Source organism: Streptomyces sp. NPDC016459 (genome assembly GCF_040632845.1).
Lineage (GTDB): Bacteria > Actinomycetota > Actinomycetes > Streptomycetales > Streptomycetaceae > Streptomyces.
The window spans coordinates 790,436-905,456 of sequence record NZ_JBEYCR010000002.1 but is presented as its reverse complement, the minus strand read 5'-3'; the positions used below and the strand labels follow the sequence as shown (position 1 = coordinate 905,456).

At 71.8% G+C, this 115,021-nt stretch carries 98 protein-coding genes, 3 pseudogenes and 1 riboswitch (2 of these 102 cut by a window edge); of the genes and pseudogenes, 44 read left to right on the top strand and 57 right to left on the bottom strand.

Annotation, left to right across the window (positions count from 1 at the left end):
* From ABZ567_RS09815 to ABZ567_RS09800, 4 genes are all read right to left on the bottom strand, one after another.
* Positions 1 to 446 carry the start of an ABC transporter substrate-binding protein gene (locus ABZ567_RS09815; RefSeq protein WP_360786380.1) on the bottom strand. The gene continues 1,222 nt to the left of window position 1, outside the view, so only the first 446 of its 1,668 coding nucleotides appear in the window; its start codon is at positions 444 to 446; the stop codon falls past the left edge of the window.
* A 259-nt stretch (positions 447 to 705) separates the two neighbouring features.
* Positions 706 to 1,488: an enhanced serine sensitivity protein SseB C-terminal domain-containing protein gene (locus tag ABZ567_RS09810; protein ID WP_360786379.1), complete on the bottom strand. Its 783-nt coding sequence runs from the start codon at positions 1,486 to 1,488 to the stop codon at positions 706 to 708.
* Between the two features lie 74 nt (positions 1,489 to 1,562).
* The gene (locus tag ABZ567_RS09805) at positions 1,563 to 2,303 is read right to left on the bottom strand and encodes an enhanced serine sensitivity protein SseB (RefSeq protein ID WP_360786377.1); all 741 of its coding nucleotides are present in this window, start codon (positions 2,301 to 2,303) and stop codon (positions 1,563 to 1,565) included.
* Positions 2,304 to 2,428: 125 nt separating this feature from the next.
* Positions 2,429 to 3,091, bottom strand: a complete 663-nt coding sequence (locus ABZ567_RS09800) for an AAA family ATPase (protein WP_360786375.1) — start codon at positions 3,089 to 3,091, stop codon at positions 2,429 to 2,431.
* 151 nt (positions 3,092 to 3,242) lie between these two features.
* Positions 3,243 to 3,342, top strand: a riboswitch (glycine riboswitch).
* Between the two features lie 171 nt (positions 3,343 to 3,513).
* Between ABZ567_RS09800 and gcvT the strand changes: the two genes are divergently transcribed.
* The 6 genes and pseudogenes from gcvT to ABZ567_RS09770 all read left to right on the top strand — a co-directional run bounded on the left by gcvT (position 3,514) and on the right by ABZ567_RS09770 (position 9,022).
* Positions 3,514 to 4,638: a glycine cleavage system aminomethyltransferase GcvT gene (gene gcvT, locus ABZ567_RS09795; RefSeq protein WP_360786374.1), complete on the top strand. Its 1,125-nt coding sequence runs from the start codon at positions 3,514 to 3,516 to the stop codon at positions 4,636 to 4,638.
* Between the two features lie 100 nt (positions 4,639 to 4,738).
* The gene (gcvH, locus tag ABZ567_RS09790; RefSeq protein WP_360786372.1) at positions 4,739 to 5,119 is read left to right on the top strand and encodes a glycine cleavage system protein GcvH; all 381 of its coding nucleotides are present in this window, start codon (positions 4,739 to 4,741) and stop codon (positions 5,117 to 5,119) included.
* Between the two features lie 32 nt (positions 5,120 to 5,151).
* A complete protein-coding gene (gene glyA, locus ABZ567_RS09785) occupies positions 5,152 to 6,411 on the top strand; it encodes a serine hydroxymethyltransferase (RefSeq protein ID WP_360786370.1) in 1,260 nt (419 codons plus the stop codon).
* Between the two features lie 160 nt (positions 6,412 to 6,571).
* Positions 6,572 to 7,957 (top strand): L-serine ammonia-lyase, encoded by a 1,386-nt coding sequence (locus ABZ567_RS09780; protein ID WP_360786368.1) that lies wholly within the window; start codon positions 6,572 to 6,574, stop codon positions 7,955 to 7,957.
* Positions 7,958 to 8,356: 399 nt separating this feature from the next.
* Positions 8,357 to 8,494 (top strand): annotated as a pseudogene (locus ABZ567_RS09775) (IS5/IS1182 family transposase); the annotation flags it as partial.
* 138 nt (positions 8,495 to 8,632) lie between these two features.
* Positions 8,633 to 9,022 carry a hypothetical protein gene (locus ABZ567_RS09770; protein ID WP_360786366.1) on the top strand — a complete coding sequence of 130 codons (390 nt, stop codon included), beginning with the start codon at positions 8,633 to 8,635 and terminating at the stop codon, positions 9,020 to 9,022.
* A 49-nt stretch (positions 9,023 to 9,071) separates the two neighbouring features.
* Here ABZ567_RS09770 and hypE read toward each other — a convergent pair whose 3' ends face one another.
* From hypE to ABZ567_RS09700, 14 genes are all read right to left on the bottom strand, one after another.
* Positions 9,072 to 10,145: a hydrogenase expression/formation protein HypE gene (hypE, locus tag ABZ567_RS09765; RefSeq protein WP_360786364.1), complete on the bottom strand. Its 1,074-nt coding sequence runs from the start codon at positions 10,143 to 10,145 to the stop codon at positions 9,072 to 9,074.
* The gene (gene hypD / locus ABZ567_RS09760; protein ID WP_360786363.1) at positions 10,138 to 11,262 is read right to left on the bottom strand and encodes a hydrogenase formation protein HypD; all 1,125 of its coding nucleotides are present in this window, start codon (positions 11,260 to 11,262) and stop codon (positions 10,138 to 10,140) included. The genes hypE and hypD overlap by 8 nt, the downstream gene beginning before the upstream one ends.
* A complete protein-coding gene (locus ABZ567_RS09755) occupies positions 11,259 to 11,579 on the bottom strand; it encodes a HypC/HybG/HupF family hydrogenase formation chaperone (RefSeq protein WP_360786361.1) in 321 nt (106 codons plus the stop codon). The genes hypD and ABZ567_RS09755 overlap by 4 nt, the downstream gene beginning before the upstream one ends.
* A 48-nt stretch (positions 11,580 to 11,627) precedes the next feature.
* Entirely contained in the window at positions 11,628 to 13,964 is a 2,337-nt protein-coding gene (hypF, locus tag ABZ567_RS09750) for a carbamoyltransferase HypF (RefSeq protein WP_360786540.1), read from the bottom strand.
* 53 nt (positions 13,965 to 14,017) lie between these two features.
* Positions 14,018 to 14,848 carry a hydrogenase nickel incorporation protein HypB gene (gene hypB, locus ABZ567_RS09745; RefSeq protein WP_360786359.1) on the bottom strand — a complete coding sequence of 277 codons (831 nt, stop codon included), beginning with the start codon at positions 14,846 to 14,848 and terminating at the stop codon, positions 14,018 to 14,020.
* A 3-nt stretch (positions 14,849 to 14,851) separates the two neighbouring features.
* Positions 14,852 to 15,247, bottom strand: a complete 396-nt coding sequence (hypA, locus tag ABZ567_RS09740) for a hydrogenase maturation nickel metallochaperone HypA (protein ID WP_360786357.1) — start codon at positions 15,245 to 15,247, stop codon at positions 14,852 to 14,854.
* Positions 15,248 to 15,500: 253 nt separating this feature from the next.
* On the bottom strand, positions 15,501 to 16,049 hold the full coding sequence (locus tag ABZ567_RS09735) for a hydrogenase maturation protease (protein WP_360786355.1): 549 nt from the start codon (positions 16,047 to 16,049) through the stop codon (positions 15,501 to 15,503).
* Complete coding sequence (locus ABZ567_RS09730) at positions 16,046 to 17,494, bottom strand: hypothetical protein (protein ID WP_360786354.1); 1,449 nt, start codon at positions 17,492 to 17,494, stop codon at positions 16,046 to 16,048. Before ABZ567_RS09730 ends, ABZ567_RS09735 begins: the two co-directional genes overlap by 4 nt.
* On the bottom strand, positions 17,491 to 18,198 hold the full coding sequence (locus ABZ567_RS09725) for a DUF6084 family protein (protein WP_360786352.1): 708 nt from the start codon (positions 18,196 to 18,198) through the stop codon (positions 17,491 to 17,493). Before ABZ567_RS09725 ends, ABZ567_RS09730 begins: the two co-directional genes overlap by 4 nt.
* A complete protein-coding gene (locus tag ABZ567_RS09720; protein WP_360786538.1) occupies positions 18,195 to 18,815 on the bottom strand; it encodes a DUF5947 family protein in 621 nt (206 codons plus the stop codon). The genes ABZ567_RS09725 and ABZ567_RS09720 overlap by 4 nt, the downstream gene beginning before the upstream one ends.
* A 44-nt stretch (positions 18,816 to 18,859) precedes the next feature.
* Positions 18,860 to 19,459: a hypothetical protein gene (locus ABZ567_RS09715; RefSeq protein ID WP_360786350.1), complete on the bottom strand. Its 600-nt coding sequence runs from the start codon at positions 19,457 to 19,459 to the stop codon at positions 18,860 to 18,862.
* Positions 19,456 to 21,240: a nickel-dependent hydrogenase large subunit gene (locus ABZ567_RS09710; protein WP_360786348.1), complete on the bottom strand. Its 1,785-nt coding sequence runs from the start codon at positions 21,238 to 21,240 to the stop codon at positions 19,456 to 19,458. The genes ABZ567_RS09715 and ABZ567_RS09710 overlap by 4 nt, the downstream gene beginning before the upstream one ends.
* Before the next feature lie 141 nt (positions 21,241 to 21,381).
* On the bottom strand, positions 21,382 to 22,470 hold the full coding sequence (locus ABZ567_RS09705; protein WP_360786346.1) for a hydrogenase expression protein HypE: 1,089 nt from the start codon (positions 22,468 to 22,470) through the stop codon (positions 21,382 to 21,384).
* Positions 22,471 to 22,547: 77 nt separating this feature from the next.
* Complete coding sequence (locus ABZ567_RS09700; RefSeq protein WP_360786536.1) at positions 22,548 to 24,332, bottom strand: hydrogenase maturation protein; 1,785 nt, start codon at positions 24,330 to 24,332, stop codon at positions 22,548 to 22,550.
* On the opposite strand from ABZ567_RS09700, the gene ABZ567_RS09695 reads away from it, so the two are divergent.
* From ABZ567_RS09695 to ABZ567_RS09670, 6 genes and pseudogenes are all read left to right on the top strand, one after another.
* A complete protein-coding gene (locus tag ABZ567_RS09695; protein ID WP_360786547.1) occupies positions 24,301 to 24,678 on the top strand; it encodes a hypothetical protein in 378 nt (125 codons plus the stop codon). The two genes, ABZ567_RS09700 and ABZ567_RS09695, sit on opposite strands and share 32 nt — an antisense overlap.
* A 32-nt stretch (positions 24,679 to 24,710) precedes the next feature.
* Positions 24,711 to 24,833: pseudogene (locus ABZ567_RS09690) on the top strand (DNA-binding protein); the annotation flags it as partial.
* A gap of 255 nt (positions 24,834 to 25,088) precedes the next feature.
* Positions 25,089 to 25,292: a cold-shock protein gene (locus tag ABZ567_RS09685; protein WP_360786344.1), complete on the top strand. Its 204-nt coding sequence runs from the start codon at positions 25,089 to 25,091 to the stop codon at positions 25,290 to 25,292.
* 191 nt (positions 25,293 to 25,483) lie between these two features.
* Positions 25,484 to 26,995: a DEAD/DEAH box helicase gene (locus tag ABZ567_RS09680; protein WP_360786343.1), complete on the top strand. Its 1,512-nt coding sequence runs from the start codon at positions 25,484 to 25,486 to the stop codon at positions 26,993 to 26,995.
* A gap of 81 nt (positions 26,996 to 27,076) precedes the next feature.
* Positions 27,077 to 27,484, top strand: a complete 408-nt coding sequence (locus tag ABZ567_RS09675) for a CBS domain-containing protein (RefSeq protein ID WP_360786341.1) — start codon at positions 27,077 to 27,079, stop codon at positions 27,482 to 27,484.
* A gap of 48 nt (positions 27,485 to 27,532) precedes the next feature.
* The gene (locus tag ABZ567_RS09670; protein ID WP_360786339.1) at positions 27,533 to 27,847 is read left to right on the top strand and encodes an SCO5918 family protein; all 315 of its coding nucleotides are present in this window, start codon (positions 27,533 to 27,535) and stop codon (positions 27,845 to 27,847) included.
* Between the two features lie 159 nt (positions 27,848 to 28,006).
* Here the strand turns inward: ABZ567_RS09670 and ABZ567_RS09665 are convergent, their stop codons facing one another.
* The 8 genes from ABZ567_RS09665 to ABZ567_RS09630 all read right to left on the bottom strand — a co-directional run bounded on the left by ABZ567_RS09665 (position 28,007) and on the right by ABZ567_RS09630 (position 35,660).
* Positions 28,007 to 28,915, bottom strand: a complete 909-nt coding sequence (locus ABZ567_RS09665) for a CopD family protein (RefSeq protein WP_360786337.1) — start codon at positions 28,913 to 28,915, stop codon at positions 28,007 to 28,009.
* Positions 28,916 to 28,983: 68 nt separating this feature from the next.
* Positions 28,984 to 29,199 carry an EF-hand domain-containing protein gene (locus ABZ567_RS09660; RefSeq protein ID WP_073808354.1) on the bottom strand — a complete coding sequence of 72 codons (216 nt, stop codon included), beginning with the start codon at positions 29,197 to 29,199 and terminating at the stop codon, positions 28,984 to 28,986.
* 85 nt (positions 29,200 to 29,284) lie between these two features.
* A complete protein-coding gene (locus ABZ567_RS09655; protein ID WP_360786335.1) occupies positions 29,285 to 30,460 on the bottom strand; it encodes a hypothetical protein in 1,176 nt (391 codons plus the stop codon).
* Positions 30,460 to 31,224 carry a polysaccharide deacetylase family protein gene (locus tag ABZ567_RS09650; RefSeq protein ID WP_360786333.1) on the bottom strand — a complete coding sequence of 255 codons (765 nt, stop codon included), beginning with the start codon at positions 31,222 to 31,224 and terminating at the stop codon, positions 30,460 to 30,462. The genes ABZ567_RS09655 and ABZ567_RS09650 overlap by 1 nt, the downstream gene beginning before the upstream one ends.
* Positions 31,225 to 31,624: 400 nt before the next feature.
* Complete coding sequence (locus tag ABZ567_RS09645; RefSeq protein ID WP_360786331.1) at positions 31,625 to 32,128, bottom strand: ATP-binding protein; 504 nt, start codon at positions 32,126 to 32,128, stop codon at positions 31,625 to 31,627.
* Between the two features lie 71 nt (positions 32,129 to 32,199).
* On the bottom strand, positions 32,200 to 32,967 hold the full coding sequence (locus ABZ567_RS09640) for an enoyl-CoA hydratase-related protein (RefSeq protein ID WP_360786329.1): 768 nt from the start codon (positions 32,965 to 32,967) through the stop codon (positions 32,200 to 32,202).
* 81 nt (positions 32,968 to 33,048) lie between these two features.
* Positions 33,049 to 34,308, bottom strand: a complete 1,260-nt coding sequence (locus ABZ567_RS09635) for an Ig-like domain-containing protein (protein ID WP_360786327.1) — start codon at positions 34,306 to 34,308, stop codon at positions 33,049 to 33,051.
* A 185-nt stretch (positions 34,309 to 34,493) separates the two neighbouring features.
* Positions 34,494 to 35,660 (bottom strand): Ig-like domain-containing protein, encoded by a 1,167-nt coding sequence (locus tag ABZ567_RS09630; RefSeq protein ID WP_360786534.1) that lies wholly within the window; start codon positions 35,658 to 35,660, stop codon positions 34,494 to 34,496.
* Between the two features lie 214 nt (positions 35,661 to 35,874).
* On the opposite strand from ABZ567_RS09630, the gene glgX reads away from it, so the two are divergent.
* Positions 35,875 to 38,076, top strand: a complete 2,202-nt coding sequence (gene glgX / locus ABZ567_RS09625) for a glycogen debranching protein GlgX (protein ID WP_360786325.1) — start codon at positions 35,875 to 35,877, stop codon at positions 38,074 to 38,076.
* On the opposite strand, the pseudogene ABZ567_RS09620 reads toward glgX, so the two are convergent.
* Positions 38,030 to 38,374 (bottom strand): annotated as a pseudogene (locus ABZ567_RS09620) (LuxR C-terminal-related transcriptional regulator); the annotation flags it as partial. The gene glgX and the pseudogene ABZ567_RS09620 overlap by 47 nt on opposite strands.
* 48 nt (positions 38,375 to 38,422) lie before the next feature.
* On the opposite strand from ABZ567_RS09620, the gene ABZ567_RS09615 reads away from it, so the two are divergent.
* The 3 genes from ABZ567_RS09615 (at position 38,423) to ABZ567_RS09605 (ending at position 44,430) form a co-directional block, all read left to right on the top strand.
* The gene (locus ABZ567_RS09615) at positions 38,423 to 40,231 is read left to right on the top strand and encodes an ABC transporter ATP-binding protein (protein WP_360786323.1); all 1,809 of its coding nucleotides are present in this window, start codon (positions 38,423 to 38,425) and stop codon (positions 40,229 to 40,231) included.
* Positions 40,228 to 42,066 (top strand): ABC transporter ATP-binding protein, encoded by a 1,839-nt coding sequence (locus tag ABZ567_RS09610; RefSeq protein WP_360786321.1) that lies wholly within the window; start codon positions 40,228 to 40,230, stop codon positions 42,064 to 42,066. The genes ABZ567_RS09615 and ABZ567_RS09610 overlap by 4 nt, the downstream gene beginning before the upstream one ends.
* A gap of 333 nt (positions 42,067 to 42,399) precedes the next feature.
* Positions 42,400 to 44,430 (top strand): M4 family metallopeptidase, encoded by a 2,031-nt coding sequence (locus ABZ567_RS09605; protein ID WP_360786319.1) that lies wholly within the window; start codon positions 42,400 to 42,402, stop codon positions 44,428 to 44,430.
* A 77-nt stretch (positions 44,431 to 44,507) separates the two neighbouring features.
* Here the strand turns inward: ABZ567_RS09605 and glgP are convergent, their stop codons facing one another.
* The 4 genes from glgP to ABZ567_RS09585 form a co-directional block, all read right to left on the bottom strand.
* Entirely contained in the window at positions 44,508 to 47,063 is a 2,556-nt protein-coding gene (gene glgP, locus ABZ567_RS09600) for an alpha-glucan family phosphorylase (RefSeq protein ID WP_360786317.1), read from the bottom strand.
* Between the two features lie 132 nt (positions 47,064 to 47,195).
* Complete coding sequence (locus ABZ567_RS09595; RefSeq protein ID WP_360786315.1) at positions 47,196 to 48,554, bottom strand: FAD-dependent monooxygenase; 1,359 nt, start codon at positions 48,552 to 48,554, stop codon at positions 47,196 to 47,198.
* A 22-nt stretch (positions 48,555 to 48,576) separates the two neighbouring features.
* On the bottom strand, positions 48,577 to 49,683 hold the full coding sequence (locus ABZ567_RS09590) for a monodechloroaminopyrrolnitrin synthase PrnB family protein (protein ID WP_360786313.1): 1,107 nt from the start codon (positions 49,681 to 49,683) through the stop codon (positions 48,577 to 48,579).
* Between the two features lie 176 nt (positions 49,684 to 49,859).
* Positions 49,860 to 50,846, bottom strand: a complete 987-nt coding sequence (locus tag ABZ567_RS09585; protein WP_360786311.1) for an AraC family transcriptional regulator — start codon at positions 50,844 to 50,846, stop codon at positions 49,860 to 49,862.
* Positions 50,847 to 51,455: 609 nt separating this feature from the next.
* On the opposite strand from ABZ567_RS09585, the gene ABZ567_RS09580 reads away from it, so the two are divergent.
* From ABZ567_RS09580 to glgB, 4 genes are all read left to right on the top strand, one after another.
* Positions 51,456 to 53,450 (top strand): alpha-1,4-glucan--maltose-1-phosphate maltosyltransferase, encoded by a 1,995-nt coding sequence (locus ABZ567_RS09580; protein ID WP_360786309.1) that lies wholly within the window; start codon positions 51,456 to 51,458, stop codon positions 53,448 to 53,450.
* Positions 53,447 to 55,141, top strand: coding sequence for a maltose alpha-D-glucosyltransferase (gene treS, locus ABZ567_RS09575; protein WP_360786307.1), 1,695 nt, complete (start codon positions 53,447 to 53,449; stop codon positions 55,139 to 55,141). The genes ABZ567_RS09580 and treS overlap by 4 nt, the downstream gene beginning before the upstream one ends.
* 234 nt (positions 55,142 to 55,375) lie before the next feature.
* Entirely contained in the window at positions 55,376 to 56,725 is a 1,350-nt protein-coding gene (locus ABZ567_RS09570) for a maltokinase (RefSeq protein ID WP_360786305.1), read from the top strand.
* Positions 56,726 to 57,016: 291 nt separating this feature from the next.
* Entirely contained in the window at positions 57,017 to 59,170 is a 2,154-nt protein-coding gene (gene glgB / locus ABZ567_RS09565) for a 1,4-alpha-glucan branching enzyme (RefSeq protein ID WP_360786533.1), read from the top strand.
* Between the two features lie 63 nt (positions 59,171 to 59,233).
* Here the strand turns inward: glgB and ABZ567_RS09560 are convergent, their stop codons facing one another.
* From ABZ567_RS09560 to ABZ567_RS09545, 4 genes are all read right to left on the bottom strand, one after another.
* Positions 59,234 to 61,471 (bottom strand): UvrD-helicase domain-containing protein, encoded by a 2,238-nt coding sequence (locus ABZ567_RS09560; protein WP_360786303.1) that lies wholly within the window; start codon positions 61,469 to 61,471, stop codon positions 59,234 to 59,236.
* A gap of 172 nt (positions 61,472 to 61,643) precedes the next feature.
* Positions 61,644 to 61,982 (bottom strand): thioredoxin domain-containing protein, encoded by a 339-nt coding sequence (locus tag ABZ567_RS09555; protein ID WP_360786301.1) that lies wholly within the window; start codon positions 61,980 to 61,982, stop codon positions 61,644 to 61,646.
* 5 nt (positions 61,983 to 61,987) lie between these two features.
* A complete protein-coding gene (locus ABZ567_RS09550) occupies positions 61,988 to 62,398 on the bottom strand; it encodes a MerR family transcriptional regulator (RefSeq protein WP_360786299.1) in 411 nt (136 codons plus the stop codon).
* Positions 62,399 to 62,457: 59 nt separating this feature from the next.
* On the bottom strand, positions 62,458 to 62,976 hold the full coding sequence (locus ABZ567_RS09545) for an Lrp/AsnC family transcriptional regulator (RefSeq protein WP_360786297.1): 519 nt from the start codon (positions 62,974 to 62,976) through the stop codon (positions 62,458 to 62,460).
* Positions 62,977 to 63,043: 67 nt separating this feature from the next.
* Here ABZ567_RS09545 and ABZ567_RS09540 point away from each other — a divergent pair, with 67 nt between their 5' ends.
* Both ABZ567_RS09540 and ABZ567_RS09535 read left to right on the top strand, forming a co-directional pair.
* Entirely contained in the window at positions 63,044 to 63,940 is an 897-nt protein-coding gene (locus tag ABZ567_RS09540) for an NAD-dependent epimerase/dehydratase family protein (RefSeq protein WP_360786295.1), read from the top strand.
* Positions 63,941 to 63,951: 11 nt separating this feature from the next.
* A complete protein-coding gene (locus ABZ567_RS09535) occupies positions 63,952 to 64,821 on the top strand; it encodes an aldo/keto reductase (RefSeq protein ID WP_360786531.1) in 870 nt (289 codons plus the stop codon).
* 499 nt (positions 64,822 to 65,320) lie between these two features.
* On the opposite strand, the gene ABZ567_RS09530 is transcribed toward ABZ567_RS09535, so the two are convergent.
* Positions 65,321 to 66,673 carry a cation:dicarboxylase symporter family transporter gene (locus ABZ567_RS09530; protein WP_360786293.1) on the bottom strand — a complete coding sequence of 451 codons (1,353 nt, stop codon included), beginning with the start codon at positions 66,671 to 66,673 and terminating at the stop codon, positions 65,321 to 65,323.
* 211 nt (positions 66,674 to 66,884) lie between these two features.
* On the opposite strand from ABZ567_RS09530, the gene ABZ567_RS09525 reads away from it, so the two are divergent.
* The 4 genes from ABZ567_RS09525 (at position 66,885) to ABZ567_RS09510 (ending at position 71,050) form a co-directional block, all read left to right on the top strand.
* Positions 66,885 to 68,804 carry an ATP-binding protein gene (locus tag ABZ567_RS09525; protein WP_360786291.1) on the top strand — a complete coding sequence of 640 codons (1,920 nt, stop codon included), beginning with the start codon at positions 66,885 to 66,887 and terminating at the stop codon, positions 68,802 to 68,804.
* Entirely contained in the window at positions 68,801 to 69,499 is a 699-nt protein-coding gene (locus ABZ567_RS09520; protein WP_360786289.1) for a response regulator, read from the top strand. The genes ABZ567_RS09525 and ABZ567_RS09520 overlap by 4 nt, the downstream gene beginning before the upstream one ends.
* 177 nt (positions 69,500 to 69,676) lie before the next feature.
* Positions 69,677 to 70,285: a helix-turn-helix domain-containing protein gene (locus ABZ567_RS09515; protein ID WP_360786529.1), complete on the top strand. Its 609-nt coding sequence runs from the start codon at positions 69,677 to 69,679 to the stop codon at positions 70,283 to 70,285.
* 24 nt (positions 70,286 to 70,309) lie between these two features.
* Positions 70,310 to 71,050 carry a tyrosine-protein phosphatase gene (locus ABZ567_RS09510; protein WP_360786287.1) on the top strand — a complete coding sequence of 247 codons (741 nt, stop codon included), beginning with the start codon at positions 70,310 to 70,312 and terminating at the stop codon, positions 71,048 to 71,050.
* Here ABZ567_RS09510 and ABZ567_RS09505 read toward each other — a convergent pair.
* The gene (locus tag ABZ567_RS09505) at positions 71,047 to 72,153 is read right to left on the bottom strand and encodes a helix-turn-helix transcriptional regulator (RefSeq protein WP_360786285.1); all 1,107 of its coding nucleotides are present in this window, start codon (positions 72,151 to 72,153) and stop codon (positions 71,047 to 71,049) included. The genes ABZ567_RS09510 and ABZ567_RS09505 overlap by 4 nt on opposite strands.
* Positions 72,154 to 72,341: 188 nt before the next feature.
* Complete coding sequence (locus tag ABZ567_RS09500; protein ID WP_360786283.1) at positions 72,342 to 73,367, bottom strand: ATP-dependent 6-phosphofructokinase; 1,026 nt, start codon at positions 73,365 to 73,367, stop codon at positions 72,342 to 72,344.
* 290 nt (positions 73,368 to 73,657) lie between these two features.
* On the opposite strand from ABZ567_RS09500, the gene pta reads away from it, so the two are divergent.
* The 3 genes from pta (at position 73,658) to pyk (ending at position 78,526) form a co-directional block, all read left to right on the top strand.
* A complete protein-coding gene (gene pta, locus ABZ567_RS09495; RefSeq protein WP_360786281.1) occupies positions 73,658 to 75,751 on the top strand; it encodes a phosphate acetyltransferase in 2,094 nt (697 codons plus the stop codon).
* Entirely contained in the window at positions 75,748 to 77,013 is a 1,266-nt protein-coding gene (locus ABZ567_RS09490; RefSeq protein WP_360786279.1) for an acetate kinase, read from the top strand. Before pta ends, ABZ567_RS09490 begins: the two co-directional genes overlap by 4 nt.
* A gap of 82 nt (positions 77,014 to 77,095) precedes the next feature.
* Positions 77,096 to 78,526, top strand: coding sequence for a pyruvate kinase (gene pyk, locus ABZ567_RS09485; protein ID WP_360786277.1), 1,431 nt, complete (start codon positions 77,096 to 77,098; stop codon positions 78,524 to 78,526).
* A 102-nt stretch (positions 78,527 to 78,628) separates the two neighbouring features.
* On the opposite strand, the gene ABZ567_RS09480 is transcribed toward pyk, so the two are convergent.
* From ABZ567_RS09480 to ABZ567_RS09465, 4 genes are all read right to left on the bottom strand, one after another.
* Positions 78,629 to 79,930 carry a hypothetical protein gene (locus ABZ567_RS09480; protein ID WP_360786275.1) on the bottom strand — a complete coding sequence of 434 codons (1,302 nt, stop codon included), beginning with the start codon at positions 79,928 to 79,930 and terminating at the stop codon, positions 78,629 to 78,631.
* A complete protein-coding gene (locus ABZ567_RS09475) occupies positions 79,920 to 80,468 on the bottom strand; it encodes a DUF6114 domain-containing protein (protein ID WP_360786274.1) in 549 nt (182 codons plus the stop codon). The genes ABZ567_RS09480 and ABZ567_RS09475 overlap by 11 nt, the downstream gene beginning before the upstream one ends.
* A gap of 106 nt (positions 80,469 to 80,574) precedes the next feature.
* A complete protein-coding gene (locus tag ABZ567_RS09470; RefSeq protein WP_360786272.1) occupies positions 80,575 to 81,243 on the bottom strand; it encodes a DUF6230 family protein in 669 nt (222 codons plus the stop codon).
* A gap of 602 nt (positions 81,244 to 81,845) precedes the next feature.
* Positions 81,846 to 82,814, bottom strand: coding sequence for a tetratricopeptide repeat protein (locus ABZ567_RS09465; RefSeq protein WP_360786270.1), 969 nt, complete (start codon positions 82,812 to 82,814; stop codon positions 81,846 to 81,848).
* A 298-nt stretch (positions 82,815 to 83,112) separates the two neighbouring features.
* Between ABZ567_RS09465 and ABZ567_RS09460 the strand changes: the two genes are divergently transcribed.
* The gene (locus ABZ567_RS09460) at positions 83,113 to 83,739 is read left to right on the top strand and encodes a TetR/AcrR family transcriptional regulator (RefSeq protein WP_360786268.1); all 627 of its coding nucleotides are present in this window, start codon (positions 83,113 to 83,115) and stop codon (positions 83,737 to 83,739) included.
* A gap of 72 nt (positions 83,740 to 83,811) precedes the next feature.
* Here the strand turns inward: ABZ567_RS09460 and ABZ567_RS09455 are convergent, their stop codons facing one another.
* From ABZ567_RS09455 to ABZ567_RS09445, 3 genes are all read right to left on the bottom strand, one after another.
* Positions 83,812 to 85,512 (bottom strand): methylmalonyl-CoA mutase family protein, encoded by a 1,701-nt coding sequence (locus ABZ567_RS09455; RefSeq protein WP_360786266.1) that lies wholly within the window; start codon positions 85,510 to 85,512, stop codon positions 83,812 to 83,814.
* 72 nt (positions 85,513 to 85,584) lie between these two features.
* A complete protein-coding gene (locus ABZ567_RS09450) occupies positions 85,585 to 85,917 on the bottom strand; it encodes a DUF3817 domain-containing protein (protein WP_360786264.1) in 333 nt (110 codons plus the stop codon).
* Positions 85,918 to 85,960: 43 nt separating this feature from the next.
* Positions 85,961 to 86,470, bottom strand: coding sequence for a MarR family transcriptional regulator (locus ABZ567_RS09445; RefSeq protein WP_360786262.1), 510 nt, complete (start codon positions 86,468 to 86,470; stop codon positions 85,961 to 85,963).
* Positions 86,471 to 86,635: 165 nt separating this feature from the next.
* Here ABZ567_RS09445 and ABZ567_RS09440 point away from each other — a divergent pair, with 165 nt between their 5' ends.
* Positions 86,636 to 87,652 (top strand): glycoside hydrolase family 6 protein, encoded by a 1,017-nt coding sequence (locus ABZ567_RS09440; protein WP_360786261.1) that lies wholly within the window; start codon positions 86,636 to 86,638, stop codon positions 87,650 to 87,652.
* A gap of 19 nt (positions 87,653 to 87,671) precedes the next feature.
* Here the strand turns inward: ABZ567_RS09440 and ABZ567_RS09435 are convergent, their stop codons facing one another.
* From ABZ567_RS09435 to ABZ567_RS09405, 7 genes are all read right to left on the bottom strand, one after another.
* Positions 87,672 to 89,633 (bottom strand): kelch motif-containing protein, encoded by a 1,962-nt coding sequence (locus ABZ567_RS09435; RefSeq protein WP_360786259.1) that lies wholly within the window; start codon positions 89,631 to 89,633, stop codon positions 87,672 to 87,674.
* Between the two features lie 3 nt (positions 89,634 to 89,636).
* The gene (locus ABZ567_RS09430; protein ID WP_360786257.1) at positions 89,637 to 91,457 is read right to left on the bottom strand and encodes a cellulose synthase catalytic subunit; all 1,821 of its coding nucleotides are present in this window, start codon (positions 91,455 to 91,457) and stop codon (positions 89,637 to 89,639) included.
* An 87-nt stretch (positions 91,458 to 91,544) separates the two neighbouring features.
* Positions 91,545 to 92,159 carry a TetR/AcrR family transcriptional regulator gene (locus ABZ567_RS09425; RefSeq protein WP_360786527.1) on the bottom strand — a complete coding sequence of 205 codons (615 nt, stop codon included), beginning with the start codon at positions 92,157 to 92,159 and terminating at the stop codon, positions 91,545 to 91,547.
* A 122-nt stretch (positions 92,160 to 92,281) separates the two neighbouring features.
* A complete protein-coding gene (locus ABZ567_RS09420; protein ID WP_360786255.1) occupies positions 92,282 to 92,965 on the bottom strand; it encodes a DUF4166 domain-containing protein in 684 nt (227 codons plus the stop codon).
* Complete coding sequence (locus tag ABZ567_RS09415; RefSeq protein ID WP_360786253.1) at positions 92,962 to 93,684, bottom strand: hypothetical protein; 723 nt, start codon at positions 93,682 to 93,684, stop codon at positions 92,962 to 92,964. Before ABZ567_RS09415 ends, ABZ567_RS09420 begins: the two co-directional genes overlap by 4 nt.
* Before the next feature lie 156 nt (positions 93,685 to 93,840).
* Positions 93,841 to 94,134 (bottom strand): MTH1187 family thiamine-binding protein, encoded by a 294-nt coding sequence (locus ABZ567_RS09410; protein ID WP_123455443.1) that lies wholly within the window; start codon positions 94,132 to 94,134, stop codon positions 93,841 to 93,843.
* The gene (locus tag ABZ567_RS09405; RefSeq protein ID WP_360786251.1) at positions 94,131 to 94,484 is read right to left on the bottom strand and encodes a DUF3817 domain-containing protein; all 354 of its coding nucleotides are present in this window, start codon (positions 94,482 to 94,484) and stop codon (positions 94,131 to 94,133) included. The genes ABZ567_RS09410 and ABZ567_RS09405 overlap by 4 nt, the downstream gene beginning before the upstream one ends.
* Positions 94,485 to 94,591: 107 nt before the next feature.
* On the opposite strand from ABZ567_RS09405, the gene ABZ567_RS09400 reads away from it, so the two are divergent.
* The 4 genes from ABZ567_RS09400 (at position 94,592) to ABZ567_RS09385 (ending at position 97,341) form a co-directional block, all read left to right on the top strand.
* On the top strand, positions 94,592 to 95,230 hold the full coding sequence (locus ABZ567_RS09400) for an AIM24 family protein (RefSeq protein WP_360786249.1): 639 nt from the start codon (positions 94,592 to 94,594) through the stop codon (positions 95,228 to 95,230).
* Positions 95,231 to 95,348: 118 nt separating this feature from the next.
* Positions 95,349 to 95,999 (top strand): AIM24 family protein, encoded by a 651-nt coding sequence (locus tag ABZ567_RS09395; RefSeq protein WP_360786247.1) that lies wholly within the window; start codon positions 95,349 to 95,351, stop codon positions 95,997 to 95,999.
* Positions 95,996 to 96,781, top strand: coding sequence for an AIM24 family protein (locus tag ABZ567_RS09390; protein WP_360786245.1), 786 nt, complete (start codon positions 95,996 to 95,998; stop codon positions 96,779 to 96,781). Before ABZ567_RS09395 ends, ABZ567_RS09390 begins: the two co-directional genes overlap by 4 nt.
* Positions 96,782 to 96,864: 83 nt before the next feature.
* Entirely contained in the window at positions 96,865 to 97,341 is a 477-nt protein-coding gene (locus tag ABZ567_RS09385) for a MarR family transcriptional regulator (RefSeq protein ID WP_360786243.1), read from the top strand.
* A 62-nt stretch (positions 97,342 to 97,403) separates the two neighbouring features.
* Here the strand turns inward: ABZ567_RS09385 and meaB are convergent, their stop codons facing one another.
* Positions 97,404 to 98,360 carry a methylmalonyl Co-A mutase-associated GTPase MeaB gene (gene meaB / locus ABZ567_RS09380; RefSeq protein ID WP_360786241.1) on the bottom strand — a complete coding sequence of 319 codons (957 nt, stop codon included), beginning with the start codon at positions 98,358 to 98,360 and terminating at the stop codon, positions 97,404 to 97,406.
* Positions 98,361 to 98,388: 28 nt separating this feature from the next.
* A complete protein-coding gene (locus ABZ567_RS09375) occupies positions 98,389 to 99,597 on the bottom strand; it encodes an acetyl-CoA C-acetyltransferase (protein WP_360786239.1) in 1,209 nt (402 codons plus the stop codon).
* Positions 99,598 to 99,734: 137 nt separating this feature from the next.
* Here ABZ567_RS09375 and mce point away from each other — a divergent pair, with 137 nt between their 5' ends.
* From mce to ABZ567_RS09340, 7 genes are all read left to right on the top strand, one after another.
* A complete protein-coding gene (mce, locus tag ABZ567_RS09370; protein ID WP_360786237.1) occupies positions 99,735 to 100,187 on the top strand; it encodes a methylmalonyl-CoA epimerase in 453 nt (150 codons plus the stop codon).
* 172 nt (positions 100,188 to 100,359) lie between these two features.
* Positions 100,360 to 104,850 carry a polarized growth protein Scy gene (gene scy, locus ABZ567_RS09365; protein WP_360786236.1) on the top strand — a complete coding sequence of 1,497 codons (4,491 nt, stop codon included), beginning with the start codon at positions 100,360 to 100,362 and terminating at the stop codon, positions 104,848 to 104,850.
* A gap of 114 nt (positions 104,851 to 104,964) precedes the next feature.
* A complete protein-coding gene (locus ABZ567_RS09360) occupies positions 104,965 to 105,900 on the top strand; it encodes a cellulose-binding protein (protein ID WP_360786234.1) in 936 nt (311 codons plus the stop codon).
* Positions 105,901 to 105,988: 88 nt separating this feature from the next.
* On the top strand, positions 105,989 to 106,957 hold the full coding sequence (locus ABZ567_RS09355) for an ABC transporter ATP-binding protein (protein WP_360786233.1): 969 nt from the start codon (positions 105,989 to 105,991) through the stop codon (positions 106,955 to 106,957).
* A 3-nt stretch (positions 106,958 to 106,960) separates the two neighbouring features.
* Complete coding sequence (locus ABZ567_RS09350; RefSeq protein ID WP_360786232.1) at positions 106,961 to 107,740, top strand: ABC transporter permease; 780 nt, start codon at positions 106,961 to 106,963, stop codon at positions 107,738 to 107,740.
* A 191-nt stretch (positions 107,741 to 107,931) separates the two neighbouring features.
* A complete protein-coding gene (locus ABZ567_RS09345; protein ID WP_360786230.1) occupies positions 107,932 to 109,086 on the top strand; it encodes an ATP-binding cassette domain-containing protein in 1,155 nt (384 codons plus the stop codon).
* A complete protein-coding gene (locus tag ABZ567_RS09340) occupies positions 109,083 to 109,916 on the top strand; it encodes an ABC transporter permease subunit (RefSeq protein ID WP_360786229.1) in 834 nt (277 codons plus the stop codon). Before ABZ567_RS09345 ends, ABZ567_RS09340 begins: the two co-directional genes overlap by 4 nt.
* Positions 109,917 to 109,926: 10 nt before the next feature.
* Here the strand turns inward: ABZ567_RS09340 and ABZ567_RS09335 are convergent, their stop codons facing one another.
* Positions 109,927 to 110,253 (bottom strand): ATP/GTP-binding protein, encoded by a 327-nt coding sequence (locus ABZ567_RS09335; protein ID WP_360786228.1) that lies wholly within the window; start codon positions 110,251 to 110,253, stop codon positions 109,927 to 109,929.
* A 196-nt stretch (positions 110,254 to 110,449) separates the two neighbouring features.
* Between ABZ567_RS09335 and ABZ567_RS09330 the strand changes: the two genes are divergently transcribed.
* A complete protein-coding gene (locus ABZ567_RS09330) occupies positions 110,450 to 111,484 on the top strand; it encodes an LLM class flavin-dependent oxidoreductase (protein ID WP_360786226.1) in 1,035 nt (344 codons plus the stop codon).
* Positions 111,485 to 111,591: 107 nt separating this feature from the next.
* On the opposite strand, the gene ABZ567_RS09325 is transcribed toward ABZ567_RS09330, so the two are convergent.
* Positions 111,592 to 111,984 (bottom strand): SCO5389 family protein, encoded by a 393-nt coding sequence (locus ABZ567_RS09325; protein WP_360786224.1) that lies wholly within the window; start codon positions 111,982 to 111,984, stop codon positions 111,592 to 111,594.
* Between the two features lie 270 nt (positions 111,985 to 112,254).
* Between ABZ567_RS09325 and nucS the strand changes: the two genes are divergently transcribed.
* Positions 112,255 to 112,926, top strand: coding sequence for an endonuclease NucS (gene nucS / locus ABZ567_RS09320; RefSeq protein ID WP_360786222.1), 672 nt, complete (start codon positions 112,255 to 112,257; stop codon positions 112,924 to 112,926).
* A gap of 82 nt (positions 112,927 to 113,008) precedes the next feature.
* Here the strand turns inward: nucS and ABZ567_RS09315 are convergent, their stop codons facing one another.
* Positions 113,009 to 115,021: the 3' portion of an ATP-binding protein gene (locus ABZ567_RS09315; RefSeq protein WP_360786220.1), read on the bottom strand. It continues 720 nt past the right edge of the window; only the last 2,013 of its 2,733 coding nucleotides appear in the window; the start codon falls outside the window, past its right edge; the stop codon is at positions 113,009 to 113,011.

Sequence of the window (115,021 nt, the reverse complement as noted above, 5' to 3'; positions counted from 1 at the left end):
CCCATGATGGACTGCCAGTAGTACGAGACGGCGCTGGACTGGTAGGTGCCCTTCCAGTTGAACCAGTGGTTGTAGTTCGCGCAGACGGCGGCGGCGTTGAACGCCTCGCCGTCGTGGAACTTGACGCCCTGGCGCAGGTTGAAGGTCCACACCGTGCCGGCCGGGTTGCTCGACCAGGTCTCGGCGAGGCCGCCGACGAGCTTGCTGCCGCCGGACTCGTGCTCCAGGAGCGCTTCGAAGGCCTGCCGGGTCACCCGGAAGGTCTCACCGTCGCTGGCGAGAGCGGGGTCCAGGGCACCCGGGTCACCGGCACCCGCGAACACGAACGTGTCCTTCGCGCCGGCCTTGTCACCGTCCCCTCGCTCGCTGGAGCAACCCGTGACGACCAGGGTGACGGCTGCCGCCACCGTGATCGCCCGGACCGTACGGGACTTGGTTATGCGCATGGGTCCACCCCGGGTTCACCGTCTGAGAGGTTTTGACCGGCCGAACACTACAGACGGGCATCCAGCTGGAGAACAGTCCGGATAACGGTGATACCTAGTCGAGACCCGGACACTCGCCAAACCGGTCAGATCCCGGACAAGTGCGCCGACGGTTTTAACAGCGTTGTCATCTCGGCGAGTTCGCGCGGACCTTCCCGCCGTCTGATCGATCAGACGGCGCTGGGAAGCGATCGACGGTTCGAGCCCCGGGGTGCCCCGGTCAGCGGTGCTGCGGCGGGTAGCCGTACCCGGGGGCGGGCGCCGGGGCGCGCCCCGCGTGCGCCTCGCGGTCGTAGAAGGGGCGCCCGTTCGCCCGCAGCCACAGGGCCACCGGGTCGTACGCGTCGGACAGGGCGACCGTCGAGACGGGCAGCCCGTCGGGTACGGCGCCGATCGACTGGCGCATCATCGCGCGGACCGTGTCGACGGCCGCGGGGGACGTGTCGTACAGGTCGAGACCGATGGCGAGGTACGGGGAGCCGAGCGCGGGCTGCACCCAGCCGCGGCGCAGCGCCCGGACGGCCGGGGTGCGGTGCGCGTTCTGCGTGAGCAGGGCGTAGAACTGCGGGATCTCCAGGGCGGGCTCGGTGACCCGCAGCGGCCCGGCGGGCATCCGGTCGAGGCCGGTGGCGATCCGGCGCAGGTCGGCCCAGGGGATGCCGACGCCGCCGCCGGGGGCGTGCGGATTGAGCCAGACGCCCCAGCGGTCGGGGTAGAGGGCGCGGGCGATCTCCCGGCCGGTGACGAGCTCGTGGGCGCGGGTCCAGCCGGAGGCGGAGAGTTCCTGGGCGGAGGTGACGCAGGGCGCGTAACCGAAGCCGTCGACCTCCATGTTCCCGTACTGGGCGTCGGACGCGCCGGGAGAGCCGTGCCAGAGCAGCATCCAGAGCTCGCCGTCTGCGAGGGCGTGCAGGAGCTGCTCGTACGCGTCGTAGCGTCCGGGTGCCACCTGGCGCAGCATGTGCTCGACCTGTCCGGTCGCCGCGGTGCCTGACGCGCTCACCCTGGGTCCCACCCCTCTTCCGTTCACCACGTTGGTCCAGCCGCCGATTCAGTTCAGCTTAAACAGGTCGTCCGTCACCCGGCGGTGCGCTGGTAGAAGGGGCGCACCCGCTCCAGCATCCAGTCGCCGACCGGGTCCTGCGCCATGTCGAGCAGGATGAGGTTGACCGGCCAGGCGACCTCGACCCGGCCCAGGGCGCGGCCGAGGGCGTCCAGGGGCGCGTGGCGGTCGACGCCGTCCCAGGCGGCGAGCTGGACGCCGACGAAGAGGGCGGGTTCGGTGCCCTCGACGCTGGCGAGGGCGCGGCGGGCGCTGGTCACGACGCCGGTGGCCTCGAACTCGGCGGAGGCGGCGGCGAGGAAGTCGACGGGGTCGTCCTGCCAGTCGGGTTCGAAGAGCCGGACGCGGCCGCCGGTGGCGGGGCCGTCGAGCGGAGTGCGGCCGACACGGCAGAGCTCGGCGACGGCGGGCGGGGGCAGCGGGACGCCGACCGTGCCGCCGGGGTTCACCGCGATGCCGAGCTGCGGGGGCAGACCGCGGGCGAAGTCGCGGGCGGGCGCGACGGCGAACGACATGTGGGTGCCGACGCAGGCGAGGAACTGCTGCTCGGAGCTGAAGACGGGGACGTAGGCCGCGCCGTCGATCTCCATGGTGGCGAGGTCGAGGTCGGGGCTCTCGGGTCCGCCGCCGTTGGGCAGGGGGACCCAGATCGGGCTGCGCCCGAGCACCTCGACCAGGCGGCCGCCGGCCGCCGGGTTGCCGAGTGAGGCGGCAAGGACCTCTTCGAGCTCGTTGCCCGGCCACGTCACGTCCACGGTCCCGTTTCCCCTTCTCGCACGGCCTGCCGCAACCGGCCTCCCCGGCAGCACCCTAACGCCGCCTCGGCATGGTCGTGGCGGAAAGGGTACGCAAACGAGAATGCCGGGAGTCCGCGCGTCCCTCAGGCGGCCTCCCGGAAGCCGATCCTCCGCAGGGTGTCCGCCGCGTCCCGGTCGAGCAGGGTGGCGGAGGCACAGCCGTGCGGCAGGCGGCCGGACTCGGCGGCCTCGACGAGCCGGCCGACGGCCCGCCGGTGCCGGGCGAAGGCGTAGGCGGAGACGCCTCGGCCGCGGGCGCGCTGGCCCTCGCGGGCGGTGCCCGGGGGGACGTCAAGGAGGAGCAGGTGCAGGGCCCTGCCACGGCGGCGGGCCTCGCGGGCGAGCCAGCCGCGCACCCAGGACTGGGTGCCGCAGTCGTGGACGACCACCCCCGCGCCGGAGCGCAGGGCGCGGTGGAGCGCCGCGTAGTGCGCGAGCCGGACCAGGGGGCGGTAGACGGCGTACGGCAGGAGGCCGGGCATCCGGGCCTCCCAGTGCTCGCGGACGTCCTGGGAGTCGATGCCGGTGCCCTCCGCGGCGCGCTTCATGAGGGTCGACTTGCCGCTGCCGGGCAGTCCGGAGACGACGACGAGGTCACCGGCCGCGAAGGTGAGGGCGCGCGGACCCCGGCCGCCGAGCCGGCGGAGGTCCCGCAGGATCCGGCCGCGGCCCCGGGTCCTGGCGCGGGCCCGCTGGGACGGTATGCCCGTACTCGGCGCGCACGCGCCGCTGTGCTGGATCCTCATCGCTTCTCCCCCTGCCGGGCCTCGGGAGACCCTTGCCCACAAAGTGTAAAGAAGTGGTAATGGGACACAAGCGATATGCCCCGCGAAGCTCGCGTGCAATGATGTGCCCGCCAGGCGCGCACAGTCGCCACACAATCGCATACCGGCCGCTCGAATCCGCGCGGGAGAGTTCCGGACCGCCCAGCGTGTCCGGACGCCGAAGGAGCAAGACCCTCCCTTGAATCTCTCAGGCCCCGTACCGCGCGGATGAGGCAGATCTGAAAAGCGGGACACCCTGCTGTGTCCCCACCCAAGGTGCAAGCCGAACTCTCGGAGACGAGATGCTCTCGGTGAACCTCTCAGGTTCCATGACAGATGGGGAGGACGTCCTCGCCGTCATGTGTTCGTCACCGATCACGCCCTTGGGACCCGGGAGCCACCCCATGAGCACTGCCCCCCGCCTCACCGCCCTCGATGCCCTGCATCGTTCCCTGGGCGCGACCATGACCGACTTCGCCGGCTGGGACATGCCGCTCCGGTACGGCAGCGAGCGCGACGAGCACCTCGCCGTCCGCACGAGGGCGGGTCTCTTCGACCTCTCCCACATGGGCGAGATCACCGTCACCGGCCCGCAGGCCGTCGAGCTCCTCGACCACGCCCTGGTCGGCAACATCTCCACGGTGGGCAACGGCCGCGCCCGCTACACGATGATCTGCCAGGAGGACGGCGGCATCCTCGACGACCTGATCGTGTACCGGCTCGGCGAGACCACGTACATGGTCGTCGCCAACGCCTCCAACGCCCAGGTCGTCCTGGACGCGCTGACCGAGCGCGCGGAGGGCTTCGACGCCGAGGTGCGCGACGACCGTGACGCGTACGCCCTGATCGCCGTCCAGGGCCCGGAGTCCCCCGGCATCCTGAAGTCGGTCACCGACGCCGACCTGGACGGTCTGAAGTACTACGCGGGCCTGCCCGGCACGGTCGCGGGCGTGCCCGCGCTGATCGCCCGTACCGGATACACCGGCGAGGACGGCTTCGAGCTGTTCCTGAAGCCCGAGCACGCCGAGACCGTCTGGAAGGCGCTGACCGAGGCGGGCGAGGGCGTCGGCCTGATCCCCTGCGGCCTGTCCTGCCGCGACACGCTCCGCCTGGAGGCGGGCATGCCGCTGTACGGCCACGAGCTGACCCGGGCCCTCACCCCCTTCGACGCGGGCCTCGGGCGGGTCGTGAAGTTCGAGAAGACGACCAACGACGGTCGTTTCGTCGGCCGCGAGGCCCTGGAGAAGGCCGCCGAGCGGGCCGAGACCGCGCCGCCGCGCAGGCTCGTCGGCCTGGTCGCCGAGGGCCGCCGCGTCCCGCGCGCGGGCTTCTCCGTCGTCAAGGACGGAGAGGTGATCGGCGAGGTCACCTCCGGCGCCCCGTCCCCGACCCTCGGGAAGCCGATCGCGATGGCGTACGTGGACGCGGCGCACGCCGAGCCCGGCACCCAGGGTGTAGGTGTGGACATCCGCGGCACCCACGAGCCGTACGAGGTCGTGGCGCTGCCCTTCTACAAGCGCCGGAAGTGACGCTCCGTACGAGCCGGACGTGACGCATCCGTCTCACGTCGCGTCTCATCCCGCAAGACCCACGTTCATCAGTACTCCCCCGATCCAGGAGAATCAGGCCATGAGCAACCCCCAGCAGCTGCGGTACACCAAGGAGCACGAGTGGCTGTCGGACGCCGAGGACGGCGTCGCGACCGTCGGCATCACCGAGTTCGCGGCCAACGCGCTCGGTGACGTCGTCTACGCCCAGCTCCCCGCCGTCGGCGACACCGTCACCGCGGGTGAGACCTGCGGCGAGCTGGAGTCGACGAAGTCCGTGAGCGACCTGTACTCCCCCGTGACGGGTGAGATCGTCGCCGCCAACCAGGACGTGGTGGACGACCCGTCCCTGGTGAACACGGCTCCGTTCGAGGGTGGCTGGCTGTTCAAGGTGCGCGTCACGGAGACGCCGGACGACCTGCTCTCCGCCGACGCGTACGCCGAGTTCTCCGCCGGGAACTGAGACCGAGCCCGAGACCCCTTAGGGATCGCTTCATGTCGCTTCTGAACACTCCCCTCCACGAGCTGGACCCGGACGTCGCCGCCGCCGTCGACGCCGAGCTCCGCCGTCAGCAGTCCACCCTCGAGATGATCGCCTCGGAGAACTTCGCTCCGGTCGCCGTCATGGAGGCGCAGGGCTCCGTCCTCACCAACAAGTACGCCGAGGGCTACCCGGGCCGCCGTTACTACGGTGGCTGCGAGCACGTCGACGTCGCCGAGCAGATCGCGATCGACCGGGTCAAGGACCTGTTCGGCGCCGAGTACGCCAACGTCCAGCCGCACTCCGGCGCCTCCGCGAACCAGGCCGCCCTCTTCGCGATCGCCCAGCCCGGCGACACGATCCTGGGTCTGGACCTGGCGCACGGCGGCCACCTCACCCACGGCATGCGCCTGAACTTCTCCGGCAAGCAGTTCAACGTGGTCGCGTACCACGTGGACGAGGCCGGTCGGGTCGACATGGCCGAGGTCGAGCGCCTCGCCAAGGAGAACCGCCCGAAGGTGATCATCGCGGGCTGGTCCGCCTACCCGCGCCAGCTGGACTTCGCCGAGTTCCGCCGGATCGCCGACGAGGTCGAGGCCAAGCTGTGGGTCGACATGGCCCACTTCGCGGGTCTGGTCGCCGCCGGTCTGCACCCGAACCCGGTCGAATACGCGGATGTGGTGACCTCCACCACGCACAAGACGCTCGGCGGCCCCCGCGGCGGCATCATCCTGGCGAAGAAGGAGTTCGCGAAGAAGCTGAACTCCTCGGTCTTCCCCGGCTTCCAGGGCGGCCCGCTGGAGCACGTGATCGCGGCCAAGGCCGTCTCCTTCAAGGTCGCCGCCTCGGAGGAGTTCAAGGAGCGCCAGCAGCGCACCCTGGACGGCGCCCGCATCATCGCCGAGCGCCTGGTCCAGGACGACGTCACCGCACACGGCGTCTCCGTCCTGTCCGGCGGCACGGACGTCCACCTGCTCCTCGTCGACCTGCGCGACAGCGAGCTGGACGGCCAGCAGGCCGAGGACCGTCTCCACGAGGTCGGCATCACGGTCAACCGGAACGCCGTCCCGAACGACCCGCGCCCGCCGATGGTCACCTCCGGCCTGCGGATCGGCACGCCGGCGCTCGCCACCCGCGGCTTCGGGGCCGAGGACTTCACCGAGGTCGCCGACATCATCGCGGAGACCCTGAAGCCCGGCTTCGACGCCGAGTCGCTGAAGGCCCGGGTGACGGCGCTCGCCGACAAGCACCCGCTGTACCCCGGTCTGAAGTAGTTTCGTACGCTTTAGTTCCACCTTTCGTCGATACGACGTTCCGGGGCACCGCGCACACTGGACAGTGAGCGTGGTGCCCCACCCCCTTTACCCCGCTCCCCCGCACGGTTCTGCACCACCCCGGCAGACAACGGCGTCAGCCCCCCACAAGGAGTCCCCCGTGGCCATCTCGGTCTTCGACCTGTTCTCGATCGGCATCGGCCCGTCCAGCTCCCACACGGTGGGCCCCATGCGCGCCGCCCGGATGTTCGCCCGGCGGCTGAAGAACGAGGGCCTGCTCACCCACACCGCCTCGATACGGGCCGAGCTGTACGGCTCGCTCGGCGCCACCGGTCACGGCCACGGCACCCCGAAGGCCGTCCTGCTCGGCCTGGAGGGCAGCTCGCCCCGCACGGTGGACGTGGAGACCGCCGACGCCGAGGTCGAGCGGATCAGGACGAGCGGCCGGATCAACCTCCTCGGCGCGCACGAGATCCCCTTCGACTTCGACGCCGACCTGATCCTGCACCGGCGCAAGGCGCTCCCCTACCACGCCAACGGTATGACGATCTTCGCGTACGACGCGGACGGCGGCACCGTCCTGGAGAAGACGTACTACTCGGTGGGCGGCGGCTTCGTCGTCGACGAGGACGCCGTCGCGGGCGAGAACCCGATCGTCCCCGACGACACCGTCCTGAAGTACCCCTTCCGCACCGGCGACGAGCTGCTCCGTCTCGCGAAGGAGACCGGCCTCTCGATCTCCGCGATGATGATGGAGAACGAGAAGGCCTGGCGCACCGAGGACGAGATCCGCGCGGGCCTCCTGGAGATCTGGCGGGTCATGCAGGCCTGCGTCTCGCGCGGCATGTCGCGCGAGGGCATCCTTCCCGGCGGTCTCAAGGTGCGCCGCCGTGCCGCGAACTCCGCCCGCAAGCTGCGCTCCGAGGGCAACCCGGCGGCGCACTCCATGGAGTGGATCACCCTCTACGCGATGGCCGTGAACGAGGAGAACGCGGCGGGCGGCCGGGTGGTCACCGCCCCGACGAACGGCGCGGCCGGCATCATCCCGGCGGTCCTGCACTACTACATGAACTTCGCGGCCGGCAGCGCCTCCCCGGAGGAGAAGGAGGACGGCGTGGTCCGCTTCCTGCTCGCGGCGGGCGCGATCGGCATGCTGTTCAAGGAGAACGCCTCGATCTCCGGCGCCGAGGTCGGCTGCCAGGGCGAGGTCGGCTCGGCCTGCTCCATGGCGGCGGGCGCGCTCGCCGAGGTCCTGGGCGGCTCCCCGGAGCAGGTGGAGAACGCGGCCGAGATCGGCATGGAGCACAACCTGGGCCTGACCTGCGACCCGGTCGGCGGCCTGGTCCAGATCCCGTGCATCGAACGGAACGGCATGGCGGCGGTCAAGGCCGTCACGGCGGCGAAGATGTCGATGCGCGGTGACGGCAGCCACATGGTCTCCCTGGACAAGGTCATCAAGACCATGAAGGAGACCGGCGCGGACATGAGCGTCAAGTACAAGGAGACCGCGCGCGGCGGTCTCGCGGTGAACATCATCGAGTGCTGAGGCCGTAGGCCCTGACCAGCGCGTTTCATTCTTGCGGCGCTGTCAGGGCCTTCCCTGCTCACCCGGCGGAAAGTCCCTGGATTCTCCCTGGGACAGACGTGAAAGTCCCTGAAAAGTCCCTGGGAAATCCCACGGGATGGCCGTCTGGCCTGGGGGTTCGTGGCACCTACTCCACGGCGGATGCCCCTCGGGCACAGCCGCCCGACGGCTCATCATGGCAAACCCCTCGACACTGCGGTGGCCCGCGCCTCCGAGACGCGGGGGGAATCAGCGATCTCCAGCACATCGCGCGAGCCGGGCGCACTCTCCGCCACCGCCCCGCCGTAGAAGCGGTGCTCGCCTGACGGCCAACCCCACACGCGACACCACCGCCGACCGCGTCTACTGGGCGCGACCGTCGGACGGCCACGCGAGCGGCCCGACACGCTGCTGGGTGACCATGGCTACGACCACGACAAGTACCGCCGCATGGTCTGGGCGATGAGCGTGGAGCCGGTGATCGCCCGCCGCGGGGTTCCTCACAGATCCGGACTCGGAGTCCACCACTGGTGGTCGAGCTGACCGTCGACTCCTTCACCTCTGGCTCATTTCGGTATAACTGGGATAATCGACCTATTCGTGGGATGGCACGCGTACCCACCGGCCATCACCGTCACAGGACAGGCAGGCCAGGTCATGGCGAAGAAGCCGGAGTCGTCCCAGCCGTCACACGGCGAGGGGCCGAGCAGGCACCAGGGCAAGCACCAGCACGGCTGGGCACCGGATGTGGACGAAACGCGCCAGCAGGACAACCCGAGCGCGCACCGTTCGTTCCATCCGGACGAGTACGCCGCTGAGAAGGGCCCGGGCCGGAAAGCCTCCCGGGAGGAGAAGAAGCCGGTCCCGGGTGACACCGTCGAGAGCCTCAGCGACCGGGGGGAGGACCACGCCAAGGCGAACGACGAGCAAGGCATGCACGACCGGGGACGCAAGGGCCGCTCCCGGCGCCCCAGCGGCAGCAAGGACGCCTCCGCCTTCACGGGCGTGGACCCGCAGGACCCGCCCGACAAACACAAGCGGGGTTAGCAGCCTGGCTCGCGCCGTCGCGCCCCGCGGCGGCGCGGTCGGACGGCGATCAGCAGATCCGGGGCAGCTGCTCCCCCATCGGCAGGTCGACCACGCGTGTGCCCCCGAGGCACGTGCGGGCCACCACCATGCCCGGGTGTGCCTCCACGGCCTCACCGATCACCGTCGCCGCCGCGCCCAGGGGGTGCGCGCGCATCGCGTCCAGAACCGCGTCCGCGTGCTCGCGAGGGACGAACGCGACCAGCTTGCCCTCGTTGGCCACGTACAGCGGATCCAGGCCCAGGATGGCGCAGGCGTTGGCCACGGTCGGCGGGACAGGAATACTGCGTTCCTGGATGACCACACCGGTGCCGGAAGCGGCAGCGATCTCGTTGAGCGCGGCGGCCAGGCCGCCGCGGGTGGGATCCCGCAGGACGTGCAGGTCCGGGGTGACCGCCAGCATGGCCTCGACGAGTCCGCCGAGAGCCGCGCAGTCACTCTCGATCTCGACGCCGAACTCCAGGCCCTCGCGCACACTCATGATCGTCACGCCGTGGACGCCGATGTCACCGCTGACGATCACCACGTCGCCGGGAACGACGCGCTGCGGCCTCAGGTCGACCCCTGCCGGGATGAGACCGATTCCGGAGGTGTTGATGTAGATGCCGTCCCCGTGACCGGCTTCCACGACCTTGGTGTCGCCGGTGGCGACTTCCACCCCCGCTGCCCGCGCGGCCGCCCCCATGGCCTCGGCCACGCGTGCCACCACGGCGACCTCGACGCCCTCCTCCAGGATGAATCCGCAGGACAGGTATGCGGCCCGGGCGCCGCTCATGACCAGGTCGTTGACGGTGCCGTTGACGGCGAGGTCACCGATGCTTCCGCCGGGAAAGAACAGCGGCCGCACCACGAAGGAGTCGGTGGAGAAGGCCAGTCGCGCCCCGCCGAGCGATACGGCGGCGGAGTCGCCCAGTTGGGCCAGGACCTCTCCGCCGAAGGCCGGCGCGAAGATGTGCTGGACCAGTTCGGCGGAGAGTGCGCCGCCGCCCCCGTGGCCCATCACCACCCGGGGATGGTCGCGCAGCGGGGCCGGACAGGTCCAGGCGGTGAGGTCCGGTGCACGGAGCTGGGTGACGTCAGGCAACGGGGCTCGCCTCCAGGGGGGCAGGGGTGGTGTCGAGGCGCCGGTAGAGGTAGTACGCGGCACACGCCCCCTCGCTGGAGACCATGGTGGCCCCGAGCGGGCTGCGGGGAGTGCAGGTGGTTCCGAACGCCTCGCACTGGTTCGGCTTCAGCAGGCCTTGCAGCACCTCGCCGCTCCGGCACTCGGCCGGCTCCCGGGTGTGGATGCCGGTCACCGAGAAGCGGTACTCGGCGTCGTAGTCCCGGTAGCGGGGGGACAGTCGCCAGCCGCTGTCGGGGATCACTCCAATGCCGCGCCAGGCCCGGTCGGTGACCTCGAACACGTCCTCCAGCATGGCCAGGGCGGAGGGGTTTCCTTCGGGCCGGACCGCACGCGAGTAGGCGTTCTCGACCGTGTGCTCGCCGCGCTCCAGCTGCCGTACGGTCCGGCGTACGCCTTCCAGGATGTCCAGCGGCTCGAATCCGGTGACCACGATCGGGACGCGGTACCGGTCGGCCAGAGCGGGATACTCACCGACGCCCATGACGCTGCAGACGTGTCCGGCCGCGAGGAAGGCCTGGACCCGGCAGTCCGGGGACTGCATGATCGCCTCGATCGCCGGGGGGACCCGCACGTGGGACACCAGCAGGCTGAAGTTCCGGATGCCCAGCCGACATGCCTGGTGGACCGTCATGGCGTTGGGCGGCGCGGTGGTTTCGAAGCCGATACCGAAGAACACCACCTCGCGATCCGGGTTCTCCCGGGCGATCCGCAATGCGTCGAGCGGGGAGTACACCACCCGTACATCGCCGCCCTCGCCGCGGACCTGGAAAAGGTCGCGGCCGGTGCCGGGGACGCGGAGCATGTCCCCGAACGAACAGAAGATCACCTCGGGGCGGGAGGCGATCTCCAGCGCCTTGTCGATGACCTCCAGCGGAGTGACACACACAGGGCAGCCCGGCCCGTGGATCAACTCCACCAGATCAGGGAGGAGCTGGTCGATGCCGTGCCGGATGATCGTGTGCGTCTGTCCCCCGCACACCTCCATGAGGGCCCATGGTCTGGTCACCGTGGAATGGATGTCGTCGAGCAGGCGGCGGGCCAGGTCGGGGTTCTGGAATTCGTCGATGTACTTCACTTCTGGGCCTCCTGCGGTGCTTCACTTCCGTCGGGCCACGGGGCTCCGCCCGCCTCCGCGGCCAGTTCCCACGGGTCTGCGAACTCCTCCTGGAGCATCCCGAGAGTCGCGAAGAGGTCGAGCGTCTGCCTCGCCGACTGCTCGTCCAGGCGCTGGAGGGCGAATCCGACGTGCACGATGGCGTACTCGCCGACCTGGAGGTCCGGCAGGTATTCCAGGCACACCTCCTTCACGACGCCGCCGAAGTCGACGGTGGCCATACGAGTGCCGTCACGAACCTCGATGTCCATCACTTTCCCGGGTACCGCCAGGCACATGGGACTTCTCCTCGCTGTGGTGGTCCGTGCCCCGCCTTGCGGGGGGCGTCAGTCGGCGGTTCCGTGTCCGGCGATCACCAGTTGGCCGAGCGCCAGTCCCCCATCGTTCGGGGGCACCTGGTGGTGGCGCAGCACCGTGAAACCGTCCTTCCGCAATGCCTCGGCGCAGGCCGAGGAGAGCAGAACGTTGGCGAACACACCGCCGGTCAGGGCGACGGTGTCCAGCCCGTGCCGCTCGCGTGCCACGACGCAGGTGCGGTGGACGAGGGCGGCGACCGCGCGGTGGAAGCGTGCCGCGACGAGTGCCGGTGGGACACCGGCGCGTACGTCGTCCGCGATCGCCTCCAGGACGGGCGCGGGGTCGGCGGTCCACGAGGCCCCGACGGCTCGCTGAGGGGGTCGGAGGTCGAACGCGTAGCCGGTACGACCGTCCGCGGTGCCGGCGCTCTCGGCGGTGAGCGCCGCGGCCTCCAGTTCGACGGCGGCCTGCGCCTCGTATCCGGCCCGGTGGCACACCCCCGCGAGCGAGGACACGGCGTCGAAGAGCCGGCCCATGCTGGAGGTTGGTGCGCAGTTCAGGTTCCGCTTCATCTGGGTTTCCAGCACCCGCCGTTCGTCGGGCGGGCAGACCGCTACGCAGGGCAGGTCGTCCGTCCAGGCGATGCCGGCCGCGCGCAGGTGGGCCAGTGCCATGCGGTAGGGCAGGTGCACGGCGGCGTCGCCGCCGGGCAGCGGGACATAGGCGAGGTGGGCGAACCGGGTGAAGCCGTCGTAGTCGGCGAGCAGGAACTCCCCGCCCCACACTGCCCCGTCGTCGCCGTATCCGGTGCCGTCGAAGGCGACGCCGATCACCTGGTGGGTGCCGTCCAGTCCGTGCTCGGCCATCGCCGCCGCGACGTGGGCGTGATGGTGCTGCACGCGCACGAGCGGCCGGCCGGCCGCGTGCCGCTCGGCCCACTGGCCGGAGCGGTAGCCGGGGTGTCGGTCGGCGGCCAGCGCCAGGGGCTCCACCCCCGTGATCGACTCCAGCTGCCGCTCGGCGCGCTCGAAGGCGTACTGCGTGGCGAGGTCGTCCATGTCGCCGATGTGGGCGGACAGCCAGGCCCGGCGCCCGTCGGCCAGGCCGAACGCGTTCTTCAGGTCTCCCCCGACCGCGAGGGTCGGCCTGACGGCCACCGGCAGGGTGATCGGCAGGGGGGCGTAGCCGCGTGACCGGCGCAGGATCATCCGTTCACCGTCCAACACCCGCACCAGGGAGTCGTCGCACGGCACCTGGATCGGGCGGTCGTGCGTGAGCCAGGCGTCGGCCAGGTGGGCCAGCCGCTCCACTGCCTCCGCGTCGTCGGTGACGATGGGTTCGCCGGCCGTGTTCCCGCTGGTCATGACGAGCAGGCGCGGCCCGGTGGGGTCTGCGGGCAGGCCGAGCAGCAGGTGGTGCAGGGGTGTGTACGGGAGCATGACACCCAGGTCCGGACTGCCGGGCGCTACCGCGTCCGACACACCTGGGCCCCCGAGCCTCGGTAGCGGCGTCGCCCGGCGGCGCAGGAGGACGATGGGCCGCACCCCTCCGCTCAGCAGGGCGTGCTCCTCGGGGCCGATGTGAACGAGGTGCTCGACGTCGGCGCTGTCGCGGGCCATGAGGGCGAAGGGCTTGTCGCCGCGGGCCTTGCGGCGGCGCAGCAGGGTTACGGATTCGTTCTGGGAGGCGTCGCATGCTAGGTGGTAGCCGCCGAGGCCCTTGACCGCGAGGATGGCGCCGTCGGCCAGGAGTCTGCGGGCCTCCGCGACGGGGGCCGCGGCGGGCCCCTCAATGGGCGGGCCGCCCTCGGCGGTGCGCAGCAGACGCAGGCGGGGCCCGCATCCGGGGCAGGCGACCGGCTGTGCGTGGAACCGGCGGTCGGCCGGATCGGCGTACTCACGGGCGCAGTCGGGACACATCGGGAAGCCGGCCATGGTGGTGTGGGCCCGGTCGTACGGCAGGCCGGTGACGATGGTGAAGCGCGGGCCGCAGTGGGTGCACGTGATGAACGGGTGGCGGTGGCGCCGGTCGGACGGATCGGCCAGCTCGGCGAGGCATGCGGCACAGGTGGCCACGTCCGGCGAGACCAGCGTGCGCGCGGGTCCCTCGGACCGGGAGGCGATGATGGTGAACCCCGCACCGCCGGAGGCGGGAACGTCCTGGTGGTCGACGGACTCCACCACGGCCAGCGGGGGTGCTTCCGCGGCGATCCGGTCGCAGAACAGTGCCACGGCGGACGGCGTCCCCTCGACCTCCGCCACCACGCCTTCCTCCGTGTTGCTCACGTGGCCGGACAGCTCCATGGCCGTGGCCAGGCCGTACAGGAACGGCCGGAAGCCCACGCCTTGGACGACCCCCCGGACCATGACCCGGCGGCGCTGCGATGCGGGGACGCCGACAGTTCCCGGGTGCGGAGCGCTCACGCGCGGGGCTGGGCAGCGGGGCCGGCGGATGCCGCGTACGCGGACTGCCCGCGACCATCCGCACAGTCGTGGGGGTGGGGATGGGTGTGGGAGCCGTTCATCTGCGGGGCGCCGTCCGCGTGGTGGTGGTGACCGCCATGCCGGCGGCCCATGACCGGATCGTGTGCCGGCGCTCCGTCCGCCACCGCCATCGCCCGTTCGAGCACCACGCCGACCCCTTCGCCCCGGCGGGCGGAGGTCAGGACCACCTCCACTCCGGGGTTGACCTGCTCGACGTGGGCGCGGAACGCCGGCTCGTCAAACCCGACGGCATCGGCGATGTCGGTCTTGGTGACCACCACGAGATGGGCGAGGCCGAAGGCGGTGGGGTACTTCAGCGGCTTGTCCTCGCCTTCGGTGACCGAGGCGAGTACGACCCGCAAGGCCTCACCGAGGTCGTAGGAGGCGGGGCAGACCAGGTTTCCGACGTTCTCCACGAACACCAGCCGGGTGGTTTCCGGCAGCCATCCCTCGAGATGCCGGCCCAGCATGTCCGCCTCGAGGTGGCACAGTCCGTCGGTGAGGACCTGCTTGACCGGCACGCCGGAGCGGGCCAGGCGCCTGGCGTCGTTCTCCGTGGCGAGATCGGCGGTCAGCGCGGCGACCGGCACTCCCCGCTCACGTGCGAGGAGGAGTTCGCGCTCCAGCAGGGCCGTCTTCCCGCTCCCGGGGCTGGACAGCAGGTTGATCACGGTGGTGCCCCGGGCTGCCAGCTCGGTGCGCAGCGCGTGGGCGGTACCCTCGTTCTTGGCGAGGACCGCCTGTTGCAGGTCGACGACTCGGCACATGGTTCAGCGCTCCTCGGAGACGGGTTCTCGGGTGCGGTCACGGGCCGGACCGTCTTCCCACCGCACACTGGTGATCTGCAGCTCGCGGCCGGAGAGAAGTTCGGCGGTCGCCTGACCGCACGCCGGGCAGCACAGTTGCGGAGGCGTGCCGACCGCCCATTCGTCCACGCAGGTCGCGCAGCGGGCGCGGCCGGGCACCGGTTCGGCGATCAGTTCGGCGCCCTCCAGGACGGTCCCCGCGCAGGCGAGCTCGAAGCAGAAGGCCAGTGCGTCGGGGACGACCCCGGCCAGCTCACCTACCTGGAGCCGCACGGAGGTGACGGCGGTGACGCCGCCGGATTTTGCGGCCGCCTCCTGCACTTGGGCGACGACGGCCATCGCGATGGACATCTCGTGCATCGGTCTCCGTCCTGGCGGAGGCCGGTAAGGGTGTGACCGGTCCGCTGGGCACCATTACACGGCGGCCTGCGGGGGCGGGCTCCGTGGCTCGCCGATGCCGCGCCCCGCGTGCCCCCGTTCGGTGCAGCGGCCGCGTCACATCCTGCGGATGTGCAGGTAGCGCCTGATGTCGGGCAGGACCTGCCTGACCAGGGCCAGGAGGACGGTGGCGGCGACGGCGCTGCCGATCATGGACTTCTTCATGGTGTGCTCCTCATTTCCCGGCCGGTGGGGCAGCGACGTTGTGTGCGGGCGCTTCGTGAGTGTTCTGGCGTACGAGGTCCAGGACGCATCGAACGGCCTCGGGTACGGCGGCGGCCACCTCGGGGCTGAGGCCGATGCCCTCCTCGACGGACACGGGTTCGCATCCCACCACCAGCGTGCGCCGCGGAGGCGTCGCACCGGTTCCGGCACACAGGGTGTCCAGCAGGGCCAGGACCGCGTCGGGCGACATGTGGTGCCCGTCGAGCACGGCCCCCTCGGGCTCAATGCCGCACGACGTTCCGGCTTCGATGAGGTACACGGTCCCCGGGTCGCCGTCGCGTGCCGTTGCGTCCACGAGGATGAGCGTGTCGTATCCGTCGAGCAGTTGGTACGCGAGGTGTACGCCCCGTACTCCGATGTCCACGACCTCGACGTGTTCGGGGAGCCGGTGCCCGGCCAGCGCGCGCACCGTCTCCACGCCGAAGCCGTCATCACCGAGGAAGATGTTGCCGACTCCGGCGACCAGGGTCCGGCCGCTGCCGGGCGGGGCGGGGTTCACGCGTCCTCCGGGAGGGCTACCTCGTCGGGCTGGAAGTACAGGAACCGTCCCTGTTCGCGGCGGATGTCCGCGCCGGGATCGCCTTCGACGGTCACGGCGAGGTGCACTCCCCCGTCCACGTCGTGGAGTACGGCCTCGACCAGGGCGCTGCGCCCGTGCAGGAACAGGTCCTGTGCGTCGGTGCGGCGCAGGCCGGGGCGCAGCAGCACGCGGCTGCCCGCGGCGACCGGGCGGCCGTCGACCAGGACCTGGTCGGTGGCCGGGTCGAGACCGGCGTCGCCCGCGGGATCCCACCAGGGCGTGTCGGGACGGGAGACACCGGGTGCGTCGAACGGGTCGGGCGGGATGGGCGAGCCCGCACCGGAGAGGCCGGACGGGCCTGGTTCGGTGACCTCGCGCAGGGCCCGTACCGCTCCGTGGAGTCGCTCCAGGACCTCGGGCGGCATGGAGTCGGCCAGGTCGATCACGGCGGCGGCCTTCGCGTCGGTCCCGCGGGCCTCGCGCTTCTCCTGATCGGTCAGGGCCGCGGTGCGCAGGGCGAGGATCTCGTCGATCTCGGTAGCGTCGTAGAGGGCCCCCGGGCTCTCCGGGGCGATGGCGGGGTGGTCCTCCAGGATGATCGGGGAGGACAGCACCAGGTCGGCGCGACCGGGTTCGCCGGCCAGCACCGGCCAGGTGTTCCGGTTCCGGCAGGACGCCACCGCGCCTTTGGCCCACTCCGGCGGGTCCGTCATCGAGACGAACGAGCCGGTGTCGAGGCAGAGCATGAGGTGCGTGGAGACGAGCGAGTGGGGCAGCGCGGCGTCTCGGTCGCCGCCCCCGTCGGCCGGGGCCCACGTCGTGGTGTTCTCCACCACGGCCGTCAGCCGCATCACCCGGTACGGGCCGTCGAGTTCGCTCGCGGACAGCCGTACGACGCCGACGGCCTCGTCGTACCGGCGGACCAGCCGGCCCACCAGCGTGCCTTCCGCGTCGTGAACCGGTTCGGTCTCTTCACCAGCGGGCCGGGTGAAGGGGACGACGATCCCCTCCCCGGTCAGCTCGGCCACGGTCGCGACGATCTCGACGCGTTCTTCGATGCCTTCGTCCCAGGGGACCAGGACGCGGTCGTGGAGGTGCAGTTCCGGCACCGTTTCGAACGTGCCGTCCGGCCGGGCCTCTTGGACGGTGCGCCGCTGGGCGCGCAGGAACCGCACCTCGGCCGCCAGCGTGGCGCCCGCTCTGGGTTCCATCAGGCACTCGGTGCGCTGGAAGGCGTGTTCCTCACGGTCGGCGCCGAAGGCGGGCGGTACGAGCACCCCGAACTGCCAGCGCAGCCGGTTCTTGGCCGCCGAGGCCCGGTAGGGATAGAGCACGTAGCCCTCGAAGAGGACCGCGTCGGCCACCTGCCGCGCGGTCGCGAAACGGGACTCCAACTCCGGGCTGAAAACGGCCGTCGTGGTCATGTCGCCGTCCTGTCGGTGACGCGCGGCGGTACGGCACCGGAACGGGGCAGTCTACGGTCCGGTGTCCGGGGAACCGTGGGGGCGGCCTCCTCCAGGAGTGCCCCAAGGGCGGCCTCCCACGAGGGCAGCGCCCGGCGCGAACGGAACGCGAGAAGGGCGTCCATGGTGTCGCGGGGCAGACGGATCCAGCCGCAGCCGGGAAAGTGCTGTTCGAGCATCTCCCGCCATACCTCCACGGGCATCCGGTAGGTCGCTTCCCGGTCCCAGGGCACCGGCTCGACGCGGAATCCGCCGGCGCCGGTGAAGGCCGTTCCCGAGAAGAGCATGAGCAGCGGCACCTCGCCGCCCGAGAGGGCCTCGGCGTAGCGGGTCGCGGCGACGTCCATGTCGTAGGTGCAGGGCACGACGAGGTCGATTTCCATCTCCCCGGTGAAGCTGGGAACCATGAGGGAGACCTGCGCGAACTGCACCGGCTGGAGTGTCGTGCCCCAGCGCGAGCGCTCGCCGAAGAGGTCGGCCAGCTTGCCCGCCTCCTGCTCGTCGTAACCGCGGCGGGCCGGTTCGATGCGGATCTGGCAGCGGAGCGCGAGGGCGTGCACCCGGGTCTCGTCCGACGCGGTGACGCGCAGCCGGAAGACCAGGGTGGGGCCGGCGGCGTACGGGTCGGCGCGCACGCCCGTGCAAGCGAAGGAGAGCTCGGTCATGGCCTGCTTCCCTCGGTGACCGGCCGGGCCCGCTGCCCGACATGCGCGAAGAACGCCCGCAGAGCGGCCCGTGCCTCCGCTCCGCCGTCGAACCCCTGCCACAGCAGGCGCATTCGGCCCACCAGTTCGTAGCAGATGTCGATCGGCACCAGGTAGCACTCGGTGCGGCCCTCGTCGCGGCGCAGCAGCAGCGCCTCCACATCGGGTTCGAGCATGGCGGCCAGCCGGCTTGTGCCGAGTACGGTCTGCCAGGTCGCCGGGTCGAGTTCGCTCTCCGTGGCACCGGCCGGGCTGGGGTAGAGCGCGACCAGCCGGTCCAGTGCGGCGTTGCGGAAGAAGAAGGCGACACCGACCGGGATCTGCAGGAGGTCCCAGGCGGCGGCGTCGAAGGCGTGCCCTGGGTCGGCCAGGTAGCGGTCCGGGACCGTGCGGAAGCGGCCGCCGCCGGCGCCGTGCTGTGCGAAGAGCAGGGAGCACGAGGTGCAGGCGCAGGCCAGGGAGCGCTTCTCGGTGTCCACCAGGTGGCGGTGGTTGTCGTCGGCGACCGTCACCCCGCACAGATCGCACCGTTCCTGCTGCGGCGCACGCGGTCCCGCGAACCGGCGCAGACCCCGCATCCGCGCGCCGGGTGCCGAGTGCTGTGGCCGGACCTGTGGCGCGCTCACGGCGCCGTCGCCGGAGCCGGCCGGCCCGCTGCGCCGGTGGGCGGACGCGTGCCGATCTGGAGCAGGGCCGGCTCGCGGGAGGACGGGGTCTCTTCCAGTTGCACGTGGCTCACCTCCGGGGCGAAGCAGGCCAGGGCATCCTCCACGGCCTGCCGGGCCGACGGACCCGTGCTGGAGCAGCCACAGCCTGAGCCGCCACCGGACGGGGCGGTCGAGCGCAGCCGCAGGGTGCCGGTGGCTTCGTCGAATCCGGCGAGCTCCACTCCGTGCTCCCGGACGCTCTCCAGGGCGCGGGAGATCCGTGCCGAGGTGTTCTCGGGGTGGACGTCGTGCAGGACCAGCAGACTGGAGACCAGTTCGTCGCCGAGCAGCCCGCTCAGCGGGCCGCTCGGCGCCGTGCGCGCCGCGGGGGCTTGCAGCAGCGTCACGATCCGGGCGAGGCCCGCGCCGTAGAAGTCCATCAGGACCCGGACCAGTTCCTCGGCCGCCGCAGCCGCCGCGGTGTCCCCGGCGGCGGTCAACCGGTCGAGGATCTCTTCGACGCGCCGCCCGGCCTCCTCCGCGCTCTGAGACCGCGGAGCCTCTGTCGCGCTCATCCGGCCAGGCCGCTCAGGCCGGTCGGCATGTGCATCTTCTGCACGGTCTTGCCGCCGCCCACGTACATGTGGACGCCGCAGGGCAGGCAGGGGTCGAAGCTGCGGACGGCGCGCATGATGTCGATGCCCTTGAAGTTCTCCGGCGGGTTCTCCTCGAAGATGGGCGTGTTCTGCACGGCGTCCTCGTAGGGCCCGGGGGTTCCGTAGGTGTCGCGGGTGCTGGCGTTCCACGGGGTCGGCGGGTAGGGGTGGTAGTTGGCGATCTTGCCGTCGCGGATCACCATGTGGTGGGAGAGGACACCGCGTACCGCCTCGGTGAAGCCGACACCCAGGCCCTCGTCCGGTACCTCGAACTTCTCCCAGGTCTGGGTTCGTCCGGCGCGCACCTCCGCCAGACCCTGCTCCGCGCAGTGCAGCGCGATGGCCGCGGCGTAGGCCTGGAAGTAGGTACGGGCGCGGTTGCGTTCCAGCGCGTTGCTCCACTTCGGGATCTTCCACTCGAAGCGGGTCTCGGGCTTGGTCATGGTGCGGGGAAGGGTGATGACGACGCTGTGGCCGGTGGCCTTGACGTAGCCGACGTCGACGAGGCCGGACAGGGCGGTCGACCACAGGCGGGCGATGGGGCCGCCTCCGGTGTCGAGCGCGAGGTAGTCCTTGCCGTCGAACCAGCGTGGCGACATCACCCAGCTGTAGTTGCCGTTGAAGTCCCGCTTCTGGGGGGCCGGGATCGTGTGCTGGTTCCACGGGTGGCGCGGGTCGACGGGGTTCCCGAGCGGGTCGTGCGTGACGAACTGCTCCTTGCCGGCCCAGTCCTCGTAGTAGGAGCTGCCCAGGAGGATGCGGATGCCGAGGTTGATCTCGGTGAGGTCGTTGGTGACCAGCTTGCCGTCCACGACGATGCCCGGGGTGACGAACATCTTCCGTCCCCAGTCGGTCATGTTGGCGTACGTGAAGTCGCAGTACTCGGGGTCGTTGAGGGCGCCCCAGCAGCCGAGCATCACGCGCCGGCGGCCGACCTCCTCGTACCCGGGAAGGGCTTCGTAGAAGAAGTCGAAGAGGTCGTCGTGGAGCGGCACGACGCGCTTCATGAACTCGACGTAACGCATGAGGCGGCTGAGGTAGTCAGTGAAGAGCTGGACGGACGCGATGGTGCCCACGCCGCCCGGGTAGAGGGTGGAGGGGTGCACGTGGCGGCCCTCCATCAGGCAGAACATCTCCCGCGTGTACCGGCTGACTTGCAGCGCTTCGCGGTAGAACTCGCCCTCGATGGGGTTGAGGGAGCGCATGATGTCGGCGATGGTCTTGTAGCCGTGGTCGCCGGCGTGCGGGGCCTCGGTGCGCTCGGCCAGCTCCAGGACCCCGGGGTTGGTCTCGCGGACCATCTTCTCGCAGTAGTCGACCCCGACCAGATTCTCCTGGAAGATGTTGTGGTCGAACATGTACTCGGCGGACTCGCCGAGGTTGATGATCCACTCGGCGAGGTGCGGCGGCTTGACGCCGTAGGCCATGTTCTGCGCGTACACCGAGCAGGTGGCGTGGTTGTCGCCGCAGATGCCGCAGATGCGACTGGTGATGAAGTGCGCGTCACGAGGGTCCTTGCCCCTCATGAAGACGCTGTAGCCGCGGAAGACCGACGAGGTGCTGTAGCACTCCGCCACCCGCTTCTGCTTGAAGTCGATCTTCGTGTGGATGCCGAGACTGCCCACGATCCGGGTGATCGGATCCCAGGCCATCTCCACCAGGCCACTGCCGTCGTCGCCGGCCTTCGTCGTCGGTGCCATCTTCTGCGCAGCGCCCTTCTTCAAGACTTCGTTACGGATGGGGGTCGGATCAGGACGGGATGATCAGCCGGGGGCCGACCGGGACCGCGACCGAGGTGGCGGCCGGGGTGGTGCTGTGCGCTTCGCGCATCCGGAGGTCGGTCACCAGGGCGGCCGGTAGCCGGTCGTCAGCTCGTCTCCCGTGTGACGCCACTTCGGCTCCTTGTCCACGGTCTTGGCCGTGATGGAGCGGAGTTTGCGGACGACGGCTCCGTACGCACCGCTGGCCGCGCTGGAAACCTTGCCGCCGGGCGGCTCGTCCATGAACGGCATGAACTTGTCGGGGAAACCCGGCATGGTGCAGGCGATGCAGATACCGCCGACGTTCGGGCAGCCGCCGATGCCGTTCATCCACCCGCGCTTGGGCACGTTGCACTTGACGACGGGCCCCCAACAGCCGAGCTTGACGAGGCACTTGGGCGAGTCATACGTGGTGGCGAACTGGCCCTGCTCGTAGTAGCCGGCCCGGTCGCACCCTTCGTGCACCGTGGCCCCGAACAGCCACGTCGGACGCAGCTTGTCGTCCAGCGGAATCATCGGGGCGGATCCCGCGGCCTGGTAGAGCAGGTAAGTGAGGGTCTCGGAGAAGTTGTCAGGCTGGATCGGGCAGCCCGGTACGCACACGATCGGGATGCCGGCCTTCGACTTCCAGTCCCAGCCCAGGTAGTCGGGTACTCCCATGGCACCGGTCGGGTTGCCGGCCATCGCGTGGATGCCGCCGTACGTGGCACACGTTCCGATGGCGACGACCGCCAACGCCTTGGGCGCCAGGCGGTCGATCCACTCGCTGGTCGTGATCGGCTGGCCGGTCTCCGGGTTGTCCCCGAACCCGCACCAGTACCCCTCCCGTTTGATCGACTCATTGGGAATGGATCCCTCGATGACCAGCACGAACGGGTCGATCTCACCACGCTCGCCTTTGAAGAACCACTCGATGAACGTGTCCGCCCCACCCACCGGTCCGCACTCGAAGTCGATCAGAGGCCAGTGGACCGCGATCTTCGGCAGACCGGGCAGCACGCCGAGCACGATCTCCTCGATGCTCGGCTGCATCGCGGCCGTCAGGGCCACCGAGTCGCCATCGCAACTCAGCCCCGCGTTGATCCAGAGGATGTGGATCGGGGACTCGTCCCCCTCGGGTGTGCCGGGGACGGTCTCGGGCGGGGCCGGGGTCGGCGTTGCTGCATCCATGGGGCCAAGCCTCCTAGGGGAGGAATACGACGAAGCGGTTCATATTCCCTTCGCATTTCTTGATAGCAGGCAGCCGGTCACCCCGCGACAGCGCCGGGGGCGAACTCGGCGCCGCCTCGGCGTGAGGACGCCCGGGGCGCCGCCTTCCTCCCGGGGAGGGCCACGCCGATGTGTGGCGGTGTCCGGGCCGCGGGGTGTTTGCGCACGAAGGCCTTGCGCAGCGCGTGGTACGGGGCCTCCGGGTCCGAGAAGGTACGGAGCATGTGGGCCAGTTCCTCCTCCCGGTAGGAGGCCAGCGGCTTGGCCGCCTCGTGCCGCTCCCGTTCGGCCTTCTTGGCCGCGATCCGCGCCTGCGTCGCGGATGAGGACGCGAGCCGCGCGGCCAGGCGACCGGTCTCGGCGGCGAAGTCCTGTGGCCCGCATTCGACCGTACGGTCCACCAGGCCGAGCCCCAGTCCGGCTGCGGCGCTCACCGGGAGGGCCTCCCGCATGAGCCTGTCGGCCACCGCGGGGCCCACCCGTCGGGGAAGCGTGTAAGTCCAGTACTCGGAGCCGTACAGGCCCATCAGGCGGTAGTGCGGGTTCAGCACCGCGCCCGTCCTGCACCACACCTCGTCCGCGGCCAGGGCCAGCATCACCCCGCCCGCGGCCGCATTGCCGCCCACGGCGGACACCACCAGTCGGTCGGTGGTCGTCAGAACGGCCTCCACCAGGTCATCCATGGCGTTGATATTGGCCCAGGACTCCGCGCCGGGGTCCTCGGCCGCCTCGATCACGTTCAGGTGGATCCCGTTGGAGAAGAAGTCCCGGCCACCCCCGAGCACCAACACGGACGTGGGGCGAGAGGTGGCCGTCCTGTAGGCGCGCAGCAGACGGCGGCAGTGCGGGGTGCTCATGGCGCCGCTCGGGAAGGAGAAGGAGAGGAAGCCGACGGGGCCGTCCTCCCTGTAGCGGATGTCGGCCCAGGTTCGGAGGGAGGACCGGGCATCCGGCGGTGCGGGGTGTTCGCGCAGCCTGGGCAGGCTGTCGCCGAGGGCCAGAACCGCGGGGAGCTTGAACGTGGCCGGTCCGCCGGGTACGCGCCGCGGCCGCAGCTCCGGGATCCACACGGCGCCATCGGCGGTCGCCCGGCAGACTGCCCCTGACCTGGTGGCCAGCAGCTCCCCCGGGCGGCCGCGAAGGTCGTCCTCCGGGTGACCGCCGTGCAGATACCACTCCCGGCCCAGCAGTTCGTCCAGCACGCCGGGGAACGAGTCGGCCGCGCGCAGTTTGCGGACCACGGTCTCGGTCGAGTCCGACTCCCAGCGGATGCGGCGCAGCCCCTGATCGAAGTAGGCCCGACTGCACGCGACGCCCTCTTCACCTCCGCCGGCCTGGGGCTGAGGCTGAGGCCGAGGAGAGAACGTACCCGAGGCGAAGCGCTCGACGGCCAAGAGGATCGCGGCCAGCGCGGCATCGGAGACCTCGTTGCGGTACAGGTCACTCTTGCCCACGGGCGGCACCGGGCAGGCGACCGACGCCCAGACGTCGCCTGCGTCCATTTCGGCGTTGGCCTGCAGGACGGTCACTCCCCACCGGCTCGCTTTCTCGTGGATCGCCCAATCGAGGGAGGACGGTCCACGGTCACCGACGGGGCCCGGGTGAACGATGAGGCACGTGTACGCCTCCCATACCTTTGGCGGGAGGGCACTCTTCAACATGGGTGCCACGACGAGATCGGGCCGGTGACGGGAGACGGCGTCCCACAGGGGTACGCCCTCGAGGGCCAGCTCCACGGTCACGCTGTGCCCGTGGTCACGCAGTTCCGCGTGAGCCCGTTGCGTCAGGCTGTTGAACGCGCTCGCGACGAGCAAGATGTGCATCGGCAGGCTCCCGGTGACCGTCGACTTCACGGCCAGGACGAGACCGGACCTGCGGGTGATGCTCAAGCACGCACGACGCGGTGCCGGCGAAGCCGGACCGGGGGGTCACCCGGAAGTGGGCACCGTGGCCGCCAATCGCAGTCCTCGCGTGATTCTCCGCGGCGGCTACAGGTTCGAAGGGGGATCCGTCACTCCGCCGGGCGTCAGCCGCCTGACCCATCAGTGGCGATCTCCCACAACCTGTCCGGAACAATCCCACTCCACGCCCACCGCGACCCCGGATATGAAGGTCAAGTACACGGAGACCGCGCGCGGCGGTCTCGCGGTGAACATCATCGAGTGCTGACGTCGTAGGCCCTGACCGGCGCGTCGGCGCTGTCACTCGACGCCGTCGTGGCCGCCACCGCGCTCACCTCGCCGACCCGAGTGACCGTCCTGACACCGGACCCCGAAGACCTCCTGATGCTCTGCGGCCCCAGCGTCCGCATCATCAAGGTCTGACCGTGAGGCCGCGCCCTCCCCGAGGGTCCGGGCGGGATCGGGACGGCGCCCACCGGTCTACCGCCCCGACGACGGTATCTAGGGCCGCGAGGTGAGAATTTGCCGTACGGCGCGGGAAGGGTTTTTACCGTAAAGAACTGCGCCGGGTTATCTCTCGTACACGGACTGCTGCGGCGTGCTACTGTCGAAGCGTTCCTGTATCTCCGGCGATTCTTCCTGTCGGGCCATCATCGAGTTCTCCCGAGGAGATATGACATGGCATCCGGCACGGTGAAGTGGTTCAACGCAGCCAGGGGTTTCGGTTTCATCGAGGAGGACGGCGGCGGCACCGACGTGTTCGCCCACTTCTCGAACTTCGCCGATCAGGGCGTGATGGAACTACTCGAAGGCCAGAAGGTCGTCTTCGAGATCGCGCAGGGCCAGAAGGGTCCGACGGCCGAGAACATCGTCCCCGCCTGATACTGACGCATTGTGTAGCTGGGGCCCGCATCCCTCGGGGTGCGGGCCCCAGCTGCAGGCATTTCCCGCCTCTCAAAGAATTGACGAGGCGAGTTTCTTTTCGCATTCATTCGGTTCGTTCCTGTGATTCCCCGCGCTGTACTTCTGCTGCGGGAATACCTCGATACGTGCCGTGTCGAGGAAGGTTCTGAGTGAACCCCGTACGTACCAGCAGTCGTTCTTCCCGCACCCCCCGCCGCACCGGCGGTCGCACATACGGCTCCGCCGCCGGTTCCGCCGCCGGTTCCGCCCGGGGCGGTCGCTCCGGCTCGTCCGCGCCGAGCCGCTCCGGCGGCTACGGCCGGCGCCCCGCCGCGGTCCAGGGCGAGTTCGCCCTGCCGAAGACCATCACCCCGGCGCTGCCCGCCGTCGAGTCGTTCGCCGACCTCGACATGCCGAAGACCCTGCTGGCCGCGCTCACCGCGCAGGGTGTCGCCGTGCCGTTCCCGATCCAGGGCGCGACGCTGCCGAACTCCCTGGCGGGCCGTGACGTGCTGGGCCGCGGCCGGACCGGCTCCGGCAAGACCCTCGCCTTCGGCCTGGCCCTGCTCGCCCGCACCGCCGGGAAGCTCGCCGAGCCGCGTCAGCCGCTGGCCCTCGTGCTGGTCCCCACCCGGGAACTCGCCCAGCAGGTCACCGACGCCCTCACCCCGTACGCCCGCGCCGTCAAGCTCCGCCTGGCCACCGTCGTCGGCGGGATGCCGATCGGCAGGCAGGCGGGGGCGCTGCGCGGCGGCGCCGAAGTCGTCGTCGCCACGCCCGGCCGTCTCAAGGACCTCATCGACCGCGGCGACTGCCGGCTCGACCAGGTCGAGATCACCGTCCTGGACGAAGCCGACCAGATGGCCGACATGGGCTTCATGCCGCAGGTCACCGCGCTGCTCGACCAGGTCCGCCCCGAGGGCCAGCGCATGCTGTTCTCGGCGACGCTGGACCGCAACGTCGACCTCCTGGTGCGCCGCTACCTCAGCGACCCCGTCGTGCACTCCGTGGACCCCTCCCAGGGCGCGGTCACCACGATGGAGCACCACGTCCTGCACGTGCACGGCGCCGACAAGCACCGGCTGACGACGGAGATCGCGGCGCGCGACGGCCGGGTGATCATGTTCCTGGACACCAAGCACGCCGTGGACCGCCTCACCGAGGACCTCCTCGGCTGCGGTGTCCGGGCCGCGGCCCTGCACGGCGGGAAGTCGCAGCCGCAGCGCACCCGCACCCTGGCCCGGTTCAAGACCGGTCACGTCACCGTGCTGGTGGCGACGAACGTCGCGGCGCGTGGCATCCACGTCGACAACCTCGACCTCGTCGTCAACGTCGACCCGCCGACCGACCACAAGGACTACCTCCACCGCGGCGGCCGTACCGCGCGGGCCGGCGAGTCCGGCAGCGTCGTGACCCTGGTGACCCCCCAGCAGCGCCGTGACATGACCCGCCTCATGACGGCCGCGGGCATCGTGCCCCAGACCACGCAGGTCCGTTCCGGCGAGGAGGAGCTCAACCGGATCACCGGTGCCCGCACCCCCTCCGGCATTCCCGTGACGATCACCGCGCCGCCCGCGGAGCGGCGTGGCCCGCGCGGCGCGTCCTCCCGCGGCCGGCGCGGTCCCGCCTCGACCGCGCGGCGCGCGAACGCGCGGCACTCCGCCGTCGACAGGGCGGCCTGAACCACCCCGTGAGCAGGGTCACGGCGGCCCCAACCGCGCCGTGACCAGAGGAAGCCGACCCATCTCCGCAGGAGGCATCATTTGACGCCGGTCACGACGCAGCCCCCCTCGGCACTCATCGCCGCCCCCACGCAGAGGACCGTGGCCGACGCCATGGACACGGCCGGGCCGCGGGTCGGCGACAGCATGACCGTCGAGGTGGCCCTGTCCGTCATGGCCGGTGCCCGCACCGGGCACCTCCTCGTCTGCGACGACGACGGCCTGTTCACGGGCCTCGTCACGTCGGCCCGGCTGACCGCCGTCCGTGACGGCTCCGCCTACACCGACCGGGTCCGGCTGCGCGACATCCTCGGCGACCGCGGGCCGTTCGCCTCACCCGCGACCGCGATGGCCGAGGCCCAGCACCTCATGCGCTACCGCCGGCTCCCCGCCCTGCCCGTCCTCGACGAGCAGGGCAGCGCACTGGGCGTCCTCGTCCTCGCGCGCTGAACCGCCTCACGGCGGCAGAACCCTCTCCCTTCTCTCCTGTGAGGCATCATGCGCTGTGTCATCGCCCGCTTCCCGTTCGACCTCACCAAGAGCGGTGTCCTGCAGTCCATGCAGGGCGTCAAGCCCGAGACGGTCGTCGGCGAGTCCGTGATCATCGGCCGCCGTACGTACCCCCTCATGCAGGTGGGCCAGGTCCTCACCCGTCAGGACCGCCGCGACTTCAGCTCCGGTGAGGTCCTGCGGGCCATGACCAAGCTCGGCTTCACCTGCCGCAACCTCCCGCAGGCCGCCGCGCCCGCCCGCGCCGCCCTGAACCCGCTCCAGCACGCCTCCGCGATGCTCGGCGTGGCGCCGACGGTCTGATCTTGCAGGGCGGGCCCGTACGACGGGTCCGCAGGACGGTTCCGGGGGGCTCGCCCGAGCGGCGGCCCCCCGGAGGCGTGCCCAGGGGCGGGCGGGCCCGGTTCGGGTCACACGCGCGGCGGTCCGCCGCGGGACCGGCCGGCCTTGTCCGGTCGACGCTCAGGGGACGATGCCGTGAGGATCCGGCACGACGGTGAGCAGCGCCGAGACGACGACGATCGCCGCGAGGACGGACACCTCCACGCGCGCGGGTGCCTGGGCGTTCCCGCCGGACAGCATCCGCCCGCGGGCGGCGAGCGCGAGCAGACTGGCGCCGCCGAACAGCACCAGCTTCACCAGGAGGATCCGGCCGTAGGCCGTGCTCAGGACGGCGTCGAGCGGCAGTCCGCGCAGGGTCGAGACGGTGCCGGTGACCACGAGGGCGGCGTACACCCAGGCGGCCATCCGGGCGTACCTGACGAGGACATCGCGCCCTCCGCCCCGCAGCCGCATGGTGCGCAGCACGTACAGGAGCGTGCCGGCCCACAGGGAGGCGGCAGTGAGGTGGACGACGGTGAGGGAGGCCCCCACGAGGGGCTGGTACGTCTCCGGGTGGGCGCGCATCGCCTCGGCTCCGACGGCGAGGGCGAGCGGCAGTGCGGCGAGCGCGGGGCGCCGGGAGGCGGCGCAGAGGGCGGCCAGGACGAAGGCGTCGGCCGTGACGAGCAGGAGGCGGCCTTCGCGGAGCCCGTACGCGACGGTCGGGCCGAGTCCGCTGACGGCGGCGAAGAGGAGCAGGAGCCCGGCCGAGGCGGCCGCGGCGAGGAGGGCGGCGGGTGCGGACCAGGCGCGGGGCCGAGGCCCGGCGCGGGCGAGCCGGTTTCCGGCGAGTTCACCGGCGTGTACGGCCAGACCGGTGAGGACGAGGAGCCGTAGCAGCGTGGTGATGCCGTCGGCGGGTATGCGGAGCTCGCCCGTGCCCGTCTGCGCGAGACCGGCGCCCAGCAGGGCGACGACCAGGACGGCCACGACGGCGAGGACCGCCGCTGTCAGACGGCTCGGGGTACCGAAGGGTCCGGGAAGCGTCACCGGACGATCGTCACCGAGCCCCGGACGGGCGGCAACTCAGGGTCGCTCCGCCCGTCCGACCCGGCGGATCAGGCCTTGCTGAGGTGGGCCCAGAACTCGTCCCAGGACAGCCGGCCGTCGCCGTTGGCGTCGCGCTGCTTGATGAGCACCTCGGCGACCGTCTCGGTGACGTTGAAGTCGCCCAGCTGCGCCATGACGCTCTTGTACTCCGCGGCGGTGATGAAGCCGTCCCCGTCCACGTCGTACCGGTTGAATGCCGTACGTGCCGACTCGATGTCCGCCACTGCTTCCGCCCCTTCTCGGTGCTTATCTGACGGGGGTCAGATTAGCTGGCCCGGCCGGTCCGGCCGCGCGGGGTCTCGGGACGGGCTACCGGAAGATGCCCGTGTGGCCGAGGGAGTAGCGGCCCGGCTGGGGGTAGACGGCGAGGCCGTGGGGGCCGCTGCCGACCGGGATGCGGGCGAGCTGTCTGCCGGTGGTGGTGTCGATCGCGTAGACCTCGGAGTCGTAGCGGCCGGAGAGCCACAACACCTTGCCGTCGGCGGAGACGCCTCCCATGTCGGGGGAGCCGCCGTCCGGCAGCCACCACTTCTTGGTGAGCTTGTTCTTGGCGAAGTCGAAGACGGAGACGGAGCCCTCGCCGCGGTTGGGGACGTACATCTCGCGCGAGTCCCGGCTGATGTAGAGGCCGTGGCAGCCCTTGCCGGTGGGCAGCAGGGTGGGGGTGGTGAACTTCTCGCCGTCGAGGACCCACATGCCGTGCGCCATCATGTCGGCGACGTAGAACGTCTTCCCGTCCGGGGAGATCTTCACGTCCTGCGGCATGGCGCCGTCGAGGGGCAGCTTCTGCTGGCCGATCACCTCCATCTTCTCGGTGTCGACCTTGAGCAGCTCGCCGGAGAACTCGCAGGAGACGACGAAGTACCTGCCGTCGGCGGAGAAGTCGGCGTGGTTGACGCCGTAGCAGCTGACCGGGACGGTCTTCTTCCGCTCCATGGTGTGGGGGTCGCGGAAGACGAGTTCGCGGTCGAGGGAGGCCATCACGACGGCGTACCTGCCGTTGGGCGTGAAGTACAGGTTGTACGGGTCGTGGACCTCGACGGGTTTGCCGGCGGCGCCGGTGGCGGGGTCGATGGGGGTGAGCGTGTGGCCCCGGTTGTTGTTGACCCAGAGGGTCTTCATGTCCCAGGAGGGAACGACGTGCTGGGGCTGGACGCCGACGGGGATGGTCTCGACGACCTGGTAGGTGGCGGGGTCGATGACGGAGACGGTGTTGGAGTTGGTGTTGGGGACGTAGATGCGGGAGGGGAAGTCCTTGACGACCGGGGAGAGCCGGTTCGGCCGGTCGGCGGCGTAGACGTCGTTCGGGTCGAGCAGCGGCGGCATGCCGGGGAGTCCGGCGGGCACCACGGGGGCCTTCTTGACGGGAGCGGCCTTCTTCACCGGGGCGGCTCCGTCCCCCGGGTCGCCGCCGCCGCAGCCGGCGAGGGCGGTGAGGAGGGCGGCGGCGACGAGGGTCCTGGTGCGCTTCGTGCGGTGTGCCATCAGGTCAGCAGCTCCGTGGTGGTGACCGCGCGCAGCCCGCGGCGGTCGAGGTCGGCGAGGAGGAGGGGCAGGGCGGCGGCGGTGACCGGGTAGCCGAAGTGCAGGCTGACGACGGAGCCCGCGCGGGCCGTGCCCGTGACGTTGCGGACGACGGCGGCGGCGTCGGGCGTGGTGAAGTCGAGGGAGTCGACGTCGTACGAGAGGACGTGCGGGTAGCCGGCGCGGTGGGCGGCGCGCAGGACGGCGGGGGCGGCGTGCCGGGTGCGGGAGGGCCGGAACCAGGTGCCGATGGAGCCGGTGAGGCGGCGCAGCCGGGTGGCGCAGGCCTGGATCTCGGCGTGGGCGTCGGCTTCGGTCAGGGCGTTGACGTCGGTGTGGTGCTGGGTGTGGTTGCCGAGTTCGTGTCCGCCGTCGAGGACGCGCCGGGCCATGTCGGGGTGGGCGTCGAGCCAGCTGCCGACGGCGAGGACGGTGACGCGGGCGCCGGCCTTCTCGGCCTGGGTGAGGAGGGTCCGGGCGAGGGCGGGGTCGCCCTGTCCGTGGAAGGTGAGGGCGACGCGGGGCCGGTCGCGGGGGCCGTGGGCGATCTCGGCGGGCTGTCCGGGGAGGCGCCGTGGGGCGGGGGCCGCCTGGGGTGCGGGGGCGGGGCGCCGTGGGGTGGGGGCGGCGGGGCGTGGCTCCGTGCCGCAGGCGGTGGCGAGGGCTCCCGCGAGGGCGGCGGCCGCACCCGCTCGGAGGGCGTCGCGGCGGTCGGTCGACTTCACGCGACCATTTAAGGGCGGTAAAGGCCGATTGGTGCCGATTGGGCCAATTCAGGACGTTTGCGAGCCCCTCGGGGGAGTCCAGCATGCGGACGATCACGGGAAACAATCGATGAACCGCATAGCCATTCACTGTTTACAAGGCGGGTGCTGCATGTCACCAACGATTCATCATGCAACTGTCACGGTTTGCCCTGCATTGCCCCAGTAGGAACTTTTGGCGGCAAGGCCACCCGTCTGCCATAGTCGGAGCCACGACCCCCATTGACCCGGGCCAGGTCGTCCGAGCGGCCGTGGATACACCCCCCCCCGTCCACGGCGCATCACACGGAAGCCCCCACGCACCCCACCACGGCGCACGGGGGCTTCCGTGCGTCCGGGAGCGCCGGAGAGGACCGGGCGTTCAGCGGTCGGAGACCCGCATCTCGAACCAGGTCGTCTTGCCGCGCGGCGCCAGGTCCACGCCCCAGCGGTCCGACAGCTTGTCCACGAGGAAGAGCCCCCGGCCGCTCGTGTCGAGCTCGTGCACCGGCATCAGACAGGGCAGCCCGCGCGAGGGATCCCTCACCTCGACGCGGATCCAGCCGCGCCGCCGCTGTAACCGCAGCGCGAAGACCCGGGCGCCGGTGTGCCGGACCGCGTTCCCGACGAGTTCCGAGACGAGCAGCACGGCGTGCTCGGCGATCAGCGGCCCGAGCCCCCACTGCCGCAGTACGACGTGCTCGGTGAGCCTGCGGGCCACCCACGCGGACTCGGGACGGGACGGCAGCCGGACGTCGTCGTCCGCCGGATTACCGTACAACTCCATGACGTCGACGGCCTGTTCCTCGTCCGCGACCGGTGACCACCGCGCTGCCGCGGCGCTCGCGCGCTGCCACGGCTGCTCCCTACCCTCCAGGCCCGCCATGCCCCCCATCATGGCCGCACGGAGGCGTCCGCGGGGGCCGTTCCGACGGAATCGACCCCCGGAACAACCCGTCAGGCGAACTTCGCCTTCCCCGGGCCCTCCTCCACGAAGCTGCGCATGCCCGTCTCGCGGTCCTCGGTCGCGAACAGACCGGCGAACCAGGTGCGCTCGATGGCGAGACCGGTGTCGATGTCGGCCTCGAGACCCTGGTCGATCGCCTCCTTCGCGGCCCGCAGCGCGACCGCCGGGCCCTGCGCCAGCTTCGCCGCCCAGGCGTGCGCCTGCTCGTACACCTCGGCGGCCGGGACGACCCGGTCGACCAGACCCAGTGTCAGGGCCTCGTCGGCCTTCACCATCCGGCCGGTGAAGATGAGGTCCTTCGCCTTCGAGGGGCCGACCAGGCGGGACAGGCGCTGGGTGCCGCCCGCGCCGGGGATCAGGCCGAGGAGGATCTCCGGCTGGCCCAGCTTCGCGTTGTCGGCGGCGATCCGGTAGTCGGCGCAGAGCGCCAGTTCGCAGCCGCCGCCGAGGGCGTACCCGGTGATCGCGGCGACGACGGGCTTGGGGATGCGGGCCACGGCGGTGAAGGAGTCCTGGAGCGCGCGGGAGCGCTTGACCATGGCCACGTGGTCCATGACCTGCATCTCCTTGATGTCCGCGCCGGCCGCGAACACCTTCTCGCCGCCGTAGAGGACCACGGCCCGCACGTCGTCGCGGTCGGTGGCCTCCTGGGCCAGCTCGCGCAGCCGGTCCTGGGTGGCGACGTCCAGGGCGTTCATCGGGGGGCGGTCGAGACGGATCGTGCCGACGCCTTCGGCGACTTCGAGGTTCACAGTCATGGAAGGAAGGTTAGTGTCCGTTAACGCCGGGGGGCCCGGTGCTGTTGCTCACAGCACCGGGCCCCCGTCGGTCGCGTATGGCTACGCGATCCACTCCGACCAGTCCATGTTCCAGCCGTTGAGGCCGTTGTCCGGCTTGATCTGCTTGTCCTTCGAGTTCTTCACGACGACCACGTCACCGATGATCGAGCGGTCGTAGAACCAGGCCGCCGGCATGGAGCTGTCGCCCGCGCCCCGGGCGTCCTGGAGACCGACGCAGCCGTGGCTGACGTTGGCGGAGCCGAAGGTGTCCGCCGAGGCCCAGTAGTTGCCGTGCACGAAGGTGCCCGAGGTGGACAGGCGCATCGCGTGCGGCACGTCCTTGATGTCGTACTCGCCGCCGAAGCCGACCGTGGCCCCGTTCATGCGGGTCACCTTGTACTTCTCGCTGATGACCATCTGGCCGTTGTACGTGGTCGTCGACGGGGCGCCCGCGGTGATCGGGATCGTCTTGATGATCTTGCCGTCGCGCTCGATCTTCATCGTCTTGGCGCCGGCGTCGACGGTGGAGACCTGACGGCGGCCGATGGTGAAGGACACCGTCTTCTTCTGCTTGCCGTAGACACCCGGGCGGCCCTCGACGCCGTCCAGGTTGAGCTCGACGGTGACTTTGGTGCCCGCGGCCCAGTAGTTCTCCGGGCGGAAGTCGAGGCGGTCGTTGCCGAACCAGTGGCCCTCGATCCGCACGGCCGGCACGGCCGTCACCTTGATGGCCTTCTCGACGGCCTCGGGGTCGGTGATGCCCCGGGTGAAGTTGATGGACACCGGCATGCCGACGCCGACGGTCGAACCGTGCTCCGGCGTGTAGTGGCCGATGAAGGTGTTCTTCGGGACCAGGGTGGTGAAGGTGGTGTCCTTCGCCGACTCACGGCCCTCGGCGTCCTTCGCGATCGCGTGGACCTTGTACTGGGTCCCTCCCGCCAGGTGGGCGGTGGGCGTCCAGCTGCTGCCGTCCGCCGAGACCTTGCCCTCGACCGCGGTGCCCTTGGAGTCGGCGACCGTGACCGTGGTCAGCTTGCCCTGCGCCGCGGTGACCTTGAGGGCCCCGCTGGTGGCGACCGACTCGGCGCCGTCCTTCGGCAGGATCGTCACGACCGCCTGGGAGGCCGCGTTCCCCTGTGTGCCGCCCCCCTGGGCCGCCGGCCCCTGTCCCCCCGTACCGCCGGCCGTCTCACCGCCGCCGCAGGCGGTGAGCACCAGGAGCATCGCCCCCGCCGCCAGGGCCTGCAGCCGGACGCCCCCGCGTCCTCGGCCCCGCCGCTTCGTCCCTACCGATGTCCCCGATATCGGCTGCGCGTTCACTGTGGTCGTCTCCCCTCGCACGGCCTGGCACCGCCACGGCCCCACCCCCGTGCGCATTCACTCGCGCACACGGCGCTAGATAATCACACCGCAGGACACGAAAGATCCTCGTGAATGTCACCGTTCAGTCCCGATCGACCTGGTAAGACGACGGAAGTGCCGGACGGTGCGAGGGCGACGAGGGGTCAGTGCAGAGCGGAGCCGGCCTTCCACCGGTTCCACTCCATGTTCCAGCCGCCGAGGCCGTTGTCGGGAGCGACCTTCCGGTCACGGGAGTTGACCACTTCCACCACGTCGCCGATGAGCGTCCGGTCGAAGAACCAGCCCGCGGGCGACTGGGCGCTGCCGCCCTTCTCGTCCCGCAGCCCCACGCAGCCGTGGCTGACGTTGGCCGTGCCGAACGTACCGGGCGAGGCCCAGTAGTTCCCGTGCAGGAAGGTCCCGGACTCGGTGAGCCGCATCGCGTGCGGTACGTCCTTGATGTCGTACTCGCCGCCGAAACCGACCGTGCGCCCGTCCATCCGCGTCACGTCGTACAGCTCGGTGACGACCATCTTCCCGTTGTACGTGGTGGTCTTCGGCGCCCCCGCGGTGATCGGCAGGGTCGCCAGGACCGCGCCGTCCCTCCTGACCTCCATGGTGTGCGCGGCGGCGTCCACCACGGAGACCTGGGAGCGGCCGACGGTGAAGCCGACCGTCTTGCGCTGGATGCCGTACACCCCCGGCGCCCCCTCGACGTCCCGCAGGCCGAGGCGGACGGTGACGCGGGTGCCCGGCTGCCAGTACGCGGCGGGGCGGAAGTCGAGCCGCTCCTTGCCGAACCAGTGGCCGACGATCTCCACCGGCGGCTCCGAGGTGATCCGGATCGCCCGCTCGACCGCGGCGCGGTTCTCGATCGGCCGGTTGAAACCGAAGGAGACGATCATGCCGGTGCCGACCGTGGAACGATTCTCCGGCTTGAAGTAACCGATGAAACGGCTCTCCGGCACCACGGTGGTGAAGGTGGTGTGCCGCGCGGAGCGGCGCCCGTGCGCGTCGAGCGCGACCGCGTCCACGCTGTACTTGGCGGCGAGCGCCAGCCGGGCGCCCGCCCGGGGCCGCCAGCGCAGCCCGTCCGGGGAGATCTCCCCCGCCACCTCGGTCCGCTGGGCGTCCTCCACCTGGACGACGGTCACCCGTTCGAGGCGCCCGCTGTCCACCTTCACCTCGACCGGTCCCTCGGCGCTCACCCCCCGGCTGCCGTCATCCGGGCTGACCCGGATGACGTCACCCGGGGCCCGCGCCTTGCCCGGCAGCGAGATGTCGATGCCCCGTCCGCCACCGCTTCCCGTGCAGCCCACGAGGCCCGCCATCAAGCCCGCCACCGCGAGGGCGTAACCCGCCCGCTTCCATACATGTGTCACGCCCCGCCCAACGACGGCCACCCTCCAGGGGAAACGTCCGTACGGGTCATGTTGGGAGCGCGGTGGCGCGGGCAGAACAGGAGGAGACCCCACGCGGGAGCGGCGGCCGGGACGCCGCCGCTCCCCCGCGTGCGGGCCCGACGAGCCGCAGGAGGCCGGGACGGTGGCGAGCGCAGCCGAGCAGGAGGCGGTACCGGAGCATGCCCCGGAGCGGGCCGGACCCCCGGTGTGGCCGGGTGCGCCGACGCCCCTCGGCGCGCGCTGCCGGGTGGGCCCCGACGGGGTGGCGGGAACGAACTTCGCGCTGTGGGCGGGCGGGGCGGAGGCCGTGGAGCTGTGCCTCTTCGGCCCGGACGGTACGGAGCGGCGGCTGCCGCTCACGGAGCTGACCCACGAGATCTGGCACGGCTTCGTGCCCGGGATCGGGGCCGGACAGCGGTACGGCTACCGGGTCCACGGCCGCTGGGACCCGTGGACGGGCGCCCGGTGGAACCCGGCGAAGCTGCTCCTCGACCCGTACGCGCGCGCCGTCGACGGTGACTTCGCGCTGCCGCCCGAGGTGTACGGGCACGTGCGGGACTGGCCGCAGCAGCACGTCGCCGACACCGTCCGCGACGAGCGGGACTCCGCCCCGTACGTCCCGAAGGGCGTCGTCGTCCAGGACGACGACGACTGGGCCGACGACCGCAGACCCAAGACGCCCTGGCAGGACTCCGTCATCTACGAGCTGCACGTCAAGGGCTTCACCCGACAGCACCCCGGCATCCCTGAGCGGCTGCGCGGCACGTACGCGGGTCTGGCCCACCCCGCGGCGATCGAGCACCTCGTGGGGCTCGGCGTGACCGCGGTGGAGCTGCTCCCCGTGCACCAGTTCGCGCACGAGGACCACCTCCTGCGGCGCGGGCTGCGCAACCACTGGGGCTACAACTCCATCGGCTACTTCGCCCCGCACGCCGGCTACTCCTCGTCGGGGACCACCGGGCAGCAGGTCGGCGAGTTCAAGCGGATGGTGCGGGCGCTGCACGCGGCCGGTATCGAGGTCATTCTCGACGTCGTCTACAACCACACGGCGGAGGCGGGCGAGCTCGGCCCCACCCTGTCCCTCAAGGGCATCGACAACCGCGGCTACTACCGCCTCCAGTCCGACGCACGCAGGTACGCCGACTACACGGGCTGCGGCAACACCCTGCACGTCGTGCAGCCGCAGGTCCTCCGGCTCATCACCGACTCCCTGCGGTACTGGGTGACCGAGATGGGCGTCGACGGCTTCCGCTTCGACCTGGCGGCGGCCCTCGCCCGCTCCTTCCACGACGTCGACATGCTCTCCCCGTTCCTCGCGGTGATCGCCCAGGACCCGGTGCTCCGCCGGGTCAAACTGATCGCCGAACCCTGGGACGTGGGAAACGGCGGCTACCAGGTCGGCGCCTTCCCCCCGCTGTGGACCGAGTGGAACGACCGCTACCGGGACGCCGTACGGGACTTCTGGCGCGGCGCCCTGCCCGACGTGCGGGACCTCGGCTACCGGCTCTCCGGCTCCAGCGACCTGTACGCCTGGGGCGGGCGCCGGCCGTACGCCTCCGTCAACTTCGTCACCGCCCACGACGGCTTCACCCTGCGGGACCTCGTCACGTACGAGCGCAAGCACAACGAGGCCAACGGCGAGGGCAACCGGGACGGCACCCATGACAACCGGTCCTGGAACTGCGGCGCGGAGGGCGAGACCGACGACCCCGGGATCAACGCCCTCCGCCTGCGTCAGCAGCGCAACCTGCTCACCACCCTGCTCCTGTCCACCGGGGTCCCGATGCTCGTCGCCGGCGACGAGATGGGCCGCACCCAGGGCGGCAACAACAACGCGTACTGCCAGGACAACGAGATCGGCTGGGTCGACTGGACGCTGCCCGAGGACGCCGGCCGCGCCCAGCTCCTCGCCCTGACCCGCCGGCTGCTCGCCCTCCGCGACCGGCATCCGGTGCTGCGCCGCCGGGCCTTCTTCTCCGGCCGGCCGCAGGGCGCGGACGGGCTGCGGGACCTGGCCTGGTTCACCGCGGACGGCACCGAGATGACGGAGGGCGACTGGTACGCGCCCGCGGCCACCCTGGGCCTCTACCTGTCGGGCCGTGACATCCCGGGCCGGGACGAGCGCGGCGAACAGATCGCCGACGACAGCTTCCTCGCGGTCCTCCACGCGGGGCCGGACCCGCTCGACCTGCGCCTCCCGGGCCCGCCCTGGGCGGAGTCGTACGAACTGGTCGTCGACACCGCACGGGAGGACCAGTCGGGTCCGCCGGGGACGAGCCACCGGGGCGGCGGGACGCTCACGATGGGGGGCCGGTCGGTGGTGCTGCTGCGGGTCGAGGCGTGAGGGGTCGGGCCCGGCCCAGGATGCCCCGGTCATAGCCGGTGGCGACGGCCGCGGCCCGGTCCTTCCCACCCAGCTTGCCGTAGCGGTGGGTCAGATGGGTCTTCACGGTCGCCTCGCTGATGAACACCTCGGCGGCGATGGCGCGGTTGACCGTGCCCTGGGCGAGGAGGACGAGGATCTCGGTCTCGCGCGCCGAGAGGGTCGTGTCGGTGTCCGTGTCGTACGTGGTGAGGACCAGGATCCGGGAGCGGGCGCGGCGGCGGGTGAGTTCGGCGACGGCGGCGACGCCGCCGGGGCCGGAAAACCGGATGAGAGGTGTCAGTGGTGAACCGTAGGGTCGGGCCTGATGCCCGAGAAAACTGTCGCCCCAGAGCCCGCCACAGCCGACGCCCCCGACCGCTCGGCGGTGCGGGCGCTCCTCCGTCTCTGGCCGTACGTGCGGCCCGTGCGGGGACGGCTGTTCGCCGCCGCGGTCGTCGCGATCGTCGCGTCCTGTCTGTCGCTCGTCATCCCGCTCGTCCTGAAGTGGATGGTGGACGGGCCCGTGGCGGAACGGGACCCCGGCGGGGTGTGGCTGGGGGCGCTGTACCTGCTGCTGCTCGGGATCGCCGAGGCCGTGCTCTTCGGGTACCGGCGGTGGCTGGTGGCGCGGCCGCTGTCCGGGGTCGAGGCGCGGATGCGGGCCGACCTGTACGGCAGGCTCCAACGGCTGCCGATCGCCTTCCACGACCGGTGGGCGTCCGGGCAGCTGCTCTCGCGGGGCACGACCGATCTGATGCTGGTCCGGATGTTCCTGGCCTTTCCGCTGACGTTCCTCCTGGTCAACGGCGTGACCATCCTCGCGGGTTATGTCCTGCTGCTCTCCCAGGACTGGTCGCTCGGACTGGTCCTGCTGACCCCGGTCGTTCCCCTGGTGCTGGTCTGCTCGGCCTTCGAGAGCCGCTACGGCAGGGTCGCGCGCCGCGCCCAGGACCAGGTGGGCGATCTGACGACGGTCGTCGAGGAGAGCGTCCTCGGCATCCGGATCGTCAAGGGCTTCGGCCGGCACCGCAGCCAGGCGAGGGCCTTCCGCGAACTCTCCGGACGGCTCCGCGGCACCGAACTGGCCAAGGCCCGCCTGCTCGCGATGATCTGGGCGGTCATCACCGTCGTACCGGAACTGGCCATCGGGGCGGCGCTCGTCCTCGGCACGGTCCAGGTCGCGGACGGAGACCTGTCGGCGGGCACGCTCGTCGCCTTCCTGTCGACGGCCCTGGCACTGCGCTGGCCCGTCGAATCGATCGGCTTCCTGCTCGCGATGACCCAGGAGGCGGCGACGGCGACGGAACGGTACTTCGAGGTGATGGACGCCGAAGAGGAGCCGGACGCCCCCGCCGCGCGGGACGCCACGGCGGCGGACGGCACTGGCGGAGTGCGCTTCGAGGGCGTGTCGTTCCGCTACCCGGACGCCCCGGACGACTCCCCGCCCGTCCTGGACGGCATCGACCTGCACATCCGGCCCGGCGAGACCCTGGCCCTCGTCGGCGGCACGGGTTCCGGCAAGACCACGCTCACCGCGCTCGTACCGAGGCTGCACGAGGCGTCCGGCGGCCGCATCCTGCTCGACGGCGAGGACATCGCCCTCATGGAACGGGAGCGGCTGCGGACCCTGGTGTCGATGGCCTTCGAGGAGCCGACGCTGTTCTCGGCGAGCGTCGGCGAGAACGTCCTGATGGGCGCCGGCGACGGGGCCGGGGAGCCGGACCTGCGGCGCGCCCTCGGCGTGGCGCAGGCGGACGGCTTCGTGGACCGGCTGCCCGAGGGCGCCGCGACCCGGGTCGGCGAGCAGGGCCTGAGCCTGTCCGGCGGTCAGCGGCAGCGGCTCGCCCTGGCACGGGCGGTCGTCGGCCGCCCCCGCTTCCTGGTCCTCGACGACCCGCTGTCGGCGCTCGACGTGCACACGGAGGCGCGGGTCGAGGCGGCCCTGCGGGAGGTGCTGCGGGAGACGACGGCCCTGGTCGTGGCGCACCGCCCCTCGACGGTGATGCTGGCCGACCGGGTGGCGCTGCTCTCGAAGGGCCGGATCGCGGCCGTGGGAACCCACCAGGAACTGCTGCGGACCAGCGAGGAGTACGCCTGGCTGATGTCCGGCGAAGGCAAGGACGAGGACCGATGACGGACACGCTCACCCAGACGGCCCCCGCCGCACCGGCCCCCGACGGGGACCCCTTCGACCGCGACGACCTGCCGACCCCGCCCGGGGCGACGGGTGCGCTGCTCCGCTCGCTGCTCGCCACGCACCGGACCCGGGTCGCGTGGGGCGCGCTCGTCCTCCTCGTCAAGGAGGGCGCGATCCAGGCGGGCCCGCTGCTCGTCGCGTACGCCATCGACCGGGGCGTCCCGGCCTTCCGCGCCGGCCACCACGGTCCGGTGATCGCGGTGGCCCTGGGGTACCTCCTGTGCGCGACGCTCTCGGGCGCCCTCCAGTACGTCTTCGTCCGCGGCGCGGCCCGCGTCAACCAGGACGTCCTCCTGGACCTGCGCGGCCGGATCTTCCGCCACGCCCAGGTCCTCAGCGTCGACTTCCACGAGCGCTACACGTCGGGCCGGCTGATCTCCCGCTCGACCACCGATGTCGAATCGCTCCAGGAACTCCTCTCCGAGGGCCTCCAGGAACTGATCGGCGTCGTCCTCTCCTTCGTGTCGATCTCCGTCATCCTCCTCTGGCTCGATCTGGGCATCGGGGCGATGGCGGTCGCGTCCTTCCTCCCCCTGCACCTCCTCATCCGCCTCTACCGGAAGCGCGCCGGGGCGGTCTACGCCGAGCGTTCGACGGCCATCGCGGGCGTCATCGTGAAGTTCGCGGAGACGATGAACGGCATCCGTCCGGTCAGGGCGTTCCGCCGGGAGCGGCTCAACGACACCGAGTTCGCGGCGCTCAACCGCCGTCACGAGCGCAGCAACGGCGACGCGCTGCTGGAGATGGCCCGTTACGTCGTGGGCTCGCGCCTCGTCGCGAACACGGCGGTCGCCGGGATGTGCCTGTGGGGCGCGTACCGGGTGGCCTCTGGCTCCCTGGAACTGGGCGTCCTTGCGGCAGCGGTCCTCTACATGCGCCGGCTGTACGACCCGATCGACCGCCTGGGCATGTTCCTCAACTCGTACGAGTCGGCGGCGGCGTCCCTCACGAAGATCGCGGGCCTGCTGGCCCAGGAGCCGGGCGTACCGGAGACGACGGCACCCCGCCCCCTGCCGCCCCGAGCGGGCGCACCGGGCCGCGAGGTCGTCTTCGACGGTGTCCGCTTCGCCTACCGCACGGGCGGCGAGGTCCTCCCCGTCTTCGACCTGACGATCCCGGCCGGCCAGACGGTCGCGGTCGTCGGGGCGACGGGCGCGGGCAAGTCGACCCTCGCCAAACTCCTGGCCCGCTTCTACGACCCCACGGACGGCAGCGTCCTGCTCGACGGCGTGGACCTGCGCGACCTGGCCACCCCGGAACTGCGCCGGGGCATCGTCATGGTGACGCAGGAGGCGTTCCTCTTCTCGGGCACGGTCGCAGAGAACATCGCGATCGGCCGCCCGGACGCGACCCGCGCGCAGATCGAGGAGGCGGCCCGCGCCATCGGGGCGCACGAGTTCATCGCGGGCCTGCCGGACGGCTACGACACGGACGTGCGCAAGCGCGGCGGCCGGATCTCGGCGGGTCAGCGCCAGCTGGTCGCCTTCGCCCGGGCCCTCCTGGCGGACCCGGCGGTCCTGATCCTGGACGAGGCGACCAGTTCCCTGGACGTGCCGGGCGAGCGGGCGGTGCAGCGGGCGATGGACACGGTCCTCGCGGGCCGTACGGCGGTGGTGATCGCCCATCGCCTCTCCACGGTGGAGGTCGCGGACCGGGTCCTGGTGATGGAGTCGGGCCGGATCGTCGAGGACGGCACGCCGTCGGACCTGGTGTCGGGCGAGGGCCGCTACGCGGGCCTGCACCGCGCGTGGCGGGAGAGCCTGGTGAGCTGACGAGGGAACGGCGGCGGGATCTCCGCCGAGGCAGATCCCTCGGGATGGGGCGAACGGAATCAGCCGGTCCGGCGTGCCTCGGGTGGCCGGCCGCCTACCCTCCGGTTAACGAACACCGACTTCCGGGCAGCGGACGATTTCCGGCCAACTTCCGGCCGCACTCCTGACAGGTCCTCGTCATTCCTGCCACTCTCTCCCCGGATCTTCGCATCACCGTTCGCCGCTTCACCCGAACGGGTAACGCGTCATCCGCACGTGCTCCACAGCTCTGCTTGCTCCGCCCGGACGGGCCCACCCAGTCCGCCGGTACCCCCCTCGCAAGAAGGAGTCTGCGTGAGATCCACGCCCAGCCGCCGCGCCACCGCGACCGGCGCTCTGATCGCTGCCGCCGCCATGCTCGCCGTGAGCGTCCAGACCGGATCCGCCACCGCGGCGGACGCTGCCTGGACCATCGCCCCCAAGGCCCAACAGGGCACCTCGGCGAACCCCGGCAAGCTCCCGGCCGACCTCACCCCCGCCGAGCGCACCGCGCTCGTCAAGGCGGCCGACGCCGACAAGGCCGCCACGGCCAAGTCCCTCGGCCTCGGCGCCCAGGAGAAGCTGGTCGTCCGCGACGTCGTGCAGGACCGCGACGGCACGACCCACACGCGCTACGAGCGCACCTACGCCGGGCTGCCCGTCCTCGGCGGCGACCTGATCGTCGCCGAGAGCAAGGCCGGCGCCACCACCGGCGTGACCAAGTCCTCCCGCGCCGAGCTGAAGAACGTCGACCTCGGCGCCACCGTCGCCCCGGCCGCCGCCGAGAAGCAGGCCGTCGGACTCGCCCAGGCGGAGGGCTCCAAGAAGGCCGCCGCCGAGCGCGCCCCGCGCAAGGTCGTCTGGATGGCCTCGGGCGCCCCCGTCCTCGCGTACGAGACCGTCGTCGGCGGCCTCCAGCACGACGGCACCCCGAACGAACTGCACGTCGTGACGGACGCGAAGACCGGCGCCAAGCTGTACGAGTGGCAGGCCGTGCACAACGGCACCGGCAACACCCAGTACAGCGGCACGGTCACCCTCGGCACCGCGCCCTCGTACACGCTGACCGACACCACCCGCGGCAACCACAAGACGTACAACCTCAACCGGGGTACGTCCGGCACCGGGACGCTCTTCTCCGGACCCGACGACGTCTGGGGCAACGGAACCCCGTCGAACCTGGAGACGGCGGGCGCCGACGCCCACTACGGCGCCGCGCTCACCTGGGACTACTACAAGAACGTGCACGGCCGCTCCGGCATCCGCGGCGACGGCGTCGGCGCGTACTCCCGGGTCCACTACGGCAACGCGTACGTCAACGCCTTCTGGCAGGACTCCTGCTTCTGCATGACGTACGGCGACGGCGCGGCGAACGCCAAGCCGCTCACGTCCATCGACGTGGCCGCGCACGAGATGACCCACGGCCTGACCTCCGTCACCGCGGGACTGGTCTACAGCGGCGAGTCCGGCGGCCTCAACGAGGCCACCTCGGACATCCTCGCGGCGGCCGTCGAGTTCTACGCCAACAACGCCCAGGACCAGGGCGACTACCTCGTCGGCGAGAAGATCGACATCCGCGGCAACGGCACCCCGCTGCGCTACATGGACAAGCCCAGCAAGGACGGCTCGTCCAAGGACTACTGGTACTCGGGCATCGGCGGTGTCGACGTCCACTACTCCTCGGGCCCTGCGAACCACTGGTACTACCTGCTCTCCGAGGGCAGCGGCGTCAAGACCGTCAACGGCGTGACCTACGACTCGCCGACCTCCGACGGCCTGCCCGTCACCGGCATCGGCCGTGACAAGGCCTCGCTGATCTGGTTCAAGGCGCTCACCACCAAGTTCAACTCGTCCACCAACTACGCCGGCGCCCGCACGGGCACCGTCGCGGTGGCCACCGAGCTGTACGGCGCCGGCAGCCCCGAGGTCCTCGCCGTCCAGCACGCCTGGGCCGGCGTCAACGTCGGTACCCGCCCCGGCGGCACCGAGCCGCCCACGGGCAAGGTCTTCGAGAACACGGCCGACGTGGCCATCCCGGACAACGGCGCCGCGGTCACCTCCACGGTCAACGTCACCGGCATCGCCGGCAACGCGCCCGCCACCCTCAAGGTGGACGTGGACATCGTCCACCCCTACAAGGGTGACCTCGTCGTCGACCTCGTCGCCCCCGACGGCTCGGTCTACAACCTGCACAACCGGTCCGGCGGCAGCGCCGACAACATCCTCCAGACCTACACCGTGAACGCCTCCTCCGAGGTCGCCAACGGTGCCTGGAAGCTCCGCGCCCAGGACAAGGCCTCGGCGGACGTCGGCCACATCAACGCCTTCAAGCTGACCTTCCCGTAACCGGGAGGCACACAGGGGCGGGCGCCCGGAGGGAACCTTCCCTCCGGGCGCCCGCGCGTCCGCGGCCCGGTCCGCCGCTACCTGAGCAGCACCCCGGCCCCCTCCCCCGTCGTCTCCTCCGGCAGGGTCACCAGGCCGAGTTCGCCCGGGTGGGCAAGCAGCGGGTGGGTGGGGCGGACGCGGACCGTGCAGCCGAAGGAGCCCGTGCGGTCGAGTTCCAGGGTGCCCGCGTAGGTCAGCCTGCCCTCCAGGTCCGGGCCGCCCACCGGCTTCAGCGGGACGGTCCGGGAGTCGGTGAGGGTGTCGTCGGCGTCGACCCGGCCGGTGACGGCCTGCACCTCCACGTCGTCCGGGCCGAGCGCGCCGAGCGCCACCCGGACCCGGACCACCGGGGTCGCGCCGAGCTCCGCGTCCGCCAGGTCGTCCACCAGGTCGTCGCCGACCTCCACGTGGTCGACGGTCACCGAGGGCCAGGCCTCCCGGACCCGGGCCTTCCAGTCGGCGAGGTCCCGGGCGCGGGCCGGGGTGAGCGCCCGGCGGGCGGTGGCGGCGGGCACGTACAACCGCTCGACGTACTCGCGGACCATCCGGTCGGCGAGCACCTTCGGGCCCAGGTCGGTGAGGGTGCGCCGGACCATCGCCGTCCAGCCGGCCGGCACCCCGTCGGGGCCCCGGTCGTAGAAGCGGGGTGCGACCCGGCGTTCGATCAGCTCGTAGAGGGCGGCGGCCTCCAGGTCGTCGCGGCGGTCCTCGTCGGCTGCGGCCGCGCCGTCGGCGGTGGGGATGGCCCAGCCGAAGTCGGGCTCGAACCACTCGTCCCACCAGCCGTCGAGTACGGACAGGTTGAGGCAGCCGTTGAGGGCCGCCTTCATGCCGCTGGTGCCGCAGGCCTCCAGCGGGCGCAGCGGGTTGTTGAGCCAGACGTCGCAGCCGGGGTAGAGGCCGCGGGCCATCGCCATGCCGTAGTCGGGCAGGAAGACGATCCGGTGCCGGACCCGGGGGTCGTCGGCGAACCGGACGAGTTCCCGCACGAGCCGCTTCCCGCCGTCGTCGGCGGGGTGGGCCTTGCCGGCGACGACGAGCTGCACGGGCCGCTCGGGGTGGAGGAGCAGCGCCCGCAGCCGGTCCTTGTCCCGCAGCATCAGGGTGAGCCGCTTGTACGACGGGACCCGGCGGGCGAAGCCGATGGTGAGGACGTCGGGGTCGAGGACGGATTCGGTCCAGCCGAGTTCCGCGTCGGCGGCCCCGCGCTGCCGCCAGGACGCCCGCAGCCGCTCCCGTACGTCGGTGACGAGCCGTGCGCGGAGGGTCCGGCGCAGCTCCCACAGCTCCCGGTCGGCCGCGTCGGGGCCGAGGCGGCCGACCTCGGGGGCGACCCAGGTGGGGGCGTGGACGCCGTTGGTGATGGAGGTGATGGGCACCTCGTCGGCGTCGAAGCCCGGCCAGAGCCCGGCGAACATGGCCCGGCTGACGGCCCCGTGGAGGGTGGAGACGCCGTTGGCGCGCTGGGCCAGGCGCAGGCCCATGGCGGCCATGTTGAAGAGGCCGGGCTCGCCGCCGAGCGGGGTCTCGTCGCCGAGGGCGAGGATCCGGGCGGTGTCGACGCCCGGGAGCGCGCCGTCCTGGCCGAGGTGGCGGGCGACCAGGCTCCGGTCGAAGCGGTCGATGCCGGCCGGGACGGGGGTGTGGGTGGTGAAGACGGTCCCGGCCCTGACGGTCTCCAGGGCGGCGGTGAAGTCGAGCCCCTCGCCCTGCAGTTCGCGGATGCGTTCGAGGCCGAGGAAGCCGGCGTGGCCCTCGTTGGTGTGGAAGACCTCGGGGTCGGGGGTGCCGGTGAGCCGGGTGTACGTACGGACGGCGCGGACGCCGCCGATGCCGAGCAGCATCTCCTGGAGCAGCCGGTGCTCGCTGCCGCCGCCGTAGAGCCGGTCGGTGACGCTCCGTTCGCCGGGGGCGTTGTCCTCGACGTCGGAGTCGAGCATGAGGAGCGGGACGCGGCCGACCCGGGCGATCCACAGGTGGGCGTGGAGGCTGCGTCCGCCGGGCAGGGCGAGGGTGATCCGGGCGGGGGTGCCGTCGGCCTCGCGGAGCAGGGTGACGGGCAGCTCGCCGGGGTCGAGGACGGGGTACTGCTCCTGCTGCCAGCCGTCCCGGCCGAGGGACTGCCGGAAGTAGCCGTGCCGGTAGAGCAGGCCGACGCCGATCAGGGGGACGCCGAGGTCGCTGGCGGACTTGAGGTGGTCGCCGGCGAGGATGCCGAGGCCGCCCGAGTACTGGGGCAGGGCCGCGGTGACGCCGAACTCGGGCGAGAAGTAGGCGACGGCGGCCGGGAGGTCGCCGGACTGCCGCTGGTACCAGCGGGGGCCGCGCAGATAGGTGTCGAGGTCCTCGGCCGCGGCCCGCAGCCGGGCCAGGAAGTCCTGGTCGGTGGCGAGCCCGGTGAGCCGGGACGCTTCGAGGGCGCCCAGGATCCGCACGGGGTCGGCGCCGGACACCCCCTCGGGGTCGAGGGAGTCGAAGAGGGCGCGGGTGGGCTCGTGCCAGGACCAGCGCAGGTTGTGCGCGAGGTCGGCGAGGGGTCGAAGGGTGTCGGGGAGGACGGGACGCACGGTGAATCGACGGATTGCCTTCACGTGTTCCACCTTCGCAGGCGAGTACGGAGCGGAGTGGACGCACCACGCTGTGCGTCCGTCGTTCCGCTCCGACGTTAGGTCACGCGGCTCCCCGGGGGCACGGCGCACAGGGGGCGGCGTGGCGCTCGGACGTCACCGGCGCCCGGCGCGGAGCTGCACCTCGTAGGGGGAGCCCTGGTTCACGGTCGCCGGGTCGGAGGGGCCGGTGGCGGCGTACCGGTCCGCGACGGCGGCGAGTTCCTCGGCCGGGATGACCTCGTGGATGTCGGTGAAGCCCTGGGGGGCGCGCGCGTGCGCGAGGTCGATGACGGCCTCGGGGCCGCGCTCCCGGCCGGCGCGTTGGAGCGCGGTGGTGACGGGCCTGCGCTCCCGCTCGTACGCGGCGAGGCCCTCGGCGGGGTCGGGGTGCACGGCGAGGGCGTGGGCGAGGGCGCGCGCGTCGACGATCGACTGGGTCGCGCCGTGGGGGCCGGTGGGGTACATGGCGTGGGCGGCGTCGCCGATGAGGGTGGTGCGGCCGTGGGTCCACCGGTCCAGGGGCTCACGGTCCACCATCGCGTACGCGTACGCGGTGTCGGCGGCGGACAGGACATCGGGGACGCTGACGCCGTCGAACTCCCAGCCCGTGCAGTACGGCAGGAGCGCCGACGCGGGCACGGGCCGGTTCCAGTCCCCCCTGAGCCGCTCCTCCGGCGCGGGGCGGGTCGGCTCCGCGGGCCTCGTGAGCGCCCAGTTCACCAGGACCTCGCGGGTCTGACCGGTCGGCCGGCCCATCGGGTACACCACGGCCTTCTGCCGGTCGTCGCCCGCGATCAGCATGAACGCGCCCACGGCCCGCGCGGGCATCCGCGACACCCCCCGCCACGCCAGCATCCCGTTCCACGGCGGCCCGCCCTCCCCCGGGTGCAGCGCAGCCCGCACCGCCGAACGGATGCCGTCCGCGCCCACGAGGACGTCCGGTTCGAGCGAGGCCCGGCCCCGGACGGCGCCGTCCCGGTGCTCCAGGCGCAGCCGCGGCCGCCCGTCCGGCAGCAGTTCCACACCGCTCACCCGGACTCCGGTGACGAGGGCGGCGGGGCCGAGTCTGGCCCGTACCGCCCCCGCGAGGACCTGTTGGAGATGCCCGCGGTGGACCGAAAGGTGTGGCCAGCGGTAGCCGGCGCCGAGTCCGCGCGGCTCCCGGGATATGAGGCCGCCCGTGCGGTGGTAGTAGCGCAGTTCGCGGGTGCGCAGGGCCCCCGCCTCCAGGGCGTCGAGCAGACCGAGGGCGTCGAGCTCGCGGACGGCCTCCGGCATCAGGTCGAGTCCGGCGCCGACCGGGCGGATCGCGGGCGCCGCCTCGACGACCGTCACCCGCTCGAAACCGGCGGCGTGCAGGGCGAGGGCGGCGGTGAGGCCGGCGACGCCGGCGCCGGCGATCATGACGTGCGGGCTCTGCCCGTAGCCGGACGGGAAGCCCTGTCCGTAGGGGCCGGGGGTGGGGAGGGACATCACGCTTGCTCCTTCGGAGCCGCTACGCGGCCGACGGCCCGACGGGGGCCCCTGCGGGACGGCGCCGCACGATCGTGCGGCGCACCATGGTCTCGTTCTCCCTGGTCAGGTCCAGGACGGAACGCAGCAGCGCGACCCGGGCCCCGCCGCTGCCCTCCTCGTACCGGCGCACCTCCTCGCCGTACGCCTCGCGGGCGAGGCCGTGGTGACGGGCTCGGAAGGTCTTCAGGAGGTGGAGCACCCGGCCCAGCGCCTCCGCCGAGGCGGTGAGCGAGGACGGCAGCCGGTCCGCGCCCTCCCAGCTGACCGCCGCGGACAGCTTGCTGACGGCCGACACCCCGCCCCGGTGCCGGGCGTGGAACGCGCGCCAGGCCGGCGGCGCGTACGGCACCGACTCCCGTAGGAAGGCCTCGTAGGCGGGGTCCGGGCGGTCGCACTGCCACAGCGTCAGGTCGACCGGCCAGAGCGGCACCTGCGTGGCGGCCGGGCCCGGGTAGTCGCGGCCGCCGACCTGGACCTCCTCGAAGTAGGGGCGCAGGGTCACGGCGAAGTACTCCGGCGACACCCGCGCCACGGTGAGGTCGATCGCGTCGACCATCGCCCGCAGATGGCGGGCGATCCGGTCGAGGACGACCGGGAAGCACGGGTCGTACGGTTCGAGGCGGGCGAGCCGCCCGCAGTCGTCGAGCGCCCGGACCAGGCCGGGGAACACCGTCCGTACGGCTTCCTGGAGCGACGCCTCCGCCGGGTGGCCGGTGTACGAGCGGCGGCGGGGGCCCGCGGGGTTCCACGTCGTGTAGTGGTGGACGGTGTCCCGGGGCACCATGTCGGTGCGCAGGCCCAGGAGTTCGAGGACGGGCAGGGCCTCCGGTACGGCGGCGAGCGGCTGCACACCGTGCCGCCTCAGCGATCCGAGCAGGATGCCCAGGTCCCGCATCGCCGCGAGCGCCGCCCCGACGCTCCATTCGGCGGCCCGGTCCAGGTCCGGCACCAGGGCGCGCAGTGCGACGGTCAGCGCGGCCGCGTCGGCGTCCGCGTTCATCGCGGGCACCGCGGCGAGCAGGGCGTCGGCGCCGAGGGGGTCGGCGGCGCGGATGTCCTCGGTCGTGTGAAGCGGTTCGCCGAACACGACGGTGCTCCTCCTTCTTCGGGGCTGCGGCGGGTGGGTGGCGGCGGGCGCGTCGCGGCTCCGCCGGTCCCGAGACTGTCCGGCGCGTCCCGTCGGGGCAATGAGCGTCCGGCCACGGGTCCTTAAGATCCGTCCAGACGGCCCCGAAGATGTCAGGTCGGATGACCTGGAGCCGTTCAGGCGGCCCGGACGGCTCCCGCGCGGTACTCCCCCGGGGTGACCCCGAACCACTTGCGGAAGGCGAGGTGGAAGCCGACGGCGCTCTGGTAGCCGACGCGCGCGGGCACCGCCGACTGCGGGAGGGAGGTCTCGGCGAGCAGCCGGCCGGCCTCCCGCATGCGGCGGGCGGCGAGGTACCGGGCCGGTGACTCGCCGACCAGGTCGCGGAAGGCGGCGGTGAACGCGGACCGGGACATGCCGACCTCGCGGGCGATGCAGTCGATCGTCCACGGCTCGGCGAACCGGGTGGCCATCGTCACGACCGCCCTGCTGATCCCGGGGTGCCGGAGCAGGGGCGGGGAGGCCGGGGTCCCGGCGAGTTCGCGCAGCAGCGGGCGGAGCGCGAGGACGAGGGCCATCTCGAAGGCCCGCAGGGTGATGAGCCGGCCACCGGGGCCGACGGGCCGGTCGGGGGAGGCGAGCAGCCGGAGGGTGTCGCGGAGCAGCGGTTCGCGGTCGACCTGGGGGCTGTCGAGGACGAGCGCCCAGGGCAGGGAGGTGCAGAGGCCGGTGGCGGCGTCGGCGTCGTAGCGAAGCCCGGCGGAGAGCAGCCGGCTCTCGGGTCCGCTGCCGTCGACGACGATCTCGCCGGAGGTGCCGGGGTGCCGTTCGGGCAGGGCGGCCTTGAGCGGGACGCACTGGCGTCCGGGCCGGTCGGAGAGGCGGTGCGCGGCGCCGGTGGGGAAGACGACGAGGTCTCCGGCGTGCAGTTCGACGGGGGGCTCGCCGTCGGTGGTGACCCAGCAGTCGCCCTCGACGACGTAGTGGAGGACGGCGCAGCTGCGTTCGGCGTCGCCCTCGATGGCCCAGGGTGCGCGGACGTGCCAGCGGTTGTCGAAGACCGCGGTGAGCCGGAGGGATTGGAGCAGTTCGCTCAGCAGGTCTTCCTGTTCGTCGTGCTGTGCGTCGTGCTGTGCGTGACGGTCGGTTCCCACGGTGTCCATGGACGATCCTTCAACTTCCACCCCGGTCTGTCGGTTGAACGGCCGAAGCCGCCCCGGCGGGCCTGGAGGACGCCGACACGGCAGCGACCACAGCCTATCGAAGGGCCTCGGAGCGCCCCTGTCCGGCGAGATTCCGGGGTGCGGTACGAGGAGCTGGATCCGGCCGCATTCGCGTGCGGCTTCGCCCGGCTGCGGGGTCCGGAGACGGCCGGGGTGGCCGGTATGCGTCACTCCATGGCGGGCGGCGGCGATCCCCTCCTGATAGCGGACGACGACGGGGTGCCGAAGGAGGTCCGACCGTCGGATTCCGGCCTCACCCCACAAGGGCGCAGTCTTTTCCTTGTCCGGGTCGTCCGCTTGCCGGTGTGGCTACGCCCTAGTAGTTAACAAAGGGTATGGATTGCCCACCCGGGAACCGGGGGAAGGCTCCTGCGGTACCGCACCGAACCCGTCTCCCCATGCCCTCTCGTCATCCGTCTGGACCCGCCATCCGAGTGAACGCGGACAGGAGCGGCCATGCCCGCAACCCGCCGGCCGTCGTCGGAGCTAGAAAGAGCGCACCACCACCCGCACCCCCGTAACCCGTCAGGTGATGCTGTGAATCCGCTCATGGGACGCATTCCCGTACTGGACGTCCGCCCTCTGGTCGACTGCGGTCGGCGCCCCGCCAAGGCGGTGGCCGGAGAGACCTTCGAGGTGACGGCGACCGTCTTCCGCGAGGGCCACGACGCGGTCGCCGCCAATGTCGTGCTGCGCGGCCCCTCCGGTCGCCCCGGCCCCTGGACCCCGATGCGCGAGCTGGCGCCGGGCACCGACCGGTGGGGCGCCGAGGTCACCCCGGACGCCGAGGGCCTCTGGACGTACACCGTCGAGGCGTGGAGCGACCCGGTGTCCACCTGGCGCCACACCGCCAGGATCAAGATCCCGGCCGGGATCGATTCCGAACTGGTCCTCGCCGAGGGCGCGGAGCTGCACGAACGGGCCGCGAAGGGCGTCCCGAAGAAGGGCGGCGGCCGGGAGGCCGTGCTCGCCGCCGCCGACGCGCTGCGCGACCCGTCCCGGCCGGCCGCCGCCCGGCTCGCGGCGGCGCTCACGCCCCGGGTCGTCGAGGTCCTCGACCGCCACCCGCTGCGCGAACTCCTGTCCGCCTCACCCGCGTTGCCGCTCCAGGTGGAGCGGGAGCGCGCCCTGTTCGGCTCCTGGTACGAGTTCTTCCCGCGCTCGGAGGGCGTGCGGAAGGTGAAGGGCCGTACGGTTCCGGGTTCCTTCCGTACCGCCGCCGAGCGGCTTCCGGCGATCGCGGCGATGGGCTTCGACGTGGTGTACCTGCCGCCGGTGCATCCGATCGGCGAGACCCACCGCAAGGGCCCCAACAACTCGCTGTCGGCGTCGCCGACCGACGTGGGCGTGCCGTGGGCGATCGGCTCCCCGGAGGGCGGGCACGACGCGCTCCACCCGGACCTCGGCACCTTCGAGGACTTCGACGCCTTCGTGGCGCGGGCGCGGGAGCTGCGTCTGGAGATCGCCCTGGACTTCGCGCTCCAGTGCTCCCCGGACCACCCGTGGGTGGAGAAGCACCCGGAGTGGTTCCACCACCGTGCCGACGGTTCGATCGCGTACGCGGAGAACCCGCCGAAGAAGTACCAGGACATCTACCCGATCGCGTTCGACCGAGCCGCCGACAACATGGACGGGATCGTCGCGGAGACCGTGCGGGTCCTGCGGCACTGGATGGACCACGGGGTCCGGATCTTCCGGGTCGACAACCCCCACACCAAGCCGGTGGTGTTCTGGGAGCGGGTGATCGGTGAGATCAACCGGGCGGATCCGGATGTGATCTTCCTGGCGGAGGCCTTCACCCGTCCCGCGATGATGCGGACGCTCGGCGCGATCGGTTTCCAGCAGTCGTACACGTACTTCACCTGGCGGAACACCAAGGAGGAGCTCACGGAGTACCTGACGGAGCTGTCCGGCGAGACGGCGGCGCAGATGCGGCCGAACTTCTTCGTGAACACCCCGGACATCCTGCACGCCTACCTCCAGAAGGGCGGGCGTCCGGCGTTCGAGGTGCGGGCGGTGCTCGCGGCGACGCTGTCGCCGACCTGGGGCGTCTACGCCGGGTACGAGCTGTGCGAGAACACTCCGCTGCGGGACGGCAGCGAGGAGTACCTGGATTCGGAGAAGTACCAACTGCGTCCGCGTGACTGGGAGTCGGCGGAGCGGTCGGGGGCGACGATCGCTCCGCTGATCACCGCTCTGAACCGGATCAGGCGCCGTCACCCGGCCCTGCGCCGGTTGCGGAACCTGAGCTTCCACGACACGGACAACCCGCAGGTGATCGCGTACAGCAAGCGCTCCGGTTCGAACACCGTTCTGGTGGTCGTCAACCTCGACCCGCACCACACCCAGGAGGCGACGGTCTCGTTGAACATGCCGGAACTCGGCCTCGACTGGCACGAGACCGTGCCGGTGCGCGACGAGCTCTCCGGCGATACCTACCACTGGGGCAGGACCAGTTACGTACGCCTAGAGCCGGGTGTCACGCCCGCGCACGTCCTCGTCCTGCGACCGTCCCCGCAGACCGGAGGGTCACCCACATCATGACTGTCAACGAGCCCGTCCCCGACACCTTCGAGGACACCCCAGCCAAGGACCGTGATCCCGACTGGTTCAAGCGGGCCGTCTTCTACGAGGTCCTCGTCCGGTCCTTCCAGGACAGCAACGGGGACGGCGTCGGAGACCTGCAGGGCATCACGTCCAAACTGGACTACCTCCAGTGGCTGGGCGTGGACTGCCTCTGGCTCCCGCCGTTCTTCAAGTCCCCCCTGCGGGACGGTGGCTACGACGTGGCCGACTACACGTCGGTGCTCCCGGAGTTCGGCGACCTGGCCGACTTCGTCGAGTTCGTCGACTCGGCCCACCAGCGCGGGATGCGCGTGGTCATCGACTTCGTCATGAACCACACGAGCGACCAGCACCCGTGGTTCCAGGAGTCGCGACGCGACCCGGAAGGCCCGTACGGCGACTACTACGTCTGGGCGGACGACGACAAGCAGTACCCGGACGCCCGGATCATCTTCGTCGACACCGAGTCCTCCAACTGGACCTTCGACCCGGTCCGCAAGCAGTACTACTGGCACCGCTTCTTCTCGCACCAGCCGGACCTCAACTACGAGAACCCGGCCGTACAGGAGGAGATCCTCTCCGCGCTGAAGTTCTGGCTGGACCTGGGGATCGACGGCTTCCGGCTCGACGCGGTGCCGTACCTGTACCAGCAGGAGGGCACCAACTGCGAGAACCTGCCCGCCACCCACGCCTTCCTGAAGCGGGTCCGCAAGGAGATCGACGACCACTACCCGGACACGGTGCTGCTCGCCGAGGCGAACCAGTGGCCGGAGGACGTCGTCGACTACTTCGGCGACTTCGGGTCGGGCGGCGACGAGTGCCACATGGCCTTCCACTTCCCCGTCATGCCGCGCATCTTCATGGCGGTGCGGCGCGAGTCGCGGTACCCGGTCTCGGAGATCCTGTCGAAGACCCCGGCCATCCCGTCCGGCTGCCAGTGGGGCATCTTCCTGCGCAACCACGACGAGCTCACGCTCGAGATGGTCACGGACGAGGAACGCGACTACATGTACGCCGAGTACGCCAAGGACCCGCGCATGCGGGCCAACATCGGCATCCGGCGCCGACTCGCCCCGCTCCTCGAGAACGACCGCAACCAGATGGAGCTGTTCACCGCGCTGCTGTTCTCGCTGCCCGGTTCGCCGGTGCTCTACTACGGCGACGAGATCGGCATGGGCGACAACATCTGGCTCGGTGACCGGGACGGCGTCCGCACGCCGATGCAGTGGACTCCGGACCGGAACGCGGGCTTCTCCTCCTGCGACCCCGGGCGGTTGTACCTGCCGACCATCATGGACCCGGTCCACGGCTACCAGGTGACCAACGTCGAGGCGGGGATGGCCTCACCGTCCTCGCTGCTGCACTGGACGAAGCGGATGATCGAGATCCGTAAGCAGAACCGGGCCTTCGGGACGGGCACGTACACCGAACTCCCCTCGTCCAACCCGGCGGTGCTCGCCTTCCTGCGCGAGGACGGCGACGATCTCGTGCTCTGCGTGAACAACTTCTCGCGGTTCGCGCAGCCGACCGAACTGGACCTGCGGCGCTACGCCGGCAACCACCCGGTCGAGCTGATCGGCGGTGTGCAGTTCCCGGCCATCGGCCAGCTGCCGTACCTCCTGACCCTTGCGGGACACGGCTTCTACTGGTTCCGTCTGAAGGAGGGCTGACCGACGGCCAGTTCGTCTCCCGACCGGTGTGGGGCGGTTTCCCCCGTCCCACCCTGGGCACTGTGACCCACACACGATTCAGGTCCATCCGGGCCTTCTTGCCGGGCCCATACGGATCTTCCCCCTCCGACACGTCCCGCACATCCGGACAGCCACAGCCGCCATCCGGGACACTCTGCGCATTTGAACGCATACGACAGTCAACTGCGCGCCCCGGGGAAAGGACGCGACGCCATGCCGGAGACCGCATCCACCACCCGGGCCCCGGACGCCCTCCTTCCGTCCCTCGCCCCCCTGCTCCACGAATGGCTGCCCAGACAGCGCTGGTTCGCGGGCAAGGGCCGCCGGGTCACCGGATTCACGCTCGAAGCGGCCACCGAGCTGCTGCCCCTGGACGGCCCGGGCCCCGGCCTCCTCCATCTGCTCGTACGGGTCGAACAGCCGAGCCGCCCGCCCGGCACACCCACCGACTGCTACCAGGTGTTCCTGGGCGTACGGAGCCAGCTCCCGCCCCGACTCGCCCCCGCCCTCCTCGGGCGGATCCGGCAGGGGCCGCTCGCAGGACGCGCCGTGTACGAAGGGCTGCGCGACCCGCGGCTCGCCGGCCTCCTCTACGAGCGGCTGCGCACCCCGGGCCGGACCGGCCCCCTGCGCTTCCACGCCACGACCGCGCTGCCCGCCGCGCTCGCGCCCCGCATGCTCGACGCCGAGCAGTCCAACTCGTCTCTCGTCTACGGAGATTCGTTCATCCTGAAGATCTTCCGCCGGATCAGCCCCGGCGCCAACCCCGACCTCGAACTGCCGCTCGCCCTCGCCGGGGCCGGCTGCGCCCGGGTCCCCGCCCCGGTCGCCTGGTTCGAGTCGGGGGCCGCGACCCTCGGCGTCCTCCAGCCCTATCTGCGGGACTCCCGGGACGGCTGGCGGCTCGCGCTCGACGCGCTCGCCGACGGACGGGAGTTCACCGCCGAGGCGCGGGACCTCGGCCGGGCCACGGCCGAGGTCCACCTCGCCCTCGCCAAGGCCCTGCCGACCCGCCGGCTCGGGCGGGCCGAGACCGAGCAGCTGGCGGCCGCGATGGACCGGCGGCTGCACACGGCGGCGCAGGCCGTGCCCGCGCTCCTGCCGCACGTGCCGGGACTGCGGGCCGTCTTCGCCGCGGCGAGCGGCGCGGCCGGCGGCGACGCGGTGCAGCGCATCCACGGCGACCTGCACCTCGGGCAGACCCTGCGCGGGTCCGACGGCGGCTGGGCCGTCATCGACTTCGAGGGCGAGCCGGCGAAGCCCCTGGACGAGCGGCGCAGCCCCCAGCCCCCGGTCCGCGACGTGGCGGGCATGCTGCGCTCCTTCGACTACGCGGCCCGCACCCACCGCCCGTGGAACGCGGAGTGGGCGGCGCGGTGCCGGGCGGCGTACTGCACGGGGTACGCGGAGGTGGCGGGGGCCGACCCCCGCGAGGACCCGGCGCTGCTCCGCGCGTACGAGACGGACAAGGCGGTCTACGAGGTCGTGTACGAGGCCCGGCACCGGCCGGACTGGCTCCCCGTCCCGATGTCCGCCATCGAACGCCTGTCGGCCGGCTCATGACCCCCGGCCTCCGGTCCGTCCGCCCCCCGCCGGCGCCGACCCGTTCGGAGCAAGGGGCGGCGCCGTCCCCGGCCGTCCCGCCTGCGGCGACCCCACCCGCCCCCGTTCGGCCGAGTGTCCCGTCCCCGTACCCCGCCGTTGCGCATCCGTACCCCGTACCCCTTAGGAGGCACCCCGGTGACCGCCCGCCCCGCAGGCAAGACGGCCCGCAGCACGACCACCACCACCACGAAGGCCACGTCCGGCGCGCCCCGGAAGGCGCCACCGCTCGATCCGGGTGACCGGGCCCGGCTGCTCGCCGGGGAGCACCACGACCCGCACGGCGTGCTCGGCGCGCATCCGGTGCGCGGCGGGGTGGTGGTCCGGGTGCTGCGCCCGTGGGCCAGGGAGGTCACCGTCCTCGTCAAGGGCAGGCGCGTGCCGCTGCACGACGACGGCGACGGTCTCTTCTCGGCGCTCCTGCCGCTACTGCGCAAGGTGCCCCCGTACGAGCTGCGGGTCCGCTACGACGGCGACGAGCTGGCCGTGCACGACCCGTACCGCTTCCTGCCGTCCCTCGGCGAGCTGGACCTGCACCTCATCGGCGAGGGCCGGCACGAGGAGCTGTGGACGGCCCTCGGCTCCCGGCCGATGACCCACGGCGGCGTGCCCGGCACCCGATTCGCCGTCTGGGCGCCGAACGCGCGCGGTGTGCGGGTCACCGGTGACTTCACGCACTGGGACGGCACGGGGCTTCCGATGCGCTCACTGGGCTCGACGGGCGTGTGGGAGCTGTTCGTGCCGGGGATCGGGGAGGGCGCGGTCTACAAGTACGACATCACGCGCCCCGACGGTACGCACACGGTCCGCGCGGACCCGATGGCCCGCCGTACCGAGTGCCCGCCGAACACCGCGTCGATCGTCACGGCCTCGCACTACACCTGGGACGACGCGGAGTGGATGGAGCGGCGCGGGGCCCGCCCGCACCACGAGGCACCGCTGTCGGTGTACGAGGTGCACCTGCCGTCCTGGCGGCCGGGGCTCACCTACCGCCAGCTGGCCGAGCAGCTGCCCGCGTACGTCCGCGACCTCGGGTTCACGCACGTGGAGCTGATGCCGGTCACCGAGCACCCCTTCGGCGGTTCGTGGGGCTACCAGGTGACCGGGTTCTACGCGCCGACGGCCCGCATGGGCACGCCGGACGACTTCAGGTTCCTGGTCGACTCGCTGCACCGGGCGGGCATCGGGGTCCTGATGGACTGGGTCCCGGCGCACTTCCCGAAGGACGACTGGGCGCTCGCCGAGTTCGACGGGCGTCCGCTGTACGAGCACGAGGACCCGCGCCGTTCGCACCACCCCGACTGGGGGACCCTGGAGTTCGACTACGGCCGCAAGGAGGTGCGGAACTTCCTGGTGGCGAACGCCGTGTACTGGTGCCAGGAGTTCCACATCGACGGCCTGCGGGTCGACGCGGTCGCCTCGATGCTCTACCTGGACTACTCGCGCGAGCAAGGCGACTGGCTGCCGAACGAGTTCGGGGGCCGGGAGAACCTGGACGCGGTGGCCTTCCTCCAGGAGATGAACGCGACCGTGTACCGGCGCTGCCCGGGGATCATCACGTTCGCCGAGGAGTCCACGGCCTGGGACGGGGTGACCCGGGCCACCGACCAGGTGGGTCCCGGCGGCTTCGGCGGTCTGGGCTTCGGCATGAAGTGGAACATGGGCTGGATGCACGACTCCCTCGCTTACGTGCAGAAGGAGCCGGTGCACCGCAAGTACCACCACCACGAGATGACCTTTTCGATGGTCTACGCGTACAGCGAGAACTACATCCTGCCGATCTCGCACGACGAGGTGGTGCACGGCAAGCGGGCGCTGGTGTCGAAGATGCCGGGCGACTGGTGGCAGCAGCGCGCCAACCACCGCGCCTACCTCGGCTACATGTGGGCCCACCCCGGCAAGCAACTGCTGTACATGGGCCAGGAGTTCGCCCAGGGTGCGGAGTGGTCCGCGGACCACGGCCCCGACTGGTGGCTGCTCGACCCGGCGTACGGGGCGGAGCCCGACCACCGGGGGGTGCGGGACCTCGTCCGCGACCTGAACACGGTGTACACGGCGACGCCCTCGCTCTGGGAGCGGGACACCGCCCCCGAGGGCTTCGAGTGGGTGGTCGGGGACGCGGCCGAGGACAACGTCTTCGCCTTCCTGCGCTTCGACGCGATCGGCTCGCCGCTGCTCGCCGTCTCCAACTTCTCCCCGGTGGTGCGGCACGACTACCGGCTCGGCGTACCGGAGGCGGTGGTCGCCTGGGCGGAGGTCCTGAACACGGACGCCGGGCGGTACGGCGGCGGGGACGTGGTGGGGCGCGACCCGGTGAAGTCGGAGTCGGTGCCGCACCACGGGCGCTCGGCGAGCATCCGCATGACGCTCCCGCCGCTGGCGACGGTCTGGCTGCGGCCCGCCTGACACGGGGGCTCGCCCCTCGGACGCCCCCGGCCCCGCTCCGTGCGGGACCGGGGGCGTCCTGGGTCACGCCCGCGTGCGGATGATCCCGAGCCGCTGGGTCGCCCGGGTCAGCGCCACGTACAGGTCGTTGGTGCCGTGCGCGGAACCGGCCACGATGCCCGCCGGGTCGACGACGAGGACCGTGTCGAACTCCAGGCCCTTCGCCTGCCGGGGATCGAGCAGGACCACCGGCCGGGTGAGGTCGGGGGCCGGGCCGTGGGCGACGCCCGGGAGGGCGGCGACCAGGCCCGGGTGCAGCTCCGGCGGGGCGATCACGGCGATCCCGCCCTCGGCCCGCAGCTCGGCCGCCACCGCGTCGGCGGTCTCCTTCACCGGGTCGTCGACCGTCCGGTCCCAGGGCTCCACGCCCGTGGAGCGCACGGAGCTCGGCGGTTCGAACCCCGGGTCGTCGGCCCGCCGCACCTCGGCCGCGACGGCCATGATCTCGGCGGGCGTACGGTAGTTGACGCCCAGCCGGACGAGTTCCCAGCGGTCGTCCACGTACGGCGCGAGGATCCGCTCCCAGGCGCCGACGCCCGCCGGGTCGCCGGTCTGGGCGGGGTCGCCGACCAGGGTCATCGAGCGGTTCGGGCTGCGGCGCATGAGGAGCCGCCAGGCCATCGCGGAGAGCTCCTGGGCCTCGTCGACGATGATGTGCCCGAACGCCCAGGTGCGGTCGGCGGCCGCGCGTTCGGCGGCGGTGCGGTGGTCGGCCTCCTCGTGGCGCTCGGCGAAGCGTTCGGCGTCGATGATGTCGTGCGCCGAGAGGACCTCGGAGGCGTCCTTGTCCTGCTCCTCCTTGTCCTCGAACTCGTAGGTGCGCGAGGCGAAGGAGACGTCGAGGACGCCCTGCGCGTACTGGATCTGCTTCTGCCGCTCCGCCTCCTCGGCGGCGCGGGCCGCCGAGTCGTCCTCGCCGAGGAGTTCGGCGGCCTCGTCGAGCAGCGGCACGTCGGCCGGGGTCCAGGGCCCGCCGTCGCGCCGGATCACGGCGGCGTCCGCCTCGGGGAGGTGGGTGGGCTCGGTCAGGTAGCCGGCGAGGAACTCCTGCGGGGTGAGCGCGGGCCAGAGGGTGTCGACCGCCGCGTACACGTCGGGGTTCGACGCGATGCCCTTGGCGAGCAGGGCGATGTCGTCGGGGCCGAGGAAGTTGGGGCCGCCGTAGGGGTCGGCGCCGATGCGGTCGGCGAGCTGCTCGGCGAGCGCGTCCAGGATCCGGAAGACGAAGTAGGGGCGGGCGAGGTTGTGCGGGAGGGCGGTCTCGCGGGCCTTGTGGCGCGCCTCCAGGGCCATGTCCCAGTCGATGACCAGGTCACCGTCCTCGTGCGGGACGATGAGCGGCTCGCCGCGCTCGGGCACCTGCTGGCGGTCGCGTACGGCCGCGGCGAGTGCCTCGGCCATGGCGGCGGAGCCCTTGACGGCGGCGGCGCGGGCGGTGTCGGTGCCGGTGGCGCGGACGTCGGGGAAGAGCTCCGCGGGGGTGGCGAGGAGGACGCCGGTTTCTCCGAGGGAGGGCAGGACGTTGCCGATGTAGCCGAGGAAGGCCGGGTTGGGTCCGACGATGAGGACCGCCCGCTTGGCCAGCTGCTCGCGGTGCGCGTAGAGGAGGTACGCGGCGCGGTGCAGGGCCACGGCCGTCTTGCCGGTGCCGGGGCCGCCCTCGACGACGAGGACCCCCCGGTGCGGGGAGCGGATGATGGCGTCCTGCTCGGCCTGGATGGTCTGCACGATGTCGTGCATACGGCCGGTGCGGGCGGCGTCGAGGGAGGCGAGCAGCACCTCGTCGGCGTCGCGGCTCTCGTAGCCGGTGCGGGTGGTGTCGGCGAGGTCGAGCACCTCGTCGTGGAGGCCGGTCACGGTGCGGCCGCGGGTGCTGATGTGACGGCGACGGGAGAGGCCCATCGGCTCGTACCCGGTGGCGAGGTAGAAGGGGCGGGCGACCTCGGCGCGCCAGTCGACGACGAGCGGGGTGCGGTTCGGGTCGTCCTCGCGGATGCCGAGCCGGCCGATGTGGTGGTCACGCCCGTCCTTGAAGACCAGACGCCCGAAACAGAGCCCGCTCTCCCCCGCGTCGAACGCGGCGAGCAGCCCGGACTGCTCGGCGACCATGACGTCCCGTTCGAGCCGGCCCTGGTTGCCGCCGACCCCGGGGGTGCGCAGCGCCCGCTGGACGGCGGCCTCGGCCTGGTCCCTGAGGTCGTCGAGGCGGGTGTGGAGAGCGGTGATGAATTGCTGCTCGTTCCGCAATTCCTCGGTTGACAATTCGACTCCCGGCGCGATACAGTGCATTTATTGAACTTCCCTGCGCCTGTGTTCTTTCCAGGCGCAGAATCCATTAATATACGCGAGGAAATACCCCGACTGTCAATTCTAGTCGGGGTATTTCCGTATGCCCTGCCGGGCGGACACGCCTCCGGGCCTTTCCGGACAGGACCTAGCCCAGGACGTCCTCCAGGTCCTCCAGGAGCCGGCGCTTCGGGCGGGCGCCGACGATCGACTTCACCGGCTCCCCCGACCGGAACACCAGCATCGTCGGGGTCGCGAGCACCCCGTACCGCATCGTCGTCTCCGGGTTGCGGTCCACGTCGATCTCGACGATCCGCAGCCGCCCCGCCTCCTCGGCCGCGATCGCGGCGAGCACCGGCTTCAGCTGCCGGCACGGCCCGCACCACTGCGCGGTGAACTTCACCAGGACCGGCAGCTGCGATCCCAGCACCTCCGCCGCGAAGTCCGCGTCCGTCACCTCGGTCACGCCTCGTGTGGACGTCGTCATCTCCGTCACCCCTCCGTCTCGATCCCTGCGTCGTGTGCGCAGCGGGGCTCCGGGCCGTGCGGCAGCTCCGCCTCGGCCCGCAGCAGCTGGGCGCCCACCTGGGCGCGTACCGCCCGGAGCTGTGCGATCAGCCCGTCGAGCTCGGCGACCTTCCGCCGGTAGACGGCGATCGACGCGGGACAGGAGTCCCCCGCCGGGTGCCCCGCGCGGAGGCAGTCGACGAACGGCCGTGTCTCCTCCAGCTCGAACCCGAAGTCCTGAAGGGTCCTGATCTGCTGGAGGAGCCGCAGGTCGTCCTCGTCGTAGGTGCGGTACCCCTGCTCCGTGCGCCGGGCGGTCAGGAGACCCCGGGACTCGTAGTACCGCAGAGTCCGCGTGGTGGTCCCGGCCCGCTCGGCCAGCTCTCCGATGCGCATGTCCCCGACCGTAGGCCTTGACGCCGACGTCAAGGCAAGGGGGCCGGGAAGCCGGTGGCTCAAGGGGGCGGAAGGAGGGGCTTCCGCGTCACCGGCGACGACAGGACGATGGAGGTCGTGGTCCGGCCCAGGGCCGAGGTCTGCTCCAGGACCTCCTCGAGGTGGACGGTGTCGGTGACGGCGACCTTGAGGATCCAGCAGTCCTCCCCCACCACGTGGTGGACCTCCACGACCTCGGGGCGGGCGATGAGCTCCAGGGTCCGGGGGTGCTTCAGCGTGTACCCGCCGTGCGGGTTCACACGGATGAAGGCCTGGATGCCGTAGCCGAGCCGGGCCGGGGACACATGGGCGCCGTAGCCGCTGACCGCGCCGCTCGCCTCCAGGCGGCGCACCCGCTCGGTCACGGCCGCGGGGCTGAGCCGGACGCGGCGGCCCAGCTCGCTGAGCTTGATCCGGCCGTCGCTCTGGAGGAGGTCCAGGATCCGCCGGTCGACGGCGTCGAAAGCGGCCGCCGAGGTTTCGACGGTGGCGGGACGCAAAGGCCGTGGTTCCTTCGGTACGGCGGCCGGGACTCCCATGTTCTCCCCTTCAGACGGCGGCGGATCAACGTAACACTTGACCCGTGACGCAAGAGAGTGGGAATTGATGGACGTGCTGGTCATCGGCGGGAACCGCTATTTCGGAAAGCGGTTGATCGCCCTTCTGCGGAAATCCGGGCACCGGATCACGATCCTCAACCGGGGCTCCTCCGGCGCCCCGGGGGGAATCGAGCACCTTGTCGCCGACCGGGACGACGAAGCCGCCCTGCAATCCGTCCTGGCGGGCCGTTCCTTCGACGTCGTGGTGGACCAGGTCTGCTACACCCCGCGCCAGGCCGAGATCGCCCGGCGCCTCTTCGGGCCGCGCACCGGACGGTACGTGATGACGTCGACGGTCGAGGTGTACGCGGACGAGGACCGGACCGTACCGGTCGCCGAGGACGCCCTCGACCTGGGCGCGGTCACCGTCGACACGGGCCCCGCCTGGGAGGACCCGCAGTTCCGCGAGGCCCACTACGGGGAGGGGAAGCGGCAGGCGGAGGCGGTCTTCGCGGCGGGGCCGCCCTTCGCGTGGACCTCGGTGCGGGTGGCCCATGTGCTCGGCGGCGACGACGACTTCACCGGCCGGCTCGCCCACTACGCGCGGCGGATCCGGGCGGGCGAACCGATCGCCGTCCCGGTGGTGAACCATCCGGCGACCTACGTGTACGTGGAGGAGATCGCCGCGTTCCTCGCGTGGGCGGTCGAGGAGGACTTCACCGGCCCGGTGAACGCGCATTCCCCCGAGCCCCTCCACACGGCCGACCTCTGTGCGGAGATCGAGAAGCAGGTGGGCGGGCGGACGGTCTTCCGGACGGTGGAGACCGGCGAGGTCTCGCCGTTCTCCTTCTCCCGCGCGTACGCGATGGACAACTCCCGCGCCGTCGCACTCGGTTACTCCTTCTCACCGTCCTCGACGTGGCTCCCCCAGGCCGTCTCCGAGACGCTGACGGTGAAGCGGTGACGCGGTACCGGATGCTGGGGGACGTACGGGTCGGCGCTGTCGGTCTGGGCACCATGCCGCTCTCGATCGAGGGCCGGCCGGACGCGGCGCGGGGCTTCGCCACCGTGCACGCGGCGCTCGACGCGGGCATCACGCTCCTCGACACCGCCGACTCCTACCAGCCGCCGGACGGCGAGCCCGGCGAGGGCGAACTGCTCGTGCGCCGCGCCCTGGCCGCCTACGGGGGCCGCACCGACGACGTCCTCGTCGCGACCAAGGGCGGACGGGGCCGCACGGCCGACGGCGGCTGGACCGTCGACGGCAGGCCCGAACACCTGCGGCGCGCAGCGGAGGCCTCGGCCCGCCGGCTCGGAGGCGGCCCGATCGGCCTGTACCAGCTGCACAAGCCGGACCCGGCCGTCCCGTACGCCGAATCCCTCGGCGCGGTCAGGGAGTTGCTGGACGCGGGGACGGTACGGCTCGCCGGGATCTCGAACGTGGACACCGCGCAGATCCTGCTGGCCCGCGAGGTCCTGGGCGACCGGCTGGTCTCCGTACAGAACCGCTACTCCCCCGCCGTACGGGACAGCGAGCCCGAACTACGGCTCTGCGCCGCACTGGGCCTCACCTTCCTGCCGTGGAGCCCCCTGGGCGGGATCTCGCGCAGCTCCCTCGACGGGAGGTCGGCCCAGGGGAAGGACCCCGGCCTCGGAGCCTTCCACCGAGTGGCGCGGACCCACGGGGTCAGCCCGCAACGGGTGGCCCTCGCCTGGCTGCTCACCCGCGCGGAGACGGTCCTCCCGATCCCGGGCGCGAGCCGCCCGGAGTCGGCCCGGGACTCGGCGGCGGCGACCGATCTCGTGCTGACGGGAGAGGAGTCGGCGGAGCTGGACGGGGGGTGAGGGGGGAGGGGGCGGGCGGGGACCGTCGTGGCCGGGGAGGCGGCCAGGTGGGACCCGTCGCCGGTGGGGAAGCGGCTCGACGGGGACCCCGTACCGGCCGGGACGCGGCCCGGCGGGACCCGTCGTCGACCGGGGGGCGGCTCGGTGGTCGCCGACCGCGAGAAGGGCGACCCCCTTGTAGGGGTCGCCCTTCTCCCGAGGCCCGGATCCGGCTCAAGGCCCGGGACTCGGGGTTTGGGGTGCGTGGTGCGTGCTGCGGGGTTCGTGGTGCGGGCCCGGGGCCGGGGGCCCAGGGGCGCGGTCCGGGGCCGGGGCCGCGGTTCCAGAGGGCTCGGGGGCCCGTGGTCCAGGAGGCCCGGAGCCCGGGGGCCCGTGATCCAGGAGCCGGGGGCCCGGGGTCCAGGAGGCCCGGAGCCGGGGGCCCGGGGTCCAGGAGACCCGGAGCCCGGGGGCCCGTGGTCCAGGACGCTCGAGGCCGCGGTACAGGGGGCCCGGGGTGTCAGACGCCCGCGCGGGCCTTCTCCTCGCCGTCCTCGGCTCGCTGGTCCGGGACGGGGGCCGGGGCGTGGTCGTCGACGAGGGTCTTCTCGTCGAAGGGGACCCGGCCGGCGAGGACCTCGGAGACCCGCGCCCGGTCGATCTCCTTCGTCCAGGTGCCGACCAGCACCGTCGCGACGGCGTTGCCCGCGAAGTTGGTGAGGGCGCGGGCCTCGCTCATGAAGCGGTCGATGCCGACGATCAGGCCCACCCCGTCGACCAGCTCGGGCCGGTGCGACTGGAGGCCGCCCGCGAGGGTCGCGAGACCGGCGCCGGTGACACCCGCGGCCCCCTTCGAAGCGATGATCATGAAGACGAGAAGGGAGATCTGCTCGCCCACCGAGAGCGGGTCGCCCATCGCCTCGGCGACGAACAGCGAGGCCATCGTCAGATAGATCGCGGTGCCGTCGAGGTTGAAGGAGTAGCCGGTCGGCACGGTGATGCCGACGACGGGCTTGCTGACACCGAGGTGCTCCATCTTCGCGATCAGCCGGGGAAGCGCGGACTCCGAGGACGACGTCGAGAGGATCAGCAGGAACTCGCGGCCCAGGTACCTCAGGAGGGACCAGATGTTGATCCCCGCGACCAGCCTGAGGAGCGCGCCGAGCACGACGAAGACGAAGATCGCGCAGGTCAGGTAGAAGCCGATCATGATGACGGCGAGCGACTTGAGCGCGGCGGCGCCGGTCGCGCCGACGACGGCCGCGATCGCGCCGAACGCGCCGACGGGAGCGACCCACATGATCATGCCGAGGATGCGGAAGACGAGCCGCTGGATGTGCCCGATCCCGCGCAGAACCGGTTCTCCGGCGGCGCCCATGGCCTGGAGCGCGAAACCGGCGAGGAGCGCGACGAGGAGTGTCTGGAGGACCTCGCCCTCGGTGAAGGCGGAGACCAGGGTCGTCGGGATGACCCCGAGCAGGAAGTCGGACGTGGACTCGCTCGCGCCCTCGGCCTGCTTGGCGCCGGCCTCGGCCAGCTCCTTGGTGAGGTGGAGGCCGGAGCCGGGTTCCAGGAGGTTGCCGACGAGCAGACCGATCGCGAGGGCGACGGTCGACATGACCATGAAGTAGCCGAGGGCGAGGCCGCCGACGGCGCCGACCTTCGCGGCCTTCCGCACCGAGCCGACGCCGAGCACGATCGTGCAGAAGATGATCGGCGAGATCATCATCTTGATCAGATTGACGAAGCCGGTGCCCAACGGCTTCAGCTCGACGGCGACCCCGGGCGCCAGGAAGCCGACCGCGATGCCCAGCAGCACGGCACCGATGACGGCCAGATACAGATAGTGGGTACGGTCCCGACGTGCGGCCACGGGGTCCTCCTCGTGCTGATGGATGTCCACGTCCCGGTGGACATCCGCGACTATCCATCAGCCTGTGACCCGGGTCACGGTTGCGTACGTTTCGTTCACGACCGAAACGAGGTCGGGCCCCGGCAGGCGGTGAAAGGCCTGGCCGACCGGGAAGGGAACGATTCGGGAACGTGCCGCGACGCCGCACATTCCGCCGTGCACACTTACCCGCATGCGTCTCCCCCTCCCCCACCCCCGCAGCCTGGCCGGCCAGCTCTTCGCGATGCAGGTCGTGCTCGTGGCCGTCGTCGTGGCGGGATGCGCGGTCTTCGCGTACGTGACGGACCTGGCGCAGGCCGAGGAGACCGCCCGGCGCCAGGCCACCGCGACCGCCGCGGCCGTCGCCGACTCCCCGTCCGTGGTCACGGCGGTCCGCTCAGCCGACCCGACGGCGGTGCTCCAGCCGTACGCCGAGTCCCTGCGCCGTCACGCGGGTGTGGCGTTCGTGGTGATCATGGCTCCGGACGGCACCCGCTGGACCCACCCCGAGCCCGCGCAGATCGGCCGGACGTACCTCGGTCACATCGAGGAGGCGGCGGCGGGCCGGACGTACTCGGAGACCCACCTGGGGGTGCTCGGCCCCTCCGTACGGACGGTGGCGCCCGTCTTCGACGACGGCAGGGTCGTCGCCCTCGTCAGCGCGGGCATCACGATCGACGAGATCAGCGAACAGGTACGGGAGCAGGTCACCGCGCTGCTCGGCATGGCGGGCGCGGCGCTCGCGCTCGGCGGGGCCGGGACGTACGTGGTCAACGCGCGGCTGCGCCGCCACACGCACGGCATGAACGCGACGGAGCTGAGCCGGATGCACGACTACCACGAGGCCGCGCTGCACGCGGTCCGCGAGGGGCTCGTGATGCTCGACGGACGGCGGCGGATCGCCCTCATCAACGACGGGGCGCGGGAGCTGCTCGGCCTCGACGACGGGGTCGTCGGCCGGCCCGCGGCCGAACTCGGACTGCCCGCACCACTGACGGGCGCGCTGCTGTCCGCCGAGCCGCGCGTCGACGAGACGCATCTGACGGCGGACCGGGTCCTCGTGGTCAACACCCGGCCGGTGGTGGGCGGGGAGCGGCGCGGCACGGTCGTCACGCTGCGGGACCGTACGGAACTCCAGTCACTGTCCGGGGAGTTGGACTCCGAGCGCGGCTTCACGGAGGCGCTCAGGTCACAGGCCCACGAGGCGGCGAACCGGCTGCACACGGTCGTGTCACTCATCGAACTGGGTCGGGTGGCCGAGGCGGTGGAGTTCGCGACAGCGGAGCTGGAGCTGGCCCAGGCGCTCACCGACCGGGTCGTGGACGCGGTCGGGGAGCCGGTGCTCGCGGCGCTGCTGCTCGGCAAGGCGGCGCAGGCCAACGAGCGGGGTGTGGAACTGGTCCTCACCGAGGACAGCGGCATCGACGACGGACTCGTACCGGCGGCGCTGCCGGCCCGGGACCTGGTGACGATCCTGGGCAACCTCATCGACAACGCGGTGGAGGCGGCCGGCGGGACCCCGCACGCGCGCGTGACGGTCACGGTCGCGGCCCGCGCGGGCGACGGCGAGCTGCTGCTCCGGGTCGGTGACAGCGGCCCCGGCGTCCGCCCGGCCGACCGGGACGCGGTCCTGGGGCGCGGCTGGTCCACCCGCGGCCCCGGCCGGGGCATCGGCCTGGCCCTGGTCGGCCAGGCGGTCACCCGCGCCTCGGGCACGCTGAACCTCACGGACGCGGCGGAGGGCGGCGCGGAGTTCACGATCCGACTGCCACTGCCGGGACGGGGACCTGTCCGGGGCACGGGCCCGGACGCGGGTGGCGCGAACGCCGGTCCGGGCACGGCGACGGACGCGGGTCCTGGCGCCCATCCTGGTGCGGTCCCGGTCCCGGACGCGGGTCCCGGCGCCTCGGCGGACGCCGGTCCTGGTGCGGGCGCGGCGGCGAACGCCGGTGCGACGACTCCCGGAGGCTGTGACCCCATGGGCGCAGCCCCCCTCGCGAGCCCCGCCACCCCCCGCCCCAGGACGGCGGACGGCGGGGCGGCCCGTCCCGTCCCCGGGTCGGCGGACGGCGGGGTGGCCCGCCCCACCCCCGCAGCGGAGGTGTCCGCGTGACCGCGCCGCCGCCTCTGCGGGTGCTCGTCGTCGAGGACGATCCCGTCGCCGCCGACGCCCACGCGCTGTACGCCGGGCGGGTCGAGGGTTTCACCGTCGTCGGGGTCGCCCACTCGCGGGCCGCCGCCGTGCGGGTGCTCGACCGGACGCCGGTCGACCTGATCCTGCTCGACCTCTACCTGCCCGACGGCCACGGCCTGCAGCTGCTGCGCGCGCTGCGCGCCGCCGGGCACTGTGCCGACGTCATCGCCGTGACCTCCGCCCGCGACCTCGCGATCGTCCGCGAGGGCGTGTCCCTGGGGGTCGTCCAGTACGTCCTGAAACCCTTCGCCTTCGCGACCCTCCGGGACCGTCTCGCCCGGTACGCCGAGTTCCGGGCGGCCGCCGGCGAGGCCTCCGGGCAGGACGAGGTGGACCGGGCGCTCGCCACGCTCCGTGCCCCGCACCCGGCCACCCTCCCCAAGGGTCTGAGCGCTCCGACCCTGGAGGCCGTCACCCGTGCTCTCCGGGCCACCGCGGCGGGGCTCACCGCCGCCGAGGCGGGCACGGCGGTCGGGATCTCGCGGATCACCGCCCGCCGCTACCTGGAGCACCTGGTGACCGCCGGCAGGGCCGTCCGCGCCCCGCAGTACGGACAGATCGGGCGCCCGGAGCTCCAGTACCGCTGGCTGGACGGCCCGGCGCGCGGTCACTGACCGTTCCCTTGATCATCGCGCTGGGTTACCAGCGGGTTCCCACGTTCCTACGACCTCGGACGTTGGGGGAACGCACCGTATCCAACCGTCACCCTCCGCACCTACCGTGGCCTGGTGCACCAACCCTCACCACCCTTCAACGCCCTGGCCGCCCGCCGACTGCGCGAGGGCCTCGGCATGGCCCCCGGTCACGTCGCCTACGGCCTGCGCGCGCAGTACGGACTCTTCGTCGACCCCGACACCGTCGTCGCCTGGGAGCGCGGGCGGGCCGCCCCCGGCGAACAGGAGCTCACGGCCCTCGCCGGCGTCCTGTGGTGCTCCCCCGCCGACCTGATCGCCACCGCCACCAGCCTGCGCGAGCACCGGCTCGCGCGCGGCCTCGCCGTCGAGGAGCTGGCCCGGCTGGTGGGCGTCGCCGCCCACGCGTACCAGCGGATGGAGGACGAGGGCCGCTGGCGCGGGACCGAACGCCAGACGGCCGCCCTCGCGGAGGTCCTCGGCCTCGGCCCGCGCGCCCTGATCACCGCGACCGGAGGCGACGAGCGCCTCGCCGAGCTGCTGCGCGACGCCGCCACGACCCGCTGGCAGGCGTATGTGAAACCGGCGGTAAAGATGCTGCCGCTGCCCAAGCGGTCCCTGGAGTCCGCCCTGCAGCGGCTGCACGCGGAGTACCACGCCCGGATGGCGGCGACCAGCAGCTGGGGCGCGTCGGGGGCGACGGGCGACGAGGGGCGCGCGTACCTGGACGGGATCACCGGGCACTTCTGGGCGGCCGTCGGGCAGTGACCTCGGGGCCGTAGATTGGCGCCCGTGAGACGACACGTACCCTTCGAACGACTCCACAACTTCCGTGATCTGGGCGGCTATCGGACCGCCGACGGCGGGACAGTGCGGTGGGGGACCCTCTACCGCTCCGACTCCCTCGCCAAGCTGGCGGACGCCGACCCCGCCGACCTCGCCCGGTTCCGCGCACTGCGCGTGCGGACGGTGATCGACCTGCGCTACCCGTGGGAGATCGTCGCGAAGGGCCGCCTGCCGGAGACCGAGGACGTCTCCTGGCACAACCTCTCCATCGAACACCGCCCCTACGAGCAGGCGGAGATCGACCCGGCCCTCGACCCGTGGCGCTACCTCGCCGACCGGTTCGCCGAGGTCGCCGAGGACGGCGCGGCGGAACTGCGTACGGCCCTGGAACTCATCGCCGCGGCCGACGGACCGCTCGTCTTCCACTGCGCCTCGGGGAAGGACCGTACGGGACTGCTCGCGGCCCTCGTCCTGGCGCTCGTCAGGGTCCCCGACGAGGAGATCCACGCGGACTTCGCGCTCACCGAACTGGCCACCGAACGGCTGGTCGCCGACTGGCGGGCGACGCACCCGGGCCGCGAACTGCGCTGGCCCGGCTACGGCCGGGCACCCGCCGACGTCATCCGGCTGTTCCTCGCGGACCTGCGCGCGCGGTACGGCTCGGTGGACGCGTACGTCACCGGCCACGTCGGCCTCGACCCGACGGTGGTGACGACGCTCAGGGCCCGGCTCGTGGAAGCCCCTTAGGGACGGCGTTCGAAAGCGAAGAGCTGGCCCGTGGCGTCCGGCGCGCAGGGCGCCTGGGCGAGCCGTGCCCAGGCGGCCGTGCGGTCACCGACGACGGTGACGCAGCTTCCGGGCGTCGCCGAGCCGACCGGGACGATCCGGTGGCCCCGTACGGGAGTGCCGTACGGCTCCAGGGCGAAGGCCTCGACCCGGCTCGGGTCCCCGCACTCGGAGTCCTCGTACGCGGCGTCGGGTATCCGGCCGCCGGAGGGTATGCCGGAACAGCCGGGGCCGAAGTCGGGGTGGTGCGAGACGATCCTCCACCGGCCGGCGGCCACCGCCGCGAGCGAGTACAGCGGGAAGCCCGCCTCGGCGCACGGCACCTGGTGGACCTGGCCGGTACGGATGCCCCGCCGCTCCCCGAGACAGAAGTCGGAGCCGACCACCCGTATCCGTACGTCCCCGGCGACCGGGGCGGCGGGAGTCGTGGACGCCGTACGGGGCGGCTGCCCAGCGGGACCGGTGGCGCCGTCCCGGAGGACGGCGACGACGCTGACCCCGGCGAGCACGAGCCCGGCCACCGCGACGGTCGCGACGAGGGCCCGCCGTATCCGGGACGAGACCCCGGGCCGCGCGGCGGGCGGCGCGGCGGCGCTGGGCCAGGAGGGCGGTGGGGCGGAGCCGCCCGAAAGACCCGCGAGCGGGTCCGGTGGGCGGGGCGAGGTGGCGTCCTCCGAGGGGCTCGCGGGCGGGTCCGGAGGAGCGGAGTCGTCCGAGGGGCCCGCGGGCGGGTCCGGTGGGTCGGCCGCCGGGTCCTCCTCCGCCGGCGCGTACGTCCCCCGGCGCGCGAGCTCCCCCCGTACCGTCCGCCAGGCCTCCGTCGCGGCCGGATCGACCCCGCAGGCGCGGACGAAGGAGAGCAGCAGCTCCTCGCGGGGCAGGGTGGGGCGGGACAGCATGTTCGCCACGGTGGACCGGGGCAGGACGTCCCCGTGTGCCTCCGCCCGCGCCGTGAGCTCGCGGTAGGTCAGACCGGACCAGTCCTTGAGTGCCTGGAGGCGCGCGAGGAACTCGGCGGGGGTCCTCGCCCCCCGCGCGTCAGGGATGTGCTCCCCCGGTGCCATGCGCGCCTTCCCTTCCGCCGGACAGGGTTGGGACATGTCCGGGACGGGCCCCAGCCTTGTTGATCTCGCGCTCCGGCTCAAGAGTGGAGACCCGGCATTCGCGGGGGTGATGCCGGGCGCAGCGCAGTGGCCCCGACCGTCCACGGGGGACGGTCGGGGCCACTCGGGCGGGTCCGGAGGGGCAGGCCCTAGAAGACCGATTCCGCCTCGCGGATGCGGTCCGCCGGGACCGTCTTCAGACGGGTCACGGCCTCGGCCAGCGGCACCATCTCGATGCCCGTGCCCCGCAGGGCCGTCATCCGGCCGAACTCGCCGCGGTGCGCGGCCTCCACCGCGTGCCAGCCGAAGCGGGTGGCGAGCACCCGGTCGTACGGCGTCGGCGTACCGCCGCGCTGGACGTGGCCGAGGATGACCGGGCGGGCCTCCTTGCCGAGGCGCCGCTCCAGCTCGACGGCGAGCTGGTTGCCGATGCCCTGGAAGCGCTCGTGACCGAACTGGTCGATCTCGCCCTTCTGGTACTCCATCGAGCCCTCGGCCGGATGGGCGCCCTCGGCGACGCAGATGACGGCGAACTTCTTGCCGCGGGCGAAGCGCTCCTCGACCATCTTGACGAGGTCGTCGATGTGGAAGGGGCGCTCGGGGAGGCAGATGCCGTGCGCGCCGCCGGCCATGCCGGACTCCAGTGCGATCCAGCCGGCGTGGCGGCCCATCACCTCGACGACCATCACCCGCTGGTGGGACTCGGCGGTGGTCTTGAGGCGGTCCATGGCCTCGGTGGCGACGCCGACGGCGGTGTCGAAGCCGAAGGTGCGGTCCGTGGAGGAGATGTCGTTGTCGATCGTCTTCGGGACGCCGACGACGGGCATGCCGGCGTCGGACAGCATCCGGGCGGCGGTCAGGGTGCCCTCGCCGCCGATCGGGATGAGGACGTCGATGCCGTACTCGCGGGCCAGGTCGGGGGCGGACTCGGCGGCCTCGGCCAGCCGGTTCCGCTCCAGGCGGGCCGAGCCGAGGATGGTGCCGCCGCGGGCCAGGATGCCGCTGACGGCGTTCAGGTCGAGGGGGCGGTAGTGGCCGTCGAGGAGGCCCTTGAACCCGTCCTCGAAGCCGATGACTTCGTCGCCGTGGCCGGTGAGCGCCCGGTGCACGACCGACCGGATCACTGCGTTCAGGCCGGGGCAGTCTCCGCCTGCGGTGAGGACTCCGATGCGCATCGTGCTGTGTCTCCTGCTCGGTCGCGGTCCGTGTGAGCCACCGCAATTCTCACACGCCGGACCTGACGGGCGTGCTCGCCGCCCTTCCGCGCGTCCCTTCGGCGGGCCCCGTGGAGGCCTTTCGTCCCGGGCTTCCGAGCCCTTCGTCCGGCGGGCGACGTAACCATTGGCGGGGGTATTGTCAAGGGGGTGATGCGGCCCTATCGGGGCTTTCTGAGGGCAGTGGATTGACAGGCAGGGGACCGGCGGTTGCACCCCGGGTTCCGCAGGACTGGACAGGAGACCACGGCGTGACGCGCAGCGTGTACGTGACCGGGATCGACCGCGGAGACGGCCGCCAGGTCGTCGAGCTGGGAGTCATGGAGCTCCTCACCCGCCAGGTGGACCGGGTGGGGGTGTTCCGGCCGCTGGTGCACGACGGCCCCGACCGGCTCTTCGACCTGCTGCGCGCCCGGTACCGGCTCTCGCAGGACGCCTCGACGGTCTACGGCATGGACTACCACGAGGCCGCCGCGCTCCAGGCCGAGCGGGGCGCCGACGAGCTGGTCTCGCGGCTCGTCGACCGCTTCCACGCCGTCGCCCGCGCCTACGAGGTCGTCCTCGTCCTCGGCACCGACTTCGCCGCCACCCAGCTCCCCGACGAGCTCGCGCTCAACGCCCGGCTCGCCAACGAGTTCGGCGCCTCCGTCATCCCGGTCGTCGGCGGCAAGGGCCAGCCGGCGGAGTCCGTACGGGCCGAGGCCCGCAACGCCTTCCGGGCGTACGACGGACTCGGCTGCGACGTCCTCGCCATGATCGTCAACCGGGTCGCGGGCGAGGACCGCGAGGGCATCGCGGAGCGGCTCACCGCCCGGCTGCCCGTGCCCTGTTACGTGCTGCCGGACGAGCCGGCGCTCGCCGCGCCCACCGTCGCCCAGATCACCCACGCGCTCGGTGCCTCCGTCGTCCTCGGTGACGACGCCGGCCTCGCCCGGGACGCCCTCGACTTCGTCTTCGGCGGCGCGATGCTGCCGAACTTCCTCCACGCGCTGACGCCCGGCTGTCTGGTCGTCACCCCCGGGGACCGGGCCGACCTGGTCGTCGGGGCGCTCGCCGCGCACTCGGCCGGTACCCCGCCGATCGCCGGTGTGCTCCTCACCCTCGACGAGCGGCCGGGCGAGGAGGTCCTCACCCTGGCGGCCCGTCTCGCGCCGGGCACCCCGGTCATCTCCGTACCCGGCAACAGCTTCCCGACCGCCGCCGAACTCTTCGCCCTCGAAGGCAAGCTGAACGCCGCCACCCCCCGCAAGGCGGAGACGGCGATCGGCCTGTTCGAGCGGCACGTGGACACGGCCGACCTGCTCAAGCGGATCTCGGTCGCCCGCAGCGGCCGGGTCACCCCGATGATGTTCGAGCACGAGCTGATCGAGCAGGCCCGCGCCGACCGGCGCCGGGTGGTGCTCCCGGAGGGCACCGAGGAGCGGGTGCTGCGCGCCGCCGACGTGTTGCTGCGCCGTGACGTCTGCGATCTGACGCTGCTCGGCGACGTCGAGACCATCCGCAAGAAGGCCGCCGACCTGAGCGTGGACCTGGCCGGCACCCAGCTGATCGACCCGCAGACCTCGGAGCTGCGGGACTCCTTCGCGGAGAAGTACGCGGCGCTGCGCGCCCACAAGGGCGTCACCGTCGAGCTGGCGTACGACGTCGTCTCGGACGTCAACTACTTCGGCACCCTGATGGTGCAGGAGGGCCTGGCCGACGGCATGGTCTCGGGTTCCGTGCACTCGACGGCCGCGACGATCCGCCCCGCCTTCGAGATCATCAAGACGAAGCCGGGAGCCTCGATCGTCTCCTCGGTCTTCTTCATGTGCCTCGCCGACAAGGTCCTGGTGTACGGCGACTGCGCGGTGAACCCGGACCCGGACGCGGCGCAGCTCGCGGACATCGCCGTCCAGTCGGCGGCCACGGCGGCCCGCTTCGGCGTCGATCCGCGGATCGCGATGCTGTCGTACTCGACCGGCACGTCGGGCTCCGGCGCGGACGTCGACAAGGTGCGGGAGGCGACGAAGCTGGTCCGCGAGGCGCACCCGGAGCTGCGGATCGAGGGCCCGATCCAGTACGACGCGGCCGTGGAGCCATCCGTGGCGGCGACAAAGCTGCCGGACTCGGAGGTGGCGGGGCAGGCGACGGTCCTGATCTTCCCGGACCTGAACACCGGCAACAACACCTACAAGGCCGTGCAGCGTTCGGCCGGTGCCGTGGCCGTCGGTCCGGTGCTCCAGGGTCTGCGCAAGCCCGTGAACGACCTCTCGCGCGGCGCGCTCGTCAGCGACATCGTCAACACGGTCGCCATCACGGCGATCCAGTCCCAGGTCCCCGCCCAGGGTCAGGAGCTCCCCGCATGACCGCCCCCACCCCCGTCCCCGCGGGCTCGTCGGCGTCCGCTCCGACCCGTGTCCTGGTCCTGAACTCGGGCTCCTCGTCGGTGAAGTACCAGCTGCTCGACATGCGCGACGACAGCCGGCTCGCCCAGGGGCTGGTGGAGCGCATCGGCGAGGAGACGTCGCGGCTCGTGCACACCCCGCTCCAGGACGGCGGGGGCGTCAAGCGCGAGAGGAGCGGCCCGATCCCCGACCACGCGGCCGCGCTGGAGGCGGTCGCGGCGGAGCTGGCGGCGGACGGTCTCGGCCTGGACTCCCCCGAGCTCGCGGCGATCGGCCACCGGGTGGTGCACGGCGGGCTGCGGTTCACCGAGCCGACGGTGATCGACGACGAGGTGCTGGCGGAGATCGAGCGGCTCGTGCCGGTGGCGCCGCTGCACAACCCGGCGAACCTCACGGGCATCAGGACGGCCACGGCGCTCCGCCCCGACCTGCCGCAGGTCGCGGTCTTCGACACGGCCTTCCACACCACGATGCCGGAGTCGGCCGCGCGGTACGCGATCGACGTGGAGACCGCCGACGCGTACCGGATCCGGCGGTACGGCTTCCACGGCACCTCGCACGCTTACGTCTCGCGGGAGACGGCGAGACTGCTCGGCAGGGAGCCGGAGGAGGTGAACGTGATCGTGCTGCACCTGGGCAACGGCGCCTCGGCGTCGGCGGTGCGGGGCGGCCGCTGCGTGGACACCTCCATGGGCCTGACCCCGCTGGAGGGCCTGGTCATGGGCACCCGCTCGGGCGACATCGACCCGGCGGTCACCTTCCACCTGCAGCGGGTGGCGGGCATGTCGACGGACGAGATCGACGTACTCCTCAACAAGAGGTCCGGTCTGGTGGGGCTCTGCGGCGACAACGACATGCGGGAGATCCGGCGCCGGATCGACGAGGCCGACGAGCGGGCGGCGCTCGCCTTCGACGTCTACGTGCACCGGCTGAAGAAGTACATCGGCGCGTACTACGCGGTGCTCGGCCGGGTGGACGCGGTGGCGTTCACGGCGGGGGTCGGCGAGAACGCGGCCCCGGTGCGGGAGGCTGCGATCGCGGGCCTGGAGGAGCTGGGGCTCGCGGTGGACACGGGCCTCAACTCCGTACGGTCCGACGAGGCACGGCTGATCTCGCCGGAGTACGCGCGGGTGGCGGTGGCCGTGGTACCGACGGACGAGGAGCTGGAGATCGCGCGCCAGAGTTACGCGCTCGTTCAGAGCACCGCGGGCTCGAACGAGTGAACGCCTGAGCGGCCCCGCGCCCATTTGTACTTTCCGCCAGACGGAATATTCCGCAGTGAAACAAACCGATAGGATCCGCCTCATGCGCCGTTCCAAAATCGTCTGCACGCTGGGCCCCGCCGTCGACTCGTATGAGCAGCTGAAGGCTCTCATCGAGGCCGGCATGAACGTGGCCCGATTCAACTTCAGCCACGGATCCCAGGCCGAGCACCAGGAGCGGTACGACCGCGTCCGGCAGGTCTCCGCCGACACCGGACGCGCCGTCGGCGTCCTCGCCGACCTCCAGGGCCCCAAGATCCGCCTCGAGACCTTCGCCGAGGGCCCCGTCGAGCTGGTGCGCGGTGACGAGTTCACCATCACCACCGAGGACGTCCCCGGCGACAAGTCGATCTGCGGCACCACCTACAAGGGTCTGCCCGGCGACGTCTCCAAGGGCGACCAGGTCCTCATCAACGACGGCAACGTCGAGCTGCGGGTCGTCGAGGTCGAGGGCCCCCGGGTCAAGACCATCGTCGTCGAGGGCGGTGTCATCTCCGACCACAAGGGCATCAACCTGCCCGGCGCGGCGGTGAACGTCCCCGCCCTGTCGGAGAAGGACGTGGACGACCTCCGCTTCGCCCTGCGGATGGGCTGCGACATGGTCGCCCTCTCCTTCGTCCGCGACGCCGACGACGTCAAGGACGTCCACAAGGTGATGGACGAGGAGGGCCGCCGGGTCCCCGTCATCGCGAAGGTCGAGAAGCCGCAGGCCGTCGAGAACATGGAGGCCGTCGTCGCCGCCTTCGACGCGGTCATGGTGGCCCGTGGCGACCTCGCCGTCGAGTACCCGCTGGAGAAGGTCCCGATGGTGCAGAAGCGCCTCGTGGAGCTCTGCCGCCGCAACGCCAAGCCGGTCATCGTCGCGACCCAGATGATGGAGTCGATGATCACCAACTCGCGTCCGACGCGCGCCGAGGCGAGCGACGTCGCCAACGCCATCCTCGACGGTGCGGACGCGGTCATGCTGTCGGCCGAGTCCTCGGTCGGCGCGTACCCGATCGAGACCGTGAAGACGATGTCGAAGATCGTCACCGCGGCCGAGGAGGAGCTGCTCTCCAAGGGCCTCCAGCCCCTGGTCCCGGGCAAGAAGCCGCGCACCCAGGGCGGCTCCGTCGCCCGCGCGGCCTGCGAGATCGCCGACTTCCTCGGCGGCAAGGCGCTGGTCGCCTTCACCCAGTCCGGCGACACGGCCCGCCGCCTCTCCCGCTACCGGACGCAGCAGCAGATCCTCGCCTTCACGACGGACGAGAACACCCGCAACCAGCTCACCCTGAGCTGGGGCGTCGAGTCCTACCTCGTCCCGTTCGTGGAGACCACGGACGCGATGGTCGACATCGTGGACGCCGAACTCCTGAAGCTCCAGCGCTACAACGAGGGCGACACCATGGTCATCACCGCCGGCTCGCCCCCCGGCGTCCCGGGCACGACGAACATGGTCCGCGTCCACCACCTGGGCGGCGGCGAGCGCGCCTGACGCGCCTGACGCGCCTGCCGACGCATGACGAAGCCCCCGTCCGGTGCGGACGGGGGCTTCGTCGCGTACGGCTCCCTCGGGGATACGGGAAGGGGTACGGGGTCAGTTGGGCTCGATCGTGTTGCGGAGGCCCGGGACCCTGAGGGTGCCGCCGAACTGGCCCGCCTGCTTGAGCTTCACGTGGGTGAAGAAGACCTCCGGGAGGTCCAGCGGGGGCGGGGACTCCGGGCTGAAGGTGATCGGGATGATCCCGATGAGGTTGCCCTTCAGCTCCTCCGTGTACATGGTCACCGTGCCCTCGGTGATCGTGGACGTCCTGCCCTTCTCGGAGCGGACGTGGGCCGTGCGGCCCTCGGAGTGGACCGTCAGCTGGTGCAGGTCCCTGATGCCGATCGAGGCGGCGGTGAACTTCAGGACCTTCTTGATCGTGCCGCTGTAGGTCTTCACCTCGACGATGCCGTGGTACTTCAGACCGCTCAGCGTGAGCTTCGTGCTCTCCAGGCGCCACGGCTCGTCCGGGAGCAGCGGGATCCCCGGCTCCAGGTCGGCCGCCGCGAGTGCCGCGTCGTCGCGCTCCGGGCACGGGAAGCGGGGCTTCGCGCCGTCGGGTATGTCCTCGTCCTTCTTGGCGTCGAGGCCCTTGGCGCTCTCCGGCAGCTCCTCGACCTTCACGCCGGCCTTCTCGGCGGCCTTCTCGATCGCGGCCTTCGTCGCCTCGGCGGCCGGGTCGGCGGTCGCCTTCGGGGCGGTGGCCGTCGGGGCGGTGGCCGTCGGCTTCGGCGCGGTCGTCGCGACCGGCACGTCGGGGTCCGTCGCCGGCTTGGCCGGGGCCTGGGTCGTCGGGGCCGCCGTCGTGGGCGTGACCGTCGGCTTCGGGTCCGGGCCGTCGAACAGGTCCTTGAGCGCGTCACCGACACCCAGCGGGTCCAGCGGGTTCACCGATTTCGTCGGCGTGGGCGTGGCCGTCGGCGTCGCGGTCGGTGTCGGCGCGGCGGTGGCCTTCGCCCGTTCCTGCGTCTGCCGGGTCGTCGCCTGCCCGGTCTCCGTCGCGGTCGGCGTCGGCGTGGCGGTGGCACCGGCGATGCCGCTCGGGGTGGCGGTGGCCGTCGCGGTCGCCGAGGGGGTGGGCTTCGCGCTCTCCGTCGGTTTCGCCGTCTCCGTGGCCTCCGGCGTCGGCTCGTCCGAGCGGGTCACGCAGGGGCCGGGCGCGAAGGGGAGGTCCTTGTCGTCGGCGAGGGCGATCTTGGGCGTGAGGCCCATGCCCACGAACACCGCGGTCGGCATGGCGGCCAGCGCCATCGCCTTGCCCGCGGGGCCCTGGATCCTGTTCAGCAGCGACTTGCGCGGGGCCGCGTGCCGCGGGCCACCCTTCGCGAGCGCCGACTGAGTCTCGTCACCCCGCACTGTTCCTCCCGCCGTTGGCGTCGATCGTCGTTTCGGTCGCGTGGTGCTCCGCCTCGCGCTGCTCCGGCACGCCGGCGGCCCACGGGGCCTCGGTCTGGTCGGACGCCTCCGGGTCACCGTCGTGCTGTGCGTCGGCGGTCTCCTCGACCGGGGGCGCGGGCGCCCAGGCGACGGACATGGCGCCGCCGATGAGGGAGAAGAGGAACCCGATGACCAGACCGCCGAAGTTCGACACCGGGATGGAGACGAGCGCGAGGATGATCGATGCGACTCCCGCGAAGACGCGGACGATGGGCTGGAACCACATCGTCAGTCCGAGGGTGATGAGCAGTACGCCGATGATCAGCGCGCCGGCTCCAGCCGTCGTCTGCATGGCGAGCGTGGCGTTGCCGAGCCGAAAGTCCCCGTACGGGAGATAGGCGATCGGTACGCCGCCGATGACGGTGAACAGCCCCGCCCAGAAGGGCCTGGTCTGCCGCCAGGCCTTGAACCGGTTCTCCTTGGGGACTTCGCGGGAGGCGGGGATCTCGGCGCTCATGGAAACAGCTCCCTGGAAGCGGTGTTGCTGAAAAAGGTGAAGAAGATGATGCTGGCGGCCGGGACGGGCGGGGCCGTTCGGGACGGCCCGCGCCCTCCGGACCCGGTCAGTCCTTGAAGCACTCCTCGGACGTGCCCCTGTGAAGGGACAGGTTGAGGTTCGGGAGCTTGAAGGTGGCGGCGGTGGTCGCCCACGCCTTCTGCTCGACGTCGTTCAGCACCGCCTCCTCGGCGCGCTGACCGAAGCCGTACGGGTTCGCCTTGGTGTTGGGCTGGATGCCCGGCTTGCCCTTGACGGGCTTGCCGTCAGGCCCCGCGTTGAGCGCACCGGCCGCGACGCCGATGTCGATGTTCCTGAACTCGGCGTTGGTCTTGAGCTGGGAGACATCGAGGTAGATGTCCTCCGCGTAGACCTTGTCCTTGCCGGTACCGGCGGTGAGCCGGAGCGTGACGTCACCGACGAACGGCACCTTCGGCGTCACGACCGACTGGCACATGTCGGTGATCCAGGCCTTCGAGAAGCCCGAAACGGCGACCGGAGCCGCGAAGTCCTTGCCCTCGAGGTCCTTGCCGCCGTTGACGCTGCCGTACTGGACGAAGTCCTGGCCGACGAGGCTCTTCGCCTTGACCTTGAACTCCTGGCCGGAAATGCTGAAGGACGCGGCGAGCGCCCCCTGGGCCAGACCCACACCGATCGCGGCCGTCGCGGCCACGCTCGGGACCATGACGACGGCGAACCGCTTCCATCTGGTTCCGCCACGTACCTGGGACTTCATGAGAATTTCCTCCTTCTCGGACGTACATCTCCGGAAGGGCCCGGGGCCCGTCCTGGGATGGGAGAAGAGCTACGTCCTCGGGAAGGAGAGCGCCGAGGCATACGGCGGCGCGATGCGCGTCCGAATCACCGGCGATCACCCCCGAGCGACAACCATGGGCCGCGTTGTCGAACGCGGCCTGATTGGACAGGCCCCGTTCGGTGAGAGCGGGAACCCCCCTGTCCAGGACCGGTGCCGGAGCGCCGGTCCACCCGGTGGGGACCCTCGCCGCGACCCCGGGTGGTTGCCGGGCGGTGCGGTTCGGACCGAGCGTCGCCGATCGTGGTCCATTCCGCGCCGTGGCACAAGGGGGTTCATTACTGGCTAGTAACGGGTGGATAACCGGGCCGTGTCGGGACAGGGTCGAACGGGCACGGAGGGTACGTTCGAATGGGCCGGAATATCCGGAGATCGCCGCATCAATGCGGACAGAAGACCAGGTTCGATTTACTGCAAGTAACAGCGGCCGCGATTACCAAGATTTGGTAAAGCGCGGCCGCCTTTTGTCACTGTGTTGCCAAATCGTCAGGCGATCCGGCGCTCCGGGGAGGGCCGAAAAGACCTCAGAACAGGACGCGCGCGAGGGCCTGACGTGCGGCCGTGACCCGCGGGTCGTCGGCACCGATCACCTCGAACAGTTCCAGGAGCCGCAGCCGCGCCGCGTCCCGGTCCTCGCCCGCCGTGCGGCGCACGGTCTCCACGAGGCGCCCGAAGGCGTCCTGCACGTGACCGCCCACCAGATCGAGGTCGGCGGCGGCGATCTGCGCGGTGACGTCCGCCGGGTTCTCCGCGGCGTTCCTCCGGACGGCGGTCGGGTCCAGGTCCTGCACCCGGGCGAGCAGCTCGGCCTGGGCCAGGCCGAGCTGGGCCTCCGGGTGGGCCGGGTCGTCGGCCAGCACGTTCTTGTACGCCTGGATCGCGCCGGGCAGGTCACCCGCGTCGAGCGCGGACAGGGCCGCTTCGAGGAGCGCGTCGTACGGGCCGACGGGAAGCACGGCCTCCGCACCGCCCTCGGGGGCGCCCGCGTCGACGGCGATCCCGGTGAGGCCGAAGCGCTCCTCACCGATCTGGATCAGCTGGTCGAGGGTCTCGCGGATCTGGGCCTCGGGCACCGCACCCTGGAAGAGCGGCAGCGCCTGGCCGGCGACCACCGCGAAAACGGCCGGAATTCCCTGGATGCCGAACTGCTGCATCAGCATCTGGTTGGCGTCGACATCGATCTTGGCGAGCAGGAAGCGGCCGTTGTACTCGGCGGCGAGCCGCTCCAGGAGGGGGCCGAGCTGCTTGCACGGCTCGCACCACTCGGCCCAGAAGTCGAGGACGACCGGGACCTCGGCGGAGCGCTGGAGCACATCGCGCTCGAAGCCCGCCTCGTCGACGTCGATCACCAGGGCGGACGGCGACACCGCCGCGGATCCGCCCTGACGGGCGGCTTCGGCGCGCGCCTGCTCCGCCTTCGCCTTGGCCTCTCCGGCCGCCTTCACCGCGGCGAGATCGACGACGCCGCTCATGGACATGTTTCGGGGCTGCATGCGTACATCCTCCCCCTTCCGCGCGCGTAACCGTTAAGCCATGGCTGAACCGTGCCGTCCGCACGTCTCCCGCCGGTGTGCGAGACGTGGGGCGGCACGGTCCTTCGTCTTCGGTTCGCACCGGGTCCCCACCCGGTGCCGTGGTTGTCGCTCAGGCCGCTCAATGCCTTTCGCTACAGGTCGTAGCGTAACTGTCCTGGCTGTACGACGGGGAGGGCGCGGACCGGATCCGTGCGGTGAACTGCCTCACACGCGGGGCCTCTGGCGCCGTACCTACCGGCGGGTATGGTCGACTGCCATGTGTAGCCGCACCAGCCCCCGCAGCAGCCGTACGGGGCGTCCCCGCTCCCCCGAGGCCGACACGGCCATTCTGGAGGCGACCCGCGCGGCCCTGGTGGAGCTGGGCTGGGCCAAGCTCACGATGGGGGACGTCGCCGGCCGCGCCAAGGTCGCGAAGACGACCCTCTACCGCCGCTGGGCCAACAAGAACGAGCTGGTGGTGGACGCCGTCGCCGTCCTCTTCGACGAGCTCGAACTGCCCGACCTTGGTTCCCTCCGGGCCGACATCGGGCATGTGGTCCTGCAGTTCGCCGCCCTCCTCGAACGCCCCGAGACCAAGACGGCCCTGATGGCGGTGGTGGCCGAGTCGACCCGCGACGAACCGCTGCGGGAGCGGATACGCGCCTCGATCGTCGACCGGCAGAAACGGCTGGTCCTGGAGGGCCGGATGCGGGCGCAGCGGCGCGGTGAGCTTCCGGCGGACCGCGATCCCGCCGTGGTGGACGCCCTCGACGACCTGATCTTCGACGTGATCGCGGGGGCGGTGGTGCACCGTGCGCTGGTGAGCGCGGAGCCGGTGGACGAGGAGTGGGTGGTGCGCCTCTCCGCGCTCCTCGTGGGCGGTCTCGGCGCGGTGGCGGACTGAAGGCGGCCGGAGTACGTGTCAGGGGCGGTACGGGAGTTCCCGTACCGCCCCTGAATCCGTCAGGTGTGACCGTCAGAAGCCCGGCGGTTCCGTGTAGACGCCCCACTCGTCGCGGAGGGCGTCGCAGATCTCGCCGAGGGTGGCCTCGGCGCGTACGGCGTCCAGCATGGGGGCGATCATGTTCGAGCCGTCCTTGGCGGCGGCGAGCATCGCGTCGAGCGCGGCACGGACCTCGGCGTCGTCGCGGCGGGCCCTGCGCTCGCCGAGGGCGCGGACCTGGTCCCGCTCGACCTCGTGGCTGACCCGCAGGATCTCCAGGTCGCCGGTGACGGAGCCGTGGTGGACGTTGACGCCGACGACCCGCTTGTCGCCCTTCTCCAGGGACCGCTGGTACTGGAAGGCGGACTCGGCGATCTCGCCGGTGAACCAGCCGTCCTCGATGCCGCGCAGGATGCCGGAGGTCATCGGGCCGATCGGGTGCTGCCCGTCCGGGTGGGCGCGGCGACCGCGTTCCTTGATCTGGTCGAAGATCTTCTCGGCGTCGGCCTCGATGCGGTCGGTGAGCTGCTCGACGTACCAGGAGCCGCCCAGCGGGTCGGCGACGTTGGCGACTCCGGTCTCCTCCATGAGTACCTGCTGGGTGCGCAGGGCGATCTCGGCGGCCTGCTCGCTGGGGAGGGCGAGGGTCTCGTCGAGGGCGTTGGTGTGGAGGGAGTTGGTGCCGCCGAGGACGGCGGAGAGGGCCTCGACGGCGGTGCGTACGACGTTGTTGTAGGGCTGCTGGGCGGTGAGGGAGACGCCGGCGGTCTGGGTGTGGAAGCGGAGCCACTGCGCCTTGTCGGTCCTGGCGCCGTAGACCTCCTTCATCCAGCGGGCCCAGATGCGGCGGGCGGCGCGGAACTTGGCGATCTCCTCGAAGAAGTCGAGGTGGGCGTCGAAGAAGAAGGAGAGGCCGGGGGCGAAGACGTCGACGTCGAGGCCTCGGCTGAGGCCCAGCTCGACGTAGCCGAAGCCGTCCGCGAGGGTGTACGCGAGCTCCTGCGCGGCCGTCGCTCCGGCCTCGCGGATGTGGTAGCCGGAGACGGAGAGCGGCTTGTACGCGGGGATGCCCTGCGCGCAGTGCTCCATGAGGTCGCCGATGAGGCGCAGGTGGGGCTCGGGCTCGAAGAGCCACTCCTTCTGCGCGATGTACTCCTTGAAGATGTCGGTCTGGAGCGTGCCGTTGAGCACGGCCGGGTCGACGCCCTGGCGCTCGGCGGCGACCAGGTACATGCAGAAGACGGGCACGGCGGGGCCGGAGATCGTCATCGAGGTGGTGACGTCGCCGAGCGGGATGTCCTGGAAGAGGACCTCCATGTCGGCGGCGGAGTCGATGGCGACCCCGCAGTGGCCGACCTCGCCGAGGGAGCGGGGGTCGTCGGAGTCGCGGCCCATGAGGGTGGGCATGTCGAAGGCGACGGAGAGGCCGCCGCCGCCGGCGGCCAGGATCATCTTGTACCGCTCGTTGGTCTGCTCGGCGTTGCCGAAGCCGGCGAACTGGCGGATGGTCCAGGTCCGGCCCCGATAGCCGGTGGGGTGGAGTCCTCGGGTGAAGGGGTACTCGCCGGGCCAGCCGATGCGCTCGAACCCCTCGTAGGTGTCGCCGGGGCGGGGCCCGTAGACGGGCTCGACGGCGTCGCCGGAGAGCGTGGTGAAGTCGGCGTCCCGCTTGCGGGCCTTGTCGTAACGGGCCTGCCAGCGACGGCGGCCTTCCTCGATGGCGTCAGCGTCCATGCTTCGAATTTACTAGGACGTCCTAGTAAATGTCGATGCCAAACCTCCGCACATGTGTGCGGAGGTAGGGGTTCAGGCCTTGACCGGAGCCGGTCGCGGGTCGCTGACCAGCGGAAGCGTCTCCGCGGCGATCCTGCGCTCGACGAAGAACGCGGCGAACGGGATCGTGCCGCTCACCAGCACCCACAGGAGTTTGCCGAACGGCCACTTGGCCTTGGAGCCCAGGTCGAAGGCGAAGACCAGATAGATGATGTAGAGGACACCGTGGGCCTGGGAGACCGCGAAGGTCACGTCCTCGCCCATGTCGAACCCGTACTTGAAGACCATGCAGGCGCACAGCACGAGCAGCATGACGGCGGTCACGTACGCCATGACGCGGTAACGGGTCAGCACACTGGATTTCATGCCGTCGAGCGTAACGGCACGTTCCGGGCGATCTTCGCGCGGGTCAGCTCTCGTCGAAATCCCGCGCGCTCACCCGGAGCGGGCGCAGCATCGCGAAGATCTCGCCGCACTCCTCCGCGTCGTACGCCCCGAGCCCGAAGTCCATCCCCATCAGGTCCCGGGTCGCCGCCTCGACGACCTCGCGGCCCTTCTCCGTGATGGTCGCGAGGGTGCCCCGGCCGTCGTTCGGGTTGGGGCGCCTGGCGACCAGGCCGGACTTCACGAGGCGGTCCACCGTGTTCGTCACCGAGGTGGGGTGGACCATCAGCCGCTCGCCGATCTTCGACATCGGCAGCTCGCCCGCCTTCGAGAAGGTGAGCAGCACCAGGGCCTCGTACCGCGCGAAGGTCAGCCCGTACGGCTTGACGACGGCGTCGACCTCCGCGAGGAGGATCTGGTGGGCGCGCATGATCGAGGTGATCGCGGCCATGGAGGGGACCGGGCCCCAGCGCTTCTGCCAGAGCTCGTCGGCTCGGGCGATGGGGTCGAAGGGGAGACTGAGCGGCTTCGGCACGCGTCGACCTTACCGACTGGTCACATGGCGGTCAGCCCCGTCTCGCCTTTCGGTCGGGCTCGCGGTGTCGCAGTCCGGAAGCGGCTGACCACCGTGTCACGATGACCTGGAATATTGCAGAAAGTGCTGTTCTCTTCCGTTTCCGTACCCGACCCTGGGGGCCGGATGTCCCGCCGCACCGTCACCGCCGTCGCCCTGGCCCTCGTCTCCGCGCTGCTCCTGGCCGGGTGCGGTCAGGACGAGCCCCGGAAGGGGCCCGTCGGCCCGCCGTCCCCGCGCGGTGAGTCGGCGACCCCCGCGAGCGGCTCCCCGTTCTGGGTCGACCCGGAGAGCGACGCGGCCAAGCAGGTCCGCCGGTACGAGGCGCAGGGCAGGACCGAGGACGCCCGCATCCTGAGGCGGATCGCGGACCGGCCGGTCGCTGACTGGCCGGCCGGCGACGATCCCGTACCGGAGATCACCCGGGCGGTCCGGGGCGCGGCGGCGGAGGACCGTACCGCCGTCTTCGTCGCGTACAACATCCCGCACCGCGACTGCGGGATGTACTCGGCGGGCGGCGCGCGCGACGCGCGGGCCTACCGGACCTGGATCGACTCCTTCGCCGACGCGATCGGCGAGGCCTCCGCGATCGTCGTCCTGGAGCCGGACGCGGTGCCGCACATCGTGGACGGCTGCACTCCGTCCCAGTACCACGACGAGCGGTACGAGCTGCTCGCCGGCGCGATCGAGCGGCTCAAGCGGCAGCCACGCACCCGGGTCTACCTGGACGCGGGCAATCCGGCCTGGATCGACGACCCGGGCAAACTGGTGGAGCCGCTGCGCCGGGCGGGTGTCACCCGGGCGGACGGCTTCGCGCTCAACGTCTCGAACTTCCAGCGGAACGAGACGGTACGGGACTTCGGCGCCTCGCTCTCGGGGCTGCTCGGCGGCACCCACTTCACGGTCGACACCAGCCGCAACGGCGCGGGCCCCCTCCCGGGCGACCGGGCGGAGGCCTGGTGCAATCCGCCGGGGCGGTCCCTCGGAGTGCCGCCGACGGACAGGACCGGGGACGCGCTGGTCGACGCGTACCTGTGGATCAAGCGTCCCGGTGACTCGGACGGCCAGTGCCGGGGCGGCCCGGCGGCCGGGACCTGGTGGCCGGACTACGCCCTCGGTCTGGCACGCAGGGCGAAGGCCTAGATTCCACCGCGCTCGGCCCTCAGTCCACCTGGATCCACTTGGCCTCCGACGGGATGCCGTTCGCGTCGGTGACGAACAGCATGTACCAGCCGGGCGGGACGAGGGTCCGGTCCCGCGGTACGTCGACCGTCACGGTCATCCCGTCCCTGCCCTTCGTCAGGCCCAGTTCGACGGAGCGCTGTTCGACGTCCGTGGTGTGGGTGACGGCGCTGGGCCGCATCAGCCGGGCCTCGGCGATCCGGCCCGCGTCCTTGGTCCTGAAGGTGGCGCGGCCGTTCTGGTCGAGTTCCCGCGAGCCCTCGCCGAGGACGGGCCGGTCGTCGCCCGCCTTGTGGAGGTAGGGCGGGGTGAAGACCTCGATGCGCTGTTCGAAGGTGCCGAGCTTGGTGTTGTCCTTGTCGTCGAAGAGCGGGTCGGAGCCGAAGGTCGCGACCCGGCCGTCGGGCAGCAGCAGCGCCTCGGAGTGGTAGTTGCGGCCGACGGTGGGTTCGGCGGCCTCGGCGAAGGCGTTGGACCTCGGGTCGTAGAACTGCGCCTTGAGGATGTCGCTGCCGCTGCGGCCGCGGTAGTCCTCGGAGCCGCCGGTGGTGAAGACCGTGTCGTCGGGCAGCAGGACGCTGCTGAGGTAGCGGGTGCCCTGCGGGAGCGCCGGCCCGTCGGTGAAGACGGGACTGTCCTTGGAGAGGTCGATGATGGAGGTGCGGGCGGTGGACTTGGACGACTCGCCGACCCCGCCGCCGCCGAGGACCATGACCTTCTGGTTCTGGACGGGGGGCAGCATCAGGGAGGCGGAGGTCTCCAGCTGGTCGGGGTCGGTGAGCCCGCCGAGCTTGGTGAAGGAGTTCTTCTTCAGGTCCCACAGGCCGGGTTCGCGGCCCTTCTCCGCCGGGCCGTAACCGGCGTTGGAGCCGCTGTAGAGCAGCTTGCCGCCCTTGGTGAGGAAGAGGGACGGGTAGGTGGGGAAGTAGCGGAAGGGCCCCTGGGACCACTTCTTGGTGGTGGGGTCGTAGATCTCGTTGTCGCCGGGGACGACGTCGCCGACGTCGTTGAGGCCGGAGACGGCGAGGACCTTGCCGTCCTGGAGGGTGACCAGGGTGGGATACCAGCGGGCGTCCTTCATGGGGGCGACCGGGATGTACTTCTCGGCCTTCGGGTCGAACTCGTAGGCACTCTTGATGCCCTGGAAGTCCTGCTTCTCGGTCGTGAGCTTCTGCGCGAGGCCGTAGACGTCGTCGGCGGCCTCGCCCTTGAGGCCGACGATCTCGTACTGCGCGGCCTCGGTGGTGAGGGCCTGCGGGCCCTCCTTCCGCGCCTCGACGAAGACCCGGGCCTCCGCGGCGGTGACCTTCGTCTGCCACGGCTTCATCTGGCCGCTCTTGAAGTACGAGATCTCGAACTCGCGCTTCGCCTTGGGGACGGTGACGTCGAACTTGGACACGTACTCGACCCCGGACGGGGAGCGGAAGACGGTGCCCTTCTTCAGGGTCACCGCCTTGTCGGGGCTCTCGTTCTTGACCCGCATGCCGCCGCCGGCCTTCTTGACCTCGCCGTTGAGGATCTCGTAACGGGCGGTGCCGCCGGCGACGAGCAGCCGCCCGTCGGGGAGCTGGGTGTGACCGGCGCAGAAGAAGTCCTCGGGGGTGGGGATCTTCTTGAAGGTGTTCTTCACCGGGTCCCACAGGACGGTCTGGAACGTGCCCGCGTCGAAGTTCTTCTGGCTGTTTCCCGAACCGGCGATGAGCAGCACCTTGCCGGTGTGCAGCAGCGCCGCGTGGATGGCGTTGACGCTGTACGGGGCGGGGACGTCCACCGGCGACCAGGAGCCGAAGACCCGCTTGTACCCGGGCTGGGCGATCTTGTACGCGTGGTACTTCTCCTCGGCGAAGGAGACGGCGGCGGGGGCGTTGAGCGCCGCGAGGACGACGACCGCGCCGCTGCCGAGCAGGGTCTTCTTGAACTTCTGGGACGGCCGGTAGGCCATGGCTCAGTTCCCTCCGGTCGTCGTGGGGGCCGGGGCGGCGGGGGTGGTGGTCGGGATGGCGGCGGCGGCGCGGACCTCGACCCCTTCGCGGGCGTCGGCGAGACCGCGGGCACGGGCGCGGGCCCGGGCGCGCTCACGGACGCGCAGGACGCGCCGCTCCCTGACGGTCGTGAAGGCCCAGACGGACACCGGGGCCAGGGCGATGACGAGGGCCAGTGCGGCCCAGGTGCGCATGGCGGCGTGGGTGTGGCCGAAGTGCACGGACGCGGCGAGCGAGGTGGCGAGGACCACCGCCCAGAAGAGGTGGATGCGGAAGGTGACGAGGCGGTCGGGGCTGGCCGCGCCGCCCTTGGGGGTGACGACGAAGCGGCCGCGGGTGCGCAGGACCGCCGATCCGAGCGACACGAGGTAGACGGGGGCGGAGAGCGCGGACATCGCCATGCCCGCGAGGCCGCCGGAGCCCTCGGGTTCGTGCGGGGAGACGTTGTGCCGCCGGTTCCAGAGGTAGAGGCCGATCTGGAGGGCGACGGCGTCGCTGTAGATCATCAGCCACACCGAGGTGGAGACCTGGGTGCCGGAGGCGCCGAACCAGAGGTAGAGGGCGCAGCTGAGGATGCCCAGGAGCCAGTTGAAGGCCGTCATCGGGTAGTAGACGAGCATCAGGGTGTAGTTGAGGAAGCGGCCCGGAGGGGTGCGGAAGGGCGCCTTCCAGTACTGCTTGACGATCGTCTCGTACGTGCCGCGGGACCAGCGCAGCTGCTGGGTGAAGAAGTCGGTCCAGGAGGCGGGGCCCTCACCGACCGCGAGGACGTCGGGGGTGTAGACGGAGCGCCAGTAGTGGCCGGTGTGCGGGTTCTTCCTGCGGTGCAGCTCGAAGCCGGTCGCCATGTCCTCGGTGATCGAGTCGTACAGGCCGCCTATCTGCTTGAGGGCGGAGATCCGGACGACGTTGTTCGTGCCGACGAACATGGGCGCGCGGTAGCGGTTGCCGGCGCGCTGGATGAGGGCGTGGAAGAGGAACTGCTGCGACTCGGCGGCCTTGGTGACGAGGTCGGTGTAGTTGCCGTAGACCTGCGGTCCGACGACGAAGGCGATGTCGGGGTCGCGGAAGTAGCCGAGCATCCGCTCCAGGAAGTTGGGAAGCGGGACGTGGTCGGTGTCGACGGAGGCGAAGTAGTCGTAGTCGTCGCCGTGCATGGCGAGCCAGGCGTTGTAGTTGCCGTGCTTGGTCTTCGCCTTGTGCACGCCCTTCCTGCGGTTCCACTCGGGGATGCCGGCGCGGGTGAAGTGACGTACGCCCAGTTCGGCGCAGAGCGCCTTGGCCTCGTCGGCGTCGCCCTCGTCGAGGAGCCAGACGTCGAGCTTTCCCACGTGCCGCAGCCGCATGGCGCCTTCGAGGGTGCCGCGGACCATGGAGAGCGGTTCCTTGCCCGGGACGTACGTGGTGAGGAACGCGACGCGGGTGCCCGGCTCGGCGTACACGGGTATCGGGTCACGGGCGACCATGGTGGCGTGGGCGATCGACGTGACGTTCACCAGCATGAAGAAGCAGATGAGGCCGATCGACACGAGCATCACGGTGTCGAGGTGGACGAGCCAGCGGGCGCCGCCCTCGCGGACGGTCCAGTGGCTGGGCCAGACGAGGTAGGCGAGGAGCAGCGCCGAGAGGAGCGGCGCGAGGCTCATGAGGAGGACGGCCCGTATGCGGTGCGGCTCGTTCGCGAGCAGACTGCGGTACTGCACCGTGTACGCCGCCGGATCAGGCTCGGTGAGCGGACCGGCGAGTCGGCTGTAGGTGTCGTAGTCGTAGCCTCCCGGCCGCACGGTGCCTCCAGCTGTCGAACGGGTCGATACCCCAACAAAAGGGGACATCGATCGGCGTGTCGACTGGAGTAGTCCGAGTGAGGGTTTCTACCGGGTACGAACGCCCTGCCGCCGAAGCGCGTACGTGACGGCCTTCCGGGCGACCGGGTTCAGCTCCTCGACGGCCGCCATCAGCGCCCCGAGCTGTTCGAGGGCGGCGAAGGCCGCCTCCGCACCGGCCGGGTCGACACCCTCGTACAGTTCGAGCCCGACGAACGAGGCGGCGACCGCGCGGGCGAGCCCGGCGGGGTCCGCGACGCCGGCGAGCGGGCTCCCCACGAGGACCCGGGCGAGCACCTGCTCGATCTCGGCGATCCACAGGTCGAGCCCGGCGGCGGTGGCCGGCCCGAGGCGGGGGTGCGCCCGCGCGCCGGCGAGGAGCTGCCCGAGGAAGTCGACGTGTCCGGCCTCCCGCTCCTCCACGTGCAGCTCGCGCCCGAAGGCGAGCAGCTCCCCCAGACTGCCGACGGCGCGGAGCCGCTCGCGGTGGCGGGCGACCCGCAGCTCGGCGCCGTGCCGGCAGGCGGCGGCGAGCAGCTCGTCCACGGATCCGAAGTGGTAGAAGACGAGTGCCTGGTTGACGCCGCCCGTGGCCGCGATGGTGCGGGCGGAGGCCTTGGCGATGCCCTGCTCGACGAGCGTGCGCAGGGCGCCTTCGAGCAGCTTCTCCCGGGTCTCCTGACTCCGGACGTCCTGACCTCGGGCCTCCCGGCCCCGGCCGTCCTGACTCCGGGCGTCCCGGCCCCGCGCGTCCCGCTCGTTCGCGCCCTCCGCGGTCGTCCCGCTCACGCCCGTACCTCCTCGCGCACCGGGCGCAACCCCGCGCGCACCCCGTGGGATCGTACGTCCGCGTATGCGGCGGTGAAGGACCCCTCGTACCCGAACAGCGGCCCGAAGTAGCGGTTGACCACCCGCACGTTGATGCGGAAGCGGCCGGTCCGCTCGTCGAAGGACTCGCGCACCTCGGCCCGGCCCCCCAGCAGTTCCGGGACGCGCACGTCCAACGGGCCCTCCCGGAAGCGGTGTTCGCCGGAGACGAGGAGGAGCGAGCCGTCGGGCTCCGCGGAGAGGTGCAGATCGCTGGCGAGGTGCTGGTGGGTCCCGAGGTAGTCGAGGACGCAGCCACGCTCCGGACTGTGGACCATGGTGGCGTCGAAGCGCCGGGGCCCGCCGGGGAGCGCGAAGGTCCGGACGAAGGTGACGGTCTCCCGGCCGTACGAGTCGGCGTACGGCACGTTCTCGATGACGAAGGGGACGCCCCGGCCGGCGCGGGGCAGCAGGATGTTCCGCAGCCCGCCCACCGCGAGGAACGGCTTCACGAACGCCCGGCCGTGCCAGACACGGTCCATGACACCCCGCCCGACGCACAGCTCCCCGCTCGTGAGCCCCACCGAGAAGCGCCGCTGGAGCTCCGGGTGCAGCCGTTCGAAGGCGGCGTCACCCATGGCGGTGCGGAAGATCGAGGTCACGGCTGCTCCAGGGTGGCGAGGAGCCGTGGCTCCCGGGTGCGGGCGGGCGGGGTGCGCAGACAGCGCCGGGCCGCGGGGGTGCGCGCCGAGGGCGGTACGAGGACGGCGGCGGCCAGCCCGAGGACGGTGAGCGGCACGGCGGCGAGCGACAGCGCGCCGAGCGGCAGGAGGGCCAGGGCGGACGGCACGGCCACCAGCAGCAGCCGGGCGGCGGCTTCGAGGAGCCAGCGGTCCCGGGATCGCTCCGGGGTGACGCCCCGCTCGCACCAGAGCCGCAGCCGGTCGAAGGACCAGGCGGTGGCCCATCCCATGAGAGGCCGGAAGAGCATCCGGTCGGCGACGCGGCCGAGGCGGCCCCAGCGGGGGCGGTAGTCGTAGCCGGTGAGGAAGCGGACGCCGTCGGCGGTGGGCACGTACCGCCAGTAGCCGCTGCCCTCGGCGAGGAGCGAGAGCGGATGCCCCGAGGAGAAGCGGAGGGCGGAGACCCGGTCGCCGCCGGTCCGGTGGCGCTCCCCCGCGGAGACACCGGTCCCGGCGACGACCAGGAAGGGCAGGACGCGGGTCGCGTACCGGAAGTGCTGCGGCTCGCCCTCGGCGCGCGGCAGGTAGGCGATCTCCGTGAAGCGCAGGTCCCACCGCTGGTGGCGGTCGGGCTCCTGCGTGCGTTCCCAGAGCGTCTCCAGGTCCGCGTGGACCCGTGTCTCGATGTAGAGACCCATGGGTTCTCTCCCGCTCATCCGACATCTTGAGCGACTGCTCAAAACTGCCCCGCGGCTGAAGGTAGCCGACTTTGAGCACTCGCTCAACTGTCGGGCGGCAAGAAACCCCCGGCCCTTGACCAGGACCGGGGGCTTCTCGTGACGGAGAGGACGGCGTCAGGCGCCGAGGTGACGCTCCACCGTCTCCACCTTGGAGGTAAGACCGTCCGTCACGCCGGGACGGATGTCGGCCTTGAGGACCACGGAAACCCGGGGCGCCCGCGCCTCGACGGCGGCGACGGCCCGCTTCACCACGTCCATGACCTCGTCCCACTCGCCCTCGACGGAGGTGAACATCGCGTCGGTACGGTTCGGCAGGCCGGACTCGCGGACGACCCGGACGGCGTCGGCGACGTACTCGCCGACCTCCTCCCCCACGCCCAGCGGGGTGACCGAGAACGCGACGATCACGCCTTCACCGCACCCTCGGCGCTGTGCGCGCGGGCGCGGGAGGCGAGGACCGCGGCCTCGGCCTCGCGCTTCAGCTTCCGCTCGGCGTAGAAGCCGCCGAAGGGCAGCACCGAGAGGACGAAGTACAGGGCGGCCGTGCCGAGGCTCCACTTGGTGCGGTTCCAGGCGTCCAGCCAGAACAGGACGTAGAGGATGAACAGCACGCCGTGGACCGCGCCCATGACCGGCACCGCGTTGAAGTCCGTCGTCCGCTTGAGCACCGAGCAGACCAGCAGGAGCAGGAACGAGACGGCCTCCGGCGCGGAGACGAGACGGAGCCGGTGGAGGGATGAAGCGGTCTTGATGTCCACGGAGGGGGTCACCTTCGTTAGATCTTGTGAACGGATGCACAAGGGCCCGTCCATTGTGCACGCCGACTTTGCTGTCTCTTTATCCGGGTCCCCAGTACCGTCGTCGGGTGGCAACGTTCCGACTCCAGGGCAGCAAGGTGCTCGCCGTCTCCATGACGGGCGACGCCGTGAAGGCGAAGAACGGCTCGATGGTCGCCTACGACGGCCAGATGGCGTTCAAGAAGATGAGTGGCGGCGGTGAGGGCCTGCGCGGCATGGTGACCCGCCGGCTCACGGGAGAGCAGATGGAGGTGATGGAGGTACGCGGCCAGGGGACCTGCTGGTTCGCCGACCGGGCCTCCGAGATCAACCTCGTCGGCCTGCACGGCGACAAGCTCTGGGTCGAGGCGAGCAATCTGCTCTGCACCGACGCGGGGCTCCGCACCGGCACGACCTTCACCGGACTGCGCGGCGGGGCCACCGGCAACGGCCTGTTCACCACCACGGTCGAGGGCACGGGCCAGGCGGCGATCATGTCCGACGGCCCGGCGGTGGTGCTGCGGGTGACCCCGCAGTACCCGCTCCAGGTCGACCCCGGGGCGTACATCGCGCACCAGGGCAACCTCCAGCAGCACTTCCAGTCGGGTGTCACCTTCCGCACCTTCATGGGCGAGGGCGGCGGCGAGGCCTTCCAGATCCGCTTCGAGGGGGACGGCCTCGTGTACGTCCAGCCGAGCGAGCGGAACACGGTCGGGGGGGACGTGTGAGCGTCGCACGCGCGGCCACCGGGCCGCAGACGACGATGAAGGCTGCACCTCTGCGCCGCGCGGGCGGAGAAGGGGGCGCCCCCGGGCCGCAGGCTCCGGGGGAGAACGAGGAGGACTGATGCCGTTCCGCGAGATCAACTCCAAGATGGTCGAGGCGACCGTCGTCCCGGGGCAGCGGATGTTCAGCCAACGCGGCGCGATGCTCGCGTACCGCGGCGACGTCACTTTCACGCCGAACACGGCGGGCGGTCAGGGCGGCCTGATGTCGATGATCGGCCGCCGGGTGGCCGGCGAGGCGACCCCGCTCATGACCGTCGAGGGCAACGGCACGGTGATGTTCGGGCACGGCGGCCATCACATCCAGGTGATCGGCCTCACGGGCGACACCCTGTACGTGGAGGCCGACCGGCTGCTCGCCTTCGACGGCACCCTGGAGCAGGGCACGATGTTCATGGGCTCGCAGGGCGGGGTCATGGGCATGGTCCGCGGCCAGGTCACCGGTCAGGGCCTCTTCACCACCACGCTCAAGGGCCACGGCGCGGTGGCCGTGATGGCGCACGGCGGGGTCATCCAGCTGCCGATCACGCCGGGCCGCCCGGTCCACGTGGACCCGCAGGCGTACGTGGCCCACCACGGCGACGTACGGAACAAGCTCTCCACCGCGCTCGGCTGGCGGGACATGATGGGTCGCGGCTCGGGCGAGGCGTTCCAGCTGGAGCTGAGCGGCAGCGGCGCGGTGTACGTCCAGGCCTCGGAGGAGAAGCTGTGAGCACCCCGGTGATCCATGACCCGGCGACCCTGCCGTCGGACGACAACGTGAACCCGTACACCTTCTGCGTGGAGCTCAAGGGCTCCCAGTGGTTCCTGCAGAAGGGGAAGATGATCGCCTACTACGGGCGGATCGAGTTCAACGGCATCGGGCTCGGGCGGCTCGACCGGCTGGTCCGGACGTCCTTCCACTCTCCGCTGCACGCGAGCGACTGGGTGGTCGCGGAGGGCAGCGGGAAGATGCTGCTCGCGGACCGGGCGTTCGACGTGAACTCGTTCGACCTCGACCAGGGCAACCTGACGATCCGTTCGGGGAACCTGCTCGCCTACCAGCCGACGCTGGCCCTGAAGCAGTCGATCGTGCCGGGCTTCGTGACGCTGATCGGCACGGGCAAGTTCGTGGCCGCGTCGAACGGTCCGGTGGTCTTCATGGAGCCGCCGATGCGGGTGGACCCGCAGGCCCTGGTGGGCTGGGCGGACTGCCCGTCGCCGTGCCACCACTACGACCACGGCTACATGACGGGCGTGCTGGGCGGCGTACGGGCCCTGACGGGCCTCGGCGGCACCTCGGGCGAGGAGCACCAGTTCGAGTTCGTGGGCGCGGGCACGGTGCTGCTCCAGTCGACGGAGATGCTGATGGCCGACCGCGCGATCGGCGGGCCGCCGGCGCAGGCGGGTGTCCCGGGCGGACACGGGGGGCACGGTTCCGGCCAGGCTGCGCCGGGTTCCGCACCGCGCCTTCCCGGCCAGCTGGGGGACCTCCAGCGTCGTTTCGGGCTGTGAGCGGTAGTCTGCGGAGGGTGACGTCCTCGAACGCGCGCTCCCAGATTTCGTCAAGCATTCAACTTCTTAGGTAGAATCCATATATGGAGACCGAGATCGCCACCCCGTGGCTCACCGACGGCGAGCAGTGCGCCTGGCGCACCTTCCTGGACGTCCAGAGAATGCTGACGTACCAGCTGGAGAAGGACCTCCAGCCCTTCGGTCTGACGATGAACGACTACGAGATCCTGGTGAACCTCTCGGAGTCGGCGGAGCGGCGGCTGCGCATGAGCGATCTCGCCGCGGCCACCCTCCAGTCGAAGAGCCGGCTCTCGCACCAGATCACCCGGATGGAGACCGCCGGGCTCGTCCGGCGGGAGAACTGCGAGTCCGACCGCCGCGGGCTGTACGCCGTCCTCACCGACGACGGCATGGAGACCATGCGCAAGGTCGCCCCGCACCACGTCGAGTCGGTGCGCAAGCACTTCATCGACCAGATCGGCGGAGAGGCCCTCGGTGACCTCCACGAGTCCCTGAAGCCGGTCGCGGAACAGCTGCGCGGACGACGCGGCAAGCCGTAGCCGCCCCCGCCTACGCGTGAGGGCCTCCCCGTCGATCCGGGGAGGCCCTCACGCGTACGTGCTCAGTTGCCCGTCAGGCTCGCGACCAGCTCGTCGGAGGCCGCGTACGGGTCGAGGTCGCCCGCCACGATCCGTTCCGCCAGGGCGTCCAGGCGCCGGTCGCCGTGCAGGTCGCCGATCCTCTCGCGCAGGGCGGTGACCGCGATGGTCTCCACCTCGCGCGCGGCACGGGAGCGACGGCGCTCCGCGAGGACGCCGTGCTCCTCCATCCAGGCGCGGTGCTTCTCCAGGGCCTCCACGACCTCGTCGACGCCCTCGCCGCGCGCGGCGACCGTCTTGACGATCGGCGGCCGCCAGTCGCCCGGGCCCCGCGCCTCGCCGAGGCCCAGCATGTGGTTGAGCTCGCGGGCGGTGGCGTCCGCGCCGTCCCGGTCGGCCTTGTTGACCACGTACACGTCGCCGATCTCCAGGATGCCCGCCTTGGCGGCCTGGATCCCGTCGCCCATGCCCGGGGCGAGGAGCACGACCGAGGTGTCGGCCTGGGAGGCGATCTCGACCTCGGACTGCCCGACGCCGACGGTCTCCACGAGGATCACCTCGCAGCCGGCCGCGTCCAGGACGCGGATGGCCTGCGGGGCGGACCAGGCGAGCCCGCCCAGATGGCCCCGGGTCGCCATGGAGCGGATGTAGACGCCGGGGTCGGAGGCGTGCTCCGACATCCGGACCCGGTCGCCGAGGAGCGCTCCCCCGCTGAACGGCGACGACGGGTCGACGGCCAGGACGCCGACCCGCCTGCCGGCCCGCCGGTAGGCGGAGACGAGCGCGGACGTCGACGTGGACTTGCCGACCCCGGGCGAGCCCGTCAGACCCACCACGTACGCGCCGCCGGTGAGCGGCGCGAGGGCCGCCATCACCTCGCGCAGCTGGGGGGACGCCCCCTCGACGAGGGAGATGAGCCGGGCCACGGCCCGCGGCCGGCCCTCCCGTGCCTGGGCGACGAGTTCGGGGACGTCCACCATCTGCGCTGCTCCTTGCCTGACCGGGTGCTTACTTGCCGTTGCCGGGGACGCGCACGATCAGCGCGTCGCCCTGGCCGCCGCCACCGCACAGGGCGGCCGCGCCGACGCCGCCGCCGCGCCGCTTGAGCTCCAGGGCCAGGTGGAGCACCACGCGGGCGCCGGACATGCCGATCGGGTGGCCGAGGGCGATGGCGCCGCCGTTGACGTTCACCTTCTCGGAGGTGACGCCGAGGTCCTTCATCGACTGGACGGCGACGGCGGCGAAGGCCTCGTTGATCTCGATGAGGTCGAGGTCGTCGACGGTCAGGCCGTCCTTCTTCAGGGCGTGCCGGATGGCGTTGGACGGCTGCGACTGGAGCGAGTTGTCGGGACCCGCCACGTTGCCGTGGGCGCCGATCTCGGCGATCCACTCGAGGCCGAGTTCCTCGGCCTTGGCCTTGCTCATGACGACGACGGCGGCGGCGCCGTCGGAGATCTGCGAGGAGGTGCCGGCGGTGATCGTGCCGTCCTTGGCGAAGGCGGGGCGGAGCTTGCCGAGGGAGTCGGCGGTGGTCTCCGCGCGGATGCCCTCGTCCTTGGCGAAGATCACCGGGTCGCCCTTGCGCTGCGGGATCTCGACGGGGGTGATCTCGGCCTCGAAGACGCCGTTCTTCTGGGCGGCGGCGGCGCGCTGGTGCGAGAGGGCGGCGATCTCGTCCTGCTCGGGGCGCTTGATGCCCAGGCGGGTGTTGTGCTTCTCGGTGGACTCGCCCATGGCGATGCCCTCGAAGGAGTCGGTGAGGCCGTCGTACGCCATGGAGTCGAGCATCTCGATGGCGCCGTACTTGAAGCCCTCGCGGGACTTCGGGAGCAGGTGCGGGGCGTTGGTCATCGACTCCTGGCCGCCGGCGACGACGACGTCGAACTCGCCGGCGCGGATCAGCTGGTCGGCCAGGGCGATGGCGTCGAGGCCCGACAGACACACCTTGTTGATGGTGAGGGCGGGGACGCTCATGGGGATGCCGGCCTTGACGGCGGCCTGGCGGGCGGGGATCTGCCCGGCGCCGCCCTGGAGCACCTGGCCCATGATCACGTACTGGACCTGGTCGCCGCCGATGCCGGCCCGGTCGAGGGCCGCCTTGATGGCGAAGCCGCCGAGCTCCGCGCCCGAGAAGGACTTGAGCGAGCCGAGCAGGCGACCCATGGGCGTGCGGGCTCCCGCGACGATCACTGAGGTGGTACCGGTCGTTCCAGACATGAGGCACGGCCCCTAGGGATGAGGAGTGAACGAGGGTTTACCGCCAATGTACTGAGGGGCGCCGCGCCCGGTCACCGGGCAGCCGGTGTGACGGCGCGCACGTTGCGTAACCACCTTCCCGGCGTTGCACTGGAGGCATGCTGACGCGAATCGACCACATCGGGATCGCCTGTTTCGACCTGGACCGGACTGTCGAGTTCTACCGTGCGACGTACGGTTTCGAGGTCTTCCACTCCGAGGTCAACGAGGAGCAGGGCGTCCGCGAGGCCATGCTGAAGATCAACGACACCTCGGACGGCGGCGCCTCGTACCTCCAGCTCCTGGAGCCGACCCGGGAGGACTCGGCGGTGGGCAAGTGGCTCGCCAAGAACGGCGAGGGCGTGCACCACATCGCCTTCGGGACCGCGGACGTCGACGGGGACGCGGACGCCATCCGCGGCAAGGGCGTGCGGGTCCTCTACGACGAGCCGAGGATCGGCTCCATGGGCTCCCGGATCACCTTCCTCCACCCCAAGGACTGCCACGGGGTGCTCACGGAACTGGTCACCTCCGCGGCCCCGTCCGCTGACCACTCCTCAGCGGAGCACTGACCTCCGGATTCCTGGCCCGGTAGAGTGGGCGACTCCGGGCCGGGGCCGGTCGGGGCCGCTCCGTGCGGCACCGAAGTCGGGATGTCGGGGTCGTCCGATCTGTCACGATCCCCCGGGGGTCCGTCCTCGGCCGTGAGGGCGTGCTCGTTGGAGTGTTGCGACCAGGGGACGGATGGACCGCGCAGTGCGGGGCTACGAACGCCAGGAGAGCCACCGAGCTGAAGACGACCATCTCGCCAGGTTCGAAGCCGAGATGGACCGGCTGAAGACCGAGCGCGAGAAGGCCGTCCAGCACGCCGAGGACCTCGGATACCAGGTCGAGGTGTTGCGCGCCAAGCTCCACGAGGCGCGCCGCACCATCGCGTCCAGGCCCGCGTACGACAGCGCCGACATCGGCTACCAGGCCGAGCAGCTGCTGCGGAACGCGCAGGCCCAGGCCGAGCAGCTGCGCCAGGACGCCGAGCGGGAGCTGCGCGAGGCCCGGGCCCAGACGCAGCGGATCCTCCAGGAGCACGCCGAGCACCAGGCCCGGCTCCAGGCCGAGCTGCACAACGAGGCCGTGCAGCGGCGCCAGCAGCTGGACCAGGAACTCAACGAGCGCCGGCAGACCGTCGAGGCGCACGTCAACGAGAACGTCGCCTGGGCCGAGCAGCTCCGCGCCCGTACGGAGGCCCAGGCCCGCCGACTGATGGAGGAGTCCCGCGCGGAGGCCGAGCAGTCGCTCGCCGCCGCCCGCGCCGAGGCCACCCGGCTCGCCGAGGAGACCAGTCGCCGGGTCGGCGCCGAGGCCGAGTCGGCCCGTGCCGAGGCCGAAGCGATCCTGCTGCGTGCCCGCAAGGACGCCGAGCGGCTCCTGAGCGCCGCCTCCAGCCAGGCGCAGGAGGCCACCAGCCACGCCGAGCAGCTCCGCTCGACCACCACCGCCGAGACCGACCAGGCCCGCCGTCAGGCCACCGAACTCTCCCGTGCCGCCGAGCAGCGCATGCAGGAGGCCGAGGAGAAGCTCCGCCTGGCCCGCGCCGAGGCCGAGAAGGCCCTCGCGGAGGCCAAGGAGGCCGCGGCCAGGCAGCTCGCCTCCGCCGAGACGGTCAACGAGCAGCGCACCCGCACCGCGAAGACGGAGATCGCCCGGCTCGTCGGCGAGGCCACCAAGGACGCCGAAGCGCTCAAGGCCGAGGCCGAGGAGAAGCTGCGCGAGGCGACCGCCGAGGCGGAGAAGCTCGTCGCCGAGGCGTCGGAGAAGGCCCGTACGGCCGCGGCCGAGGACTCCGCCGCCGCACTCGCCAAGGCCGCGCGCAACGCCGAGGAGATCCTCACCAAGGCGTCCGAGGACGCCCGGGAGACCACCCGCAAGGCCGCGGAGGCGGCCGAGCGGATCCGCCGCGAGGCCGAGACCGAGGTCGACCGGCTGCGCTCCCAGGCCGAGGAGCAGGCCGACGAGCTGCTCGGCTCGGCGAAGGACGACACCAAGGAGTACCGCGCCAAGACGGTCGAGCTCCAGGAGGAGGCCCGCCGGCTGCGCGGCGAGGCCGAGCAGCTGCGCGCCGAGGCCGTCGACGAGGGCGAGCGGATCCGCGGCGAGGCGCGCCGTGAGGCCGTCCAGCAGATCGAGGAGGCCGCGAGGACCGCCGAGGAGCTGCTCACCAAGGCCCGTACGGACGCCGACGGGCTGCGCACCAAGGCCGGTGCCGAGAGCGAGCGGGTCAAGTCGGAGGCCATGGAGCGCGCCCAGACGCTCCGGACCCAGGCCGAGGAGACCCTGGAGCGCACCCGCGCGGAGGCCGAGCGGCTTCGCGCCGAGGCCGAGGAGCAGGCCGAGTCGGTCAAGGACGCCGCCGAGAAGGCCGCGGCCGCGCTGCGCGCGGACGCCGAGCGGGCCGCCGAGGCGCGCCGGGCGGAGGCCGCCGAGGAGCTGACCCGGCTGCACACCGACGCCGAGGCGAAGGTGGCGGCCGCGGGCGAGGAGCTGACCGACGCAAGGGCCGAGGGCGAGCGGATCCGCCGCGAGGCCGCCGAGGAGACGGAGCGGCTGCGGACCGAGGCCGCCGAGCGGATCCGTTCCTTCCAGGAGCAGGCCGAGCAGGAGGCGGAGCGGCTGCGCGCCGAGGCCGCGTCGGACGCCTCGACCACGCGTACGGAGGCCGAGAGCGCGGCGGTACGGCTGCGCACGGAGGCCGCCGAGGAGGCCGAGCGACTGCGGTCGGAGGCACAGGAGACCGCGGACCGGGTGCGGGCCGAGGCCGCCGCCGCGGCCGAGCGGGTCGCGGCCGAGGCCGCCGAAGCCCTCGCCGCCGCGCAGGAGGAGGCCGTCCGGCGACGCCGGGAGGCCGAGGAGACGCTGGAGTCGGCCCGTTCCGAGGCCGGCCGGGAGCGCGAGCACGCCCGCGCGCAGTCGGAGGAGCTGCTCGCCGCCGCCCGCAAGCGGGGCGAGGACGCGCAGGTCGAGGCGCAGCGCCTGGTCGAGGAGGCGGACGCGCGGGCCACCGAGATGGTCACCGCGGCCGAGCACACCGCGCAGGAGGTCCGGGACTCGGTGGCGGGCCTGCGCGAGCAGGCCGAGGAGGAGATCGCCGGGCTGCGCAGTGCCGCCGAGCACGCGGCGGAGCGGACGCGCACCGAGGCGCAGGAGGAGGCGGACCGGGTCCGCGCCGACGCGCACGAGGAGCGGGAGCGGGCGACCGAGGACGCCGGCCGGGTCCGGGCGCGGGCCCACGAGGAGACGGAGGCCGCGAAGGCGCTGGCCGAGCGGACGGTCACGGACGCGATCGCCGAGTCGGAGAAGCTGCGGTCGGACACCGCCGAGTACGCGCAGCGGGTACGGACCGAGGTGACGGATTCGCTCGCCGCGGCCGAGCAGGACGCGGCCCGGACCCGGGCGGACGCCCGCGAGGACGCGAACCGGATCCGTTCGGAGGCCGCCGAGCGGGCCGAGTCGGTGGTCGGTGAGGCGCGTACGGAGGCGGAGCGGATCGCCGCCGAGGCGGAGCGGGTCCTGGACGAGGCCCGCAAGGCCGCGGACAAGTGCCGCTCGGACGCCGCCGAGCAGGCGGACGCGCTGCTCGCGGAGGCGACGGGTCAGGCCGAGCTGCTCACCGCCGAGGCGGTCGAGCTCATGGAGACCGCCGAGCAGGACGCCCAGCGTCTGCGTACCGAGGCCGAGCAGGTCAGGGCCGAGGGCGAGGCGCACGCGGAGGCGCTGCGGACGGCGGCCCTCGCGGAAGCCGAGCAGGTGCTCGACGAGGCCCGCGGGGCCGCGGACAGGCGTCGCTCGGACGCCGCCGAGCAGGCCGACGCGCTCCTCGCGAAGGCGACTTCGGAGGCCGAGCGGCTGACGCGCGAGGCGAACGCCCGGGCCGAGCGGCTCACCGCCGAGGCGGTCGAGCTCATGGAGAGCACCGAGCAGGACGCCCACCGCCTGCGTACCGAGGCCGAGCAGGTCAAGATCGACGGGGAGGCGCACGCGCAGGCCCTGCGGGCCGCGGCTCTCGCCGACGGCGAGCGGGTCCTCGACGAGGCCCGCGAGGCGGCCGACAAGCGTCGCTCGGACGCCGCCGAGCAGGCCGACGCGCTCCTCGCGAAGGCCACTTCGGAGGCCGAGCGGCTCACGCGCGAGGCGAACGCGGAGGCGGACCGGGTCACCCGCGAGGCGAACGCCGAGGCCGAGCGCGTCACCCGGGAGGCGGGCGAGCTCGCCGACGCGGTCACGGCGGACGCGCGCGCCGAGGCGGAGTCGACGGTGGGTTCGGCACAGCGGGACGCCGAGCGGATCCGTGCCGAGTCGGACCGGCTGAGGGCGGACGCCGAGGCGGCTGCCGAACAGATGCGGTCGGAGGCCCGCGAGGAGGCGGACCGCACGCTCGACGAGGCGCGGGAGGCCGGCGCCCGGAAGCGTTCGGACGCGGCCGAGCAGGCGGACCAGCTCATCGCGAAGGCCCAGGAGGAGGCGCTGCGCGCCACCACCGAGGCCGAGTCGCAGGCGGACACGATGGTCGGCGCGGCCCGCAAGGAGGCCGAGCGGATCGTCGCCGAGGCGACCGTCGAGGGCAACTCGCTGGTGGAGAAGGCCCGTACGGACGCGGACGAGCTCCTCGTCGGGGCGCGCGGCGACGCGACGGCCATAAGGGACCGGGCCGAGGAGCTGCGGAGCCGGGTCGAGAGCGAGGTCGAGGAGCTGCACGAGCGGGCGCGCCGTGAGAGCGCCGAGCAGATGAAGACGGCGGGCGAGCGGGTCGACAAGCTGGTGGCGGCCGCGACGGAGCAGCGCGCCGAGGCCGAGGAGAAGGCGAAGGAGCTGGTCTCCGAGGCGAGTTCGGAGGCGAGCAAGGTCCGTATCGCCGCGGTCCGCAAGGCGGAGGCGCTCCTCAAGGAGGCCGAGCAGAAGAAGGCCTCGCTGGTCGCGGAGGCCGAGGGCATCAAGGCGGAGGCCGAGCGGATCAGGGCCGAGGCGCAGGCCGAGGCCGAGAAGACGGTCGAGGAGGGCCAGCGCGAACTGGAGGTGCTCGTGCGGCGCCGCAAGGACATCAATGCCGAGATCTCCCGTGTCCAGGACGTCCTGGAGGCGTTGGAGTCTTTCGAGACTCCTTCTGCGGGTGCGAAGTCCACCGCGGCGGCGGGCGCGTCAGCGGGGTCCACTCGTTCGAGTGGCAAGACCCAGGACGGCTAGCCACTCAAAAGGCTGGACATTCTCCAGATCAAACGGGCATACGCTCGATGACACGCCGCTTCGGCCCCTAGGATTCCCTCTAACACCTCACCGGTCTCATTCGACAGGAAACCCATGAGCGACACATCCTCCCCCTTCGGCTTCGAGCTCGTGCGGCGCGGTTACGACCGCGGTCAGGTGGACGACCGCATTACCAAGCTCGTGTCCGACCGTGACAATGCTCTGTCCCGCATCACCTCCCTGGAGAAGCGCATCGAGGAGCTCCACCTCGAGACGCAGAACGCCCAGGCGCAGGTCACCGACGCCGAGCCGTCGTACGCGGGACTCGGGGCCCGGGTCGAGAAGATCCTCCGGCTCGCCGAGGAGGAGGCGAAGGACCTGCGTGAGGAGGCCCGTCGCGCCGCCGAGCAGCACCGCGAGCTGGCCGAGTCGGCCGCCCAGCAGGTGCGCAACGACGCGGAGTCGTTCTCGGCCGAGCGCAAGTCGAAGGCCGAGGACGAGGGCGTCCGGATCGTCGAGAAGGCGCAGGGCGAGGCCAACTCGCTGCGTGCCGAGGCGCAGAAGGACGCGCAGTCGAAGCGTGAGGAGGCGGACGCCCTCTTCGAGGAGACCCGCGCCAAGGCCGCCCAGGCCGCCGCGGACTTCGAGACGAACCTGGCGAAGCGCCGTGAGCAGTCGGAGCGCGACCTGGCCTCGCGTCAGGCGAAGGCCGAGAAGCGCCTGGCGGAGATCGAGCACCGCGCCGAGCAGCTCCGCCTCGAGGCCGAGAAGCTCCGGACGGACGCCGAGCGCCGGGCCCGTCAGACGGTCGAGACCGCGCAGCGCCAGGCCGAGGACATCGTGGCCGACGCGAACGCCAAGGCCGACCGGATCCGCAGCGAATCGGAGCGCGAGCTGGCGGCCCTGACGAACCGCCGGGACTCGATCAACGCGCAGCTGACCAACGTCCGCGAGATGCTGGCGACGCTGACCGGTGCCGCGGTGGCGGCGGCCGGCTCCCCGATCGACGACGAGCGCGCGGCCGGTGTCCCGGCCCAGCAGTCCCGTTGACGCACTCCTGGTAACAACTGCGTAGCGTTGCCCGGACCCCCCGTCATTCCGGTGGCGGGGGGTTTTGCGCGCCCGTAGGTTGGTACGCATGATCGAGCTTGAAGGCCTGACCAAGCGTTACGGGGCGAAGACCGCGGTCGACCAGCTGTCCTTCCAGGTGCGTCCTGGCGTGGTCACCGGCTTCCTCGGGCCGAACGGGGCGGGCAAGTCGACGACGATGCGGATGATGCTGGACCTGGACAACCCGACGAGCGGGACGGTCCGGATCGACGGCAAGCACTACCGGGAGCTGAACGAGCCGCTGAAGCACATCGGGGCGCTGCTCGACGCCAAGGCGATGAACGGCGGCCGCTCCGCGTACAACAACCTGCTGTGTCTGGCGCAGTCGAACCGGATCCCGGAGCGCCGGGTGGGAGAGGTGCTGGACCTGGTGGGTCTGACGCAGGTCGCGAAGAAGAAGCCGAAGGGTTTCTCCCTCGGCATGGGGCAGCGTCTCGGCATCGCGTCCGCGCTGCTCGGTGACCCCGAGATCCTGATGTTCGACGAACCTGTCAACGGCCTGGACCCCGAGGGAATTCACTGGATCCGCAATCTGATGAAGGCGTTGGCGGCCGAGGGCCGGACGATCTTCGTTTCCAGCCATCTGATGAGTGAAATGGCTCTGACGGCCGATCATCTGATCGTGATCGGGCAGGGAAAGCTGCTGGCCGACACGTCGATGGCGGATTTCATCCACCAGAATTCCCGGAGTTATGTGCGGCTGCGTTCGCCGCAGCAGGAGCGACTCAGGGACGTGCTGCACACCAACGGGTTCGTCGCGGTCGAGGCGGGCGAGGGCACCCTCGAGGTGGACGGGGCGACGACCGAGAAGCTGGGCGAGCTGGCCGCGGAGAACGGTCTCGTCCTGCACGAGCTGAGCTCCCAGCGCGCCTCGCTCGAAGAGGCCTTCATGCAGATGACGGCCGGTGCGGTGGAGTACCACGCGCACGGTACGGATGTACACGGTGGCGCTCCGGCGCCCGGCCCCCAGTGGGGCACGACCTCCAAGGGAGCCTGAACGATGGCAGCGGCATCCGCGGTCCTGCAGTCCGAGTGGACCAAGATCCGGACGGTGTCGTCGACCGTCTGGACGCTGGCGAGCGCCCTCATCGTGACGGTGGCGATGAGCGCGGCCGTGTCCGCGTTGATGAGTTCCACCTTCGACCAGCTGAGCGAGGCCGAGCGGCTCACCTTCGACCCGACCCTGATCAGCTTCTCCGGGATGATCCTGGGGCAGCTGGCGATGGTGGTCTTCGGTGTCCTGGTGGTGGGGACCGAGTACTCCTCCGGCATGATCCGCACCTCGCTGGCCGCCGTGCCGCAGCGGGCGACCTTCCTGTTCTCGAAGATCGCGGTGGCGGGCGGTCTCGCGCTCCTGGTGGGTCTCGCGACGAGCTTCCTCTCCTTCTTCCTCGGGCAGGCGCTGCTCGGTGAGCACCGGGCGGCGATCACCGACGACAACGTGCTGCGGGCGGTGATCGGCGGCGGTCTCTACATGGGTCTGATCGCGCTGTTCTCCATGGGCGTGGCGGCCATGCTGCGCTCGTCGATGCTCTCGCTGGGCATCCTGATGCCGTTCTTCTTCCTGGTCTCGCAGATCCTGTCGCAGGTGCCGAAGGCCAAGGAGGTGGCCCGCTACTTCCCGGACCAGGCCGGCGCGACGATCATGCAGGTGGTGCCGGACGCCTTGAACACGGAGGAGGCTCCGTACGGCCCGTGGGGCGGGCTCGGGATCATGGTGCTCTGGGTGGTGGCCGCGCTGCTCGGCGGCTATCTGGTGCTGAAGAAGCGGGACGCCTGAGCCCGCCGGTCCTCCCCCGGAGTCCCCTGGGGGAGAACCCTGAGGTTTCCCTGGGAGACCGCCCACGGGCGGTCTCCCCCTTCGCGGGAACCGTCAAGGGCTCGATAGGCTCCTAGCTCATACGGGGGGCTCCGGCCGGCGGCCGCCACGCCCCGACATGGATGCGACCGACCCGTCGATGGGGCTGGACAATGATCGAGGCAGTCGGCCTGACGAAGCGCTACGGCGCCAAGACGGCCGTGTACAACCTTTCCTTCCAGGTGAGGCCCGGTGTCGTAACCGGCTTCCTGGGGCCCAACGGCTCCGGCAAGTCGACCACCATGCGCATGATCCTCGGGCTCGACCGGCCCACCGCGGGGCACGTCACGATCGGCGGCCACCCCTTCCGGCAGCTGCCGAACGCGCCCCGGCAGGTCGGCGCGCTGCTCGACGCCAAGGCCGTGCACGGCGGGCGGAGCGCGCGCAGCCACCTCCTCTCCCTCGCGCAGCTCGCCGGCATCCCGGCGCAGCGCGTCGACGAGGTCCTGGGCGTGGTCGGTCTCCAGGACGTGGCCAAGCGCCGCTCCAAGGGCTTCTCGCTCGGCATGGGCCAGCGGCTCGGCATCGCGGCGGCGCTCCTGGGCGACCCGCAGGTGCTGCTCTTCGACGAGCCGGTCAACGGCCTGGACCCCGAGGGCATCCTCTGGGTCCGGAACCTGATGAAGAAGCTGGCCGCCGAGGGCCGGACGGTCTTCGTCTCCAGCCACCTCATGAGCGAGATGGCCCTGACGGCGGACCATCTGATCGTGATCGGCCGGGGGCAGCTGCTCGCGGACATGAGCGTCACGGACTTCATCTCGGCGAACTCCGCCGACTTCGCCCGCGTGCGGACCCCGCAGACCGATCCGGGGCAGCGGGAGAAGCTCACGGCGACGCTCACGGAGGCCGGCGGGCAGGTGCTGTCCGAGCCGGACGGCGCGCTGCGGGTGACCGGCCTGCCGCTGCCGAGGATCAGCGACCTGGCGCACGACGCGGACGTACGGATCTGGGAGCTGTCCCCGCACCAGGCCTCCCTGGAGGAGGCGTACATGCGGCTGACGCAGGGCGCCGTGGACTACCGCTCCACCGACGACCGGCTCGCCCACCTCCAGCCGCCGCTGCAGCCCGGACAGCCGGGTTACGGGATGCCGCCGCAGCAGCCGGTGGTCCACGACGTGCCGCAGCAGGGCTGGTACGCCCCGCCGCCGCCCGGGCAGAACCCGTACGCCGGTGCTCACGGCCAGGCTCCCGGGTCGGGCCCGTTCGCCCCTCCGGCCTCGCGGCCGGGCACCCCTCAGCCGAGCGACACCCCCAAGGACGCCCGATGACCGCCCCCGCCCCGCACCACGCCCCGGCGCCCTACTCCTACGTCTCCCCCATCCCGGTCCGCAGGGCGAACCTCGGTGACGCCCTCGCCTCCGAGTGGACGAAGATCCGCTCGGTGCGTTCGACGCTGTGGACGCTCGGCACGATGATCCTGCTGATGCTGAGCATCGGGCTCGGCGTCGCCGCCATCGCCGCGGCCTCCGAGGCTCCGATGGGCGGGGAGTCCGCGCTCGGCTTCGGTTTCTTCGGGATGCTGCCCGCCTCGATCTGCGTGATCACCCTCGGCGTGCTGACGATCTCCTCCGAGTACGGCACGGGCATGATCCGTACGACCCTGACGGCCTGCCCGAGCCGGGCCCGGGTGCTCGCGGCGAAGGCGATCGTCTTCTTCCTGCTGGTCTTCACGGTCACGACGGCGGTCGCGGGGCTCGTGGGGGCTGCCCAGGTCGGCATGGTGGACGCGGCGGAGCCGTCGGCGGCCGGGTGGCTGCGAGCGACGGTCGGCGCGGGCGCCTACCTGGCGATGCTCGGGCTCCTGTCGATGGCGATCGGGACGGTGGTCCGGCACTCGGCCGGCGCGATCACGGTGATGATCGGTGTCCTGCTGCTGCCGCTCGTGGCCGCCATGTTCATGTTCTCCGAGGCGCTGAGGTCGGTGCAGGAGTTCCTGCTCACCTACTCGATCCCCTCGCAGATGATCGCGCTGTACACCGACTCCGCGCCGTTCGGCGACGGGGGCCCCGCGGGCTGGGAACCGCTGCTGATCATGACCGGGGTCACGGGGGTCGTCCTGGCCGCCGCGTTCGCCCTGCTGAACAGCCGGGACGTGTAGGGCCGGCGGCTCAGTACCTCGGCGCGTTACGGGACCGCTGCACCCTGGTGGTGCGGCGGTCCTTCGCGTTCCAGCAGGCTTTGTGCCAGTGGCGCCTGTCGTCCACTCCCCCGTACTCCGGCCAGGCGACCACGTGCGGGGCGCCGCCGGAGATCTCCTGGTCGCAGCCGGGGCAGCGGTAGCGCTTGCCGGGTGCGCTCGCGCCGGCGACGAGCCGGACGTACCATTCCTCGCCCTGCCAGGACTCGGTGCGCTGCACGCCGCCGAACCGGTCGCCGTGGTCGCCCTGCTGCACGGGCTTCTCGCGGCCGCGGGAGCGGTTGTGGCGCGGGGACACGGGCACACCTCACGGGGACGGGGAACACGGACCGTTTCCTCAAGCCTACGGGCCGCGACCCGGTGCCCCGGGCCCCCTCCGACACGGCTTAGCCGAAAATCGCAAGAACTTCATGAAGGCCCGTTGCCTATGGCACGTGTCAGACGTTGTTGCCTGTGCGGAGGAGATACGCGTCGGCCGCGAGGAGGCAGTAGCGATGCGCGTGGGTACGTTCGTTCTGGCCGCCCAGTTCCCGGGCCAGGGACAGGGTGAGGCCCTGCACCGGGCGGTGCGGACCGCCGAGGTCGCCGAGGAGGCGGGCCTCGACTCGGTCTGGCTGGCCGAGCACCATTTCGTGCCGTACGGGGTCTGCCCGTCGGCCGTGACGCTGGCCGCGCTGCTCCTCGGCCGCACACGACGGCTGCGGGTGGGCACGGCGGTGAGTGTGCTGCCGACCGTCCACCCGGTCGCCCTCGGCGAGCAGGCGGCACTGCTGCACCTCACCTCGGGCGGCAGGTTCACCCTCGGGGTGGGCCGGGGCGGGCCCTGGGTGGACCTGGAGGTCTTCGGCGCGGGGCTCGACGCGTACGAGAAGGGCTTCCCCGAATCGCTCGACCTGCTGCTGCGCTGGCTCACCGAGCCGCGCGTCGGCGCCCGGGGAGAGCGGTTCTCCTTCCGTGAGGTACCGGTGGTGCCCCGCCCCGACGAACTGATCGGCGGGGACGCGTCCCCCGAGGTGGTGGTGGCCTGCACCTCCCCGCGGAGTGTGCGGCTCGCCGCCGAGCGGGGACTGCCGATGCTGCTCGGAATGCACTGCGGTGACGCGGACAAGGCCGAGATGGTCGATGCCTGGGCGCGGTACGCGCGGGAGGCCGGGCGGGACCCGGACGAGATCGCGCGGATCGGGTCCTGCCATGTCTCGGCGGGGGTCGCCCAGCTCGCGGACCGGGGCGCGGACGCGGCGGAGGCGCTGGTGAAGGCGATGCCGGGCTGGCTGAAGCAGGGACTCGACGCGCACATGACGGTCGACGGCCGGCAGCGGACGATGCGGGACCCCGTGGCGTACACGGAGCTGCTGTGCGGGCTGCACCCGGTGGGCACGCCCCGGCACGCGGCGGACCGGCTCGCGGCGACCTCGGAGCGTACGGGCATCACACGCTTCGCCCTGCTCGCCGAGGGCTCGGGTGACCTCGCGGCGACCGAGGAGAACGTCCGGCGGCTCGGCGCGGAGGTCCTGCCGCTCCTGCTGTGAGTCCCGCCCCGCGGGACCGTACCGCCGCTCCGGCCTCTCTTGGTGGTCGACGCGTGCCGGCACGCGTCGGCCACGTCTCCCACGAAGCGGAGCGGCGGCACCATGTCTCAGCAGTCGCGCAGTCCCGGCGACTGGTTCAGCAGCTGCCCCCGTACGGACGTGAAGCGGGCGAGCCGCTCGTCCACAGCCGGGTCCAGCGGGAAGACCGCCACGCGGTGGCAGTTCTGGAAGGCGAGACGCACCCCGAAGTGCCGCTGCAGCGCGCCACGAATGGCGTCACTCGCGAGCGCGCGCAGCAGCTGACCACGTGCCTGCTCATTCGGCGGCGGCGTCTGGTTGTCGGCGAACTCTCCGCCGTCGACCTTCAGCTGAGCCACCAGAGAACTGATCATCTCCCATGCGAAGGGCAGGGAGGTCCGGACGCAGTCGACGAAGTCGGCTTCGTCGACCTCGCCTCGCTCGGCCTGTTCCAACAGTGCCGGTGAGACGTCGAGCGACATGGGTTCTCCTCTCGCGACCCCGCGAAGCGGGGTCTTGCGGGCAGGGCGAAAGCCGCCGTACGCCACGCAGCGTGCACGGACGACGACCTCCAGCTTCCACGGTAAGCGCGCAGTCCGGGCCGCACCAGAAGATGGAGAGCACAACCGGCTGATAACCGACGGGTGTTCGGCTCAGGATCATGCCTCGGCGGTGCCCGGCCCGCGTCCGGCCCCTGCCCGGCCCGTGCCCGAATCGCGCGGAGGAGCGCCCGTCTTGTAGCGTTGCCGACCATGCGTCTCGTCATTGCCCGTTGCTCCGTGGACTACGCGGGCCGGCTCACGGCCCACCTGCCCTCCGCACCCCGTCTGATCCTCATCAAGGCAGACGGCAGCGTCTCCATCCACGCGGACGACCGGGCGTACAAACCGCTCAACTGGATGTCCCCGCCGTGCACCCTGAAAGAGGGTGCCGACGGTGACGGCGGCGTCTGGACCGTGATCAACAAAGCGGGCGAGAAACTGATCATCACGATGGAGGAGATCCTCCACGACTCCTCGCACGAACTGGGTGTGGACCCCGGTCTCATCAAGGACGGCGTCGAGGCGCACCTCCAGGAGCTGCTCGCCGACCGCATCGAGACCCTCGGCGAGGGATACACCCTGATCCGCCGCGAGTACCCGACCGCGATCGGCCCGGTGGACATCCTGTGCCGCGACGCGGACGGCGCGACGATCGCGGTGGAGATCAAGCGGCGCGGCGAGATCGACGGCGTCGAGCAGCTGACCCGCTACCTGGAGCTGCTCAACCGCGATCCCCACCTGGCGCCGGTGCGGGGCGTCTTCGCGGCGCAGGAGATCAAGCCGCAGGCCCGGGTGCTCGCCACGGACCGCGGGATCGGCTGCGTGGTCCTTGACTACAACGCGATGCGGGGCATCGAGGACGACAAGCTGCGGCTCTTCTAGCGGTTCCGAAGACGACGGCGGTACGGGGACGGCCCCGGGAGCGGTGAACGCGCCCGGGGCCGTTGTCGTACCCGTACGCCGGTCAGGCGGGCGTACCGGAGCCGGTGGAGGCGCCGGGGGCGGGCGGGCCGCCGAGGGTGGCGGAGGCGGAGTTGCTGGGGTTCTGCGTCGTTGTCGGCGCGACGGTCGGCGGCGTCGTCGGTGGGGTCGTACTCGGCTCCGGGTCCGTCGTCGGCGACGTGGTGGTCGGCTTCGGCGGCTTCGGTGTCGTCGAAGACGGCGACGGCCTCGTGGTCGTCGGGCGCGGCCCGCTCGTCAAGGTCGGAGTCGTCGGCGGGGCCGTCGTCTCCGTCGGGGTCGTCGTGGTCGTCGGGCTGTCCGAGGGCGACGGCGTACCGGACGTGGTGGACGTGGCCGCGTCCGACGGGTCCGACGGGGAGGTGCTGTCGGAGCCGGAAGGGCTCGGGGAGTCGGAGGGTGCGGGGTCGCCGCTCTGGCTCGGCGCACCCGCCTCGCCCTCGGCCGGCGGCTCCTCGGGGTCGGAGCCGTCGTCGGTGGAGCCCTGGGTGGCGGTGCTGTCGGAGGTGACGTGGTTGGTGGCCGGGTCCTCGCCGTTGCCGGAGGTGGCGCCGAGGGTCACGACGGTGCCGAGGACGGCGATGAGGAGCGCGCCCGCGCCGACGGCGGTGAGGTTGCGGCGGGCCAGGTTCAGGATGCCCGTCACCGGGCCGCGCCTGCCGGCGTCGTCACCTTCGGGGCGGGTGAGGAGCGTCGGGCTCTCGTCGGCGAAGCCGGGGAACGCGGGGGCCGGGGCGGCTGCCGGTGCCCGCCCGGCACCGCCGGGCAGCGGGGCCTTCCGTACGGGCCCGCCCGGCAGCGGCGCCGTGACGGGCTCCGGCGCCTGCCGTACGGGGAGGGCGGGGGTGCCGCGCGGCGGGGAGACGGGCTCCTCCGTGCCGGCCGGGGCCGGGGTGCCGCGCTCCCCGGAGAGGTCGGAGACGAGGGCCAGCGCCCGGCGGCCGGCGACGGTGCCGCGCTTGTCGGCGAGCACACCACGCAGCGCGATGGAGGCTTCGAGTTCGGCGCGGGCCCGCTCCAGGTTGCCGGTGCAGAGGGCGAGGACGCCGAGCTCGTGGTGGAAGTAGGCCTCCTCCGCGACCTCGCCGGTGAGCCGGGCGGCCTCCTGTCCGGCGCGCAGGGCACGCTCCCAGGCGCCCCAGTGCAGTCCGGCGGCGAGGGCGGGGGCGGCGGCGCGGGCGAGGAGGACGGCGGTGGCGCGGTGCTCGGCGGTGACGGCGGCGTCGGGTCCGGTTCCGGCGGCGGCGGTGCCCGAGCGGATGCCGGGTCCGGTGCCGGTGCCAGTTCCGGTCCCGGCTCCACCTGCCGCGCCCGCGCCCGCAATCAGGACGGTCAGGGCAGCGAGGAGGGCGTCCGATTCGGCGGCGGCCCGCTCCGGGGTGACGGAGGGGTGGGCGGTCCACCAGGCGTAGTGCTGGGCGACGGTGTGGGCGCGGGCGGCGGGCTCGGTCTCGTACCCCTGGGCGAGGAGCTGGGTGAGCACGCCGGCGGCGAGCCGGTAGCGGGGTCCGACCGGGGAGAGCAGGCCGCAGGCCATGAGTTCGCCGAGGGCGGCGTCGGCGTGGGTGTCACCGACGAGGGCCGGCAGATGGGCCTGGTGCGGGACCTCGCCGCCGAGGGCGACGGCGAAGCGGAGCGTGGTCTGGGCGGAGCGGCTGAGCCGGGAGGCGAGCAGGGCGGCGGGGGCGGCGCCCTCGCCGAGGCTGGGCAGAGGTATCTCGCGGAGTTCGACGTCGGGGTCGTCGATGCCGTCGAACGCGGCGGCGGCGACGGCCGCGGCCGCGTCGGGGTCGGTCGGCCCGAAGGCCTCTTCGAGGGCGCCGAAGGCGTCGAACTCGGCGGGGGTGACGCGCAGCCGGTCGCGCTGGCGGAGCAGGGCGCCGGCCTGCACGAAGCGCAGCGGCAGGCCTTCGGACTCGAACCACAGGTCGCCGGCCCAGTTGGCCTCGTCGTCGGTGAGGGTACGGCCGACGGCGCTCTCCAGGAGCTTCAGGGCGGCGCCGCGGCCGAGGCCGGC

Coding starts and splice junctions, on each gene's coding strand:
- ABZ567_RS09800 (WP_360786375.1), bottom strand. CDS start 3,091: ATGAGGATCCAGCACAGCGGCGCGTGCGCGCCGAGTACGGGCATACCG.
- gcvT (WP_360786374.1), top strand. CDS start 3,514: ATGAGCACTGCCCCCCGCCTCACCGCCCTCGATGCCCTGCATCGTTCC.
- gcvH (WP_360786372.1), top strand. CDS start 4,739: ATGAGCAACCCCCAGCAGCTGCGGTACACCAAGGAGCACGAGTGGCTG.
- glyA (WP_360786370.1), top strand. CDS start 5,152: ATGTCGCTTCTGAACACTCCCCTCCACGAGCTGGACCCGGACGTCGCC.
- ABZ567_RS09770 (WP_360786366.1), top strand. CDS start 8,633: ATGGCGAAGAAGCCGGAGTCGTCCCAGCCGTCACACGGCGAGGGGCCG.
- ABZ567_RS09755 (WP_360786361.1), bottom strand. CDS start 11,579: ATGTGCCTGGCGGTACCCGGGAAAGTGATGGACATCGAGGTTCGTGAC.
- hypF (WP_360786540.1), bottom strand. CDS start 13,964: ATGGTCCGGGGGGTCGTCCAAGGCGTGGGCTTCCGGCCGTTCCTGTAC.
- hypB (WP_360786359.1), bottom strand. CDS start 14,848: ATGTGCCGAGTCGTCGACCTGCAACAGGCGGTCCTCGCCAAGAACGAG.
- hypA (WP_360786357.1), bottom strand. CDS start 15,247: ATGCACGAGATGTCCATCGCGATGGCCGTCGTCGCCCAAGTGCAGGAG.
- ABZ567_RS09730 (WP_360786354.1), bottom strand. CDS start 17,494: ATGACCACGACGGCCGTTTTCAGCCCGGAGTTGGAGTCCCGTTTCGCG.
- ABZ567_RS09725 (WP_360786352.1), bottom strand. CDS start 18,198: ATGACCGAGCTCTCCTTCGCTTGCACGGGCGTGCGCGCCGACCCGTAC.
- ABZ567_RS09720 (WP_360786538.1), bottom strand. CDS start 18,815: ATGCGGGGTCTGCGCCGGTTCGCGGGACCGCGTGCGCCGCAGCAGGAA.
- ABZ567_RS09715 (WP_360786350.1), bottom strand. CDS start 19,459: ATGAGCGCGACAGAGGCTCCGCGGTCTCAGAGCGCGGAGGAGGCCGGG.
- ABZ567_RS09710 (WP_360786348.1), bottom strand. CDS start 21,240: ATGGCACCGACGACGAAGGCCGGCGACGACGGCAGTGGCCTGGTGGAG.
- ABZ567_RS09705 (WP_360786346.1), bottom strand. CDS start 22,470: ATGGATGCAGCAACGCCGACCCCGGCCCCGCCCGAGACCGTCCCCGGC.
- ABZ567_RS09700 (WP_360786536.1), bottom strand. CDS start 24,332: ATGCACATCTTGCTCGTCGCGAGCGCGTTCAACAGCCTGACGCAACGG.
- ABZ567_RS09685 (WP_360786344.1), top strand. CDS start 25,089: ATGGCATCCGGCACGGTGAAGTGGTTCAACGCAGCCAGGGGTTTCGGT.
- ABZ567_RS09670 (WP_360786339.1), top strand. CDS start 27,533: ATGCGCTGTGTCATCGCCCGCTTCCCGTTCGACCTCACCAAGAGCGGT.
- ABZ567_RS09655 (WP_360786335.1), bottom strand. CDS start 30,460: ATGGCACACCGCACGAAGCGCACCAGGACCCTCGTCGCCGCCGCCCTC.
- ABZ567_RS09645 (WP_360786331.1), bottom strand. CDS start 32,128: ATGGCGGGCCTGGAGGGTAGGGAGCAGCCGTGGCAGCGCGCGAGCGCC.
- ABZ567_RS09640 (WP_360786329.1), bottom strand. CDS start 32,967: ATGACTGTGAACCTCGAAGTCGCCGAAGGCGTCGGCACGATCCGTCTC.
- ABZ567_RS09630 (WP_360786534.1), bottom strand. CDS start 35,660: ATGGCGGGCCTCGTGGGCTGCACGGGAAGCGGTGGCGGACGGGGCATC.
- ABZ567_RS09615 (WP_360786323.1), top strand. CDS start 38,423: ATGCCCGAGAAAACTGTCGCCCCAGAGCCCGCCACAGCCGACGCCCCC.
- ABZ567_RS09610 (WP_360786321.1), top strand. CDS start 40,228: ATGACGGACACGCTCACCCAGACGGCCCCCGCCGCACCGGCCCCCGAC.
- ABZ567_RS09595 (WP_360786315.1), bottom strand. CDS start 48,554: ATGTCCCTCCCCACCCCCGGCCCCTACGGACAGGGCTTCCCGTCCGGC.
- ABZ567_RS09585 (WP_360786311.1), bottom strand. CDS start 50,846: ATGGACACCGTGGGAACCGACCGTCACGCACAGCACGACGCACAGCAC.
- ABZ567_RS09580 (WP_360786309.1), top strand. CDS start 51,456: ATGGGACGCATTCCCGTACTGGACGTCCGCCCTCTGGTCGACTGCGGT.
- treS (WP_360786307.1), top strand. CDS start 53,447: ATGACTGTCAACGAGCCCGTCCCCGACACCTTCGAGGACACCCCAGCC.
- ABZ567_RS09570 (WP_360786305.1), top strand. CDS start 55,376: ATGCCGGAGACCGCATCCACCACCCGGGCCCCGGACGCCCTCCTTCCG.
- ABZ567_RS09555 (WP_360786301.1), bottom strand. CDS start 61,982: ATGACGACGTCCACACGAGGCGTGACCGAGGTGACGGACGCGGACTTC.
- ABZ567_RS09550 (WP_360786299.1), bottom strand. CDS start 62,398: ATGCGCATCGGAGAGCTGGCCGAGCGGGCCGGGACCACCACGCGGACT.
- ABZ567_RS09545 (WP_360786297.1), bottom strand. CDS start 62,976: ATGGGAGTCCCGGCCGCCGTACCGAAGGAACCACGGCCTTTGCGTCCC.
- ABZ567_RS09540 (WP_360786295.1), top strand. CDS start 63,044: ATGGACGTGCTGGTCATCGGCGGGAACCGCTATTTCGGAAAGCGGTTG.
- ABZ567_RS09535 (WP_360786531.1), top strand. CDS start 63,952: ATGCTGGGGGACGTACGGGTCGGCGCTGTCGGTCTGGGCACCATGCCG.
- ABZ567_RS09525 (WP_360786291.1), top strand. CDS start 66,885: ATGCGTCTCCCCCTCCCCCACCCCCGCAGCCTGGCCGGCCAGCTCTTC.
- ABZ567_RS09515 (WP_360786529.1), top strand. CDS start 69,677: ATGGCCCCCGGTCACGTCGCCTACGGCCTGCGCGCGCAGTACGGACTC.
- ABZ567_RS09505 (WP_360786285.1), bottom strand. CDS start 72,153: ATGGCACCGGGGGAGCACATCCCTGACGCGCGGGGGGCGAGGACCCCC.
- ABZ567_RS09500 (WP_360786283.1), bottom strand. CDS start 73,367: ATGCGCATCGGAGTCCTCACCGCAGGCGGAGACTGCCCCGGCCTGAAC.
- ABZ567_RS09490 (WP_360786279.1), top strand. CDS start 75,748: ATGACCGCCCCCACCCCCGTCCCCGCGGGCTCGTCGGCGTCCGCTCCG.
- pyk (WP_360786277.1), top strand. CDS start 77,096: ATGCGCCGTTCCAAAATCGTCTGCACGCTGGGCCCCGCCGTCGACTCG.
- ABZ567_RS09475 (WP_360786274.1), bottom strand. CDS start 80,468: ATGAGCGCCGAGATCCCCGCCTCCCGCGAAGTCCCCAAGGAGAACCGG.
- ABZ567_RS09470 (WP_360786272.1), bottom strand. CDS start 81,243: ATGAAGTCCCAGGTACGTGGCGGAACCAGATGGAAGCGGTTCGCCGTC.
- ABZ567_RS09465 (WP_360786270.1), bottom strand. CDS start 82,814: ATGCAGCCCCGAAACATGTCCATGAGCGGCGTCGTCGATCTCGCCGCG.
- ABZ567_RS09460 (WP_360786268.1), top strand. CDS start 83,113: ATGTGTAGCCGCACCAGCCCCCGCAGCAGCCGTACGGGGCGTCCCCGC.
- ABZ567_RS09455 (WP_360786266.1), bottom strand. CDS start 85,512: ATGGACGCTGACGCCATCGAGGAAGGCCGCCGTCGCTGGCAGGCCCGT.
- ABZ567_RS09450 (WP_360786264.1), bottom strand. CDS start 85,917: ATGAAATCCAGTGTGCTGACCCGTTACCGCGTCATGGCGTACGTGACC.
- ABZ567_RS09440 (WP_360786261.1), top strand. CDS start 86,636: ATGTCCCGCCGCACCGTCACCGCCGTCGCCCTGGCCCTCGTCTCCGCG.
- ABZ567_RS09435 (WP_360786259.1), bottom strand. CDS start 89,633: ATGGCCTACCGGCCGTCCCAGAAGTTCAAGAAGACCCTGCTCGGCAGC.
- ABZ567_RS09415 (WP_360786253.1), bottom strand. CDS start 93,684: ATGGGTCTCTACATCGAGACACGGGTCCACGCGGACCTGGAGACGCTC.
- ABZ567_RS09395 (WP_360786247.1), top strand. CDS start 95,349: ATGCCGTTCCGCGAGATCAACTCCAAGATGGTCGAGGCGACCGTCGTC.
- ABZ567_RS09385 (WP_360786243.1), top strand. CDS start 96,865: ATGGAGACCGAGATCGCCACCCCGTGGCTCACCGACGGCGAGCAGTGC.
- meaB (WP_360786241.1), bottom strand. CDS start 98,360: ATGGTGGACGTCCCCGAACTCGTCGCCCAGGCACGGGAGGGCCGGCCG.
- ABZ567_RS09375 (WP_360786239.1), bottom strand. CDS start 99,597: ATGTCTGGAACGACCGGTACCACCTCAGTGATCGTCGCGGGAGCCCGC.
- mce (WP_360786237.1), top strand. CDS start 99,735: ATGCTGACGCGAATCGACCACATCGGGATCGCCTGTTTCGACCTGGAC.
- scy (WP_360786236.1), top strand. CDS start 100,360: ATGGACCGCGCAGTGCGGGGCTACGAACGCCAGGAGAGCCACCGAGCT.
- ABZ567_RS09360 (WP_360786234.1), top strand. CDS start 104,965: ATGAGCGACACATCCTCCCCCTTCGGCTTCGAGCTCGTGCGGCGCGGT.
- ABZ567_RS09355 (WP_360786233.1), top strand. CDS start 105,989: ATGATCGAGCTTGAAGGCCTGACCAAGCGTTACGGGGCGAAGACCGCG.
- ABZ567_RS09350 (WP_360786232.1), top strand. CDS start 106,961: ATGGCAGCGGCATCCGCGGTCCTGCAGTCCGAGTGGACCAAGATCCGG.
- ABZ567_RS09345 (WP_360786230.1), top strand. CDS start 107,932: ATGATCGAGGCAGTCGGCCTGACGAAGCGCTACGGCGCCAAGACGGCC.
- ABZ567_RS09340 (WP_360786229.1), top strand. CDS start 109,083: ATGACCGCCCCCGCCCCGCACCACGCCCCGGCGCCCTACTCCTACGTC.
- ABZ567_RS09330 (WP_360786226.1), top strand. CDS start 110,450: ATGCGCGTGGGTACGTTCGTTCTGGCCGCCCAGTTCCCGGGCCAGGGA.
- ABZ567_RS09325 (WP_360786224.1), bottom strand. CDS start 111,984: ATGTCGCTCGACGTCTCACCGGCACTGTTGGAACAGGCCGAGCGAGGC.
- nucS (WP_360786222.1), top strand. CDS start 112,255: ATGCGTCTCGTCATTGCCCGTTGCTCCGTGGACTACGCGGGCCGGCTC.